The following is a 115,343-nucleotide window of genomic DNA, read 5'->3' on the forward strand; positions in this document are numbered from 1 at the left end:
ATCTCGCGTTCGCGTGCGCCGGTGGCTGGCGTGATGCGATCCACCATGGAATTCGGGAAAGCGACATTGGCGGAAATCCAGTCGGCAAAGGTCGGGTCGCTCAGCTTGGCGAGACCTGTCACGGCGTCTTCCGTAACATGCCCGTTGCCCGGAATGTTATCACAGGACATGACCGTGAAAGGCTGGACACCCGCCGCCTTTCGCAGTTTCAGCGCCTGAACGATCAGGCCGAATACGGTTTTCGGATGGTCTGGATGCGCGGCATCCGCAACGATATCCGGATGAGCGGGATCGAAAGTCTGGCTCGCCGGATCGATATAGTAACCGCCCTCGGTGATGGTCATCGCAACAATACGTGTGTCCGCTGACGTCAGATAGGCCATCAAGGGCTTGCGCCCTTCCTCGGTTGAAATGGTGACATAGTCGACCATCGACGCAGTGATGCGCGCACCCGCATGATCGGCCTCCTGCTCAACAACGGTGGTCAGCCAGTCCTGCGCCTTGAGCGTATCGCGCATGGCATCGTCGCTTGGCCGCACTCCAGCGCCCACCAGCGCCCAGTCATGCCCCTCGCCGGTGGCAAACAGATCGTCCAGATAGACAGCCTGATGCGCGCGGTGAAAATTGCCGATGCCAAAATGCACGATACCCGGCTTCAATGTGGCTGGGTCGTAGCCGGGCTTGTGCACTTTATCGAAGCTTTGAAGCGTTGCGCGCGATAGCTTGGTCATGAGGGTATCCTTTATTCAAGCGGGTACAAACTGGACTTTCATAGTCGCGGGGTCGCCACCATCCTTGGTGAAGAACGGCAGCATTTCCTCCAGCGGCAGCCGGTGGGAAACGAGCCGCGCCATTGAACCGCCATTTGCGCCGGAAAAGTCCTGTTTCAATATATCCAATGCCTGCGGAATATTACGGTTCAGCGAATGCGAACCGGCAATCCTGATCTGGCGACGGAAAATTTCGAACGGCGCGACCGAAATCCGCGCTTCGGGTGCGCAGACGCCGAACACGAGAACCGTCCCACCGTCGGCGGTGAAACCGACCATGCTTTCCGCCACCTTGGCTATACCGGTGGCGTCGGCGACGAAATCGAAGCTACGCTGACGCTTGTCCAGCGCTTGAGAACCAGACACGACCGGCTCAAGCCCGAGGCTTTCAACGAAGGCCAGTCGGTGCTCGTTGATATCGGCGACAGCGACCTGCGGCACGCCCTGTGCCTTCAGCGACAAGGCCAGCAACAAACCGATGGGGCCTGCCCCGAACACCAGCGCGTTCTCAGTGCCGTGCGAGCCCGTTTTCAATTCCGCCGCGCCGAGCCCGTTCAGCACGCAGGCCAACGGTTCTGCAAGGGCTGCAACATCATAAGGCAGATCGCCAATGGAATGGAGATGGCTGGCATTGACGAGGCTCATGCCTGCAAAGCCGCCATTATGGGTCACGCCATAGGCTTTCAGATCGGAGCAAAGATTGGTCAGCCCCTTGAGGCAGGCGCGGCAATGACCGCATGGAATATTCGGATCAACCGCAACGCGGTCGCCCACTTTCACATTGGTCACGTCTTCGGCCACCGCAACGACAGTGCCCGCATATTCATGCCCCGGCACCAGCGGAAAAGCACTGGACCCGTAGCGGCCATGCAGCACGTCGATGTCGGTGTGACAAAGACCCGATGCCTTGACGTCGATCAGCGCGTGTCCCGGCTGCAATGCCGGTTCCGGCAAATCGGCCAGACCTGCTTCACCATGGCCGGTAAAATAAATCGCTTGCATTGTCTGTCCCGGCCTCGTCTCACGCCATCCAATTGCCGCCGTCGACACCAAAGGTCTGGGCAAGGATATAGTCGCTGTCCGAAGAAGCGAGGAATACCGCCATGCCGGTAATATCTTCCGGCGTCGCGAAACGACCGATCGGCACGGACTTTGCAACCGCAGCTTTTTTCTCGCCCGGCTTCAAGCCTTCCCATTTGGCGAAATTCGCATCCACCACATCCCAATGCTCGCCATCAACCACCCCCGGCGCAATCGCATTGACGTTGATGCCATGCTTGACCAGAGCGAGAGCCGCCGACTGCGTGGCGGAAATCATCGCCGCCTTGGATGCACAATAGAGCGTCACCAGCGCCTCGCCGCGACGACCGGCCTGGCTCGCCATATTGATGATCTTGCCGCCGCGCCCGCGCTTGATCATCACATTCGACACCGCCTTCATCATGAAAAGCGGCCCCTTGAGATTGATGCCGAGCACGCGCTCGTAGCTCTCTTCGGTCAGTTCGTTGATCGGCGCCATGTCGAAGATCGCGGCATTATTGACCAGAATATCGATACCGCCATATTCGGCATCGATGGCGGCCACCACTTTGTCAATTGCGCCCAGATCCGTCACGTCCAGCTTCACTGCCTTAACCGACGGGCCGATACCGCGTGCTGCTTCTTCCGCCCGCTCGATATTGATATCGGCGATAATGACCTTTGCACCCTCTTGCGCATAGGCCGCCGCAAAGCCAAGCCCAATGCCGCGCGCAGCGCCGGTAATAAGGGCAACCTTGTCTTTCAGTCTCATAGACTTTCTCCGGTAATGTAATTAACTTTTTTACGCATTATCCGACGCAAAACCGCTTCGCACTTTTGCTGGAAATGCTTCTTTAACGGTGCGTTTTCTTTTCAGACAGGATCATCGGGTGGCGGTCACGGCGCTGGAGCGACAGGCCATCGGGCGTGAAGAGATGCGCATCGGCGGCATCGAAGCCGAGCCGCGCCGTCTCATGCGCACGGGCCGTGCTATTGCCGCCAGCTTCCGCCACGATCAGGCCGGAAGCCGCATCGTTTTGCACATAGAGATAGGTCTCACCGCCAAGACGCTCGACCACCATGATCTCACCTTCGAGAATGCCGTCATCCACCGGATGCAGATGTTCCGGTCGAACACCGAGCACCAGCGGCGCGCCGGCACTGACACCTTCTGCTGCGACCGGCACCTTGACCGAACGACCATTGGCAAGCTGCACCGTCACGCCGTCGCTATCAACCGCGCTCGCCTTGACCTCGATGAAGTTCATGGTCGGCGATCCGATGAAGCCCGCCACGAAACGATTGACCGGGTGGTGATAAAGCTCAAGCGGCGAACCGACCTGTTCCAGCTTGCCATCACGCAACACGACAATCTTGTCGGCCAGCGTCATGGCCTCAACCTGATCATGCGTGACATAAATCATCGTCGCATTGAGCCGGTCATGCAGGCGCGCCAGCTCGATACGCATCTGCACGCGCAGCGCTGCATCGAGATTGGAAAGCGGCTCGTCGAACAGGAAAATCTTCGGCTCGCGAACCATGGCGCGCCCGATGGCGACACGCTGGCGCTGACCACCCGAAAGCTGTTTCGGTTTGCGATCGAGCAATTTGTCGAGCTGCAATGTCTTCGCTACGTCTTCCACCTTGCGGTCGCGCTCGGCTTTGGCAATCCCTGCAAGCTTGAGCGCGAAACCCATATTGTCGCGCACATTCATATGCGGATAGAGCGCATAGGTCTGGAACACCATCGCAAGCCCGCGCTCATCCGGCGGCGTATCATTGCACTGCTGCCCGTCAATCAGCAGATCACCGCTGGTGATTTCTTCCAGCCCCGCAATCATACGCAAAAGCGTGGACTTTCCCGAACCGGACGGCCCGACGAAGACCACGAATTCGCGGTCTTCGATGTTGAGGTCCACCCCCTTGATGACATCGATATTGCCGAAGGACTTGGTGGCGTTATGAAAAGAAAGCGTAGCCATGGGGTTCCCTTTATTTCACGGCGCCGAAGGTGAGACCGCGCACCAGCTGGCGCTGCGTAACCCAACCGAAGACGAGGATCGGCGCGATGGCGAGCGTGGACGCTGCCGAGAGTTTTGCCCAGAAAAGCCCTTCCGGTGACGAGAAGGACGCGATGAATGCGGTGAGAGGCCCGGCCTGCGAGGCCGTGAGATTGAGGCTCCAGAAGGCTTCGTTCCAGCACAGGATGATGGAAAGAAGCGCCGTCGATGCAATACCGGGCAGGCTCAGCGGCAGGAGCAGATAGCGTATCTGCTGGCCGACCTTCGCCCCGTCCATACGGCTCGCCTCAAGGATTTCATGCGGCACTTCCTTGAAAAAGGAATAGAGCATCCAGACCACAATCGGCAGATTGGAAAGGGTGAAGATAATAATCAGCCCGGTGCGCGTATCGAGAAGCCCGCTGTCGCGCGCCAGAAGATAGATCGGCACCAGAACACCCACCGCAGGCAGCATCTTGGTGGAGAGCATCCACAACAGCAGATCCTTGGTGCGTTTTCCCGGAAAGAAAGCCGCCGCATATGCCGCCGGAACGGCGATCAGCAGAGACAGGATCGTCGCGCCAAGGCTCTCGATCACGCTGTTCATGGCGTAGCGGAAATAGTCGGCGCGCTGATTGACCGCCGCGAAGTTTTCCAGCGTCGGCTCGAAGAACAGCTTTGGCGGAGCGACCGCGTCAATCTCCGTTTTGAATGCCGCAAGCAGCATCCAGAGGATCGGAAAGAACATCAAGAGCGCCACGATCCAGCCAATAATCCCGGCGGAGAGTGCGGCTTTGTTGAACTTGCGTTTTGCAGCCATCGTTCGTCTCCCCTAATTGTCCAGATTGCGCGCCACGGTTCGGATGAGGAACGCGGCAACGATATTGGCGAGGATGATGGCGATGACACCGGCGGCCGAAGCGCCGCCGATATCCCACTGAAGGAGCGCCTTCAGATAGATGAAATAGGTCAGCGTCGTGGTGGCGATACCCGGCCCACCGGATGTGGTGACCAGAATTTCCGCGAAGACCGACAGAAGGAAAATCGTCTCGATCATGATGACGACCGAGATCGGGCGCAACAGATGCGGCAGGACGATATAAAAGAACATCACCGGCCCTTTGGCGCCATCAAGCCGCGCCGCTTCCATCTGCTCGCGGTCGAGCGACTGCATGGCCGTCATCAGGATCAGCGTCGCGAAAGGCACCCACTGCCAGGACACGATCATGATGATCGACGCCATCGGAAACTGCCCGAACCAGTCTATGACGGGCAGCCCGAGACTGCGCGAGATAAAGGCGAACAGCCCGTTGACCGGGTGCATCAGAAGGTTTTTCCAGATCAGCGCCGACACAGTCGGCATGACGAAGAACGGCGCAATGACCAGAAGCCGCGCAATGTTCTTGCCCCAGAAATCCTGATCGAAAATCACAGCGAACAAAACGCCGAACACCACCGAAATGGCAAGAACCGAGCCCAGCAGAATGAGCGTTTTCATGATGGCCGACCAGAGCCCCGGATCGGACAGCAGGAATTTGTAGTTCGAGAAACCGGCAAAACCGGTCACGAAGGGATTGATGAGATTGTAATACTGAAACGAGAACCAGAGCGTCATCGCCAGTGGGACGATCATCCATAGCAAGAGCAGGATGACGGCGGGTGCAAGCAGAGGTCCGGTGCGGACGCTGCGGCGCGATTTAGCGGCAAAGCGCGATTTGGTGCCTGTGGCCAAGGCCGGGTTTGCTGACATGTCTGACGTTCCTCCCCTTCCCGCTTTGATATCGGCTGCGCCTTTTAAGGGTGCAGCGGATCGCGCGAAAATCGAGCCTGCCGCCCTGCTCCTTCAGGCATTTCCAGTAAGGGGCCAAGTGGCTTTGCTGGAAATGCGCAGAAGCGAACGTGCGGCGGCAGGCTGATGGTAACCGGATTACTTGATGTAACCGGCCTGCGTCATGATCTGTTCGGCTTGCTTCTGTGCGCCATCGAGCGCCGCATCGACGCTTTGCTGACCGGCGACAGCCGAAGAGATTGCCTGACCGACAATCGTACCAATCGCCTGGAATTCAGGGATCGCCACGAACTGGATGCCGGTATAGGGGACCGGGTCCTTGGTCGGCTTGGTTGGGTCGGCCGATTCAATAGCCTTGAGAACAGTCTCGGCGAAAGGTGCGGCCTTTTTGTACTCTTCATTGGCATAGGTGGACTGACGCGTGCCCGGCGGAACGGCAACCCAGCCTTCCGATTTGCCCACCAGTTCGACATAGCCCTTCGAGGTCGCCCATTTCAGGAACGACTTTGCGGCTTCCGCCTTCTTGGTCGATGCCGGGATGGCGAGGTTCCAAGACCATGCCCAAGACGACCCGTTCGGCGTCACTTCGACAGGTGCTTTGGTGAAGGCGACCTTGTCGGCAACCTGGCTCTGCTTCGGATCATAGATGCGGCCCGCAGCCGAGGTGGCGTCGATCCACATGGCGCAATGGCCGGTGGAGAACAGCGCCTGATTTTCATTGAAGCCGTTCGAGGTGATTCCGGGAGGGCCTGCTTCCTTCATCAGATCGACGTAGTAATTGATGGCTTTTTTCCAGGTATCGGAGCTCATCTGCGGCTTCCAGCTCTCATCGAACCAGCTGCCGCCAAACGTGTTCACCAGCGTCGAAAGATAGGCCATGTTTTCGCCCCAGCCCGGCTTGCCGCGCAGGCAGAGACCGTACTGTTCTTTCGATTTATCGGTGAGCTTGGTCGCAAATTCCTTGATCTCGGTATAAGTCGGCGCATCCGGCATTTTCAGGCCGGCAGCTTCGAACAGATCCTTGCGATAAAGGGTGAACGAGCTTTCCGCATAGAATGGCACCGCATAAAGCTTGCCATCGACGGTCAGACCAGCGCGCACCGGCTTGATAAGATCGTCATAGTCGTAATCGTCGCCGAGATCATCGACCGCAAGAAGCCATCCGGCCTTACCCCAGATCGGGGTTTCGTAACCGCCGATGGTCATGATGTCGAACTGGCCGCTCTTGGTTGCGATGTCGGTGGTGACACGCTGGCGCAGCACATTTTCTTCAAGCACCACCCAGTTGAGCTTGTTGCCGGTGGCCTTTTCCCATTCCGGCGAAAGCTTCTGCATGATGATCATGTCGGCATTGTTGACCGTTGCGATCGTGAGCTCCTCCGCCCACGCCGAACCGGCAAACATTGCGACGCCAGCGGCAGACGCAATAAGCCCTGTCACATAAGTTTTGGTCCGCATTTCGTCTCCTCCTTTACGAATGCATAGCAAAATTCTTACATATGTAAAATTTATGGCGCGGCTATCCGTAGCTTGTCAAGCACGGTTTTTGATTTTGATTTACGCGACACAAAGACTGCCAATTCGATTGCTTTCGCGGCGGAAATAACGGATTTTCCTCCACGCGACTTGACCCCGAAATTATCTTAGCACATTCAGATATGCACTGCATCGGTGCAAGTGTTTGATATTGTCCGCTTGACCTTTGCTTCAGCCTTTGACAGTTTGACTTGGCCTTGCCTTGAAAAACTTCGGGGCGGGTCTGGTTGGAGGAACATCCTGAAATTATTGGGAAACAAGCTGCAGACCACGTGTCATGCATCTCTGGGTCAGCTCATCTTGACCCGACCGATAGCAGGAGAATGTGAGCTACCACCGCAAGAAATTGCAGCGGGTAGCTGACGGACAGGACAGAGAACCGTGCGCAAAACCATACGCACCATGGAAGACTTTTCGGAATTCGTCGGGCTGTCTCGCCCTACGGTTTCCAAATATTTCAACGATCCAACATCCGTCCGCCCGAAGACCCGCGAGATCATAGAAGCGGCCGTCAAGCAGTCCGGCTTTCGTCCAAATCTTTTCGCGGTGAACCTTAATCGTCGTCGCACGACAATTTTGGGAATCATTATTCCCAACCAGCTCGATCATTTCTACATGGCCATGACGCGTAGGCTCCAAACGCTGGCCGAGCAGCGTGGATATCTGACCGTTGTCCTGTCGTCGGACGGCAAGCCGGAGCTGGAAAAGCGCGCGATTGAAACGCTGCGCTCGCTCAATGTCGCAGGGGCCATTATCGCACCGCTTGGTGAACAATCGCAGCATTCCGCGCTGGCGCGTCTCGCCGATGACGTCCCCATCGTCTATGTCGACTCGCCGCTCGACAGCACGTCGCCCTTTGTCGGCACCGACAACCAAAAATCCTTCCACCTGATCGTGGATTATCTCTGCCGTTCCGGCAGCGAACCTTGCTATTTCTCGATGCCGATTGTGAACAACAACGCCATCAAGCGGCGCGAAGCCTATACGACCGCGATGGAAAAGCTCGGTCACGAGCCACGCATCATCGAGCTGGAACCGAGCCGCAGCTGGGATTTCGAACAATATGCCTTCGAGCAAACGGCCCGCATCATGCGCGAGAAGGCTAGTTTTCCGACCTCGACGGTGCTCTGCTCCAACGACCGTATCGCCTTTGGTGTTACGGGGGCTCTCTGGCAGGCAGGGCTGAAAATTGGCAGGCTCAAGGATTGCGATATTCGCGTTGCCGGTCACGACAACAATCCGCTGTCGGAATATACCTGTCCGCCGCTCACCACAGTTGCACAGGATTATAACGAAATCGGCAGGCTGGCGATTGAGCTTCTTTTCCGCACATTGGGCGAAGATTCCGAAGACCGGCTCGAACTGCCTGAAAGTAACCGCATCCTGCTGAATGCCGAGATCAAGCTGAGAATGTCGGCTTAAAGCATTTCCAGCAAAAGTGTGATGCGGTTCTTCATAGGATAACGCGACGGGAAAGAATCTGTCAGGCCGAACTGCGCATGATCAGATGGCTGTCGAGATAGCGGATATCCTCGCCGGTTGCCGCGCTGCTGTCCTGTTCATTGATGCGAGAGAACAGCATATCCAGACCGAGCTGCGCGATCTGACGGTAATCCTGTGCTACCGTCGTCAAGGGCGGGCAGGTGAAGCGGCTGAGCGGATGATCGTCGTGTCCGGCAACCCGCAGATCGCTGCCTTCTTCGCGCCCGACGTGACGCCTGCGCTCAAAAGCGGCTGAAATCACACCGAAAGCCAGGCGATCATTGGCGCAGAGAACCGTGCGCGTCGGAAAACCGCCCCGGTCGAGAATACGCCCGGCCTCCTGATAGCCAAGCTCTTCAAAACTCCAGTTTTTTGGCGTCATCGGCAAAACGATGGGCTCGATGCCCAGCCGTTCCATCGTGGCGATATAGGCCGCGCGGCGCTCAAGCGCGTTCTGGTTGACGGCAGGCATTTCCAGAAAACACGGATGCTCGCCGGTCCGGCACAGATATTCTGTGATATTGCCGATGCTGACCCGGTTGTCGGTGCCGACAAAGGGCTGGTCCTCGCCGATACGGCTGTCCAGAAACACCACAGGCATCGAATCGGAAAGGCTGGTCAGAAGCTTGGTGTCGGTTTCAAAACCGAGCGGCGCCATCAGAACACCGGCAATCTTGAGCGACATCAGCGAACGCATGGCGCGTGCTTCAAGCTTGCGCTCGCCATGCGACGACAGAACGATGGTCCAGTAACCTTCGGCGAGGCATCGCAATTCGATCTGGCGAATGATTTCGGCGTAGAACGGGTCTGAAATATGCGGAACGATGACGCCGATATTTTTCGGCTTCTTGCGGTTGAGACTGACGGCAAAAATATTGGGCTGATAGTTGTGGTCCTTCAACGCCTTTTCGATGCGGGCGCGCGTCGAAGGCTTTACGCTTTCAGGATTATCGAAATATTTCGAGACCGTAGGACGCGACAAACCGCTCGCCACGGCGAACTCCTCCATCGTCCTGATCTTGTTTTCAGCCATGCTCCGCTTTCCTCGGGCTCTTCCCGACCGGGTGCCGAGACGCTCTCTCCACGCCTCAAGATTTTTCCATGCGTAAATTTTTTTCTTCGCAGAAGCAACTTGAATTTCGCCCACATAGGTGCCCAATCCAGTGGCACGAGCTTATAAGTTCCGTCAGACAGTCGAGAACTGACACTTCAAAGGCAAATTTAAATCGTTATAAATTTTACACGTGGAAAATAATATATTGACACGTTGAACAAGCTCCATCATGTCTAGAGAAGCTCGATAATGAGCTGAAGGCACCTGCCCTTCCGGGAGGTTTGAAGACTGACGCAAAGTGCTGCGGTCCGATGAACCAGCAGGTAAGTCATCATTCATGTCCCTGTTAGAAGGACAGCCCGGCAGACGCCGGTTCATTCGGAGGAAATCATGTTTCGCAATTCTCTCGGCCGCATTCTCTTTTCCGGCGTCGCTTTGGCCATGATGGCAGGCGCTGCCTCTGCCGAAGGTGTTGGCGCATCGCTTCTCACCCAGCAGCATCCTTTCTACATCTCGCTCGCAGAAGCGATGAAGAAGGAAGCGCAGGCAGAAAACGTGCCGCTCGAAATCTCCATCGCCAATCAGGATCTGAGCAAGCAGCTCGCCGATGTGGAAGATTTCATCACCAAGGGCGTTGATGTCATCATCATATCGCCGGTTGACAGCAAGGGCGTTCGCTCGGCCATCAACAAGGCTGAAAAAGCTGGCATCAAGGTCATCACCGTCGACGTGCCTGCAAACAATGTGGACGTGACATCCTTCGTCGGCACTGACAACTTTGCCGGTGGCGAACGCGCTGCCGAGCTGATGGCCAAGACCATCGGCGAGAAGGGCAATGTCGCCGTCATCGACTACCCGACGGTTCAGTCGGTTGTTGACCGCATCGAAGGCTTCAAGAAGGGTATCGCCAAGTATCTGGACATCAAGATCGTGGCGATCCAGCCGGGCATCACCCGTCCGGAAGCTCTGGCCACCGCGCAGAACATCCTGCAGGCCAATCCGGATATCGTTGGCATCTTCGGCTTCGGCGACGATGCTGCACTGGCTGCCGCATCGGCTGTGAAAGCCGCCAAGCTTGAAAACCAAGTCAAGGTAATCGGCTTTGACGGCATGGAAGAAGCCCGCAACGCCGTGAAGAACGACCCGATCATGGTTGGCGTTATCGCGCAGTATCCGAACCAGATGGGCAAGGTTGCGGTTGAAACCGCCGTCAAGGTCATCAAGGGCGAGAGCGTTCCGGCCAAGCAGCCAATCGTTCCGGGCGTCGTCACCAAGGACGGCGAAACCAAGTAAGACCGCGTGAAGCAGCGACACTCCTCCCAGTCGCTGTTTCCTTTCAGCGTGTGGCGGCCAGGAAAGCCTCCCCTTTCCGAGCCGCCACCGCATCCCTTTAGACAGCAGCACTGCGCGACCCCGGTAACATCCGGTTCGTGACAGACTGCAGCAAACGGAGCGCGGAGGCCTTAAAAGTGACAGATCCTGTGACAGCCACCAAATCCGAACAGAAGACGGCAGCAGATACGGTTCTGGAAATTCGCGATGTCGCGAAGTCTTTCGGCCCGGTCATCGCGCTGAAGCGCATGAACCTGACGGTGCGTCGTGGTCGCGTGCACACGCTGCTCGGCGAAAACGGCGCCGGCAAATCCACGCTGATGAAGATTTTGGCCGGCGTGTTCAAGCCAACATCCGGCACTATTTTGCTCAAAGGCGCGGCCTATGCGCCAAAGAATCCGCGCGACGCGCGCGCCAGCGGCATTGCTATCGTCTTTCAGGAATTGAGCCTCTCCCGCAACCTGACTGTTGCTGAGAATATTTTCGCGAACCACGAGCCAAGCCGTTTCGGCTTCATCCGCGAGCGCGAGCTGAACGCGGAAGCGACCAGGCTTGTTGCGGATCTCGGACTTCCGGTCGATCCGCGCGCCAAGGTCGCCGATCTTTCGATTGCCCAGCGCCAGCTCGTCGAAATCGCCAAGGGATTGAGCCAGCCTGCTGACGTCGTCATTCTGGATGAGCCGACTTCGTCGCTGTCCGACAGCGAAGCGGAAATTCTGTTTTCGATCATTGAGCGCCTGAAGACACAAGGCACTGCCGTCATCTATATTTCGCACCGCATGGAAGAAATCATGCGGCTTTCCGACGACATTACAGTTGTTCGCGATGGCGAATATGTCACGACCGCCGAAAAGAGCGAGACCAGCATCGACCGTCTGATCGCGCTGATGGTCGGCCGCGAGATGAACGACATCTACCCGCCGCGCGAAGCGCCGCGTCCCTCGGAAAATGTTCCGCCGATTCTGGCGACGAAGAACCTCTCCGTGCCGGGCAAATTTCACGATGTCACCATCGATGTGAAGCCCGGCGAAGTTCTCGGGCTGTTCGGGTTGGTCGGTTCTGGCCGTTCCGATGTGATGAAGGCGCTGTTCGGCATGCTGCGGCCCACGGGCGAAATCAGGCTCGACGGTAAGGTCATCACGCTTTCCTCGCCGACCGATGCTATTCGCAACGGCATTGCTTTCGTGACCGAGAACCGCAAGGAAGAAGGTCTTGTTCTTCCGCATAGCGTCGAGCGCAACATTAACATGGTTGGGCTCGGACAGCTGGCCGGGCCTTTCGGCCTGATGCGCTCCAGAGCAGAGCGCTCCGCTGCCAAGGCGGAAGTGCTGCGTCTGGCCATCAAGACAGCATCCATCGACACGGTTGCCGGATCGCTCAGCGGCGGCAACCAGCAGAAGATCGTGCTGGCAAAGTGGCTGCAGACAAAGCCGCGCATCCTCATTCTCGACGAGCCGACGCGCGGTGTCGATGTCGGCGCGAAATTCGAAATCTATCGCATCATCCGTGAACTTGCCGCCAATGGCGCGGCGATCCTGATGGTTTCCTCCGAACTGCCGGAAGTGCTGGGTCTCAGCGACCGTGTGGCCGTCATGCATAACAAGCATGTCGCCGCCATTGTCGATGCCGATGGCCTCACCCCCGAAACCGTCATGAGCTACGCAGCAGGAATGCACATATGAGCAACGTACCAAATCTCCAGAAGAAAGCAGTGGACGCGGAAGTCCGCCGTTCGCTTTTCAGCTCCCCGCTGATCCGTCAATATGGCGGCATCATCATCTCGCTGGCCGTGCTCTGCGTGGTCTTCGCAGTGTTGAACCCGCGCTTTCTCGCCTTCAACAACTTCATGAACATCATGCAGCAGGTGGCGGTGATTGCCGTTGCCGCCTATGGCATGACCTATGTGATCCTGCTCGGCGAAATCGACCTGTCCATCGGTTCGATCATCGCGGTTTCCGGCATGGTGGCGGCGCAAGCCTTTGCCATGGGTTTCGGTTTTGTGCCAACAGTCGTTTTCACCCTTGCAGCGGGCGCCATCATGGGCGGGCTGAACGGTGTGCTGTCGGCAAAGCTCATGCTGCCATCCTTCATCGTGACCGTTGCAACAATGGGCATCTATCGCGGCATGGTCAGTCTGCCGACCAATGGCGCGCCTGAAATCATCGAAAACGACACATGGCTCGCCATCGGTTCGGAGAATTGGCTCGGACTGCCGATCATCATCTGGATTGTCGGCGTCCTGTTCATCTTGAACTATATCCTGCTGTCGAAGACCGTTTTTGGCCGCCGCATCTATCTGTCAGGCGGCAACAAGGAAGCGGCGATCTATTCGGGTATCCGCGTCGACCGCATCAAGATCATCGTCTTCATGCTTTCGGGCGTCATGGCGGCGATCAGCGGCATTCTCCTGTCGTCGCGCCTGTCCTCGGCGCAGACCAATGCGGGCATGGGCTACGAACTCGACGCCATTGCGGCGGTCGTGCTGGGCGGCACCTCGCTTGCTGGCAGCGTCGGCACCATGGTTGGCACCATCCTCGGCGCGCTCATTATAGGCGTCATCAATAACGGCATGAACATGCTGTCGGTGCCTTACTTCTATCAGCTCATCGTCAAGGGCGTGGTCATTCTGGTCGCGGTCTGGCTCGATGTGCGCTCGAAATCCGTTCGTACGTAATCGCGGTGCAGCTTATGAAAAAGATCATCACCATCGGCGAAATCGTCGTCGAGATCATGGCCGTGGAAACCGGCAACGGTTTCAAGTCTGCCATCCCGTTGATCGGCCCGTTCGCTTCCGGCGCGCCTGCGATCTTTATCGATCAGGCGGCCAAGATGGGCCAGCCTTGCGGCATGGTCAGCGCGGTGGGCAATGACGATTTCGGTGCGCTCAATGTCGAGCGCCTGCAAAGAGATGGCGTTGATGTTTCGGCCATCGGCGTACATCCGACAGCCGCCACCGGCAGCGCCTTCGTGCGGTATCGCCCGGATGGCAATCGCGATTTCATCTTCAACATCAAGCACAGCGCATGCAGTGCAATCGGCCTGACGCCGGAAGCTGAAAGGCTGATCGAGACCGCCGATCACCTGCATATCATGGGTTCGGCCCTGTTCTCCGATGGCATTGTTTCGGCGATCCACGAGGCGACAATCCGCATCAAGGCGAAGGGCGGCACAGTGTCCTTCGACCCGAATATCCGCAAGGAAATGCTGGAATTGCCAGGCATGCGCCAGGCACTGGCCCATGCGCTGGAAAACACCGACCTGTTCATGCCAAGCGGCCCGGAAATCTTCCTCTTCACCAAGGCGACCGAGGAAAAGGCCGCCGTAGAAGAACTGCTGACGCGCGGTATCAAAGCCGTAGTGGTCAAGCGCGGTGCTGAAGGCGCAAGCTATTTCGACCAGTCCGGCGAAGTCTTCGCACCTGCTTTCAAGGTCGAGGAAATCGACCCAACCGGAGCAGGCGACAGTTTTGGCGCAGCATTCGTTACCTGCTGGCTGCGCGACATGGCTCCGAAGGAAGCTCTGATCATCGCCAACGCCACCGGCGCGCGCGCCGTTGGTGTCAAAGGTCCGATGGAGGGCACCTCGACCATGGCCGAAATTGAAGCCTTCCTTCAGAAAAACGGAGTTCCAGCATGAGCAGCACGAACGTTCTGAGCGCACTTCCCGCACGTTACGCCCGCGGCGTTCGCGGCGGCATCACGTCGATCTGCTCTGCGCATCCGCTGGTGATCGAGGCAGCCCTTCTCGAAGGCATCGCGACCAACACGGACGTGCTGATCGAAGCCACCTGCAATCAGGTCAATCAGGATGGCGGCTATACGGGCATGACGCCTGCCGATTTCCGTCGCTTTGTGGAAGATATCGCGGCTCGCGTCGGCTTCGACACCAAGCGGCTTATTCTGGGCGGCGACCATCTCGGTCCGAACCCGTGGAAGCATCTGCCTGCTGAAGAAGCCCTGCTGAAATCGGATGTCATGATCGATGCCTTCGTGCGCGCAGGCTTCACCAAGATCCATCTCGACACGTCGATGGGTTGCGCTGGCGAACCGGTCGCGCTGCCTGATGCCGTGACCGCCGAGCGCGCCGCGCGTCTGGCCAAGGTTTCTGAAGCAGCGGCCCGTGAAGCCGGATACGACCTGCCGGTCTATATCATCGGAACGGAAGTCCCGATCCCCGGCGGCGCTATGGAAGAAATCGAAGAGCTGGAACTGACCAAGCCGGGTGCTGCGGTCGAAACTGTCGCCATTCACCGCAAGGCTTTCGCCGCACTTGGACTGGAAGACGCCTTTGCCCGCGCCATCGGCGTGGTGGTGCAACCGGGTGTCGAATTCGGCAACGAAAATGTTGTCTTCTACAACAGCGAGAAGGCGACGGCGCTGAGCGGCGTTATCAGCGAAATGCCGCAATTCGTTTTTGAAGCGCATTCGACCGACTATCAGCCGGTGGAAGCGCTTTCCGATCTGGTGCACGATGGTTTCGCCATTTTGAAAGTCGGCCCCGGCCTCACTTTCGCACTGCGCGAGGCGCTTTACGGCCTCGACCAGATTGCGGCTTTCCTCGACAAGCTGCCGGAAGAAGAAACCCTGCGCGGCAAAATGGAAGCCCTGCTTCTGGCCGAGCCGAAGAACTGGGAAAAGTATTATCACGGCGATGCGGAAGAACTGCGTCTGCAACGCCATTTCTCCTATAGCGACCGCATCCGCTATTACTGGCCACACCCGGTGGCAACCACTGCCGTTGATGCGCTCTTGAAGCGTCTGGAAGGTCGCAAGATACCGGAAACGCTGATCAGCCAGTATTTGGGCACACTTTATCCGGCTGTCGCCTCCGGTGACGTCGAGCCGACACCGCACGCCCTGATGGTGGAAGCCGTCCGCAATGTCGTGCGCACTTATGGCAAGGCTGTAGCCTAAATTTCAAGAACAGCTTGCGCCCGAAACGGGCGCAAGCCTTTGCCTATTTCTCTGGCGCAAGCCGTGCCAGAAAATCGTCGCACCATCGTGTGACGTCGTGGGTTTTCAGAAAATCCATCATGCCGTTAAAGCGCTCCTGCCGTTCTTCCAGCTGCATGGAAAGTGCCCGCGCTATCGCATAGGCCACCGCTTCCGTGTCATAGGGATTGACCAGTACCGCGCCGTCCAGTTCCTGCGCAGCACCAGCAAAGCGTGAGAGCACAAGCACACCCGGATCATCGGGGTCTTGCGCCGCAACATATTCCTTTGCAACGAGATTCATGCCATCACGCAGCGGCGTGACCAGCCCCACTTTCGACAAGCGATAAAGCCCGGCCAGCACATCACGGTTGAGAGACCGGTTGATATAGCGGATCGGCGTCCAGTCGAAGGTCGCATTGGCGCCATTGATGCGCCCGGCCATTTCCGCTACCTCCCGCTGCATCGCCTTATATTCCGGCACCTCGGTGCGAGACTTCGGCGTGACCTGCAAGAAGGTGACATTGCCGCGATTGACCGGATCGATTTTCATGAAATGCTCGAAAGCTTCGAGCCGATTGGTAATCCCCTTGGAATAATCCAGCCTGTCGACGCCGATGATCAGATCGCGCCCGCTCATGCTGGCGCGCATGCGCTTTACAGAGGCACTGTTCTGCGTCTTCTGAGCAATCTCGGCAAAGATCTCCGTTTCGATACCAATGCCAAAACTGTCCACGCTGAAACTGCGCCCGAATGCTTCGAAGCGGCGGGGTTCTATCTGTTTGCCGATCTTTTCACGCCGCAAACCACCAATGAAATTCTCGACATCGTTTTCAGTCTGGAACCCGACGAGATCATAGGCCGTCAAGCCGCGAATGATCGCCTCATGCACCGGTAGCGTCAAAAGCAGATCAGCCGGTGGCCAGGGAATATGCATGAAAAAGCCGATGCGATTTTCCACACCGCAGCGCCGCAACTCTTCGGCCAGCGGGATCAGATGATAATCATGCACCCAGATGATGTCGTCCGGCTCAAGCAGCGGCAGCAATTGCTGTGCGAACAACCGGTTCACGCGGAAATATCCCGCCATGTCCTTACGGGTATAATCGATCAGGTCGAGCCGGTAATGACAAAGCGGCCACAACATTCGGTTGGCGAAGCCAGCGTAATATTCGTCGATATCTTTCTTTTGCAGGCTCAACAGCGCGTAGCTGATCGGCCCCACCTGCTTTGTTTCAAGCTGGTGTGTCTGCCTGCCGGACAATGTTTCACCCGACCAGCCAAACCAGACCCCGCCGCGCACATTCAAAGCCGCCTGCAAGGCGACGGCCAATCCTCCCGCCGGCGCTTTCCCTTGCTTGTCCGGCAAGGGCACCCGGTTGGAAACCACGACAAGGCGTCCCACTCGTCTCTCCTTTCATCGTATTATTGCTCACCCGCCATTTCGATCACCCATGCCCGCAAGGCTTCCGGCGAGGCAACCCTGTCAGTGGACAGATCGCCGATCGCATCGCCCACCGCAACGCCCAACCCGCCCATATCCATCGCTGCCTGCAGCATCGGCACATCCGTCAGATCGTCGCCGAAGGCGATCGGAAGACGCCCGGCAAAGGCCGCGCTCCGCATCAAACGGCGCAAGGCATCTCCTTTATCGCCATGACGCGAACGCAGTTCGAAGACATATTTACCAGCCTGCACACACCAGTCAGGACCAGCCAGCTTTTCCGCCGCATCGATCAGCTCGCGGGCGATGTCTTCCTTGCCGGGCGCAGCCCTGAAATGGACAGCGATGGCATTGCCCTTATCCTCGACGAGAAGACCGGTAATCCCCGCCTGCGTCTGACGAATGAAATCCTTGGCACGCTCGAACTGTTCGCCGGGTTCCAGCATCTCGACATGCCCCGATGGCAGGCGAAACTCGGTGCCATGCAATGCCGCAACAGCGCCGGAATAAGACGGAAAACGCTCCGCCACAAATTCCAGCGGGCGTCCGGTCACAAGCGCCACAGCACCGGACAGACGCTGGCGCAGTTTTTCCAGTGCGGTCACCAGTGCTGGATCGACCACGACGCTGTCCGGCGTCGGTGCCAGATCCAGCAAGGTTCCGTCTATGTCGAAGAAAAGCGCATATCCGGCATTATCCGTCGATAGCGCCGCAAGCGAGGTGCTTTCTGAATTCGCTTTTGAAACGTGCATGAATTTCAAACCCCTCACAGCGTGAATGGTTCCCTATTTCATGCAGGCGCCTGAGCACGGCTAGAAAGTTTCATTCAAGCCGTGCGCGGTGTTTTCCTTTTGAACAGCACTGCCGCCAGACCAAGGATCAGGGTTCCCGCGATAAACAGGAAGGCTGCAGCGGCAATCGCCGGGCTGATGTTTTCGCGGATCGTGGAAAACATCTGTCGGGCCAGCGTTCGCTGGTTTGGCCCGGCGACGAACAGCGTCAGCACCACCTCGTCCAGCGACGTGGCGAAGGCCAGCACGGCACCTGAAACCACGCCAGGCATGGCAAGCGGCAAAGTCACCCGGCGAAACACAGTCAGCGGCGATGCGCCAAGGCTTTCCGCGGCAAGTTCCACCCGCCGATCGATGCCTGCCAGCGCGCCGGTGACGCTCACCATCACGAACGGGATCGACACCACCGTATGCGCGACGATGACCCCGAAATAGGAATTCGCGATCCCCAGCCGGACAAACAGCAATTGCATGCCGACGCCCATCACCACCGCAGGCACGACCATCGGTAGCAGAAACAGCGTACGGATCGGGCCCGACAGGAACAGCGCCCGATTGCGCAGGCCAAGTGCTGCCATTGTGCCAAGCACCGTCGCCAGCGCCATCGTGCCAGTGCCGATGATCAGGCTGTTGACGATGGCGCGTCGCCAGGCATCGGCCGTTGCCAGTTCTTCGAACCAGCGCATCGACCAGCTCGGCACCGGATAGGTGAGAAACACGCTTGAGGTGAACGCCAGTGGCAGAATGGCAAACAACGGCGCGACAAGAAAAATGACCGCGGCAACGCCGAAAATGATTTTGACGGGACGGCCCATGGTCACGCCCTCCCCGGCTTTTCGTTGGTCAGGCGGCCATAGACCGCATAGAGCACCAGACAAACGACCAGCAGCACCATGCCCAGCGCACCCGCCATGCCCCAATTGGCCGAGCCGGTTGCATAATAAGCGATGATTGAGCTGATCATCTGGTCGCTCGGACCGCCGATCAGCGCCGGTGTGATGTAATAACCGATGGCGCTCATGAAGACGAGCAACATACCGGACAGGATACCGCGCATACTGAGCGGCAGCAGAACCCGCAGGAATGCGCGCCATGGCGGCGCGCCCAGCGAAGCGGCGGCAGGCATCAGATTGTTCGGGATCGACACCAGCACGCTGTAGATGGGCAAAACCATGAACGGCAACAGCACATGCGTCATGGCGATGATCACGCCCGTCCGGTTGAAAATCAGCGGCAGCGGCCCGTTCGTCAACCCGAGCCAGGTCAGCGTGTCATTGATCAACCCCTTGTCCTGCAATAGGATGAACCAAGCCGCCGTGCGCACCAGAAGCGACGTCCAGAGCGGAAGCAGCACCGCTGCAAACAAGGCGCTCTTCACCCAGCCTGTGGCAGAAGCCAGCAACACCGCATAGGGATAACCGATAGCGGCGCAGGCCAGCGTGACCAGCGCGGCAATCCAGAAGGTGCGCAGCATAATGGCGCGATTGGCCGATGTGCCCGGTGCCATGGAAACAATCTCGCCAGAACTGTCGCGTTCCATATCCACAGCGGCCAATAGATTGCGATCCGTGGTGGGGGACAGAGCATTGGCAATTGCGCGCCAATATTGAGGTTGGCTCCAGCGTTTATCAACGGCCTCAAGATCGAGCGCGGGGTCGCCCTTCTCAATGGCCGAGATCGTCTTGCTCATCAGCGTACGAAAGCCCGACTGGGCGCTGTTCAAGCGCCGCACCATATCGCCGACGGCCTGCTGGTCGGTAGAGGTCTTGAGATCGGCAACAAGCGCCTGTTTCATCTCCGGTGTCGGGCCGGACTGACCGTCCCATGCGCCCACCGCTTCTGCCGTTTGCGGCAAAACACGCAGCACCGCCGTGTCGGAAATTGCCTGTTTCATCATTACGCCGAGCGGCCACAGGAAGAACAGCGCAATGAAGATCAAAAGCGGGGCGATGAGCAAAACGGAGCGCGTGCTCTTGGCGGAAAGTACCGTCATGCGACAATGGTCCAGCAATCAGCGGCATTGAAATGCGCCACCACATCGACCCCCGGCTTCCATTCGCGCGCCTTGCGATCAAGACGGACAATGAAATTATGCGCCTTGTCATCCAGCTGGATGCGCAGGTGGTCGCCCTGATAGACACTGTCGGTGACGCGCGTACTGAGACTGTTGTCCGCCTTGCCCTCGCCGCCCAGTTCTATCCGCTCCGGGCGGATTGAAAGCAACACGTTCTGTCCCGGCGTCAACGCGCCCGATGAAGAGGCATTCAGCTCGGCGCCATTGTTGAGGCGGATCAACGTATTGGTTCCGTCGATACGCTCCACCTTGCCTTCGGCAAGGTTGGTTTCGCCAATAAATTCGGCCACGAAACGGGTCTTGGGTTCGTCATAGATTTCGCGCGGTGAGCCGATCTGTTCGATCTGGCCCTTGTTGAACACGGCGATGCGGTCCGACATGGTCAGAGCCTCGCTCTGGTCGTGCGTCACGAAAACAATCGTCAAACCGAGGCGGCTATGCAGAGCGCGGATATCGAGCTGCATCTGTTCGCGCAACTGCTTGTCGAGCGCACCGAGGGGTTCGTCCATCAGCACCACACCCGGTTCGAAAACCAGCGCGCGGGCCAAAGCCACACGCTGCTGCTGCCCGCCGGAGAGCTGCGACGGCTTGCGCTCGCGCATAGTGGAAAGCTGCACCATATCCAGCACTTTTCCGACCTTGTCGGAAATTTCCGCCTTGCCAAGCCCACGCATCTGCAATGGAAACGCGACATTCTCGCCGACACTCATATGCGGAAACAGCGCATAGTTCTGGAAGACAACGCCCATATTGCGCTTATAGGAAGGCACATCGTTGATAGACTTGCCATCGACGATGAGCTTGCCGCCGCTCGGGTTTTCAAAACCTGCGAGCATCATCAGAAGCGTGGTCTTGCCCGAGCCCGACGGCCCCAGCAGACTGACAAACTCACCGCGTGCGATATCGAGGTTGAGCCCGTCTATAACTTTGAAATCGGCGTAGGATTTACTGATATTCTCAAATCGGATTCGATAGTCCGTCAATGAATCACTCCATTTGCCGGCAATCGGAATATCCCGTCCACCCGCCAGAGCCGTTCCGGTATTAACGAAACCGCTCCAGCTATTTGTTTTCACGGCAGACGGGACGGCGATGAACTTTGGCAGGCTGCCTCTGTTACTGAGCCAGCCAGGCGTTGAAACGCTTCGTCAGCTCTTCCGAATTGTCGATCCAGAAATCGACATTGAGCGGAATGGCATCTGTCATGTTGGCTTCCGCCGTTGGCAGATCGCCTGCGAATTCCGCCGGAACCTTGCTTGCGGCTTCCTTGTTCGGAAGACCGTAGGCAACAAATTTCGGTAGCTTGACCTGATTTTCCGGCTCGCTTGTGAAAGCGATAAAATCCATGCCCGCGTCCTTGTTCTCGGCGTCCTTCAGAACAACCCAGCTATCGACGGCATAGATGCTGCCCGGCCAAACGACCTTGAAATTCTTGCCCTCAGCGCGATTGATGCCGGTGATACGACCATTATAGGCCGAGGCCATCACGACTTCGTCGGATGCCAGCAGTTGAAGCGGCTGCGCGCCAGCTTCCCACCACACAATATTCGGCTTCAGCTCATCGAGCTTCTTGAAGGCGCGGTCGACGCCTTCCGGCGTGCCCAGCACGTCATAGACTTCGTCCTTCTTGACGCCGTCTGCGAGCAGCGCGAATTCCAGCGTGTATTTTGCGCCCTTACGCAACGAACGCTTCCCGGGAAACTTCTTCACATCCCAGAAATCCGCCCAGGACTTGGGGCCGTCTTTCAGCTTGTCGCCATTATAGGCGATAGCCGTGGACCAGACGATGGCGCCGACGCCGCAATCATTGACCGCGCTGTCGAGAAACTTGTCCTTGCCGCCGAGCTTGGACCAGTCGATCTTTTCATAAAGACCATCGGCACAGCCGAGCGCCAGCTCTTCAGCTTCCACCTGCACCACATCCCAATTGGGCTTGCCAGCCTTCACCTTGGCCTGAACGACACCGTAACCGCCGTCCCAGGATTCATCTAGAAGCGGCTTTCCGGTCTTTTCCGAAAACGGTTTGAAATAGATTTCGCGTTGCGCATCCTGATAGTTGCCGCCCCAGGAGACAACTGTCAGATCGCGCGCCGCAGCAGGCGCAACGTGAAAACCGGTGACAGTTGCGAGAAGTGCACCGGCGAAGGCAAGGCGTGCCATTTTCATAATCTTATTTCCCCATTTGTCTCGACAGGTTTTTCCTGCCGTTGTTGTAATGGGGACATGCTAGCCCGATCATTTGCTGCGGGCAATAAAGTATTCTCAGTATATTGCGAAAGGCTAATATTTGCCGCCTGCCGCGAAACCACAGCTGAGGAATATGCCGTTCATTCCATGCTTTGCTGGGGTTTCCTACGCTGCTGCAAGCAATTGTCGGGAGCGAAGCACCGACAAAGCGCCTTCGGCGAAATAATAGGCTTCCTCGATATGCGGCTGGCCGGACAGGATGAAGTGATCGAACCCGACCTCGTGATATTGCGCAATCAGCTCTGCCACCTGCTCGTGACTACCGACGATGGCCGTTCCCGCACCACCGCGAACCAACCCATACCCCGCCCAAAGGTGCGGATAGATTTCGAGGTCGCGCGCGCTGCGAAGCGTAAAAGCCTGTTCGCTTTTGTCCTTATGGAGCGCGTTCATCCGCGTCTGTCCGACCGACTGGGTGCGCGCCAGAATTGCCTGCGCGCGCTGGATGCGTTCCGGTGAAAGCTTCGCCAGCAAGGCATCGGCTTCCGCCCAGGCCTGCGCCTCCGTATCGCGACTGATCACATGCAGGCGAATACCGAAGGACAATTTGCGCCCAAGCGCCGCCGCCTGCGCCTTGAGGGTTCGGATGCGTTCCGCCTCGAACTCTGGATTCTCGCCCCAGACCAGATAGGTATCCACATGCTGCGCAGCGACATCACGCGCAGCCTCGCTTGCCCCGCCGAAAAAGATATTCGGCAGGCCATATACACCGAAGTCGATCTGCGCACCCTCGATGCGATAATGCTTTCCCTCGAAATCGAAGCGCTTGTCTTCACCTGCCGGTAAGGCGACACCGCGCAGCACTTCCAGAAACTCTCCCGTTCGTTCGTAACGGGCATCGTGATCGAGATAATCGCCGAACCGTCTCTGTTCGACCGGATCCCCGCCCGTCACCACGTTTAGCAACAGCCGTCCGCCGGAAATGCGTTGGAATGTCGCCGCCTGATGAGCGGCAAGCGTTGGCGAAATGAAGCCCGGACGAAAAGCGACGAGAAACTTCAAGCGGCTGGTCACGCGTGACAGCGCGGCTGTGGTTATCCATGCGTCTTCGCACCATGTGCCGGTCGGCGTCAGCACGGCTTCGAAGCCGAGAAGTTCCGCTGTTCTGGCAATCTGCTCCAGATAATCGATAGTCGGTTTGCGCCAGCTCAGACCTAATGGGCCATTGCCGAGATGTGAGTCGTCACCGGAGCCGACAATCTCACGGCTGTCGCCATTGGTCGGCAGATACCAGTGGACATGAATGCCGCTCACTGCGCCGCCTCCGTAACAGGAGACGCCCATTGCGAGCGATCACGCGCCGCTGCACCCGGATGATCGTCACGCAGCAGACGGTGACCTTCGCCCTGAAAGCGCTCGCGGATTGTCAGCGGCTCATCAGTGCGCGCGCGGATACGCCCGCGCTTGCGCAATTCCGGCACGACATGTTCGACAAAATCTTCAAAGGTGCCGGGGCTGATCACATAGGCCAGATTGAAACCGTCGATACCGCCCTCATCGGCAATACGTTCCAGCTCGTCGGCAACGGTCTGCGGCGAGCCGACCAGCTTGGGATGAATGCCGCCCACACCGATATATTCGGCAATGCCTTCCACCGTCCAGCGACGATCGGCATCGATGCTGGTGAGGCCCGCAAGCGCCGAGCGACCGGCATTGGTTTCGATATACTCCAGCGGATGATCGAGCGGATACTGGCTCCAATCCACACCGGTCCAGGCGGAGAACAGCGCCAGCGCCGCTTCCACATTGGTATAGGACAGATAGTCCTTGTACTTTGCCTGCGCTTCTTCGTCGGTCGGCGCGGTGATCACCGTCACAGCCGTGATGAATTTGATGGCATCGGGCGAACGGCCAAGCGCGACGGCCTGCGCACGGATCGCATCGGTCGAGCGGCGGATCGCCGCCGTATTGGTACCGCCAAGGAACACCACTTCCGCATTGCTTGCCGCGAATTCACGACCGCGTGGCGAGGTTCCCGCCTGAAACAGCAAGGGCGTCCGCTGCGGGCTTGGCTGTGAGAGATGCGCACCCGGCACATTGAAGTAGCGACCGTGGAAATTGATCGGGTGGACCTTGGAAGGGTCGGTATAAATCCCCTTTTCCCGATCGCGCACCACGGCATCATCCTCCCACGAACCTTCCCAGAGACGGTAGGTCACGTCGAGAAATTCCTGCGCGCGATTGTAGCGCTCGTCATGATCGATCTGGCGATCAAGCCCAAGGTTTTTGGCTGCGGACTCCAGAACCGACGTCACGATGTTCCACGCAATACGCCCTTTGGTCAGATGGTCGAGCGTCGTGAATTTACGCGCCAGCAGATAGGGCTGCTCATAAGTCGTCGAAACAGTAATGCCGAAGCCCAGATGACGGGTGGCCGCAGCCATAGCGGAAACGAGCAGAAGCGGGTCGTTCACCGGCGACTGCGCGGCTGTGCGCAGCGATGAATCCGGCGTTCCGTTGAAAACATCCAGATGGCCAAGCGCATCGGCCAGAAAAAGGGCGTCGAAGCCACCTTCGTCCAGCGTTTTGGCAAGGTTCACCCAGTAGTCGATGCTGGTGTAATTATGCGCCTTGTCCTGCGGATGCCGCCACAGGCCAGCCGAGACATGGCCAACGACATTCATGCCGAACCCGTTGAGGATGAATTGCTTTTTTGTACTCACGGCAGTGTTCCATTACGAATTATTCTATAATTTCCATATATTTAATTCGATGAATGGATACTGTCGTGCGCATTCCTGCCAAAAAAGAGACCCGCAGGAACATATTTTTCCTGCGGGTCTATACTTGATCCCAATACTTAAAAGCTGTCGGCTAGTGGATTGAAAAAGGTGCCGCTTCTTATACGGCCAGATGTCTGGTGGCTCTCAGCATCAGCGTCCAACCCCAGTCATTGGCTTCGAGCAGATCGCGAAGACGATGTCCCATCACCGGCGCGAGCGCATTGTTGAGTTTCTGCGATGTCAGGAAACGCCGGTAGCCGCGTTGCGCCATGGGCGTGATGGAGCGCAGCTGTTCTATCTTGAAAAAAGGCGACGCCAGCCCGGCCAGTTCCGTCCGGTCGACCCAACGGCGAACCTGTCCCGGACCGGGCGGCGCGACGCTGCAATGCTTTTGCAGGACGGGCCGGTTTTGCGTTGCGAGCAGCAACATGCCACCTGGCACCAGCAGATCGGCTAGCCGCTCCATGAATTGGGGCTGGTTCTCGACATGCGACAGCACTTCCAGACTGACAATCACGTCGAAGGATTGCGGCTCGAAGGACAGCGAGAAGAAATCACCCGACACGAATTTGATTTCGGGCCAGCGCGTCTGCGCCCGCTGCAAAACCTCGTCGGAAAGGTCGGTTCCCACCACATCGCCAAACCGGGCAAGCTCCGGACAGAGCCACCCCGCGCCGCAACCGACTTCGAGGATTTTCAGCCCGCTTCTGCCGGTGCGTGCCAGACTGTCGAGGACCATCTCGGCCTGCCGACGCGAGATTTCGTGCAGCTCCTTTTCGCGGGTCTGCGCGTTCCAGTCGTTCCAGAATTGGCGTTGCTGTTCAGCTTCTATCTTCATACATACAGAATGCACAAACAGAGCTGCCGGGCATATAACCGTATAAGGCGGAGCCGCTACGCCTTTCGGCGGAGCGGCGACCCCAACGTTACCTATAATTTCTTCGCGAGAATCTTGTCGATGCGCCGGCCGTCCATATCGACGATTTCAAAGCGCCAATCGTCATACTCGAAACTGTCACCAACGGAAGGCAGATCGCCCAGCTGCAACAGCGCAAAACCGGCAATCGTATGATAGCCGCGATCTTCCGGGACTTCGGTGAAACCCAGACGATGGAAGGCCTCATGGGCCGACATCAAGCCGTCAATCAGAAGCGACCCATCCGTGCGCGTCACGATATCCGGCTCTTCGTCGTCAATATCCGGTATATCACCCGCGATGGCTTCAAGCAGGTCCGACTGGGTGACGATGCCTTCGAGGATGCCATATTCATCCACGACGACGACCAGCCGCACCGGACTTTTCTTGAAGATTTCAAGCACACGGAAAATCGGTGTCGCCTCATGCACCACGACAAGTTCCCGGATTGCCTTCAGCGGATTGACCGCATGACCGTCGAGCACCTGATCAAGCAGATCTTTCTTGAGAACCATGCCGATGGGTTCGTCGATGCTCTGATGCGCGACCAGCAATTGTTCGTGGCGACATTCGCGGACAGTCTTGAGCATCTGCTCCTGCGTGTCGTCGGCGTCCACCCAGTCGATCTCACGCCGGGGCGTCATGATATCGCCCACGCGGCGGTCACCAATGGTCAGCGCACGCGCCACCACCTCGCGTTGCGTCATTTCAATCAGACCAGCCTGCTGGCTGGCCGCGACGAGCAGCTTGATCTCTTCCGGAGAATGGGTCGATCCCTCCCCGTTGCCCGGCTGCAAACCGCACACCCGCAGCACCAGATTTCCCAGTGCGTTGAGCGTGGAAATGGCGGGCCAGAAGATAAAGGTAAAAGCACCGAGCGCACGGACGACAAACAACGCCGTGCCTTCGCTGCGCTGCAAGGCGAGGCTTTTGGGCGCAAGTTCGCCCAGCACAATATGCAGCGCCGTGATGATGATGAAGGCAATCGCAACCGCGATGGCATGCGACCCAAAGCTCACCCATTCGGTCGGCAGCGCGCCCAAAGCGGGTTCGATGAGATGGGCAAGGGCCGGTTCACCGATCCAGCCGAGCGCCAGCGAGGAAATCGTTATGCCGAGCTGCGTGGCCGCAAGATTGGCATCAAGATGATCCACTGCGCGCTGAAGAGCCGTAGCATTGGTCCGCTTGGCGGCGACGAGTTCGGCCACCCGGCTTTTGCGGACAGCCACCAGTGAGAATTCAGCAGCAACGAAGAAGCCGTTAGCGGCCACCAAAAGAAGGACCGCCAGAATGCCAATAATATCCGCCCAATACATGCTCAATCCTTATCGCGGCGCCCTATCGCGGGTTGCGACTCTGTCTTAATCGAAAACACTATGCCTTAGGCTTGGGCGACGCTCAAGAAATGCTCGAATTTTGCTGGCAAATCAATCAGGGCTTTAGTCGACCACCGTTACCACTGACGGTGCTTCACCAACCGTTCCGACGATACGCGCCGCCGGATAACCGGCGGAACGGATCGTTGCGACAATGCGCTCTGCCGCATCTGGCGCACAGGAAACAAGCAGACCGCCGGAGGTTTGCGGGTCAGTCAGCAATTGTTGCTTCCAGATCGGCGTGTCATCAGCAAGGTGCACTTCGTCGCCATAGCTCGCCCAGTTGCGGGTCGAAGCGCCGGTGATAAAGCCCTCCTTGGCAAGGCGTTCAGCCTGGTCCAAAAACGGCAGATCACTGTATCGAAGTGTGATGCCGACCTTCGATCCTCGCGCCATTTCAAGCGCATGACCGAGGATACCAAAGCCTGTCACATCGGTGACTGCATGGACGGCATCATCCTTGCCGAGTTCAGCGCCGACCCGGTTTAACAGAGTGACGGAGGCCATCATTTCATCGTAACCGGCGCTGTCGAGCACCTGCTTCTTGAAGGCGGCGGAATAAATGCCAACGCCCAGCCCCTTGGTCAAAATGAGCACGTCGCCCGGTTTGGCTCCGCTGTTCTTGCGCAGATTGGAAAGCTTGCAGGTGCCGATCACCGCCAGTCCATAGATCGGCTCCGGCGCATCGATGGAATGCCCGCCTGCCACAGGAATACCGGCTTCGGTACAGATGCTGGAACCGCCTTTCAGAATATCGCGGATCATTTCCGCAGGCATCTGGTTCACCGGCATGCCGAGGATCGCCAGCGCCATGATCGGCGTGCCGCCCATGGCGTAAACATCGGATATAGCGTTGGTTGCGGCAATGCGCCCGAAATCGACGGGATCATCCACCATCGGCATGAAGAAATCGGTCGTGGCGATCACGCAGGTTTCATCATCCAGCTGCCAGACCGCTGCATCGTCGCCGGTCTCGGTACCGACAAGCAACTGCTTGAACGGCTGAATGGCGGGCTGATCGGCAAGCAGATTTTGCAACACGGCGGGCGCCAACTTGCAGCCACAGCCGCCGCCATGCGCCAGAGTGCTGAGACGGATGGGCGATGCGATATCCATGTTTCCTCCTCAGCCGAAAGCGGTTCGTTCGCGAGTGCAAACAGGAACCGCCCCAGCATGTTATTTCGTATCAGATCGAGATTTCGCGTGCCGTCATGCTATAACGGAAAGCATCCGCGTCGAGGCAATCGAGACGTGTGCTGGCCACTTCGGCTTGCGGATACATCAGGAAGCCAAGCTCCCCGCCCTGCGCGGAGGGCAGATCGATATCGCTGCCGTCATTGAAGGCAATCCAGTTGCCTTCCCATGCGCCGAAGAGCTTCTGACGAACAGCAACGACACGCGGATCGTCTGCGGTCAGACCGTCCTTCTCTTCTTCAAGCATGACCTTTCGCACATCGGCCGGATCAGTCGCGACCCAACCGACGCCGTCGAGATAGATTTCAGCACGGCAATGCTGCGACTTGGTGATGACCTCGTTCTTTGCGCCAAGGCTCTTGTAGCCGAAAGCGGAGGGCGCCACCCGCACCCCATAAAGATCACGTGCGGGAATGCCAGCGGAGCGCACCAGCGCCACGAAAAGCGGATTGAGATCGGCGCATTTGCCGCCCAGATCGCCGCTCTTCAACATAGCCACGATATCGCCATCGCCGCAACCGCGCGTGGAGGCGCGTCGATAGGTGTTGGCGACAACCCAATCATAAATGCGGCGCGCCTTGTCCTGATCGCTTGTGGCATCGCCGACGATCTTGTCGGCGGTTTCCCGAACGATGCCATCCACCGGAGCCAACCGTGTTCCGGCCAGATACTTGGCGCGCTCTGTTTGCGTCAGCGGCGCTACCGCCGACGATGCTTCAAGCTTGCTTGCGCGGTCACGGGTCGAAATGAGGCTCGTGATTTCCGCAGACGGCGCTTCCTCGCCCGGCGCCCATTCGAGATAGAGCAGGCCTACCCCGCTGTGCGGATCGCGATCGAGTTGCGCTACCTTTGCATTGGTCGTCCAGCGGTTGCCCTCTGGACGGTTCCAGCCATCCGCCTGAAACCCGACCAGTGGCACCCATGCCCGGATGACATCCTTGGACGCGGTAGGATTGACGACGGTCTTGATCTCGAAACTGCGCCAGTTCGACGGCTGCGGCGCGAAAGTGACGTCAGCAGCGAAGGCAGGCGCGAGACTGAAGCCCGGCATGACACTTATGGCGGCGCAGACGGCACCGGATTTGAGAAGTTCCCGACGATTCATGACGATCCCCTTAAATAGCTCCTTCTGGAGCCATAAGCTTTGTTTCTTGCCTTTGTGAGGAGAAAGCGCTGCTGTTGCGCCTGACCGAAACGGTCAGCGCAGGCCAATATTGATCTGTGATCAAGGCCCCGAAACTCGGGAGCAGCGAAAGAAGTCACACGGGCAGTCTGCCGTGTTTGTAGAGGCCCGTCAATCAATGAACAAACAAGACAAGTGTTCGTGAAGATTACATTCATGTATTAATACCTGACAATCACAGTCATGTTATTTATAAATGCACTTTGTTGTTACATTTTTCGGCCTTCACTTCGGTTGACAACTGCAGTTTATTGCGTTGAACTAGTGAAATGAAAGTCAAGCCAGCCCGACAACGCGCCTGCGACTGTATCCCGGCACGTCGGTTCTGATCATCAGGGAGGTATCGCGCTATGAATGTGGAGCTCTCACGCCGCCAGTTTCTGGGCGGAACGGGAGCGGTGGTAGCGGCTTCGGCGCTCGGTTCTTTCGGCTTTGGTGCGGTGGAAACCGCCTATGCTGAGTCCATTCGCCCCTTCAAGCTGGCCAATACGACCGAAACCCGGAATACCTGCCCCTATTGTTCGGTGGCCTGTGGCATTATCCTTTATTCCAAGGGCGATGTGCGCAAGGGCGAGAAAGCCGACCTGATCCATATCGAAGGCGATACGGACCACCCGACCAATCGCGGCACATTGTGCCCGAAGGGTGCGGCTCTCAAGGATTTCGTCAAGGCGGAAACCCGCCTGCAATATCCGATGGTCCGTGAACCCGGCTCCGGCGCATTCAAGCGCATTTCATGGGACGACGCGCTGGATCGGATCGCACGTCACCTCAAGGATGACCGCGACGCAAACTTCATCGCGAAGAACGACGCCGGCATTACCGTCAACCGCTGGACGTCGACAGGGTTCCTCGCCGCGTCCGCAACGACCAACGAAACAGCGTTTCTCACCTACAAGGTGGTGCGCAGTGCAGGCATAGTCGCATTCGATAATCAGGCTCGCGTCTGACACGGCCCGACGGTGGCGAGTCTCGCCCCATCATTTGGCCGTGGCGCAATGACCAACGCCTGGACAGACATCAAGAACACTGACCTCATCGTCGTCATGGGCGGCAATGCGGCGGAAGCGCATCCGTGCGGCTTCAAATGGGTGACGGAGGCAAAGGCCAACCGTGGTGCCAGGCTGATCGTCGTCGATCCGCGTTTCACGCGCACGGCATCGGTAGCGGATTATTATTCGCCGATCCGTCAGGGTTCGGATATCGCCTTCCTGCTCGGCGTCATCAACTACTGCATCCAGAACGATCACGTGCAGTGGGAATATGTGAAGCACTTCACCAATGCCAGCTACATCGTCAAGGATGGCTTTGAATATAAGGACGGGCTGTTTACCGGTTATGACGAGGAAAAGCGCGATTATGATCGCTCGAGCTGGGAATATGTAATCGGCGACGATGGCTATGCCGTCGTGGACGACACTTTGCAGCATCCGCGTTGCGTGTGGAACCTGTTGAAACAGCATGCCTCCATCTACACGCCGGAAATGGTCGAGCGCATCTGCGGCACACCGAAGGAGAAATTCCTGAAAGTGGCCGAGATGATCGGGGAATGCTCGTCACCCACCAAGACCATGACATCCATGTATGCGCTTGGCTGGACGCAACATTCCAAGGGCGCGCAGAACATTCGCGGTATGGCGATGCTTCAGTTGATCCTTGGCAATATCGGGGTGCGGGGCGGCGGCATGAATGCGCTGCGCGGCCACTCCAATATTCAGGGGCTGACCGATATCGGCCTGATGTCCAATCTTCTGCCGGGCTATATGAATATCCCGGTGGAGAAGGAGATTGACCTCGACACCTATATGTCGACGCGCAGCTTCAAGCCTTTGCGTCCGAACCAGACGAGTTATTGGCAGAACTACAAGAAGTTCTTCGTAAGCTTCCAGAAGTCCATGTGGGGCAACGCCGCCACCGTTGAAAACGACTTCGCCTATGATTGGCTGCCGAAGCTCGACGTGCCGAACTATGACGTATTGCGCATTTTCGACATGATGAACGATGGCAAGGTCAACGGCTATGTCTGCCAGGGCTTCAACCCGCTGATGGCGGTGCCAAACCGCAACAAGCTGACCGCAGCCCTGTCGAAGCTGAAATTCCTCGTCACGATGGACCCGCTCGAAACGGAAACATCGCGCTTCTGGGAAAATCACGGCGAATATAATGACGTCGACACGGCGTCGATCCAGACGGAAGTGTTTCAGCTTCCATCCACCTGCTTTGCAGAGGATGAAGGCTCGCTAACCAATTCCGGCCGCTGGCTGCAATGGCACTGGCCGGGAGCAACACCGCCCGGCGAGGCGAAGACCGACAACTGGATCATGGCGCAGATTTATATGCGGCTGAAGGCGCTTTACAGCAAGGAAGGCGGCCCGTTCCCGGATCCAATTCTCAATCTGGTCTGGGATTACAAGGACCCGGACGAACCGACCGCCGAAGAACTGGCGCAAGAACTGAACGGTCGTGCGCTGACCACGCTGATGGACCCGACAGACCCGAGCAAATTGGTTCTGGAGGCTGGGAAACTGCTGCCCGGTTTTGCCGCGCTGCGCGATGACGGTTCCACATCGTCGGGCTGCTGGGTTTATTCCGGCTGCTTCACCGAGGCGGGCAACAACATGGCCCGTCGCGACAATCACGATCCCGACGAGACCGGAGCCTATCTCAACTGGTCCTGGGCATGGCCCGCCAACCGGCGCATCCTCTATAACCGCGCTTCCGCCGATCTTGACGGCAAGGCGTGGGATCCGAGCCGCAAGCTCATCGAATGGGATGGAACCAAGTGGACAGGCTATGACGTGCCGGACATCGCGCCGACCGCCAAGCCGCATGAAGTCGGACCGTTCATCATGAATGCGGAAGGCACATCGCGCCTGTTCTGCCGTGGCATGATGCGCGATGGTCCGTTCCCCGCCCATTACGAGCCGTTTGAGTCACCGCTGGCCAATGTGGTTGCGCCGAATATCCGGGGCAATCCGGTGGCCCGCGTCTTCAACAACGACTTCAAACAGTTCGCTGATACGGCATCCGAGGAGTTCCCTTATGCGGCAACCTCCTATCGCCTGACCGAACACTTCCACTATTGGACCAAGCACGTGCATGTGAATGCCGTGCTGCAGCCCGAATTTTTCGTGGAGATTTCGGAAGAGCTGGCAAAGGAAAAGGGCATCGCCAAGGGCGACTGGGTGCGCGTCTGGTCGAAGCGCGGCTCGGTCAAGGCCAAGGCAGTGGTGACCAAACGCATCAAGCCGCTGATCTGTGACGGCAAGACGGTGCATGTGGTCGGCATTCCGCTGCATTGGGGCTTCATGGGCGCTGCCCGCAAGGGCTTCGGTCCGAATTCGCTGACCCCGTTTGTCGGCGACGCAAACATCGAGACGCCGGAATTCAAGGCGTTTCTGGTCAATATCGAACGCAGCAGCGCGCCTGTTGCTTAGAAGGGATTGAAGAATGTTTCCACCCGTTCCCAATCCCAGTGTTCAGCCACAGGCTCCGCGCTTCGGTGAAAGTGACCTGATGCGGCGGTCGGCGTCATCCGTGACACCACCCGCCGAACGCCAGACCGAAGTGGCCAAGCTGATCGACGTGTCGAAATGCATTGGCTGCAAGGCTTGCCAATCGGCCTGTGCCGAGTGGAACGATACGCATGAGGAAGTCGGCATCAATGTGGGTGTCTATGACAACCCGCATGATCTGACGCCCAATACCTTCACGCTGATGCGCTATACCGAGTGGGATAATCCCGATACCGGCAATCTGGAATGGCTGATCCGCAAGGATGGCTGCATGCATTGCGAGGACCCCGGCTGCCTCAAGGCCTGCCCAGCCCCCGGCGCAATCGTGCAATATTCCAACGGCATCGTCGATTTCATCCACGATAACTGCATCGGCTGCGGCTATTGCATCAAGGGCTGTCCGTTCAACATCCCGCGCGTCTCGGAAGTGACCCACAAGGCCTATAAATGCACGCTGTGCTCCGACCGCATTGCGGTTGGACAAGGCCCGGCCTGTGCAAAAGCATGCCCAACCCAGGCCATCGTCTATGGCACCAAGGACGAAATGAAGGAATGGGCCGACGGGCGCATCAAGGATCTGAAGTCCCGCGGGTTTGAAAATGCCGGGCTTTACGATCCGCCGGGAGTCGGCGGCACACACGTCATGTATGTGCTGCACCACGCCGACAAACCGGAAATTTACGCCAACCTGCCGAATAACCCGCGCATCAGCCCGGTTGTCGAAGTCTGGAAAGGCGTCTCCAAATATGCGGGCATGGCGGTCATGGGACTGGCCGCAGCCGCTGGCTTCCTGCACTATATCATCAAAGGTCCAAACGTCGTGACCGAGCATGACGAGGAAGAGGCCGAGAAGCTCACGGGAGAAAAAAGCTCATGAGCAAGACCGACTTTGACGATGTATCCGCCAGCGATGACATAGAACCGGGCAAGCCTGTTCGCGTGCACCGCTATTCAGGCAGCGCGCGCATCAATCACTGGATTACCGCCATCAGCCTCGTGTTGCTGGCGCTGTCTGGACTTGCCATGTTCCACCCCTGGCTGTTTTTCCTGTCCGGTCTTTTTGGCGGCGGCCAGTGGACACGCACTATCCATCCGTGGATCGGCGTGGTGCTGTTCTTCAGCTTCTTTGGCCTCTTCGTGCGTTTCTGGAGCGCCAATCTTTGGAAGCGCGAAGACACGCGCTGGCTCGGCCAGGTTAATGACGTGATCGCGGGCGATGAGGAAAAGCTGCCCGAAGTCGGCAAATATAATGCCGGGCAGAAGCTGGTTTTCTGGTCGATGTCACTGCTGATCATCATCCTGATCGTTTCGGGTCTCGCCATCTGGAACGAATATTTCGGCTCCATCGTCAGCATCAACCAGCAGCGCTGGGCGCTGCTCGTCCACTCGATGGCCGCTGTCGTCGCCATTTGCGTGTGGATCGTGCATGTCTACGCTGCAATCTGGATCAGAGGCACATTCAGCGCCATGACACGCGGCACAGTGACCGGTGGCTGGGCATGGCGGCATCATCGCAAATGGCTGCGCGAGCTGAACGCCAAGCGAAAGGCCAAGCCGACAAGTGGCAAACCGGCTGCATAATTTTACGGATCGCCGGGTTGAAAAATCCGGAGACCGACCAAGAATAAATATGGTTGCACTGGTCCACGTGGCCCGGCGGGTTCGTGAGGGAGTAGAATGGTAGGTAAGACAGATCTGGCGCCGGATCCAACGGCGATTGGCGAGGTATCGTCTCCACCCTTTGTGCGATTGCCCGATCCCGACGACCTGTTTGCCCGGAGAGCCGCGCGCCTGCGGCTGCTGGGGTCGGTGAGCCCGCTCAAACCCTATCTCGAATTTGTCGCCGATCTAAGCGATGCGCAATCGGCAGTTCAAAAAGAGCTTGGTCCGGTCTCTCCCTCGGACATCACCCAGAAACCCGAAATGCCCTGCATTGACCGCGATGTGGCTGCGTCGGACAGTGCCCTGAATTCAACCTTTGACAAGCTGTTCGACCGCGCGCGCAATATCGCCAAACCGCAGGATGCTGCCGACGCTTTGGAGCGCGTGATCGCCGCCAGCGCTGCGGAGCGCCGCCGCATGATCGATGCGGTCTTCACTGGCATGCTGCCGCCGGATGCGATTGCCGAACATATCTATATCTGGGCCGGTCTCCAGCTGCATTTCACGCGGCTGGCATCCGCGCTTAATCCAAAAGCCGTGAACCCTGTTGCAGACGGCGTCTGCCCCGCTTGCGGCAGCATGCCGTCGAGTTCAATCGTCGTCGGCTGGAAAGGTGCGCACGGCGCACGCTTTTGTTCCTGCTCGGTCTGCAACACGCTCTGGCACTATGTCCGTATCAAGTGCACCTGCTGCGGCTCAACCAAGGGAGTCGGCTATAAGGAAGTCGAAGACGGCGGCGGCGTCATCAAGGCGGAAACCTGCGACGAATGCGGAAGCTGGACCAAGATCATCTACCAGCAGCAGTCCACCGACGCTGACCCGATGACCGACGATGTGGCAAGCCTTGGCCTTGATATGCTGATGCGCGAAACGCCCTATCGGCGCGGCGGCTTTGCTGCCCTGCTTGCAGGATTGTGAGGCACCATGGATCAGACCCGGTCTAACCTGCGGCAATTGCCTTCCGTCGATACGCTTTTGCAAATGCCGGAACTTGATTCCGCGCTCGAACGGTTCGGTCGCCCGGCATTGACAGAAGCCATTCGCACGATCCTGACCGACATGCGTGAAGCCGTGAAATCCGGCGCTGCACCGTCCAACAGCGCAGAGATTACAGGGCGGGCCATCGATCTGCTTGAAGCTTCCGGGCAATCGAGCCTGCGCCCGCTATTCAATCTGACGGGAACGGTTCTGCACACCAATCTCGGACGTGCCATTCTGGCTGAAGCGGCAATCGAGGCTGCGACGGCAGCCATGCGCGAAGCCGTTTCGCTGGAGTTTGATCTTTCAACCGGCGCGCGCGGCGAACGCGACGATCATCTGCGCGCACTCGTCTGCGAACTGACCGGCGCGGAAGATGCAACCGTGGTCAACAACAATGCTGCCGCCGTGCTGCTGGTGCTGAATAGCCTTGCGGCGGGCAAAGAGGCAGTGGTCTCACGAGGTGAACTGATTGAAATCGGCGGCGCGTTCCGCATGCCGGATATCATGACCCGCGCAGGCACCAGACTGGTGGAGATTGGCACCACCAATCGCACCCATCCGGGTGATTATGAAGGTGCTATCGGGCCGGATACCGGGCTTATATTGAAGGTCCACACTTCCAATTATCGCATTGAAGGGTTTACGCGTGAGGTATCGGCAACGGAGCTTGCTGCAATCGCCAAGGCGCGCGGTGTACCGCTGGTCAATGACCTTGGGTCCGGCACGCTCGCCGATCTGACCACATTCGGTCTGGCGCATGAGCCAACCGTGCGCGAAGCCGTTGCCGAAGGGGCCGATGTCATCACCTTCTCCGGCGACAAGCTGCTCGGCGGGCCGCAAGCCGGGTTCATCGTCGGGCGGCGCGATCTGATCGCCCGCATCAACAAAAACCCGATGAAACGCGCCCTTCGCGTGGACAAGATCAGGCTCGCCGCGCTGGAAGCAACGCTGAAGCTCTATCGCAACCCCGAAAGACTGGCCGAAAAACTACCGACGCTCCGCTATCTGGCGCGACCGAAAAGCGACATCGCTATTCAAGCCACCCGATTGCAGCCGGAACTGCAAACAATGCTCGGCGCCGCCTTTGATGTGACAGTCACCGATTGCGCCAGCCAGATCGGCTCCGGTGCCTTGCCATTATCGACCGTTCCAAGCGCCGGATTGTCCATCGTGCCGAAAGACGGCAGCGGCTCCGCGCTCGCCGCTTTGGCCACCGCGCTACGGCAATTGCCGCTGCCGGTGATCGGGCGCATCGAAAAAGGCGCGTTCATTCTCGATCTGCGTTGCCTCGAAGATGAGGCGCGCTTTGTCAGGAATCTGGCTTCCTATGCGGCTCGCTGATCTTTTCTCCCGCAAGCCGAAACAGGACAGTGATGCGCAGTCACTGGAAAAGGCCCTCGTCGCAGCAAAATCGGGCGACTACGGCACGGCGCTCTCTATATGGGAGCCGCTTGCACGTAAGGGCAATGCCCGCGCCCAGAACAATATCGGCGCCTGTTTTGCGGGTGGCATGGGGGTCGACAGAAACATCGATCTCGCGCATCAATGGTTGGCCTTGTCGGCTAAAGCTGGCGACGCCTCCGGCCAGCGCAACCTTGCCTCGCTTCTGTTCAAGGGCGAGGCCATTGACCCCGACTATCCGGAAGCGGCAAGGCTTTATCGGTTGGCTGCCGAACAGGGCGACGCGCAAGCACAGGACATGCTGAGCTGGATGCTGCTGGAAGACGACGCCGTTGCCGCCAACGCGGTCGAAGCACGTGAATGGGCGCAAAAAGCCGCCGAGAACGGCGTTGCCACCGCCATGACACGGCTTGGTATGATCTATCATAACGCGGTCGGTGTACCGCGCGATCCAGCACAAGCCGTGTTCTGGTGGCGGAAGGCAGCGGAAGCAGGTGATGCCGACGGTGAAGCTATGCTTGGCGCAGCACTGCATCTCGGTATGGGCGTGAAGCAAGATGCTTTGTCGGCTTATGAACATCTGCTGCACGCGCAATCAGAAGGCAGTTCGCTTGCCGATTCCTTCGTGCAAGTAGCCCGCGATCAACTCGATGACAACGAACGCCGGATAGCCGAGGCACGCGCCACAGAGAGACACCGCCCATGATTATCGGCACGGCGGGACATATCGATCACGGCAAGACGTCCCTCGTGCGTGCGCTGACGAAAGTCGACACTGACCGGCTCAAGGAGGAAAAAGCGCGCGGCATATCCATTGATCTTGGCTTTGCCTATCTCCCCCTGACGGACAACGAACAGGAAATTCTCGGCTTCGTCGACGTGCCGGGGCACGAAAAATTCGTGCATACGATGCTGGCAGGTTCGGCCAGCATCGACTTCGTTCTGCTGGTGGTCGCAGCAGACGATGGCATCATGCCGCAAACACGCGAGCATCTGGCTATCGTCAATCTGCTCGGGATCAATCGCGGCATCGTTGTGATCACCAAAAGCGATCTCGTTGACGCTGCTCGTCTGGCCGAGGTGGAAACGGATATCCGCAATGTACTGGCCGCCACGCCGCTTGTCGATGTGGCGATATTGCCGGTGTCCACCATCACGGGTGAGGGGCTGGACCAGCTTAAAGCAGCCCTCGAAAGTGAGACTCACAACTTCCCGCACCGCCGCGCTGATGGACGCTTTCGTCTCGCCGTGGACCGTTCCTTCACCATTCAGGGTGCGGGAACTGTCGTGACGGGAACCGTCCTGTCCGGTACTGTCAGGATTGGCGATCAGCTGACTATCAGCCCTTCAGGCAAGCAGGTTCGGGTGCGCACAATCCATGCGCAGAACCGGCCAAGCGAAACCGCACAGGCAGGCGACCGTTGTGCACTCAATCTGGCAGGCGAAGGCATTTCCAAGGAAGCGGTCAGCCGTGGCGACATGGTGTTGTCGCCCGAGTTGCACATGCCGACAGACCGTATCGACGCTTCGCTTTCCATCTTGCCATCGGAACGCAAGCCGATAGACCAGTGGTTTCCGGTGCGGCTGCACCATGCATCTGCTGAAGTGGGTGCGCGCATCGTGCTGTTGCAGGACAATGATCTCGCGCCGGGCACTCAAGCACGCGTGCAACTGGTGCTGGATCGCCCGATTGCAGCTGCGTCGGGTGATCGTTTTGTCATTCGCGATGTTTCCGCACAGCGAACAATCGGAGGCGGTCGCTTTCTTGATCTACGCCCGCCGCAGCGCAAGCGCCGCAGCCCCGAGCGGGTGGCACAACTCGACGCTCATGCCATTGATGATCCGTTAGAAGCGGCACGGGCACTGCTGTCCGTCGACCCGTTTTATCTGGATGCAACCACATTCCTGCGTGACCGCGCTTTGGCCGATGAGCCACACGCTCTGGCACTGGCACTCAATGCGACGGTTCTACCGCAGGGCCAGTCGCAATTGCTGCTTTTACCGGAACGATGGGATGCGTTGCAGAGTGCCATTCTTGAGCGGCTTGGCAATTTCCATGACGAAAACCCGGACCTGATCGGCATGGGGGTGGAAAGGCTGCGCCTGCTTGTAAAGCCGCGCCTGCCAGCAAGCGCTTTCCGGGCTGCGATAACCGCACTGACGGATGCGCAACTGGTAAAGCTGGACGGCGCATGGCTTCGTCTCAGCGATCATGAAGTGTCGATGAGCGAGACCGACGCGACGCTATGGGAGCGGATCGCGCCGATGCTTGGTGGCGAAGCGCGCTTTCGCCCGCCCCGCGTGCGCGACATTGCCGGTTTGCTTGACGAAAAGGAGGACGAAATCCGGCGTGTTCTCAAGCTTGGCGGCCGGATGGGACGTGTACATGAAGTTGCAAACGATCATTTTTTTCAGCGCAGCACGATTGCCGAGATGATCGCGATACTTTCGGTGATGGATGCGGAGTTCGACAGCGGCTGGTTCATCGCAGCGCGCTTTCGTGACCGTGTGGATAGTGGCCGCAAGGTGGCCATCCAGATTCTTGAATTTTTTGATCGAAACAGCGTCACGATCCGGCGCGGAGATTTGCGTCGGCTAAACCGTCGCAAGCTGGACTTGTTCGGCGATTTCGCGCAAAGTGAACCAGCCGCAAGTACCGGCTAAAATCTGGAAGAGACGCGTCCCTGGTGGGGCGTCCGGACTTCAAATCCGGGAGGGGCCGATAGACGGTCTTTGGTGGGTTCGACTCCCATTCTCTTCCGCCAAAACTCCATTCGGTCTACCAATCCGCAAACATCTCCAGCAAAGCTGCTTCACGACCTCGCTGGAGATGCAGAAGATGGGTCAGACGCGCTCAAGCGCGATGGCAATGCCCTGACCGACGCCAATGCACATGGTGGCAAGCGCATATTTTCCACCGTTCAGCGACAGTTCCAGCGCCGCGGTGCCAGCAATGCGCGCACCCGACATGCCGAGCGGATGACCGAGCGCAATCGCGCCGCCATTCGGATTGACGCGGCTATCGTCATCGGCAATGCCCAGCTCTCGCAGCACGGCAAGACCCTGCGAGGCGAAAGCTTCGTTCAACTCGATCACGTCGAAAGCATCAGGCGCAAGGCCGATGCGGGCGCTGAGCTTTTTCGTTGCCGGTGCCGGGCCAATACCCATGATACGCGGCGGCACGCCAGCCGTCGCACCGCCCACAACGCGGGCGATCGGCGTAAGGCCATATTTCTTCACCGCCGCTTCCGAAGCAACGATCAGCGCGGCAGCGCCGTCATTGACGCCCGACGCATTGCCCGCCGTGACCGTGCCGCCTTCGCGGAAAGGGGTCGGCAGCTTTGCCAGCGCTTCGATGCTGGTGGCACGCGGATGCTCGTCCTTGTCCACGACGATCGGATCGCCCTTGCGTTGCGGAATGGTGACCGCCACGATTTCCTTGGCCAGACGTCCGTTGGCCTGCGCCTCAGCGGCCTTGTTCTGGCTGCGAACGGCAAACGCATCCTGATCGGCGCGCGAGACCTTATAGTCTTCGGCAACGTTCTCGCCGGTTTCCGGCATGGAATCGACACCATACTGCTTCTTCATCAGCGGATTGACGAAGCGCCAGCCGATGGTGGTATCGAAGATTTCGGCCTTGCGCGAAAAGGCGCTGTCAGCCTTCGGCATGACGAAAGGCGCGCGGCTCATGCTTTCCACGCCACCCGCAATCATCAGTTCCGCTTCGCCTGCCTTGATCGCGCGTGCAGCGGCGATAACCGCATCCATGCCCGAACCACAGAGACGGTTGATGGTGGTGCCAGAAACGCTGACCGGCAGACCAGCCAGCAGCAGCGACATGCGCGCGACATTGCGGTTGTCTTCGCCTGCCTGATTGGCCGAACCGAAGATGACGTCATCGACGGCTTCCCAATCGACGGAAGCGTTGCGCTCCATCAGAGCCTTGAGTGGCACAGCGCCAAGATCATCGGCGCGGACTGCGGAAAGCGCGCCGCCATAACGACCGATGGGTGTACGGACATAATCGCAAATATAGGCTTCGGTCATGACAGGCCTCACAATTCTGGAACAACGAGATCGGCGACAGGGCCATCGATATGCAGCTTAGCGCCGGTCATAGCCTGTAGCTCTTCCAGCGTCATCGCCGCAAGCTTTTCGCGCAGTACAAAGCGGCCCTTGTCGATGTCAATCACCGCATGGCTGGTATAGATGCGCGTGATGCAGCCGACGCCGGTCAGTGGAAAAGCGCATTTTTCGACGAGCTTCGGTTCGCCCTTCTTGGTGACATGTTCGGTGATGACCACCACCTGCTTGGCGCCATGGACAAGATCCATCGCGCCGCCGACGGCAGGCACACCCTTGGCGCCGACGCGCCAATTGGCCAGATCGCCATTCTGCGCCACCTGATAGGCGCCGAGGATTGCCACATCGAGATGGCCGCCGCGCACCATGGAAAAGCTGTCGGCGTGATGGAAGAAAGCCGCACCCGGCTTGAGCGTCACAGCCTTTTTGCCTGCATTGATGAGATCCCAGTCTTCTTCACCTTCCGGCGGTGCTTCGCCGAAATCGAGAATGCCGTTCTCGGTGTGAAAGATCGCTTCGCGGCCTTCCGGCTGATAACGGGCAACCATTTCTGGAAAACCAATACCAAGGTTCACATAAGCGCCGTCGGCAATATCCTGCGCCGCGCGCCAGGCAATCTGGGCGTTGGAAAGCTTGATGTCCTCACGTGTATCGACGGTCATACGTAGGCCACTCCTGCCCGAATGAGTTCTTCTTCCTGCTGCGGGTTAGCCACTTCGACAATGCTGTCGACGAAGATGCCCGGCGTGATGACATTTTCCGGCTCGATGCCGCCCAGCGGCACGATCTGGGATGCCTGCACGATTGTCTTGGCGGCCGCCATGCACATCAGCGGGTTAAAGTTTCGCGCTGCCATACGGTAGTTGAGATTGCCATGAATATCGGCCACATGCGCCTTGATCAGCGCAAAATCCGCCTTGAGCCAGCGCTCCTGCACATAAGGGCGGCCGTCGAATTCTGCAATCACCTTACCATCGGCAAGCTCGGTGCCATAAGCGGTCGGCGTATAGAAAGCCGGGATGCCAGCACCACCCGCACGGATACGTTCGGCGAGCGTTCCCTGCGGAACCAGCTCAAGCTCGATTTCTCCGGCCAGATATTTGTCGGTGAAGGCGCGCGGATCGGACGAGCGCGGAAACGAACAGATCATCTTCCTGACCAGTCCCGCGTCGATCATGGCAGCAATGCCGATGCGACCGTTACCGGCATTGTTGTTGATGACCGTCAGATTTTTCGACCCCTTGTCGATGAGCGCGTGAATGAGTTCAATCGGCGCACCCGATCCACCAAACCCGCCGATCATCACGGTCGCACCATCGCCGATACCGGCAACCGCTTCCGCAAGGCTTCCTATTGTCTTGTCCATATTCTTCTCCTCAGACGACCGCAGCGCCAAAGTCGGGCCGGGCAGTACGCATGTCGAAAACTGGGAACGTCTTTCAAAAATGCGCTCCAGATTGAATAAAACGACGCCCCCTCGACCACAATGATTTTGTGCGTTATGCTTACTTTGTTCGATAATCGCACAAAATGGAGGTTGCCCGCGTGCAGATCAAGGATCGCGACATGATGGGCGGACTGGCCAAGGGCCTGAAAGTGATCGAGGCTTTCACCTTCGATCACCCACGCCTCAGCATTTCCGATGCAGCGGAACTTTCCGGCTATGACCGCGCCACGACGCGCCGCTGCCTGTTGACATTAGCCGAGCTTGGTTATTGTGCTTATGACGGCAAATATTTCACGGTGACGCCGCGCATTCTGCGGCTTGGCACCGGATGCCTCGCCTCCATGCCGCTTCCGCGTATTGTGCAGCCTTTTCTCGACCGTCTGTCGGATGAAATCCGCCAGAGCACTTCCGTCTCCATTCTTGATGAGACCGAAATCGTCTATGTCGCCCGCGCGGCGCAACAGCGCGTCATGTCTGTCATGCTAATGCCAGGATCGCGACTGCCCGCCTATTGCACCTCGATGGGGCGAGTGCTGCTGGCAGCCCTGCCGGACGAAGCTGCGATTGCAACGCTGAATGCAAGCCAGCGCATCGCCCGCACTCCGCGAACGGAAACCGATCTGACGCGCATCATGGAAGAGCTGGCCCGCATCCGCGAGCAAGGCTATGCAGGCATCGATCAGGAAGTGGAAATCGGCCTGCGTTCCATGGCCGTCCCGCTCACCAATTTTCATGGAAAAGTGGTTGCCGCGCTTAATGTCGGTCTGGCTTTGACCGATGAACCGATGGCCGACGTCATCGCGCGCTATCTGCCAGCGCTGAATGAAACGCAGGGGGAAATATCCCGCACTTTGCGGTAGAATATTCCAGCAAAGACGAACGCCGATCTGTTGCTGCAGACCGGCGCTCGTTTGGTCAGCTTGCGACCACTTCCGGCAGGGGCTTGTCAACGACCATGGCATGATCGAGCACGCGTTGCAGGTTAGCGGCATGGCGGAAACTGGGTTCGAGCCCAATGCCATCAGCCACAGCGCGGGCAAAGCGCTGGTAGTTGGTCTCGACGATATCGGCATCGATGTCGCGCCAGACCGGCGTTTCGATATCCTCGCCGATAGAGCCGCGCAGGCTCGATCCGGCCGGCGTGTGAAGCACTTCCAGCGCTCCCTTGTCGCCATGAATGCGCAGGCGCAACTCGTTCAGATGCCCGGTCGCCCAGCGGCTGGCATGAATGACCCCCAGCGCACCATTGGCATATTCGGCCATCATGACGAAGCTGTCATTCGCATCGAGCACATATTCGCCTATATGGTCGTTATCCGCCTTGTCGAAGGTTTTCAGCCGCGCAGACGCCCGCTCCACATCGCTGCCAATGGCATAGGATGCGAAGTCGAGAATATGGATGCCGACATCGCCAAGAACGCCATTTGACCCGTGGCGGGTTGAAAGACGCCAGAGCCATTTGCTCTCGGTCTTCCAATCACCCCACGCCTTCGACACCAGCCAGCTTTGCAGATAGGACGCCTCGAAATGGCGAACCTGCCCGATTTCTCCGGCGAGTACCATCTCGCGCGCCTTCTGCAAGGGCGCAACGTTGCGATAGGTCAGATTGACCATATTGACGACATTGGCCTGCTCGGCAGCATCGGCCATTTCAGCGGCTTTTTCATAGCTTTCAGCCAGCGGCTTTTCGCAAAAGACATGCTTGCCCGCGCCGACCAGCGCCAGCGTGGTCGGGTGGTGGATGGCGTCCGGTGTGACATTGGCGACCGCATCGAAACGGTCCCATTCCAGCGCATCTTCAAGCCGCGTGAAGCGGTTGTGAATGTCGTGGTTTTCCGAAAACGCATCGACACGTTCTGCCGACACGTCGCAGGCCGCGACAACCTCGACGCCTTCAATCGCCTTGAAGGCTTCGGCATGGTTTTTCGCCATGCCGCCAGTACCCAGAATAAGAAGACGCATCATGCACCTCAGCGATAACCGGCTTCACCGGCCTTGTGCAGCTTGGGCCCGCGCTCGACAATTGGTTCCAGCGCCTTTTCCACCGGAACATTCGGCGCGGTGTGGATGCCTGTCCATGCCGGCTGCGGATTATAAGCCCATTTGACCGAATTGCGCAGAACGGTCTGCACATTGGCATCGTGATAGGTCGGGTAGGTTTCATGGCCGGGGCGGAAATAGAACACATTGCCCGCGCCGCGACGCCAGGTCATGCCGGAGCGGAACACTTCACCGCCCGCGAACCACGAAATGAACACGGTTTCCAGTGGTTCCGGCACGGAGAACTGTTCGCCATACATTTCCTCATTTTCAAGCACAAAATTCTCGTCCAGCCCTTGGGCAATGGGGTGGCCGCGATTGACGACCCATACGCGCTCACGCTCGCCCGCCTCACGCCACTTAAGTGCGCAGGGCGTGCCCATGACACGCTTGAAGATTTTGGAGAAATGGCCGGAATGGAGCACGATCAGCCCCATGCCCTCGAAGACGCGTTTTGCCACACGCTCCACCACTTCATCGCTGACGGCGCCATGATCCTTGTGCCCCCACCAGACCAGAACGTCGGTCTCGGCGAGGCGCGCTTCCGGCAAGCCATGGTCCGGCTCCTGCAAGGTGGCGGTCGTGGCACTAATGCCGCTATCTGCGTTCAACGCATCGGCAATCGTGTTGTGCATGCCATTCGGATAGACCGAACGCACCGTTTCATTGATCTGCTCGTGGATGTTCTCACCCCAGACGATTGTGCGAATAGGCACGGATATTCTCCTTGCTGCGGGCATCACGGCCCGGTTGTCTCGTGTGTCATTGAGCTTGGGAGGTCGACGTCAAACGGCGCGGCCCTTTTCATCGAAACGATGAACATTGTCCCCTGCCGGGGAAACCGAGAGTGTCTCGCCTGATTTGCGCACCGCGACGCCGCTTTCGCGGACCACCAGCGGTTCCTCCAGGCCGAGATCGATATAGACATAGGTATCGGAACCGAGGATTTCGGTGTGGATCACCTGACCGGTCCAGTGACCGCCTTCGGGCACAACAGCAAGATGCTCGGAACGCAGGCCCACCGTGTGAGCGCCGAAAGGCTCGGCATGTTTGCCGGTCAGGAAATTCATCTTCGGTGATCCGATGAACCCGGCGACGAAAAGCGAGTTGGGCTTTTCGTAAAGCTCAAGCGGCGTACCGACCTGCTCCACGCGTCCGTCGCGCAACACGCAGATACGATCCGCCAGCGTCATCGCCTCCACCTGATCATGTGTCACATAGATCATGGTGGTGTCTTCCATGCTCTGGTGGAGCTTGGCGATCTCAAGCCTTGTAGCCACACGTAGCGCCGCATCGAGGTTGGACAAGGGTTCGTCGAACAGGAAAACCTTCGGGTCGCGCACAATAGCCCGACCGATGGCCACGCGCTGGCGCTGCCCACCGGAAAGCTGGCGCGGCAGGCGCTCCAGATAGGGCGAAAGCTGCAGCATCTCCGCAGCTTTATGGATGCGGCTTTTGCATTCGTCCTTGGTCTTGCCCGCAAGCTGCATGCCAAAGGCCATATTCTCATAGACCGTCATATGCGGATAAAGCGCATAGGACTGGAATACCATGGCGATGCCGCGCTTCGACGGGGTGAAGCTGTTGACCACCGTTCCATCGATGGCGAGGCTTCCCGATGAAATCTCCTCCAGTCCCGCGATCAGGCGCAACAAGGTGGATTTGCCGCAACCGGACGGGCCGACAAAGACCATGAACTCGCCGGGGCGGATGTCCATATCGACGCCCTTGATGACATCGAAGTTGCCGAAAGACTTGCGCACATCGCGCAATTGAAGTTCTGCCATGACCTTACTCCTAGCCCTTTACGCCACCCGCCGTCAGACCGGAGACGATCCGCCGCTGGAAGATGAGCACGAGGATGACGAGGGGAACCGTGACGATGACCGAAGCCGCCATGATGTTACCCCAGGGGATTTCGAACTGACTGCTGCCGGACAGAAGCGCGATAGCCACCGGCACGGTGCGCTGTCCGCCAGACGAGGTGAAGGTGAGCGCGAACAGAAACTCGTTCCATGCAGAGATGAAGGCGAGCAGACCTGTCGTCACCAGCGCTGGCCACATGAGCGGCATGAACACCCGCGTTATGATGACCCAAGGCGATGCACCGTCCACAATGGCGGCTTCTTCGATCTCCATCGGCAGATCGCGCATAAAGGTGGTAAGCACCCACACGGTGAAAGGCAGTGTGAAGATCATGTAGGAGAAGATAAGCGCCAGCGGCGTATTGAAAATGCCGAGGAAGCGGATCAGCTCGAACAGACCGGCCAGCACCGCAATCTGCGGAAACATCGACACCGAAAGAATGGTGAGCAGCAACAGCCCCCTGCCCCGGAAACGTACCCGTGCAAGCGCATAGGCTGCGGTTATTGCAAGCAGAAGCGAGATCGCCACCACGACTGTGGCCACCAGTAGCGAATTGCCAAGACTGCGCAGGAAACTGCCCTGTGTCAGCACGCTGGTATAGTTTTCAATCGAGAAATTGGTCGGCCAATAATCGACCTGAAACAGCGCCGTTCCCGATTTCACACTGGTGATAATCGCATAATAGAACGGGAATACTGCCACCAGAATGATGATCGCCACGAGCAGATAGAAGCCAGCTAACTTTATATACTGCATGGCTACTCTCCCCTGCTGGTGATGTTCACACGTCCGAAGAACATGTAGAGCAAGGTGATGCCTGCGATGATGAGGAACAGCATTGTCGACGCCGCCGCACCATAGGCAAACTTGTCGAAATCGAACAGATTTTCACGCGCAAAGACCGACATGGTTTTGGTTTGCGCATTGTTGGGCGTCAGCACATATATCAGATCGAAAATGCGCAGCGCATCCAGCATGCGGAAGATGATCGCCACCATCAGCGCCGGGCGTATCAGCGGCAGCGTTACCCGCCAGAACACTTTCAGCGGATGCACGCCATCGATCTTCGCCGCCTCGTAAATATCCGTCGGCACCATTTGCAGACCGGCTAGAATAAGCAGCGCCATGAAGGGCGTCGTTTTCCAGACATCGACAATCAGCACCGCAATCATCGCCGTGTCCGGATTGGCGGTCCAGGCGATCTTCTGACTGATAAGTCCGAGATTAAGCAGGATGTGATTGAGAATACCGAACTGGTCGTTGAGCATCCAGTGCCAGATCTTGGCCGAAACGATGGTGGGGATCGCCCATGGGATGAGGATTGCGGCACGCACCAGCCCGCGCCCGGGGAAGTTGGCGTTGAGCACCAGCGCCACGATCAAGCCGAACACCGTTTCCAGACTGACCGAAAGCAGCGTGAATTTTATCGTGTTCCAGACAGCGCCCCACCATGCGGGGTCTGCGAGAAGGCCACGATAGATCGTGCGTCCGCTCTTCAGTGTGATCCAGTTGAAATAATTACTGAAGCCGACGAACTCTGCCGTGCCGAGACTGGTCAGCGAAGCATTGGTGAAACTGAAATAGATGGTTCTGAGCAATGGCCATCCGGCCACCAGCGCCAGCACAAACAGCGTCGGGGCGAGAAAAATCCATGCAGACCGGATGCGCTGACTGCGCAAATCGGAATGAACACGCACCCTTGGAGGCACGGCCTCCGCACTATCGAGAGAAGTCTCTGTCATGATCCAGCTCTGGTCCTGCTCAGAGGAATATAAGCGTTCGGGTTGCCCACTTTGGGGGATGGGCGGGGCTTGGGAGGACAACCCGAACGCGGCTTGATCGGTCCTTACCAGCCAGAACCTTCCAGCTCAGTCAGTTCGACCTCAAGCATTTCGAGATTCTCCGCAGCAGTTCCGTTGCCAGAGAGTGTCTTGTGAACCGCCGTCCAGAATTTTGACGACACTTCATTATATTTCACCTTCGTCGCAGCCGACGGCCGTGGCACGGCGTTCTGGAAGATCGGTTTCCAGTTGGCCATGAAAGGCTGCGCAGCGATGACATCCTTGTCATCGTAAAGCGCCTCAATGGTCGGCAGGCGCGAAATCTCGACGGCCTGCACCTTCTGCACTTCCGGCGACGCCAGATATTTGACCAATGCGATGGCTGCATCCTGCTTGGTCGAATATTTGGACACGGCAAGGTTCCAGCCGCCCAGTGTTGAGGATGGCGCATCTCCATCAGCGCCAGCAGGCAATGGTGCTACGTCGAACTTGCCCTTCACGCCGCTATCTGCGCTGTTGCCCAGCGCATAGGCATAGGGCCAGTTGCGCATGAAGACGGCATTGCCGGTCTGCCACACGCCGCGCGATTCCTCTTCCTGATAGGCAAGCGCGCCCTGCGGCGAAATCGAGCCGATCCAGCCCTTTGCGCGATCAATGGCTGCCGCCGCCTTTTCATTATTGATCGAAATCGTGCCGTCTGCCTCCACAATCTGGCCACCGCCTGAGGACTTGATCCATTCAAGCGCGTTGCAGGTCAGCCCTTCATAGGCGTTACCCTGAAAGACAAAACCCCAAAGATCGGACCTACCGTCAGCCCGCTCCTTGTCCATAATTTCCTTGGCGGTCGCCGTCATTTCATCCCAGGTCTTGGGGACCGGCTTGCTATATTTTTCGAGAAGATCCTTGCGGTAGAACAATGCCGGCGCATCCGTGTAGAACGGCAGGGCGACGAGTTTCCCGTTGACGGTCTGCGATGCGATGATCGACGCAAAATGCGTGCCCGTCACATCCTTGGTGGCCTCGGTCAGGTCGACAAACTGGTCCGACAATTGCGGGGCCCAGACCACGTCGGTCTGATAGACATCGATATCCGCATTGCCCGCTGCCAGCCACAGACGATACTGGCTGAACTGCTCGCTCGAGGACGACGGCATGGACACGATATTGACCTTATTGCCGGTGTCTTTCTCGAACTTGACGATCTGATCCTGCAAGAACTTGATATTGTTACCGGTCGAATTGGCGGCAATCGAAATCTCGACAGCCTGCGCGCTGACCGTTGCAAAGCCCAATGCCAAACAGGCAGCGAGCACACCCTTTAATGGTTTCATTGTTCCCTCCTCCCATCCATTCTGTAAGCGGATTATTAAAATCGAAAACGGTTTGGATGACAAAAAGTTGCAGAGGACCGCATTTCTGTCAAGCGACAGATTCTTACAGATCGAGCGCTTCGATAAGTTTCTTTAAAATATATAGATATTTCAATGGTATATATGGATAAGTGCATTTTCGACAAGTCGAGCATCCACCATCTGAAACTTGATTCCATGCTTCATTTTGAAACAAACTTGAAAGCGGTTTGGATTTGTTGCACAATGATAATTAGTCACGCCGTCTTCGGGCTGCGAGCTGATTGTTAAACGCAAGGAAGCGGCTATAATCCGCCACCTTGCCTGCATTTGAATTCGACATACCAAATGAAACTTCGCGAATTTGCCAAACAACTGGGGCTTTCAGCCACGACCGTCAGTCGTGCCCTGAGCGGCTATCCTGAAGTCGCCGAGAGCACGCGCAAGCGGGTGATGGACGAAGCCGTGCGCCTTGGTTACCGCCCCAATGAAAATGCGGTGCGGCTCGCTACAGGGCGCGCCGGCGCCATCGGTGTTGTCATGGGCCGTAATAGCGAATTTCATTTCGCCGAATTCATGCGCGGTATGGCCGAAAGGCTCAGCCAGGACGAAGTCGACATTCTCGTCAGCCCCATTTCCCACAATGGCACGGAGGACGAGGTTCAGATCTGCCGTCGCCTGGCAACAAGCCGCCGGGTTGATGCAATCATCGTGACCTCGCCAAAGCCGAATGACGAGCGCATCCGCCTGCTGAATGAACTGGGCATGCCGTTTCTGGTGCATGGGCGTTCGGATACCGACATCCCGCACGCATGGCTCGACATCGACAATGAAGGCGCGGTTTACCGCTCGACGACGCATCTGCTGGATCTCGGCCACCGTCGCATCGCGATGATCAATGGACGCTACGGCTTCACATTTTCGCTCCATCGCGACGAAGGTTATCGCAAGGCGCTGGAAAGCAGGAGCATCCCCTTCGATTCGGAACTGGTGGAACATGGCGATTTCACTGACGAAATCGGCTACCGCCTTGCAGTCAAGCTTCTGGAACGCACTCCGCGCCCGACAGCTTTTGTCGCAGGATCGATGATGACGGCGCTTGGCATCTATCGGGCAGCGCGCTCCTTCGGGCTGACCATCGGCAAAGACATTTCGGTCATTGCCCATGACGACGTGATCTCTTTCCTGAGCGCCGAGAACATGGTGCCGTCGCTGACGGCCACACGCTCTTCCATGCGAGCGGCAGGCAAGCGCTGCGCCGACCTTCTGATGGACATGCTCGACGGACATGCGGCAAGCGATATTCACGAGCTCTGGCCGGTGGAACTAATCCTCCGAGATTCTGCCACACGCGCACCTGAAAACAGCTGAATGACGGATGTGGGGAAAGCCCCAAAGACTTTCCACCAATCACCCGGCATCAGATAGCGATTACTCGGCAGCCAGCGCCGCGTTGTCTTCCGCCTCTTCCAGTTCACGCACCAGCGGAATGACGTGCTTGCCGAAATATTCGACCTCTTCCTGGAAATGCAGGAAGCCAAGCAGAATAAGGTCAGCACCCGCGCGCTTCAGCTTGACGACGCGTTCCGCCACCTGCTGCGGCGTGCCGATGAGATTGGAGCGGAAGCCATCATTATATTGCACAAGGTCATCAAAACTGGACTTCGCCCAGTTGCCTTCGCCTTCCGGTGAAGATTTGCCCGCGTTCTTCACTTCGTGACCGAAGGCCTTGACCGCTTCGGGATTGGCCTTTTCGACAATCTCGGCCAAGACGGCCTTGGCCTCTTCTTCCGTGTCGCGCACGATGGCGAAGGCATTGACGCCCACACGAACTGAATGGTTGTTTTCCTTTGCCTTGGTCTGGATATCGTCAACCTGTTTGGCGATTTCCTCTGGCGTATTGCCATTGGTGAAATACCAGTCAGATACGCGCGATGCCATGTCGCGGGCTGCACGCGACGAACCGCCCTGGAAAATCTCCGGCTGCGGATCGATGGGCTTGGGCTTCAGGGAATAATTGTTGAAACGATAGAAATCTCCGTGGAACGAATAGCTGTCCTCGGTCCAGATGCCACGCAGCGCGCGAATGAATTCCTCCGAACGGCGGTAACGCTCGTCGTGGTCATACCACGGCTCGCCGATGGCATGGAACTCGCCACGGAACCAGCCGCTGACGATATTGACCGCAACACGGCCATTGGTCAGATGATTGATCGTGGCAATCTGTTTGGCGGCAAGCGCCGGGTTCCACGGTCCGGGCAGAAGGGCGGCAATCACCTTCAGCGTCTTGGTGGATTCAAGAAGTGCGTGGCTGAAGGAAACCGATTCATGCTGGAACTCCGCACCGTAACCCGCAGTGAAACGAATCTGGCTCAGCGCATATTCAAAACCGCTCGCCTCGGCGATCTGCGCGAGCTTGCGGTTATAATCGATCGTCCAGCTGGTGCGCTGTTCAATATTCGAGATGACGAGGCCGCCAGAGACATTTGGCACCCAATAGGCAAATTTCACGGGATTTTTGCTGCGTTCTGTCATGGCTCAACTCCTTAGGTCATCATCAATTGGTGGTGCCCCCACGGGCAAAATGCGCAAAATCACGTCTTGCAGAACATATTGTCTATGGTTTTAGTGAAGTATCAAACACGACTATTCCAAAGTACGAACCATCTTTGAAATGACAATCCTGCCAGAGGATGCGCGAACAAACATAGTGGCTGGCCAAGCGGAAGATGTTGAAAACGACAATATAAAAACGGCCTGTAAGGACTACGCATTGCGCAACGAGGCCTTTGTTGTGCTATCCCCATACGGTAAAATACGCGAGACTTGAGTAGATTTGCTGTATTCTCCGTCATGAGACTGACAGAAGATTCGATTACTTAGTCGGGAAGGCGTTGTCGGGGCCGCAATAAGGAGTACGCCATTGGCTGAAATCGAACTGAAGCTCGAAATTTCCCCTGTCGATCTTGAAAAGATCGCTCTGTCCAGTCTTTTGGGAGAACCGGCTGCGACACTGGAATTGCATTCAGTTTATTTCGACACTGGCGATTGCCGGCTTTTCGATAGTGGCTTCACGTTGCGCATCCGCCGCTCTGGCGACAAAAACATTCAGACCGTGAAGGCGACCGGCTCCAACGCATCGCTTTTCGCCAGATCCGAGTGGGAAACCCCGGCCAAGACGAACATACCCGTCTTTGACTATAACAGCCCGCTTCTCAACCGCTTTGGCCCGATCGAGCGTGACCTCGTCGTACAGTTTGAAGTTGTCACCAATCGCCGCATCTGGAACCTGACCGAGAGCACGACGAGCATCGAAGTGGCAGCCGATTCCGGCACTGTTATCGCAGGCGACAGACAGGCGCCATTTCATGAAATCGAGCTTGAACTGAAAGGCGGAGAGCCAAGACAACTGTTCGCGCTAGCCCGCAAGGTCAATGCCGTTGTTCCCGTCAAGATCGGCGTTCAATCCAAATCGGAGCGCGGCTACCGCCTGTTATCGGCGATGCGCAGCGCAGCGAAGGCGGAAGCCATCGATCTGGAGCAACGGCTGAATGCTGGCGAGAGCTTCCGGATGATCGCGCTGTCCTGCTTCCGCCAGTTCCGCCTGAACGAGACCCTGCTGCTGCAAAGGGGCAATGCAGGCAGCCTGCATCAGGCCCGCGTTGCCATGAGACGCTTGCGTTCCGCACTATCGCTATTCAAGCCTCTGCTCGATGAGAACGCCAAGCGATTTTCGGACGAGTTTGGTTGGCTTGCCAATGCACTTGGCGAAGCCCGCAATCTGGATGTGCTCTTGTTGAAGGCCACCGATGGCGAACTGCGGGAAAAACTCGAAGCCGCACGCAAAAGCACTTACGATGAGATTGTCGACGTGCTGGGGTCGGCGCGCAGCCGCACACTGATGCTCGACTTCAACGAATGGGTGCTCTGCGGTGACTATGCCAAACATCCGGACTGCGATAAGCCCATCGAAGACTTCGCCGCGAAAGCGCTCGACCGGATGCGCAAGAAGCTCAAGCAACACGGTCGCGATCTTTCCGGGATTGATGACGAGCACAGACATGAGGCGCGCAAAGACGCCAAGAAACTGCGCTATGCTGCGGAATTCTTCGCACCGCTCTTCGCTGACAAGCGCGGACTGCGCCGCTACAGGAATTTCAACAAGGCCATGGAGGCCTTGCAAGACCGGTTGGGCGCCCTGAACGATCTGGCCATAGGCCACGACGTGCTGAAAAAATATGGCATCGAAGAAACGCCCGAGACTCAGAAGCTGATTTTTTATGCCGATAAGAGCCAGCTGATTGATAAAGCCCAAGCAGCGCTTGATGACGTTCTCGATGCCAAGAAATTCTGGCGGTAAGCCGGGATTAGAAAACCGCTGTCGAAGCGTCGATCACGCCCGATGATTGAAGATATTCAACAGCTTCAAAAGCCGGTTTGGCGGCGAAGAACACCAGTCCGTCCATCAGTGTGACATAGACCCTGCGCGGTACGACATCCAGGGTCGTCAAGTCACGATAGATGGAGAAATTTGGCCAGAAACGCGGCACTTCCCGAAGATAGGCTGCATAGGGCTCACCGAACATGCCCGCCAGATGCTTTTCTTCCCTCCGGATGACGAACTGAAACAGCACGACACATCCGAGAGCGAAGATTAATCCGATGGCAACACTACCGGATTGCAGCCCTACCCCACCGGCGGCAATGGCCGAGAAGACATAAAGCGGATTGCGACTGATGGAATAGGGGCCCTGACGGACCAGTTCCGACGATTTCTTGCCGCCGATATAAAGCGTGCACCACAGTCTCCCGACAATGCCCGCGACGATGAGGAAGAGCCCCACCACCTCAATCGTCTCATGAGTTTCACCGGCCCAGGCCGACCTCACCTGCGTCAGAGCAAGAAATGCGAGAAGCACGGCTGCACCAACCCAAAGGCGCCGGAAATACTGAAACTTGCTCAAGGTCATGTTTTGCAAACCTATGCTGACAGATGTTCAACGAGAATGGACGTGCCAAGCGCACAAAGCACAACAGCGGCCGCCACTTCGGCAAACTTGCCGAATTTGTCGCCGATTGCCTTGCCGATCATCAGGCCCATTGTGGACATGATGAATGTCGCAAAGCCGATGGCGAGCGAAATCGCGATGATACCCTGCAAGCCAATACCGAGAAAGGCGAGCGACAGGCCTACAGCCATGGCATCAATGCTGGTGCCAAGCGCCGTCGCAAGCAGGACGAGGAACGCCCCCCCCTGCGGCGCCTCATCTGCGTCGCCACCCTTGGACCAGAAGACCGCATAAAGCATATGCAGCCCGACCGCCGACAATAGACCGAATGCCAGCCAGTGATCGACATGAGAAACCCAGTCGCTCGCAAGAACACCGGCTACCCAGCCGAGAAACGGGGTGATGGCTTCAACAACACCAAAAACTATGCCGGTGCGCAATGCCTCGGAAAGCCTTGGCCGGTTCAAAGCCGTGCCACGTCCGACAGAAACCGCGAATGCATCGACCGACATGCTGACGGACAGAAAAAATACAGTGATGGGGGACATCATGTCTGCTCAGACGGAGGATTGGCCGGGCAACAAGGGCCATCCGTCCGTCGGCGGATGGCTGATACCACGGTCTTGCCGGGCCGTTAAACGGCTGATCACGCCACGCTTTTCAGCGATTGTGTTGACGTGATCCCACTTGATCTCAGCGCTGCCCGAATTGGGCTCCGCTTGGGTGGTGGCTACTCCCCGATGCGGCTTCTCTATTTGCAACTGGAAAAATTGTCAAGCAATATCAATAAGTTGAATGATTATGGTAAGCATTTGCAACTGGAAAAATTATGAAAGCACGCCAAGACATTGATGCGTTTTTAATGTTTTGAAGGGGGCGCTCGTCTCGAATTTATATGCGCCCGGTCATAGATTTTGTGCATCGCCACCGGTTCCGTTGAGCCGGAGCGAGGGTGGGAAACCACCCGAAACGCGGAGACCAATGATTATGGCTTATGATGCACTCAAAACGAGACTTTGCGGTGTAACGACCGCGCTTGTCACACCGTTTCGCAATGGCGAAGTCGATTATCGGGCCTTTGCCGATCTCATAAACTGGCAGATCGAAGAAGGCATCCAGGCGCTTTCCCCCTGCGGAACGACTGGCGAAGCGCCGACATTGAACACAGCTGAAAAAATCCGCCTCATCAAAAGTTGCGTCGAGGTTTCGGCCCGGCGTGTGCCGGTCATCGCCGGGACCGGAACGAATGACACGCTCTCGACCATCGCCCTGACCAGTGCCGCCGCTGCATGCGGAGCCGATGCCGCGCTTATCGTGACGCCCTATTATAATCGTCCCTCGCAGGAAGGGCTCTATCGTCACTTCGAAGCCGTCGCCAACAACACCCAGATTCCAATCATTCTCTATAATGTGCCCACGCGAACCGGTGTGGACCTGTCGCTGGACACAATCGAACGGCTTTGCAAACATCCGGCGATTATCGGTATCAAGGACGCCACCGGCGATCTGGATCGTCCCAAGCGTCTCATTCGTCGTCTGGGAAGTCGGCTCATCCAGCTATCAGGCCATGACACCACCTCCACAGCTTTCAATCTGGAGGGCGGTGACGGCACGATATCGGTGATCTCGAACGTGGTTCCAGCCGCGATGGTCGCAATCCACAATGCCTGCCAGCGTAATGATGGCTGCAGTGCGCGCTCACTCGCCTTTGCACTCAAGCCGCTTTTGATGGCGCTGGAACAGGACACCAACCCGGTTCCCATCAAATATGCGCTGCATCACACGCGCGGCCTTTCGCCGGATGTGCGGTTGCCGCTTGTCAGGGCAAATGAAGAGACCATGGCCGCTATCCGCCGCGCGCTTGCGGCGCTCGATCCCGATGCGCATCCAATTGCGGCTCTGCGCGACATCGATGGCAACAACCGCACGCAACTGGCGGTCGTTCCGCGCTGACACGTTCCTTGAAACGATACTTAAGGTATAGCCATCATGAGCCACATCCGGAAAACTGTATTCCCTGCACAACGGGCCAGATTTACTGTCAGCCAGGACCAGCGAGGCCAATGGGTCGTGTGTGACCAGCTAGGCCTGACCGGCGGATTGTTTGCCGACCGCGACACTGCACTTCGTTTTGCGAAGAGAGCTTGCCGCGCCGCATCAGACACGGTCTGCTTCTTGTCCGGTTCCATCGCCTCCGATGCGATCTTCGGCAAAAGGTCCACATTCCTGCGGTTAGTCCGGTAGGCAGCGGCTTGTCTCGCAAATTTCAACAAATGCGCGCCCGGGTTTACCCGCGCGCGCGATGCTTTCAAAACCAACGCAAACCGGCCGGCCCACGCATCTCGCACTGCTTCTGCGCCCTATCGCCTCTCGTTGTCGCTGGCGTGCTGGCATGGGTGTTGACCAGGGTTTTCTCACCATCCTGAGACGGCACAAAACGCGCTGCTCCGGTCAAGCAATCCCGGTTTTTGTCCGGCATAGGCTTCGTAAAACGCCAATAATGATGCGTGAATCGTAAAGTGACTTTGCCAGTTTCCCCTATCATATTGTTCCCAACAAAAACAAAGGGGAGAGATGATGAAGAAGCTCAATCACTTGCTGGTGACTGGTATCGCAATCCTGTCCGCTGCTCCGGCTGTCGCAGCCGAAGCAGAATCCTGTAAAGCACCAAAATTCTCGGATGTTGGCTGGACCGATATCACCGCAACCACCGCGCTCGCATCGCTTTTGCTTGAAAAGGCTGGATACCAGCCGCAGACGACAATTCTCTCAGTACCGGTGACCTTCCAGTCACTGGAAAATGGCCAGATCGATATTTTCCTCGGAAACTGGATGCCGCTTCAGGAGGAAGCACGCAAGCCCTATCTCGAAGGAAAGAAGATCGAGCAGGCTGGTATCAATCTCGAAAACGCAAAGATCGGTCTTGCCGCAACGGGCAAGGATCTCGGCATCAAGACCTATGCCGACATAGCCAAGTTCAAGGACCAGCTCGGCGGAAAAATCTACGGTATCGAAGCAGGCAGCAGCGCCAATGCGACGATCCAGTCGATGATCGAGAAGAACAATTTCGACCTCAAGGACTTCCAGCTGGCGGAATCCAGCGAGCAGGCCATGCTGTCACAGGTGCAGAACGCCGTGCGCAAGGATGAGCCGGTTGTGTTCTTCGCATGGACCCCACATCCGATGAATATTCGCTACAAGCTGACCTATCTTGAAAACGGCGATAATCTCTTTGGCCCCAATGATGGTGCTGCCACCGTCGAGACGCTGACCCGCAAGGGCTATGCAGCGGACTGCCCGAATGTGTCGCATTTTCTGTCAAAGTTGAAGTTCACGACCGAGATGGAAAGCACCATGATGAACATGATCCTCAATGACGGGATGGAAGCCAAGGATGCCGTCACGAAATGGATCAAGGAGAATCCGGCGCAGCTCGACACATGGCTCGACGGTTTCAACACGTTCGACGGCAAGCCAGCGCTCGCTGAAGTGAAATCCGGCCTCGGCTTGTAATACTTATTAAGCCGCGAAACTATTTTTGCCGCAACTTGCTCGGCGCCTGTCCAAAATGCCGCTTGAAAGCGCGGGAAAGCGAACTGATCGACGAAAAGCCGGTCTGTTCCGCCGTATCCGCCATTGAAAGATGCGTATCAAGGATGAGGCGTCGAGCAGCCTTGAGCCGCAGCGACAGATAATAATTGCCCGGCGACTGCCCGATCACATTGGCAAACAGCATTTCAAGACTGCGCGTTGAAAGCCCGAGCCGTCTGGCGATCCGCGTCACCGGAATCGGCCGGTCTATATGGTTCTCCATGATCTTGATGGCATCAGCCAGCCGCGGCTCGCGGTTCAAAAGCCGCCCCAGCGACACCAGCGGCTGCGCATCCGAAGCCTGCCGCACCTCGTCATAGACATAAAGGCTCGCAACATCGAGCGCTATGGAATAACCGTGCCGCGCGCGGATCAGCGCCAGCATCATGTCGAGCGCAGGAGCCGCCCCGCCTGTGGTCAGGAAAGTACCGTCGCGCACCCATCGGTCCGACTGCATCTCCACATCCGGGAACCGTTGCGAGAAGGCTTCAAGATCCTCCCAATGGGTGGTGGCTTTTCTGCCATTGAGCAGCCCGGCCTTTGCCAGAACCCATGAACCCGCCTCAATGCCGATCACCAGTTGAGACTGTTTGGCAGCCTGGGCCAGCTGCGCAAGCAGCTTTGGGGTCGCGTGTTCCAGCGCATGAAATGCGCTGACGATAATCAGGATATCCTGCGGCGTTGCCTCGAATTTTCCATTCACGCCGATCTTCAGGCCGCTTGATGTGATGGGGTCACTCCCATCCGGAGATACCACCCGCCACGAATAGAGCGAACGACCCGTCACGCGGTTGGCGCCGCGCATCGGATCGAGCGTCGCTGCGAGCGACATGAGCGAGCAATCCGGCAAAACCAGCAGGGTGACAGACAGTTGTTCATCGGATGGTTCAAAGATCACGTGCTTCGCTCTTCGCCAAACTAATTTCGTAAAATGATAATCTCAGCATTCTGCGACCTGTCAAGCTCGACAAAAATCGAGGGAAATCATCATGCCTTTGCAGCCCGCTCGCGAAACCTTCATCACAGCCGCCGTTACCGGCGCTGGCGCTACCACCCACCGCTCCAACAAGGTGCCCATCACGCCGCGACAGATTGCGGACGCGGCGATTGAAAGCGCTAGAGCAGGCGCGGCAATCGCTCATATTCATGTGCGCGATCCAGAAACGGGCGAACCATCGCGCAAGGTCGAACTGTTCCGCGAAGTCGTCGACCATATCCGGGCGTCGGGCGTGGATATCGTGCTTAACCTGACCGCAGGCGTCGGCGGCGATCTGGTCTTCGGTTCTGCCGAAGCACCGCTGCCGCCGGATGCGTCGAAGACCGACATGGCGGGCGCGACCGAGCGCCTGGCGCATATCGCAGCACTTCTGCCGGAAATCTGCACGCTTGATTGCGGCACCATGAATTTCGGTGAAGGCGACTATGTGATGACCAACACCCCTGCCATGCTGAAAGAGATGGCAGGGCAGATCCAGCGCTTGGGCGTGCGCCCGGAAATCGAGATTTTCGATACGGGTCACCTGCCATTGGCCCAATGGCTGCAACAGCAAGGCCTGCTTGACGATCCGGTGATGGTGCAATTGTGCATGGGCATACCATGGGGCGCACCGGACGATCTTGCGACACTTGTATCCATCCTCCACAACCTGCCGGATAACTGGGTCTTCTCGGCATTTTCCATCGGTCGCAACCAGTTGCCTTATGCCGCGCTTGCGGTGCTCGCTGGCGGCAATATCCGCGTCGGCCTTGAAGACAATATCTGGCTCGCAAAGGGTGTCCTCGCCTCCAATGGCGATCTGGTGGAACGCGCAAGAAACATCGCGGTCAATATGGGGTCCAAGATACTCACGCCTGCTGAAGTTCGCGAAAAGCTCAAGCTCAAGAAGCGTTGGTGATGCCCATGAACAACCATCCTCCCAAGATCGCCTGCATCGGCAGTGGCGTCATTGGCAGCGGCTGGGCCGCGCGCTTTCTTCTTAACGGCTATGATGTTGCCGTCTATGACCCGTCGCCCGATGCACAGGCCACAACCGAGCACATTCTCGACAATGCCCGGCGCTCCCTGTCCGCCCTCACCCCGAAGCGTCTGCCGAATGAAGGCAGGCTTTCCTTTGCGCCTTCGCTGGCCGATGCTGTGCGCGATGCCATACTGATTCAGGAAAGCGTGCCCGAAAGGCTCGAGCTGAAACTCGCGGTTCTCAAGGAGATCGAGGCATCCTGTTCAAGCGATGCTCTGATCGCATCTTCCACCTCCGGCTTCCTGCCAAGCAAGCTGCAGGCCCCCTTGCAGCACCCGGAAAGGCTGATCATCGCGCATCCCTATAATCCGGTCTATCTGCTTCCCTTGGTGGAACTCGTTCCCGGCGAAAAAACCGCCCGGCACGCCATTGAGAAAGCCGCCGATCTTTACCGCCATACGGGTATGGAAGCCGTCATTCTCGAAAAGGAAATCGATGCTTTTGTCGGCGACCGCTTGCTGGAAGCCTTGTGGCGCGAAGCGCTCTGGCTCGTCAAAGACGGCATTGCCACGGTTGAACAGATCGATAATATCATCCGCTATTCGTTCGGTTTGCGCTGGGCGCAGATGGGCTTGTTCCAGACCTATCGCATCGCAGGCGGTCCGGCGGGGATGAAGCACTTTCTGGCGCAGTTTGGTCCCGCCTTGCAATGGCCATGGACGAAGCTGACAGATGTTCCGGAGCTGGATGACACGCTGATCGGTCGCATTGCCAGCCAGTCGGACGAGCAGAACGAGAACCTGTCGATCCGCGATCTTGAATCCATTCGCGACGCCAATCTGGTAGCCATCATTCGCGCCCTTTCCCAGCAACAGCAAGGCAGAGGCTGGGGTGCAGGTGCACTTCTGAACGACTATACCGCGCGGCTCGATACATCCCACGACGAGGCCAAGCCCCGCTCTGGTCCATTGCGGTTGCTCGACGCCCGCGTGATCCCGGAGTGGATCGACTATAATGGCCATATGACCGAGCATCGATATCTGGACCTTTTCGGACAGACCACCGATCAGTTTCTTGCGCATATCGGTGTCGATGCCGCTTATCTGAACGGTGGCCACAGTTACTACACTGTCGAAACCCACATCATGCATCGCGATGAAGCCAAGGTCGGCGACACATTGCATGTCGACACACAGCTTCTGTCGTTCGATGCAAAGCGCATCCACCTCATCCATTCGCTAAAGCGTGGGGAGACCGAACTGGCGAGCGCGGAACAGATGCTGCTCCATGTCGATACGAAAGCGGGCAAAGCGGTTGCCGCTGATCCTGTGATTCTGCAAACGCTGGAAGACCTCACGCTTTCCCAGAAGGGCTTGACCGTTCCGGCTGCTGTCGGACGATATGTCGGGCAGCGCGCCTGAGCGCTGCCCGAACTGGCCACAGAGCGACCCATCACGCAAATCCGTTTCACATTTTCGCGAAAAATGCTCTAAGTTTCCTCCCAGATGGTACGGAGGAGGAAATAAAATGGCCGAAAAGGCACCATCCAAGCCGGTGCTTCTATCCGGCGGCAACCCGCAAATTCCAAAAGGGGAAGGCGACGCGCCGGTCAATGCCTATATCGTCGCCATGCCCGGTTGGAAAAGCGATGTGGGACGCCGGTTGAATACGCTCATCGAACAAGCTGTTCCAAACGTCCACAAGGCGGTCAAGTGGAACTCGCCTTTCTACGGGCTTGAAGGACAAGGCTGGTTTCTGAGCTTTCATTGCTTCGCCAAATATATAAAGGTCGCCTTCTTTCGCGGTCTCTCCCTGACGCCGCAGCCGCCCGTGGAGTCCAAGAGCCAGGATACACGTTACTTCCATATCCATGAAAACGACGTGCTGGACGAAGCGCAATTTACCGACTGGGTGAGGCAAGCAAGCCAGTTGCCCGGTGAAAAGATGTGAGCCAAATGATGACCACCAACGAAAGCAAATCCGCTTCACAGCTGATCGATGAACGCATTGCCACGCTTGACGACTGGCGAGGCAAGACGCTGGCCAATGTTCGTGCGATCATCACGAAGGCCGATCCCGCAATCATAGAAGAATGGAAATGGCGCGGCGTACCCGTATGGGAGCGCGATGGCATTATCTGCACCGGCGAGACCTATAAGCAGGTTGTCAAACTGACTTTTGCCAAGGGCGCATCGCTGGACGACCCGACTGGTTTGTTCAACTCAAGTCTGGACGGCAATATGCGCCGGGCCATCGATATTCGCGAAGGCGAAGAGATCGACGCGGATGCTCTGACGACTCTTGTTCGCGCAGCCATAACACTCAATAGCGCGAAACCGTCGCGCAAGAAAAAGACCCCGTGAACCCTCAATAGCTGACGGTCACCACCACCGTATCCGAATAGGTTCCCGGTGGTGGTGTAGTCTGCGGTGCAACCCGCCCATAGACGGTCAGGCTTTGCGCAGTGCCGGTTCCCGTACCGGTCACGATCTGCCCGGTTGTGTTGCCCCAGGGAGTTGTGCGCGCGGTATTGGTGTAGAGCCCATAGACAACGGCATTGGCGCCGAGGGTCATCCGTCTTTGTGTCGGTGTGGCATTACTCAAACCACCGTTGAGCGAAACACTATAAGGCAAGTTGGTGGTACAGCTTACTGACAGAGTGCCGGTCGCGTCCACATTGGTAGTCAGGACGCCGCGATTGCCAAAATTGATCGTCGTGGCGGAGACCGTACAGGTTCGATCGACATTGGCCGTGACATTGAAGCCCGGCTGTGTCGGATTCTCCGTCACGGCGGTACAGGCGGGCGCTACAAGCAGATAGCTGACATAGTTGAAGCGGGTTTGAGCGCCCGAAAAGGTAGAGAGATAAGCACCGCCGGGCGTCGCCGCCTGACCAGACAAGATACGCCCATAGATCGTGCGTGTTGCAGTCGTGTTGGTAAGCGGCAGCAATGTCATATCAATGGGTGGTGGGGAACCCAAAGCCGTATTGGTAACAGAACCCCATGGAACAGTGCGTGCCGTATCGGAATAAAGCTGATAGGTCAGCGAATTGGTACCACTCAACATGGTGCGGAGACCGCCGCTTGAGCCGCCACTTCCCGCATTGATATTGGGACATACGCGAAGAAAAAGGCTGAGGTTGAGGGTATTGGCACAATTGACGTTCAACGTCGCTGTCGTATCAACCGCACCTCCCCCCAAAAGATTGACGGTGCCAAAGTTGACATTGGTGACACTGAAGGAACAAGTCTGGGCATAAGCCAAACCAGGTAGAAAGATCAGTATATTGAACAGTGCCAAAGCGACAATGCGATAACGTCTCATTGTGTGCTCCTGCATACAGCGTCCGGGATGGTAACCCGTTCGGTCGTGTTACGTGGCGCGTTGAATGATATCTGACAGCTGCCTTTCTCGGACTGCACCACAATCAGCGTATTGGAGTTCTCAATACCTTCCAGATAGACCTGTCCGTCATACCCAACGATAAATTCCTGAGAGCCATTGAGGCGGGCAGTCGACCCTGTCTCGATATAGGCTCCGCTTTCATCGCGAAGGGTGACAAGGGCTGCGCGCGTATCGGCCTTGACGTTGAAGTCCACCACGGCTCCACCCCGATCGCTGGGGCTCACGACTTGGCGGGTTTCTCCTACAGTTGCATCAATCGGTAGATTGCTGGGGTCAATGGAAATGGCGTTTTTGTCATAGGAACGCAGATTGGGCAGCAACATCTTGCCGCTCTTATTGGTCTTGCCCATGGGGCGATTTTCGAACTCGACCTCGACGTCCGGCGCGCCCACATCCACCACACCAAAGGCATCGTCGATGCGGTTGGAGAGGAACACACCGCCGCCTGCCAGAACGACGGCGCCGTCAATCTGCGCGCTGGCACGAACATTCTCGTCGAACTTCTCAACGCTACCTTCAATGCGACCGATCTGGCCGCGATAACTTCCGCTGGCGGCAACGATATCGCTCTGGCCATAAGAGCCGCGCAACCGCCAGCCGGTGCTTCCAACTTCAGCCTGTTCAGATTTCATCAAATCGACGGAGCCGGTCGTCCCATTCTCATCAGCCGATATGCTTGTCGATGCCGTGATATTGTGATCGAACGACCACGACAGCCCGGCAAACAGGCCGAACGAGCCTTTCTGCTCGAAGTCTGTATAGGCGGACACGAACATGTTGCCCTTCTCACCGAAGGGCCGTGTGGCGGTGACGCCGAGAATCCGCGATTTGTCGGAATCGGCGGTTTCAATCTGCGCGTAGGAGAAATTCAGGTTTGTGTCATCGAAAATCGGAGGCAGTGAAACGGAAACCTGATCGAGGGCTTTGGCAGGCTTGGCGCTATTGGACGGCAGCCCCGTCTCCACGATATCGGCTGTGACCGAGGCAATATCGTTATAGTCACCAAAGGTGCGCTGCGTGCGCACGTAGAATTTGATATCCCAGAGTTCGGCTTCGACGCTTGCGGCAATCTGGTATCCGGTTTCTCCACCAAATTTGCTGGTCGCGCCAGACAAGGTTCCAACGCCGAAAGGCCCGATATTGAAGACGCCACCGACGCCAGCATTGTAGAAATTCTCGGCGCCTTCCACATGACCTTCGAAAGTCATATTATTGGTAAGGCCGTAGCGCAGCGTGCTGCTGCCGACAATACGGTCATCATAGTCATTCGACTCCGTGCCGTAATATCGGCGCGCAAATCCGGTTTCAGCGGAGAAATCCGCAAGACCTTTAGCCAGCAAATCAGCCGAGGCATAAAAGGGTGTCTCTGTCACCGTCTCACGGCCCAGAACGTCGCGAACCACCATGCGCGCCGTACCTGCGCCGGTAACCACCGGGAGGTTGGTGATCGAAAACGGGCCGGATGCAACAGAGCTGGTCGCGCGACGCGCATTGTCGATATAGACATCGACTGTTGACGGCACCGCCGCCGATCCGGACAGCTCAGGCATCGGCATAGTGACCAGATCAGGCCGCAGCGAAAAATTGCGTCGGATCTGCACACCGCCCAGACGGGTCGGCCGCGTCCAGGAAAGTCCGCCTGTAATGAAGTCGCCAACATTATAGGTCATCAATGTTTCCGGGTCCGAATAGGACCATCTCGTATCGAGACGCGTCGACCCGAACCTGTCGGCGTCGGACGAGCTGATCACCTGCGACGAAGACAACACGCCATAGGGACCAAACAGGCGTCCCTCCATAAGGCCCGAAACACCTTCGAACTCCGTCAAGTCATACCAATCCTGGCCGCCGCTGGCGCCATAGATCGTGTAATTTACCAGCCCGCCGAAATTGCTCTTGGTCTTGGGCTTATCTTCCTCATCCTCTGACGCGACTTCTTGGCCAGACTGCGCATCGATCACACGCGCGGCACGCTTATTCTCCTCGGCATCAAAACGGACAATCTGGTTCTCCTCATCATAGGTGACGTTGACCCCGGAGAGCCGGTTCACGTCGATCCATCCGTCGTCCCGCGTGGCTTCCTTGGCGGGCTTTATCCCGACATTCTTGAGCTGGCTCGGCTCAATCAGAAGCGACTCGTCCGGTGTTTGACGAAACGTAGCGATCAGCGCCGATGATGCGCCATTCACATAGACCTCAAGCTGCAGTTCCAGAGGGGCATCGTCGGAAACAAGCGCTCCCGACGACGTAGGTGGCAATTCCTGCGCCGCAGCTTTCAGACATCCTGTGCAGACCGTTAGAAACGCAATCGTCAAAACCGCAAGATCAACCGCCCCTGACGCTCGCTTGCGCATTTATCGGGCCAGCTTCGCTTTGAGCTGAGATCGTCAGCGAGCCACCACCCCGACTACCACCTGTTCCGGGAATGAACCAAGTTGCACTTGATTGCCCCAGAACATATCCAACAAGGCCTTTCTGCTGTGCTACGGCACGACCGCCCGAACCCTGCAGTGCAAGATCGGAAACGCGCAGTCGCTTGTTCCCCTTGTTGCTGACGGTTACCTGATAACCGCCCGACTTACGTTGGACACTCCATGACGGGTTCGCATCCGGCGTGCCGGGTTGCGAAAAGAAAACCGGAATGGAATGGCGGATCACCAGATTGACCGTGCCGGATCGCCGCTGCGCACTATCAGGAAGTTCATCGACAATCAGCCGGTAGCTTTCTTCCGCCTTGACCGGGCTTTTCGAGGTGCGAACAATACGCACGATGTTTTCACCGCCGGGTTTCAGCTGCGATATAGGGGGACTGACGACGACATCGGTTGCTGCCGTGTAAGTATCCACGCCATTGCTCTGGCTCCAGCGGAAGATTCTGGCCTGAACATTGATGGGCCGCTTGGCATCGTTCCAGATTCGGATGTTGGAAGCCGCCGTTGGCGCGCTCAGGTCGATGATAACCGGCGATACGCGCAACGAAGCCGCATTTGCCGGAATGAGGTACAAGCTCGCAATTAACGCCGCGGCAAAAGTCAGAACACGCATTCTACCCTCCGTGACATTAATAGCTGATCGTTGCTGTTATCGTATCCGTATAGACACCTGCTGCCGGCGTCGTCTGGCCCGGCACACGCCCGTAAACCGTATAGGCCTGTGCGTTGCCATTGCCTGTGCCGGCAACCGTGTTGGTGCCAACAGTATTACCCCAGACAGCCGTGCGATCTGCTGTGGTGTAAAGTGAGTATCCGACAGTGGCGCTTGCCGGTCCCGTCATCAAACGGTTCGTAACCGTTGCGCCCGTGCCGTTACCTGCACTCAGGCCGATTGTGTAAGGCGTCGATGTTGTGCATTGCACAGTGATTGTACTGGTGGCATCGACATTTGCCGCCAAAACACCATTGGAACCAAAGTCCAAGTTGGTTGCAGAATTAAAAACACAAGCTGCAGTAATCGTAATCTGCACATTGAACTGCGTTGTGGCCGTCTGAGCCATAACGTATGTTGATGAAAGAAAAAAACTCGCTACAAGCGCGGGAAACGCGTACTTTCTGTATACCATATTCCCTCCTATATGTCGGGACGGCAATAATTGCCGACCTTTCACCCAGGTTCACTTGCCCCCCATTCCCTTCTAGTCAAATCATTCCACTACTTAATGATTCTCTATCATAAGCGGGTTAATATTTTTTTCAAGAATCCCAAAGAAGCTTGCCGTCGTTAGAAATTTATTATTGAACCAATTAGAATTATCTATATTTTACAACATGCTAATTCATGATTTTTATTTTTACAGCGGGATGCTTCCCAACGAAATTTCTTTCGGAAATAATTGATAAATATACTTGAACGGAAAAAATTCTATCTAAAATTATAAAATACCTTTCAGATTGCATAAACTCAAAAATATTTCCCATTTACATAATTTAGATTGATGTTGTTCTTGGAAGGAATCTTGGACCGCTCGGCATTGACTCATCAAGCGCCTGCCCTTTGTCATCGGACAAGCGCTTGATATGCGTTTTTAAACACACCTTTATCGGCGGTAGAGAATCATTCCGCCATGGTGAAGAACGTCATTGATGAAATGCCCGTCAGCAGTGAATCCGGTATCGTCCCAATAATAGATATAGTCACCGCGAACTTCATAACGTCCCTGATAGGCGCTCTCACGACTACCGCGTGCCTCGTCATAGCGCCCGTTGCGGAGAAGATGATGGCGGACATGACCATCACCGGTGATCCACATACCTGAATAAGGATGGCTCTTGTCAGCGGGAGCTGACAAATCAGACTGATTGTTCATTGTGAAGCCTTTGGGGGTCAGAAGAAGCAAATTCACGACCAATGCAAACGCGGCGATCATGGGCAGAGAGTATGTGGGCATCACCTCGTCCTTCTCAGGTGGTGGCTGTTGGACGAATGACGATCTCATTGACGTCCACATCATCCGGTTGCTCAATCGCGAAGCGAACAGCCCGCGAGATTGCATCGGGTTTCAGAGCGATAGCCCGATAGGTCTTCATCGCCTCAATTGCGATGGGGTCAGTGATCGTGTGCGCAAGATCGCTTTCCACGACACCGGGGTGAATGCAGGTGACGCGCAGCGCACTGTTTTCCTGGCGGAGCCCTTCGGATATTGCCCGAACCGCATATTTCGTTGCGCAATAAACCGCGGCTGTCGGGGCGACACTCAATGCGCCAATCGAGGCAATATTGATGATGTGGCCGGAACCGCGGGCCGTCATTTCTGGCAGTACCGCAGCGATGCCATAAAGAACGCCTTTGATGTTCACATCGACCATACGGTCCCATTCTTCGACCTTTAGCGAAGCCATCAGTGACAGCGGCATAATACCGGCATTGTTGACGATGACATCGACCCGCCCCCACAAGTCGCGTGCCGCATCGGCAAAGGCATTCATGCTGTCACGGTCGGTGACATCAAGCGGATGGGCGAAGGCCGTTCCGCCTGCTTCATTCAGTTCGGCGGTCAGCGCTTCGAGACGCTCGATGCGACGCGCACCAAGCGCGACCTTCGCGCCAGCTGCTGCAAGTTCCCGAGCAATGTCTGCTCCAATGCCGCTGGATGCGCCGGTGACGAGAACAACTTTATCGACAGCCATGGCTGTTCCTTTCATTGAGAATTGAGGATGCCTTGACTGTAAGCGCCAATCATTGTTTCGATAACTACGCTTGTTTTAAACAGACTGGAAAGGAAAACTAACCAATGGCTCCAGATCTGAATGCGCTCGCCATTTTTGCACTTGTCGCGGAAGAGCGCAGTTTTCGGGCTGCTGCCGAGCGGCAAGGGGTGACGCGTTCTGCAATCAGCCAGACGATCCGCAAGCTAGAAGAGGGTCTTGGCATTGCGCTGATCCTGCGCACGACACGCAGCGTCAGCCTGACGGAAGCCGGCGAAAGGCTCTATGGCCAGATCGCGCCAGCCGTGGCGGAAATGACCGCAGCGCTGGAGGGAACGGAGGCGCTCAAGGAGCGCCCGCGCGGACGCTTGCGCCTCGCTGTATCGTCTATCGCAGAGCGCTTCCTATCCGGTCCGCTTCTGGCAACATTCCTGAAGCAGTATCCTGAAATCGGACTGGATATCATGGTGACGGACGACGAGTTCGATATCGTCGCGGAAGGCTATGACGCCGGTGTGCGTCTGGGCGAAGTGATTGCGCAAGATATGATCGCTGTCCCGATTGCCGGAGAAGAACGGCAACTTGCCGTCTGTGCGCCGTCTTATCCCGAGCGCTGCGGGATCCCCGGACACCCGGCGGAGCTGACATCGCATTTCTGTGTTGGCTGGCGTCCCTTCCCGAAATCGTCACCCTATCGCTGGGAATTTGCCGAAAACGGTAAAGAGTTCAGCGTCGCGGTGCCGCCAACTGTCACCACCAACGATATGGAGCTGATGATCAAGCTGGCCGTTTCAGGCGCTGGCATTGCATTCGGCATGGAAGAAAGCTTCCGGCCGTGGATCGAGCGCGGCGAACTGATCCCCATTCTCGAAGATTACTGCCCGTATTTCGCTGGTTTTTATCTCTACTATCCGACACGCAAAAACATCGCGCCCAAGCTTCGTGTGCTGATCGAACATGTTCACCGCAGCCGGGCGGCTCAGGCTTAAATAGAAAGCGGCGGAGCTTTCACTCCGCCGCTTTTGTTTTTCAAACGTCGAAACCGATCAGTGCGCAGCCTGGCTCTTGCGAACCGCAGCAACATCACCAGCCGAGACCGCGCCTGCCTTGTTGCCCCATGCGGAGCGAACGAACGAGGCGAGGTCTGCCACTTCCTGATCCGACAGGCGATCGGCATAGCCCTGCATCACAAGACGCATCGGACGCTTTGCCGTCGACGGCACTTCCGCGCCATGCAGAATGATCGAGACCAGCGGCTTCACTTCCGAACCTGTCACCAGATCGTTGTCAGCCAGTTCCGGGAAGATTCCCGGCGCACCCTTGCCGGTCACGAAGTGACAGGCGGCGCAATTGTCGAGATAAAGACGGGCACCCACCGGCATATCCGGTGACACATCCGTCAGCATCTTCGCTGTTGCTTCGCCAGCGGCATCCGCAGGGGCTGCAGGCAGGACTGTGGGCGCCTTGGCCGCAAAGCTCTGCGGAACTTCGACAGCTGCACCATCAATGCCCTTGAGGAAGGCCGCAATCGCCAGCGTATCGGCATCCGTCAGATGCTGAAACGATTGCTCGACCGCCAAACCCATTTCGCCGTTTGCGGTCGAATGGGCATTGCGACCCGTTGCGAGATAGGCAGCCATTTCCTCGACCGACCACTTCTGGGGAGCCGATTGCGGGCCTCGCAGCGAAGGCGCGTTCCAGCCGTCGACAACACCGCCAGTCAGGAAATTCTTGTCGCCAACGCTAACGCCGTCCTGCGCCATGAAGCTGGTGCGCGGGCTGTGACAGGCTGCACAATGCGCCGGACCTTCGACCAGATACTGGCCGCGTTCCTGAACCTCGTTCTTGCCAGCTGGCGTGAAGCCTGCCTTATGGGTCAGCGCGAGCCAGTTCCAGGCACGAATGCCAAAGCGTAGATTGAACGGGAAGCCGAGTTCGGTCTGCTGAACCTCGTTCTTCACCGGCTGCACATCGTGCATGAAGTAGTCGTAGAGCGCACGCACATCTTCTTCGGTCAGCTTACGATAGTTTTCGTAAGGCATGGCCGGATAAAGATGCGCGCCATCGGCGCGGATACCGTCATAGAGCGCAGCGCGGAACTGATCGAGCGACCAGTTTCCGATACCGGTTTCCTTGTCCGGGGTAATATTGGTTGTCCAGATTTGGCCCATAGGGCTCGCAATGGCGCGACCGCCCGCAAATGGCTTGCCGCCATCCGCCGTGTGACAGGCCATGCAGTCGGACGCATACATGACGTATTCGCCCTGACCCTTGGCCGGTTTCCAGTCGGCAGCCAGTTCCTTCGTCGGCTTCGTAAGCTGCACCGGAACGAACAGGAAAGCCAGCAGGGCCACGATACCGAGAACGATGAGAACACCGATTATGCGAAGAAAAGTTTTCATCACCGTTCTCCTCAAACCAGCGGACGCGGATTGGAAAGATACTGCGAGCGGATCGCATGTGCGGTCCAGTAGGCAAGGCCGCCGAGCAAGCCGGTCGGATTGTACTGGGTGTTCTGCACGAAGTTACCCGCGCCAAGCATGAACACATTGTGCTTGTCCCATGCCTGCGAGAAGCGATTGACCACGCCCTCACGCGCATTTTCCGACATGATGTGTCCGCCGGTCGTGTGGGTCGTCTGGTAAGGACGAACGTCGAACTGAGCGCCTTCCTTTTTGAAGGACGACTGGATCAGGTCCGGGTTCATCGTCTTGGCCAGCGCTTCCGCCTTGGTCTTCATGAACTGAGTCATCCGGATATCATTCGGATTCCAGTTGAAGGTCATGCGCATCAGCGGACGACCGTGCGGATCCTTGTAGGTCGGGTCGAGATCGAGATGGTTGGTCTTGTAGGACATGACGGAACCATGGGTTCCGATGTTCATCGAGTGGCCATACCATTCGGCAATCGACTTTTTCCAGCCAGCACCCCAGCTCGGCGTGCCCGACGGCAATGTCATGCTGCGGATCGGCTGGCCGTTGGTCTGCCCGGTGCGCCAGTAAGCGCCGCCGATGAAGCCCTCGCGACCGAAATCGATCTGGTTGACGCCGAAATCGTCGATACACATGCCATTGGCGCCAGTGCCGATGAACGGATTGAACTCTTCATCCTTGAAGAAGAGCGTCACGCCGCCGGTCAGCTGATACGCAAAGTTGCGTCCGGTGACGCCTTCGCCCGTTGCCTGATCATATGGCTGTCCAATGCCCGAAAGCAGCGCCAGATGCACGTTGTTCAGCTGGAACGACGACAGGATAACGATATCGGCAGGCTGGAAGACTTCTTCCTGCGTCTTGTCGTCGAAATAGGTCACGCCGGTCGCAGTCTTGCCGTCCGGAGCCATTTCAACACGCAGCACTTCCGATTCCGTGCGATAGGAGAAGTTCGGCATCCGCTTCAGCGCATCGAGGATGGTCGTTTGCGGCGACGACTTCGAATACTGGTAGCAGCCAAAGCGCTCGCAGAAGCCGCAGTGATTGCACGGTCCCATCTGCATGCCATATTCATTGACATAGGCGGTCGAGGCTATGCCGCCCGGCGACGGGAACGGGTGGTAACCCGCGGCCTGTGCTGCATCGGCGAATTTGCGTCCGTCCCAGGTCGTCTTCATCGGCGGCATTGGATAATCGTTCGCACGCCAGCCCTCAAACGGGTTGCCGCCTTCAACGATCTTGCCCTTGAGATTGCCCGCCTTGCCGGAAATACCGGCGACGCGCTCGAAGCGGTCGAAGAACGGTTCCATCTCGTCATAGGTGACGGGATAATCGCCCAGAAGCATGTCTTCCGGGATGATCTGCTCGCCCCAATGTTCGCGCACGTGGGAACGCAGGCGCAGTTCTTCGGCCTGCGGACGCCAGTTGAGGCCGTTCCAGTGCGTACCCGCACCACCCACGCCGTTGCCCGGCAGGAAAGAACCGAAGCTGCGGTAGGGCAGCGCGTTTTCTTCCGCACTGCGGCGTACGGTAACCGTTTGCTGGCTGGCGCGCTGCATCATCTTGAGACGCACGCCATATTTCAGCTCGTCGATCATGTTCGGATATTTGAAATCCGGCACGGTATTCTGATCGTGGCCGCGTTCAAGCGCGACGATGTCGAGACCTTCCTGCGCCAGTTCCATTGCGAGAATAGATCCAGTCCAGCCGAGGCCGACAATGACCACGTCTTTCTTCTTTTCCTGACGTGCCATGGTTAAGCCCTTTCGCCCTTGATCGAAACTGGACCCAGCGGGTAGGCAACATTGTAGCGCTCAACCCACTCCTTGTAGCTGCCGCGCGCGCCGGGGAAGCCAATATAGGTCCAGGCCTGCATGCCGTGATTGCCGCCATACATCGGGTCGGCGAAATAGCCTTCCTTGGTGTTCTGGAGCAGAATGCCGAAGAACTCGCGCAATTCCGGCTGCAAACCGACTTCGCCCTTTTGAAGCGCAGTCAGTGCTTCGTCCTGCTGTTCAGGCGTGAGAGCGGCAAATGCGGCGCTGTATTTCTGTTCGCACCAGCCGTTGAAGGCCGGGATAGCCTGGCGATAAATCTGCGCCGGGTTGAGCGGGGTCTGCCAGCCGCGTGTCGGATCAGCCGACGCATCGTGCGGCCCAACCATGTACCAGTCATCAGCGCGGCCATAATCGCCGGCAAGCTGGAGATCGATAAACACAGGGACGCGGGTTTCGATGGCACCGGGGCCATCACCATCCGAGGGGATCAGCCTTGCCGTCGCGGCGAGGATAAATGTCCATTCAAGATCGGTAAAATATTGGCGTTCATAGTCTTCGAGCGAAACCGGTGGCGTCTTCGGTTCGGCCTGCGCTGAGACAGCCAGTCCTGAAAGCATGACGCTTGCTGCGGAGGCTTTCAGAAAACTGCGACGACTCGGATATCCGGGGAGGTCAGTCATTGTCGTTTCCTGCCTGTTAGGTGGGTAAGACGGAGGGATGCTTTTCTGAAATGAAACCGCATTGCACGATTGAGAAAAACATAGCGCTCGATACACACCAGACTAGAACAGTTCAAATAACTTGTACCCTAGCTGTGCAAAACATGAGGGAATCCGGCGCCCTGAAGCAGCCGTTTCGGCGAAAAAATTGCCCCTAAAATACCAGAAACAGGCGACATTACGCCCGCCACGCGCAGGACAATCACATTTGTGTGATTGCATGATCATGTACTTAAATAATGGCTCTAAACTGCAAATTTGACCGGTCGGACAAATTTCAAAAAGCTGAGAAAGACTCAGTCGGCCAGCGCTGAAACGCTGGCCGAACGCCACTCATCAAGCGGCAATTTCACCCACGAGAGCGAGGTCGAAAACGTGGTGATGAATGTGGCCGTCGAACATTGCGAGGAGGCCTTTCGTGGCCTCCCGGCTTTCGTAGCGGATGGGTGACTCCAGCGCCTCAGCCAGCGCTTGTCGGCCGTCATAAACCGTCCACAACACCATCGGATAGGATGGCGCGCCTTCGTCCCGCTCCACGGCATAAAGCACGCGCACATCCCGGATGCCTGGAAACTGAAGCCACATCGGCATCAGGGTTTCCGCAACATAAGCCTTGAACGCATCCTCGCGCCCGGCATGAATTTCACCTTCGAAGAAAGCCTGTCTGACAATCATCGCAAAACTCAATTTACCTTGGTGGGCGGAACATCGCCTGCGAAATAGGCCTGCAGATTGGCAAGCACCAATTCACCCATGCCGATGCGCGTTTCGACAGTTGCACTGCCCTGATGTGGCATCAGAACGGTGTTGGGAGCTGTGAAGAATTCTTCACGGATCGTCGGCTCGTTGACGAATACATCAAGACCGGCACCGGCAATGACACTATCATTGAGTGCAGCCAGAAGCGCGTCTTCATCGACCACCGTGCCGCGCGCGACATTGACGAGATAGCCCTTGTTGCCAAGCGCCGCCAGCACATCTGCATTGACGATATTCGCCGTGGAGGCATTGGCTGCCACGCAAACCGCCAGAACATCGCAGTTCTCAGCCAATTCCACCGGCGATGCATGGGCCACCCAGTTCGTGCCTGCCACTGGCGAGCGGTTCCAGTAATGCACTTCCATGCCGAAAGCCTCGGCGCGCTTTGCCAGCGACTTGCCGATCTGGCCAAGACCGAGAACGCCGATGCGCTTGCCCTTGGGGCTGATGCCCAGCGGGAAAGCCTGCCGCTCGGCCCATTTTCCTTCGCGAACAAAGCTGTCGCCAAGCGCCACATGACGCAGCAGCGCCAGCATCAGAGCAATACCGGTATCGGCAACATCATCAGTCAGAACACCGGGTGTCGTGCTCACATGCACATTGCGGCTGCGGGCAAACGGTAGATCAACCTTGTCCGTCCCGACGCCGTTGATGGCGATCAGGCCAAGCGACGGCAGACGCTCGATCCATTCATTGGAAAGGCCCGAACCACCACCGGTCACGACTGCGCGGATCGAACCCAAAGCCGCATCGATGGCCGCTTTTTCTTCGGTCTTGTAAAGCCGGTGCACCTTGTAGCCCGCATCGAGACGCTCCTCGATAGCGGACATCATCGGCTCCACGAGCAGAATTTCCTTCGTCACGTCAAACTCCAGTTCCAGATTGGGGGAAACACATCGCGAAAGGTGGGATTTAGCCTTCGCGATATGCGTCAGAACAAACGATGCGAGCGGTCAGGAAATCTGACCGATAAAGGCCCTTGTCCGCTCATGCTTCGGATTGCCGAAGAACTCTTCCGGCTCCGCCATTTCGAGGATCTGCCCTTGATCCATGAAGATCACGCGGTCGGCGACCTGTCGCGCAAAGCCCATTTCATGGGTGACGCAGAGCATGGTCATGCCCTCCTTGGCGAGATCGATCATGGTGTCCAGAACTTCCTTGACCATTTCCGGATCAAGCGCCGAAGTCGGCTCATCGAAAAGCATGATCTTGGGGTTCATGCACAATGCGCGCGCAATCGCCACGCGCTGCTGCTGGCCGCCTGAAAGCTGCGCCGGATATTTGTCCGCCTGCTCCGGAATGCGCACGCGCTCAAGAAACTTGCGCGCGGTCTTTTCGGCTTCCGCTTTGGCAACGCCGCGCACTTTCATTGGTGCAAGCGTGCAGTTTTCCAGAACGGTCATATGCGGAAAAAGATTGAACTGCTGGAACACCATCCCGGTTTCCTGCCGGATGATGTCCACATTCTTGCCGCCTGCCGTCAGGTCGAGACCATCGACCACGATGCGCCCTTCCTGAATGGTTTCAAGCTGGTTGATGCAACGGATCAGAGTGGATTTTCCGGAACCGGACGGGCCGCAAATGACGATACGCTCGCCGCGCGCCACAGTCAGTTCGATATTTCTGAGCGCATGATAGGTGCCATACCACTTGTTGACGCCTTCCATCAGTACCGCAGTACCGGAGTCCTGCGATGCCCCGTGAGCCGTGTTCTGAGCCGTCTTATTCATGTCGAGAACTCGCTTTGCTGAACGTGATCGCCGGATGCGGCGTTTGCCGCCATGCCCGGCCAATACCGGGCATGGCGCCTGTCAAAGACTTACTTCGCCTTGGAAACGAAATCCGGCAGCGGAGAACCGAGCCACTTTTCGTGGATCTTGTTCAGCTCGCCGTCGCCCTTCACCTTTTCGATAAACTTGTTGACGAATTCGAGCATTTCGGTCGAACCCTTACGCACCGCGATGCCCTGCACCTGCTGGCTGAGCTGGATTTTCTGCTCGTAACGTCCCGGTGCTGCCTTTTCGATTTCAGCGGCAACGACATTGGAAAGACCGATCAAATCAACCTGACCCGACAGGAGAGCCTGCACGGCGCTGGCATCGTCATCGAAGCGGCGGATATTCGCATCCTTTGGCGCAACCTTGGTCACCGCCGTATCCTGCGTCGAAGCGCGCGCCACGCCGATGGTCTTGCCTGACAGGTCTTCCGGCTTGGCGACCGCCGCGTCCTTCGGTCCGAAAACCCCGATGGAAATGCCGGCATAAGGCTGGGAGAAATCGACGCTCTTGGCGCGTTCTTCGGTGATGCCCAGCGAAGCCACAAGCAGGTCGACCTGCCCGCTCTGCAGGTAAGGAATGCGGTTCGGGCCGGTGACCGGCACGATCTGCGCCTTCACACCCAGCTCGGCGGCAAGCAGCTTTGCCACATCGGCATCGTAGCCGTCCGGCTCGTTATTGGTGTTCATGATGCCGAATGGCGGAAAGTCGACCAGCATGCCGATCTTGACGGTTCCGGCCGACTTGATGCCTTCGACGGTCTGCGCAAATGCAGCAGGTGCAAAAGCCGCAGCAAGAGCGCCTGCGCCGATCAGCGTCATCGCTATGCGTCTGGTGATATTCATGTTTTTCCCTTCCCTATTGTTAAACCGGGCTCCTCGCCGGCATATTAATCTCGACAAAAGCCCCCGATTACCGAGCGGTCGCGCGAGAAAATTTGTTTTCCATATTGCGGGCCAGTATCGAAAGCGGCCAGCACAGAATGAAATAGACAACCGCCACGGTGCCGAAGACCATAAATGGGCTGAAGGTTGCGTTGTTGATGATCTGGCCCTGACGGGTCAGCTCGGTAAAGCCGATGATGGCGGCAAGCGATGTGCCCTTGATAAGCTGCACAAGGAAGCCGACCGTCGGCGCAACAGAAATGCGCGCAGCCTGCGGCAGAATGATATAGCGCATGCGGTTGTAGTAACGCAGGCCCAGCGCCGTTGCCGCTTCACGCTGGCCCGGCGGCACAGCATCGATACAGCCGCGCCAGATTTCGCCAAGGAAAGCGCTGGCGTGCAGGGTCAAGGCGATAGCCGCTGCAATCCAGGGATTGATGCCCAGGCCGAAAATATTGAGCCCGAAGAACACCAGAAACAACTGCATCAGGAGCGGTGTGCCCTGAAACAGGCGAATGAAGCCAAGCGCAATATAGCGCAGCACACGATTATCCGAGACGCGCATCAGCGCCACGATCATGCCGCCAATGCCGCCGCCCACAAAGGCGATGGCCGAGAGCGCAATGGTCCACTGCGCCGCATAGACGATAATGAGAAATTCGTTCCAGCCGAAAGGTCTGATCATGGCCTTGCTCCTATCGGCTCAGTGGATATTTGAACGCCAGTTTCTCGATCAGCGAAAACACTGCCGAAAACCCGATGGACATGATGAGATACATCACCGTGATGACGATATAGACCTCGAAGCTGGCGAAGGTCGCAGACTGGAGATCATTACCGGCAGCGGCCAGTTCATTGGCCGAAATCACCGACACGACGCTCGATGTCAGCATCAGATAGATGAACTGGCTGGTCAGCGACGGATAGACCGTGCGCAGCGCGGGCTTCATGATGATGTAGCGGAAGACCTGCAGGCGCGAGAGGCCAAGCGCAGTGCCTGCTTCCACCTGCCCCTTATGGATGGACTCGATGCCTGCGCGGATGATTTCAGTGCCGTAAGCGCCGAAATTCACAACCAGCGCCAAAAGTGCCGCGCTATTGGGCGACAGACGCAGACCTGCCGAGGGCAGGCCGAAGAAGATGAAGAATATCTGCACCAGAAACGGTGTGTTGCGGATGATCTCCACATAGGCGTCGATGACAAAGCGCACCGGCTTGGAGCCGGATGTCTTGCCCAAGGCGCACACAATGGAAACGACCAGCCCGAGCACCATCGCGGCGACAGAAAGCTCGATCGTTTGCCAGGCGCCGAGAAGCAGCTTGTCCATAGACGCGAACACTGGCGCGAAATTGAAATTGTACAATGCTGGAACCTCCCGGTCGGCGAATTGGCCGTCTTCCTCCAAGATCAGCCCAATTTAGATCGATCTAAATTCGTTTAGCCCCTCTCGTCAATCATTAATTCCGATTAGATGATCAAATCTCTCGTCAGCCCACAGGGCGTCCACAGGACTGGCGAACCTGCAAATAGGTCTCGCTGACGATCCGCTGCGCAGCCATTTCCGGTTCTGCAAGGCGCGAAAGCAGCAATCTGGCCGCATTTTCGCCCACCGTCACCGGGCGTGTCGCGACGGAACTCAGGCGCGGACGTGTCGCCTCGGCATCGCTGACATCGTCAAAGCCGATCAACGAAAAATCCTCCCCGATTTTTCGCCCACAATCATAAAGCCCAGCTGACAGACCGAGCGCTATCACATCGTTAAAGCAGATTGCCGCCGTTGGTTCCGGCCCTTGCTGAAACAGAAGCGGTGCGGCCTTGGCGATTTCCGGCATGGTGCTTGGCAGATGGACGATCAGCTCCGGGTCCAAGCCCTTCTGCTGCATCGCCTCGCGAAAGCCCTCGACACGCTCGCGATAGGCAGAATGCACCGGCCCATGCACCGCAAAAGCGATAGTCTTGTGACCCAGACCGGACAGGTGATTGACCGCCTGCCGCATACCGCCCGCATAATCGACACCGGCATAGTCGATCCTGTCAGTTACATGGCGCAGCACCTGCACGACGGGCAGGCCCCAATCGGCAATCTGCTCGATAAATTCCGGCTCGGTTCCCGCCGTCAGCGATACGATCACGCCATCGACGCCATGCTCGCGCATGCGCTGCATCAACGTGTTCTGATTGGCAAAATTCTCATGACTATTGGCCAGCAGAACAACCATGCCAGCCTCGCCGACAATACTGTCGATGCCGGCCAGAAGCTCGCCATAAAACGGATTTCCGAGCGTCGGGACAATCACACCGACCGTATTCGAGCGGTCGGCCCGCAAGCTCGCCGCGCCCATATTATAGACGTAGCCAAGTTCCTGCAGCGCCTTCTCGACCTTCTCCCGCGTCGCGGCTCCGACAAGCGGACTCTTGCGGATGACAAGCGACGCCGTAGCGCGCGAAACATTCGCATGGCGCGCCACATCAAGAAGCGTAACCCGGCTTTTCTTACGGTCGTCAGTCGGCATAAAACTCACCTGTCAGTATGAATCCATGTCCCGAAACAGCATCCGAGGATACCGCCTGCGGGTCAGATTCGATGCCGGTATATTCAGTACAGACAGATGAGATGGTCAATCCGCAGCGTGAAACACCTGCGGATTGACCATGAATCAGACACTTAAAATTCCCAGTCTTCATCCTCGGTCGCCACAGCCTTGCCGATGACATAGGAAGAGCCCGAACCGGAGAAGAAGTCGTGGTTTTCGTCAGCATTCGGCGAAAGCGCCGACAGGATAGCCGGATTGACCTTGCAGGCTTCAGCTGGGAAAAGCGCTTCGTAACCGAGATTCATCAGCGCCTTGTTGGCATTGTAATGCAGGAACTTCTTGACGTCTTCGGTCAGGCCGACGCCGTCATAAAGCGCTTCCGTATAGCGGATTTCATTGTCGTATAGTTCAAGCAAAAGCTCGAAAGCAAAGTCCTTGATTTCCTGTTTCCGGTCTTCGCCCAGCACCTCAAGCGCACGCTGGAACTTATAGCCGATATAATAGCCATGTACGGCTTCATCACGGATAATTAGCCGGATAAGGTCTGCCGTATTGGTCAACTTGGCGCGACTAGACCAGAACATCGGCAGATAGAAACCCGAATAGAACAGGAAGCTCTCCAGAAACACGCTGGCGATCTTTTTCTTGAAAGGATCATCCGCACGGTACTGTTCGAGGATCAGTTCGGACTTGCGTTGCAGGAACTCGTTTTCCTCCGACCAGCGATAGGCGTCATCGACATCCGGTGTGAGACAGAGCGTGGAGAAGATCGAGGAATAGGAGCGCGCATGCACCGCTTCCATGAAGGCGATGTTGGAAAGCACCGCCTCCTCATGGGGCGTCGCCGCATCGTCCATCAGCTCGACCGCGCCGACCGCGTTCTGGATCGTATCAAGCAGAGTCAGGCCCGTGAATACGCGGATCGTCAGCTGCTTTTCCTGCGGCTTCAGCGTTTCCCAGGACTGGATATCGTTGGAGAGCGGCACTTTTTCCGGCAGCCAGAAATTGCCCGTAAGGCGGTTCCAGACTTCCAGATCCTTTTCATCTTCGATGCGGTTCCAGTTGATGGCGCGCACGAGACCGGGAGTCTTTCCCTTGCCGGTTTTGAATTGCATGTTCATTGGATTTCCTCTGATCTCATCTTGGGCTTACAGGGCGCAGGAAACGCAGCCTTGCACCTGCGTCCCTTCAAGCGCCATCTGGCGCAGCCGGATGTAGTAGATCGTCTTGATGCCCTTCTTCCAGGCATAGATCTGGGCGCGGTTGATGTCGCGGGTTGTGGCCGTATCGCGGAAGAACAAGGTCAAGGACAGGCCCTGATCGACATGCTGGGTAGCAGCCGCATAGGTGTCGATGATCTTTTCCGGCCCGATCTCATAGGCGTCCTGATAATAATCGAGATTATCATTGGTCATGAACGCAGCCGGATAATAGACGCGACCAATCTTGCCTTCCTTGCGGATTTCGATCTTGGACACAATCGGATGGATCGAAGAGGTGGAATGGTTGATGTAGGAGATCGACCCGGTCGGCGGCACAGCCTGAAGGTTCTGATTGTAGAGGCCACCCTCCATCACCGCCTTTTTCAGGTCGCGCCAGTCGTCCTGCGTCGGAATCGCGATGCCCGCTTTCTCGAAAATCTCACGGACTTTCTCGGTCGCTGGCTCCCAAAGCTGATCGGTATATTTGTCGAAATATTCACCCGATGCATATTTGGACTTCTCAAAACCGCTAAACGACTTACCCGCTTCGACGGCGATACGGTTCGACGCACGCAATGCGTGATAAGTCACAGTATAGAAATAGATATTCGTGAAATCTACGCCTTCTTCCGAGCCGTAGAAAATCCGCTCGCGGGCCAGATAGCCATGCAGGTTCATCTGGCCGAGACCGATGGCGTGGCTCTCATCATTGCCGCGCGCGACTGACGGCACCGAGCCGATATGGCTCATGTCTGACACCGCCGTCAGTGCACGAATGGAGGTGTCAATGGTCTTTCCGAAATCCGCTGAATCCATCGCGGCTGCGATGTTGAGCGAACCCAGATTGCACGAAATATCCTTGCCCAGATGCGAATAGGACAGGTCTTCATCAAAGATGCTGGCCTCGCTGACCTGCAGGATTTCCGAGCACAGATTGCTCATGGTGATGCGCCCGTCGATTGGGTTGGCGCGGTTCACCGTGTCCTCGAACATGATATAGGGATAGCCGGACTCAAACTGGATTTCCGCCAATACCTGGAAGAACTCACGCGCATTGATCTTCCGTTTGCGGATGCGTGCATCGTCGACCATTTCGCGATACTTTTCCGTGACGGAAATCTCGGTCAGCGGCAGGCCATAGACCCGCTCCACGTCATAAGGCGAGAAGAGATACATATCCTCATTGTTGCGGGCGAGTTCAAAGGTGATATCCGGGATCACCACACCCAGCGACAAGGTTTTGATGCGGATTTTTTCGTCGGCATTCTCGCGCTTGGTGTCGAGGAAGCGCATGATATCGGGATGATGCGCATGCAGATAAACCGCGCCGGCTCCCTGTCGCGCACCAAGCTGATTGGCGTAGGAGAACGAATCCTCAAGAAGCTTCATCACCGGAATGATGCCCGATGACTGGTTCTGGATCTGCTTGATCGGCGCGCCGGATTCGCGAATATTCGTCAGGCTCAATGCCACGCCACCACCGCGCTTGGAAAGCTGCAATGCGGAATTGATGGAGCGTCCGATGGACTCCATATTGTCTTCCACCCGCAGCAGGAAGCAGGACACAAGCTCGCCGCGCTGTTTCTTGCCCGCATTGAGGAATGTTGGCGTTGCGGGCTGATAGCGACCGGAAATAATCTCATCGACAAGGTCGCGGGCAAGCTGCTCACTGCCGCGCGCCAATGCCAGCGCCACCATGCAGACACGGTCTTCATAGCGCTCCAGATAGCGCTTTCCGTCAAAGGTTTTCAGCGTGTAGCTGGTGTAATATTTGAAAGCGCCGAGGAAGGTCGGGAACCGGAATTTCTTGGCATAGGCCTCATCGAAAAGGTCGCGTACGAAATTGAAGGAGTACTGGTCCAGCACCGCCTGTTCGTAATAGTTTTCGGTCACCAGATAATCGAGTTTCTCCCGCAGATTATGGAAGAAGACCGTGTTCTGGTTGACGTGCTGAAGGAAATATTGCTGCGCAGCCTGCCGGTCACGATCAAGCTGGATCTTGCCTTCATCATCATAGAGATTGAGCATCGCGTTCAGCGCATGATAGTCCAACCCATCGGTAGATTTGACGGGCTTGGGGCTGTTCGACGCCGCCGCTTGCGGCGCGTCCTGCGTGACCGACTCTGCGTCGCGCTCGCGGATCAGGGTTGTGTCTGCCGTGTCCAAAATCGTTCCATCCCGTTCCTGACATTGCCAATGTCTTCATCTGTTCCCAAAAGCTCGAAGCGATAGAGATAGGGAACCTGACATTTGGCAGAGATTATTTTGCCGGCTATGCCGAAAGCTTCGCCGAAATTGCTGTTGCCCGCGGCAATCACGCCGCGGATGAGCGAGCGATTGCCCGCATTGTTGAGAAAGCGGATGACAGGCTTTGGCACAGCCCCCTTGGTTCCGCCGCCGCCATAGCTTGGCGTCATGAGCACGAATGGTTCGTCTATCTGCAACGGGCTCGATTCTTCCTCATCCCGTTGCAGGACGGGAATGCGCCTTGCGCGCATTCCAAGCCGCTCGACGAAACGATGCGTGTTTTCGGAGCGACTGGAGAAATAGACAAGGAGACCCATGGCGGAGCTCATGACAGTGCCACGGTCACGAAAGACCGTTGATCATATCCGGACGGAAGCCGGCCCAGTGGGTTTCTCCGGCGACAACGACCGGCACCTGACGGTAGCCCAGCCCCGTGACGAGATCGTAAGCGGCCATATCTGCAGAAATGTCGATGACCTGATAATCGATCCCCTGACGGTCGAGGGCACGGGTGGTTGCAGTGCACTGGACGCAAGCTGGTTTGCTATAGACGGTGACGTTCATTTCTTCCTCACTGGATTGGGCACAGATTGCCTGAAACGCAATTGCCGTATCGGGACAGATGCGCATGAGAGATCGTTCGCGCATGGAACATGCGCGTTAAGGCGAACAAAATCGGGGAACAGTCAGCGATGCCTGGACACCACTGAACCGCGCAAAATCACCTCTGGAAGGGTGGGCCTGAACTGAGAGAACAATACAAACTAGACAATGTGTCAGACATGGACTTCACCCCGAAGCTTGTGAGCGGGCATTCGGAGTAGCAATCGGCAAGAAGCACATCTCGCCTCAATGATTGCACACCAACCGGACACCCCGCCCGTGGACGTTCATTGCTCAAGGCAGGTCTCCTGGCTCACGGGTCAGCGCTCTTGTCGGTCTTCCCAGCTTACGCCAGTGACGTGATCAACAAGAACTCACCGCTTACAGTTGCGGGGGCAGCTTCGGCTTCGTCTCAACCTTCATGGCGGCGACTCACCGAATTCCCTCTTAGCTTTCGACTCATCGAATCGAAAGAACCTAGAACACTATATATAGTAGCCGAAGTTAAAAGACCGTCAACGGATAGTTGGTGAAAAGCGAAAAATCAGCGATCCATTTTGTAATGGCTGTGAAGAACGTGGATAACCGGACTTCATCGCGCCGGTTTGATCGGCTTCGGGCGAAATTCCGGCTTCAGGGCCTTGAGCGCCATACGATCCACGATTCGCGGCGCGATCAGCTTGAGCCAGCGCCCCAATCGCATTTGCCGCGTCATCAATACCTCGCGTTTGCGCCTCTGCAAACCATCGAGCATGAGACGCACCGCTTCTTCCACCGACATCATGTCGTCTTCGCGCACGCCACTGGTTCCCAGCGCTTCACCGCTGGCGCCATAACCGACCTTGCGAATATCTGTCTTCACGACCCCCGGATAAACAATCGTCACGGAAATACCGCTGGGCTCCAGTTCCGAACGAAGTGCTTCGCAAAATCCGGAAAGCGCGAACTTTGTCCCGCTATAGGCCGAGCGTCCCGGCACGCCGATCAAGCCCGCGACAGACGAGACCACCCCAATCCGCCCTTTGGTCCTTGCAAGGTGCGGAAGTGCGGCATGGATCGGCCAGATGCTGCCAAAATAGTTCAGCTCCATCAGATCGTGCATCCAGTGCAGATCTTCCGGTTTGATCTCCGCAAAATTGGCGTGGGCCGACATACCCGCGTTAACGATCAGCGTGTCGATCCGACCGAAGGCCGATCCCGCTTTGTCGATCAAAGCAATGCAGGCATTGCGATCTGTAACATCGGTCGGCACAACCAGCACTGTGCTGCCCTCAAGCCGCAATTCTGTTGCCAGTTTTTCAAGCTTTTCGACATTACGCGCCGCCAGCACAAGGGCAGCCTCTGCGTGATCGCGATGCGCTATCTGACGTGCCGTTTCTGCTCCGATACCGTCTGACGCGCCCGTTATAATCGTTACATCCATGTCGGTCTCCCTACCGATAAGATGTACGATTATGCCGCCGAAAGCGGCCAGCTGAAACAAGCCATTTTGACACAATCACAGTTTTGAGAATCTGGCACCAGATTGTTTGCCGCCTAACGGTCAGTTAACTTGTGCCGCGTGCAATTGCTGATAGCGGCCGCCCGAACGAGCCACCAGTTCATCGTGAACGCCCTGTTCGATAATCCGGCCTTCTTCCACCACGACAATCCGGTCTGCATTGACGATAGTTGCGAGCCGGTGTGCGATGACCAGAGTGGTGCGCCCCTGCGAAAGATCGGCGAGGGATTGCTGGATTGCGCGTTCAGTTTCGGTATCCAGCGCCGAGGTCGCTTCATCGAGAATCAGGATCGGCGGGTTTTTCAGGAAAATACGCGCGATCGCCAGACGCTGCTTCTGGCCACCCGAAAGCTTGACGCCGCGTTCACCCACAACCGTATCCAAACCGGCAGGCAAGGCGGCAATCACATCATCAAGACGGGCACGCCGCGCTGCTTCGAGGATTTCCTGCTCCGATGCCTCCAGCCTGCCATAAGCGATATTGTCGCGGATCGTTCCCGCAAACAGGAAGACATCCTGGCTGACAATACCGATATTGGACCGCAGGGACTTGAGCGTCATATCGCGAATATCGATGCCATCGATGCTGATCGCGCCCTCCGTCACTTCATAAAAGCGCGGCAGCAGCGAACAGATCGTCGTCTTGCCCGCGCCAGACGAGCCGACAAAGGCGACCGTTTCACCAGCGCGAATGGACAGGGTCAGATGGGCGAGCAGCGGCTTTTCCGAACGGTAACCGAAGCTGACGTCTTTATATTCTATATCGCCATGCAAACGCTGCACCGCAACGGCCTGCGGCCTGTCGGCAATATCCGGCTCCGTATCGAGAAAGGCCGAATAGCGTTGGAAACCGGCAATGCCCTTCGGATAGCTTTCGATAATCGAATTGATCTTCTCGATGGGACGGAAGAAGACGCCGATGAGCAGCAGGAAACCGACGAAGCCACCTTCCGTCAGCTGGCCGCGCACGACGAACCAGGCGCCTGCCAGCATGACGATAATCTGGACAAAGCGCATCGAGAGATAAGACAGCGACATCGAAGCCGCCATGATCTTGTAGGCCCGCAATTTGGTGGTCAGATAGTTACGATTGCTTTCGGCAAACAGCTTGCGCTCGTGGTCCTCATTGGTGAAGGCCTGTACCACGCGAATGCCGCCAACATTTTCCTCGATACGCGCATTGAACTCGCCGACACGGCCATAAAGTGCATGCCAGTTCGAGGTCATCCGGCTGCCATAGCGGATGCTCACAATCGCCGTCAGCGGGACGACCAGCGCCGTGATCAGCGCCAGCGGCACGTGAATCCAGAGCATCAAAGCGAAAGCGCCAATCAGGGTCATGACGGCGATGAACAGATCTTCGGGGCCGTGATGTGCCACTTCGCCGATCTCTTCCAGATCCTTGGTCAGCTTGGCGACCAGATGCCCGGTCTTCTGATCATCGAAGAAGCGGAACGACAGTTTTTGCAGATGGTCGAATGCCTTGCGCCGCATCTCGGTTTCGATCTTGATCCCGAGCATATGGCCCCAATAGGTCACGATGACCTGCAAACCGGCATTGAGGAGATAGATCAGAAACAGCCCTGCAACCGCAAGCGCAATCAGCCCCAGCTGATTGGTCGGCAGCAGTCGGTCGATGAACAGCGTCACCGCAACCGGAAAGGCAAGCTCCAGCAGGCCGGCAACGACGGCACTTGAGAAATCAAGCGCAAACAAGCTCTTGTGCGGTTCATAATAGGCAGCAAAGCGCTTCAGCAAACTATTCATCGAAATCCCGGCTTACACTTTTGGGGCGGCGTTCAAAGAGGTCTGAACACGCACCCATCCCTAACGCCTGTTAGCAAGTTTTTGAACTATGTGGCGTTTATTTTCTCATTATTCGGCCGGATCAACCGATTTGTGATCATTTAACTCAACTTTAAGACCGCCGACCGCTAAAGATTCGGCAAAAGGCTCATCAGATTCTCGATCAGCGGCGAGTGATTGCTCTTCATGGAGGCGAGCGCCAGGCGTGCTGAAAGCGGTTCACCTTCAATTGGTCGGTAGGCCACACCGGCGAGCCTGATCTGGGCAATCGCGGCTGGCACGATCGAAACACCAAGGTCGGCAGCGACCAGATTCACGACCGATGGCATTTGCGGCGCTTCCTGCGCTACGATCATTTCAAAACCGGCGTCACGGCAGGCCGCAACCACATCGTCATAAAGGCTGAGGCCAACAATACGCGGAAACATCACAAAGGCCTCGTTGGCAAGCGCTGAAACCGGCAAAGTCTCATGGGCTGCCAGCGGATGATGGCTCGGCAAGGCGATCAGCATCGGCTCATCGGCCAAGCGCTTCATCCGCACATCCTTGGGATTTTCCAGACCGGGGCGGATGAAAGCTGCATCCACTTCGCCGCGCACAAGCTTGTCCATCAGGAGACTGGTGTTCATTTCGGTCAGTGTCAGTCGCACCTCCGGCCAACGGGCACGAAACTGCCGGATCGTGCCGCTGACCACCGGATTGAAAGCCGAGGACGCCGTGAAGCCCAAGGCCAGACGTCCTGTCTCGCCGCGCGCCGCACTTTGCGCGGCAAGCCTGGCTTTTTCCGCCGCAGCGACCGCCGCTTTTGCTTCCTCACGAAAGGCCGTACCTGCTGCCGTCAACTCCGCACCGTGGGGAACACGATGGAAGAGAGCGACGCCGATCTCATTCTCCAGATCGCGGATCTGCTGGCTCAATGGCGGCTGACCGATCCCGAGATTTGCCGCTGCGCGCGTAAAGTTGCCCTCATCGGCGACAGCGAGGAAATATCTAAGGTGGCGCAGTTCCATCGGTATATCCAAAACCTATCACAATCGTCTGTTCCATATATTAGACAAATGATGTGCTTTTGACTAGATCAAGGCTCGGGAGGATTTGAAAAGGCAAAGTCATGTCCCGCGTCCAAGAACGCAGTCTCGATAGCGTTAGAACACCAGACAGCACCCTCCGGCTGGTCACCGCTCCAACACCGTCTGGAGCGGCACGTGAAGAAAAGCACTATCTGGTCAAGGGCACGCCCGCATTTCGCAATGCCAGCGTCGCGCTCTTTCTGTCGGGCTTTGCAACCTTTTCGCTTCTCTATTGCGTGCAGCCTTTGATGCCGCTCTTCGCGCATGATTTTAACATCACGCCTGCAGCAAGCTCCCTGTCACTTTCCGTGTCCACCGGCTTTCTGGCCTTCGCTATTTTCTTTGCGGCCATCGTTTCCGAACGCTTCGGTCGCCGCTCGCTGATGTTTGCCTCCCTGCTCGGCTCTGCGCTTTGCACCATTGCCGCCGCACTCGTGCCGGACTGGCATATGCTGCTGGCGCTGCGTGCATTGCAGGGCCTTCTGCTCGGCGGGGTTCCTGCGGTCGCGATGACCTATCTTGCTGAAGAAATCGACCCGCGCGGTCTTGGCGCGTCGATGGGCCTCTATATCGCTGGCAACGCCTTTGGCGGCATGGCGGGACGTGTCATCACCGGAACGCTGGCTGAGTTTTTCTCCTGGCGCGTCGGCCTTGCAGGCATGGGGGTTCTGGGCCTCGCTGCCGCAATCGGCTTTCTGATGCTCCTGCCCGCCTCACAGAATTTCACCCCCCGTCCGGGACTGAATGCGCGGTTTCACCTCGGCGCATGGATCGGCCATATCCGCAATCCGGCCCTGCCACTGCTTTTTGCCATTGGCTTCCTCGTCATGGGTTCATTCGTGACGATCTATAACTATATCGGCTTTCGGCTTGTCGCAGCGCCCTACAGCCTGAGCCAGACGGCGCTCGGCGCCATTTTCTCGGTCTATCTGTTCGGCATCGCCGCATCATGGATTGCGGGACGCATGGGCGACAGGCTTGGCCACTTCATTGTCCTTCCCATTGGTTTGGGCATTGAAGCAGCGGGCGTGTTACTGACACTCTTTGCGCCATTGCCGCTGGTCATCGTTGGCATCGTGTTTCTGACTGTCGGCTTCTTCGTCAGCCACTCGGTCGCCAGCGCTCTGGTCGGCAGACTGGCGCTCCACACCAAGGGTCATGCGTCTTCGCTTTACCTCCTGGCCTATTATCTCGGTTCCAGTATTGCGGGATCAGCAGGCGGCATTTTCTGGATCGCCGGCGGCTGGAGCGCTGTGACGGAGTTTACCTTCGCCATGCTGGCCATCGCCTTTATCGCATCACTCGCGGCAGCGCGTTTTGCCCACCGGGATTGAAAATGCCCCCCAAATTGCCTAGCAGATGATTTGCCATGCAGCTGTCAGCACCTTGACAGCTGCATGGCAACGAATGGAGGCTGGGGCATGAGCGAATTGGCTGAATGGCTATCGGAAGGGCATCCGATCAACCGGAAAAACGCCGCCGAAGTCGTGTTCGACGACATACGGTCGGCGATCATATCCGGCCGCCTTCAGGTCGGCACCCGCCTGCCCTCGGAGGCCAGGCTGGCCGACCGGTTCGGCGTGAGCCGCCCCATTGTGCGCGAGGCGCTGCGCTCGCTGCAAACCCTCGGCCTCACCCAGACCCGCACCGGTAGCGGCACCTATATATTGAACGCAACGCCCTCGGCCGAACTCAGCTATGACGGCTACTCCGCGCGCGATCTGATTGAAGCGCGCCCGTTTATCGAAGTTCCGGCGGCAGGTTGGGCAGCGCTTCGCCGAAGCGACGAACAACTCGCGCATCTGCTCAGTCTTTGCGACAAGATGGACCGGCAGACCGATCCGCATAAATGGGAGTTGCTCGATTCCGAATTTCACAGCGCCATAGCTGTCGCGTCCGGCAATACGCTTTTTGCCAAGATCGTCGCCGATGCCCGCGATGCGCTTATCCAGCAATCCGAGCTCATCAATCTCATGGCAGGTCGCCGTGAGGCGTCCAATATCGAACATCGTCGGATTGTCGAAGCCATCGAGGCCGGTTCCGAAACTGACGCCCGCGCCGCCATGGAGTTGCATCTGAGCAAGGTTAAAACCGCTGTAAACGCCATCACGGGAAACAGTGCTGCTTAAGCGCCTCTCATAGAGAAGCCCCGAATTCGCTCTCACTTTTGGCCTCACGGGCGCCTGTGGGCAATTGTCACCGGGACAATCTTGTGAGCCGAGCAAAATTGCGGCGAGCGAAAGCTGAAAGCTAACATCTTATTTTCAAAACAATAAATGCTTCCGCGAGCAAATGCAGCGCCCTGAAGTGGCCCATTCCGGTCTCGTCGGTAACTTGACGCATCAATTTCAATATGCGTTAACGCATCTTCTAATCTGTCATACAGCTTTACAGATTATCCTCATAATTGGGTGGCGTACCCCCCATTGAACGGCCAACGGCGCGCTCTAATTGGCGATTCATGCCGCGAATGGTCCCCGTCGAAACGCGCTCACAGGGAGGAGCAATGTCGATTGAATCCGTAAAAGCCGGTCCGGCTGAACGAGAAATCTTCATCGAAGAGGATAGCGGCTATCACAAGGCCCTGAAGCCTCGGCAAATCCAGATGATCGCGATTGGGGGAGCGATCGGAACCGGGCTTTTCCTCGGTGCTGGCGGGCGACTTGCGCAGGCGGGGCCTGCCCTCGTTTTCGTCTATGCGCTTTGCGGCTTCTTCGCCTTTCTGGTTTTGCGCGCGCTGGGTGAGCTGATCATGCATCGGCCAAGTTCGGGATCGTTCGTCTCCTATGCCCGTGAGTTCTACGGCGAGAAACTGGCCTTTGCGGCGGGCTGGATGTACTGGCTGAACTGGGCGATGACTTCGGTGGCCGACGTGACCGCCGTCGCGCTCTACATGAATTTCTTCAAGCACTATGTTCCCTGGCTGCAGGGGATCGACCAGTGGATGTTTGCGCTCACCGCTTTGCTCATCGTGCTTGCGATGAACCTGATGTCGGTGAAAGTCTTCGGCGAACTGGAATTCTGGTTTAGCCTCGTCAAAGTTCTGTCTCTCGTCACCTTTCTGGTGGTCGGCATTTATTTCGTCGTCTCCGGCACGCCAATTGACGGTCACGCCGCCGGTTTCAGCATCATCACCGATAGCGGTGGCTTGTTCCCGAACGGCATATTACCGGCCTTTGTGATCATACAGGGCGTTGTATTCGCCTATGCCTCCATCGAACTGATCGGTACCACGGCTGGTGAAACCGAAGACCCGCGCAAGGTAATGCCCGGCGCAATCCGCACTGTCGTCTTCCGCCTGCTCGTCTTCTATGTCGGCTCGGTGCTGCTGTTGTCGCTGCTTCTGCCCTACACGGCCTATTCCGCCGGTGAGAGCCCGTTCGTGACCTTCTTCGGCAAGATCGGCGTCGAGGGTGCGGATATCATCATGAACCTTGTGGTGCTGACCGCAGTTCTCTCGTCGCTCAATGCGGGTCTCTATTCGACAGGCCGTATTCTGCACTCGATGGCTATTTCCGGTTCCGCGCCTTCAGCTCTGGCCAAGATGAACAAGAACGGCGTTCCCTTTGTCGGCATTGCGGTTACCGCCGTCGTGACGGTGATCGGCGTCGTCCTCAATGCCTTCGTGCCTTCGGCGGCCTTCGAGATTGCGCTCAATCTCTCCGCGCTTGGCATTATCACTGCATGGGGCGTCATCGTTCTCTGCCAGCTGAAGCTCTGGTATCTGGCGCGGCGCGGTGAAATCGTGCGGCCCGATTTCCGGATGTTCGGCGCGCCCTATACGGGCATCCTGACGCTGGCTTTCCTGCTTGGCGTGCTGGTTCTGATGGCGTTCGATTATCCGGTCGGTACCATGACCATCGCCTCGCTGCTGATCATCATCCCCGTGCTCATCATCGGATGGTATCTGATGCGTGACCGTATCCATCGACTTGCCGCAGAACGTGCTATAGACGCACGCACTCTGAGCAAGTGAGGGGACAAGTGAATACAGCGCCGAACAAGCCCGTGGTGGCCATCATCGCCACCGGGGGCACCATTGCAAGCAAACGCGGTGAAGATGGTGCGAGCACGCCAACATTATCCGGCGAAGATCTGCTCGCGCTCGTGCCGAATATCGATGCCGATCTGCGCCCCATCGACCTTATGGCGAAGGATTCGTCGCTGCTCACGCTGGCCGACATGCAGCTTATCAGCAATGCGGTCGGCGAAGCGCTGAACAATGCCGACATCCATGGCGTGGTCGTCCTGCATGGCACCGACGCCATGGAAGAGACCTCGCTTCTGGTGCAGTTACAGCACCGGCTTGCAAAGCCGGTCATCTTCACTGGCGCGCAATTTACAGCGGATCATCCGCATGCCGATGGTCCTGCCAATCTTGCCGATGCGGTGGGGCTTGCCATTGATCCGGACAACGCCGCACGCGGCGTATTGATCGCTTTTGGCGGGCGGGTTCTGCCTGCATGGGGCGCCTATAAGGCCAGCAGCGACAGCGCCGATGCGTTTCGTTCGGCACGTGCGCTGGATGGACTGCCGGAAGTGCTGCTGCCGCCAAAGGTTGGCGATAGCCGTATCGATACGGTTGCCGTTTATCCCGGCTGCGATGCCATCCATGTTGCAGCAAGCGTTGCAGCAGGCGCGCGCGGCATTGTCCTGGCCGGGCTTGGTTCCGGCAATGCGACGCCGGCAATTGTCGAAGCCGTCAAGCTTTGTACCGAACGGGGCATCCCGGTCGTGGTGTCGAGCCGTGTCCCGGAAGGTTTGCTGACACCCGGCTATGGCGGCGGTGGCGGTGGGCACGATCTTGCGGCGGCAGGCGCGATCCACGCCCGCACACTTCGTCCCGGTCAGGCGCGTATTTTGCTGGCGGCACTGATCGCCAATGGCAGTTCGAAAGATGCAATCATCCGCGCCTTCAGCGACAACCAATAACCCATATGAAAAGGGCCGGATTGCTCCGGCCCTTTTGTCTTGTTGCAAGATAGATCACTCGCCCGGCACAAGATGCGGTGCTTCGATCTTTGCGCCCGAGTGCTTGAGCGGACGCTCGCCGCTGAGCTTGCGGATCAGCACATAGAACACCGGCGTCATGAAGATGCCGAAGGCCGTCACGCCGATCATGCCTGCGAAGACCGCGATACCCATTGCCGAGCGCATTTCTGCACCGGCACCGGTGGATGTGACCAGCGGCACCACGCCCATGATGAAGGCCATGGAAGTCATCAGGATCGGGCGCAGACGCAACCGGCTTGCCTCGACGGCGGCCTGCACCACGCTTCGACCGGAAAGCTCCAGCTCGCGGGCAAATTCCACGATCAGGATCGCGTTCTTCGCTGATAGTCCCACAAGAACTATCAAACCAATCTGGGTGAAAACATTGTTGTCACCCCCCGTCAGCCAGACGCCGGTGAGCGCAGCCATGATACCCATCGGAACAATCATGATGATCGACAGGGGTAGAGCAAGGCTTTCATACTGCGCGGCCAGCACCAGATAGACGAGCAGCAACGCCAGCGGGAAGACGAGGAAGCCTGAATTGCCAGCCAGAATCTGCTGGTAGGTCAGATCGGTCCATTCGAAGGCGATGCCCGGAGGCAAGGTTTCCTGAGCGATCCGCTCGACAGCCGCCTGCGCCTGACCGGACGAGAAGCCGGGGGCCGGATTGCCGTTGATATCGGCAGACAGGAAGCCATTGTACCGGATGGCGCGTTCCGCACCCACGGTCTGCTCCACCTTCATCAGCGCCGACAGCGGGATCATCTCGCCCGATTGCGAACGAACCTTCAGCTTGCCGATATCTTCGGCATGGCTGCGATAATTCGCATCGGCCTGAATGCGCACGCTGTATGTGCGTCCGAATGCATTGAAGTCGTTGACATAGAGCGACCCCAGATAAATCTGCAAAGTCTCGAACACATCGGTCACGGCCACCCCCAGCTGACGTGCCTTCACACGATCCAGATCGGCATAAAGCTGCGGCACATTGATCTGGTAACTCGAATAGAGACCGGCCAGTTCGGGTGTCTGATAGGCCTTGGCGAGAAACGCCTTGGTGGCATCGTCCAGCGCGCGGAAGCCAAGCCCGTTGCGATCTTCAAGCTGAAGCTTGAAGCCGCCCGTTGTACCCAGACCCTGTACAGGCGGTGGCGGGAACATGGCAATGAACGCATCCTGAATGGAGCCGAACTTCTGGTTCAGCTGCATGGTGATAGCGCCTGCCGACAGGTCGGGCGTCTTGCGTTCTTCAAACGGCTTCAGCGTGACGAAAACAATGCCTGAATTCGACGAGTTGGTGAAACCGTTGATCGAAAGGCCTGGGAAGGCAATGGCATTGGCGACACCCGGCTGGTCGAGTGCGATATCCGTCATGCGGCGGATGACATCTTCCGAGCGGTCGAGCGTGGCCGCATCGGGCAATTGCGCGAAGCCGATCAGATATTGCTTGTCCTGCGCCGGAACGAAGCCACCGGGCACCGCACGAAACAGAACAAAGGTGACGCCGAGCAGCACGACATAGAGGCCCATCACCAGTGACTTGCGCGAGAGAATTGCACCCACGCCGCGGCCATAGGCATTCGAGCTTGCACCAAAGAAGCGGTTGAAGCCACGGAAGAACCAGCCGAACGCCTTGTCCATGACGCGGGTCAGACGATCCTTCGGCGCATCATGACCACGCAGCAACAGGGCTGCGAGAGCGGGCGACAGGGTCAGCGAGTTGAAGGCCGAAATCACCGTCGAGATGGCGATGGTCAGCGCGAACTGGCGATAGAACTGGCCGGTAAGGCCGGTAATGAAAGCCAGCGGCACAAAGACCGCAACCAGCACCAGCGCAATCGCGATGATCGGGCCAGACACTTCCTGCATGGCGCGATAGGTTGCTTCAACCGGCGACAGTCCCTGTTCGATATTACGCTCGACATTTTCCACCACCACAATGGCGTCGTCAACGACGATACCGATGGCCAGCACCAGACCGAACAGGCTGAGCGCATTGATGGAGAAGCCGAACATATACATGACCGCAAACGTACCCACGATGGACACGGGGACCGCGACCAGCGGAATGATCGATGCGCGCCATGTCTGCAAAAACAGGATGACCACGATCACCACCAGAACGATGGCTTCGAGCAAGGTGTGTATGACCGACTCGATAGAGGCTTTCACAAATGCTGTCGTGTCATAGACGATATCGAAATCCACGCCTTCCGGCATGGTCTTCTTCAGATCGGCCATGGCCGCGTGCACATTTTCCGAAATCTGCAAAGCGTTGGAACCCGGCGCCTGAAACACACCCATGCCAACGGCCTGCTTATTGTCGAGCAACGAGCGCAGCGAGTAATCGGCAGCACCCATCTCGACGCGCGCAACGTCGCCAAGGCGGGTGATTTCGCCTTCGCTGCCCGATTTCACGACGATATTGGCGAATTCTTCCGGTGTCTGAAGGCGGCCTTGCGCATTGACGGAAAGCTGAAGATCAAGACCGGACACATTCGGTGAAGCACCGATCACGCCAGCGGCCGCCTGAACATTCTGCTGCCGGATTGCGTTTGCGATGTCGCTTGCTGAAAGTCCGCGCTCGGCAGCCTTTTGCGGGTCGATCCAGACACGCATGGAGTAATCGCCGCCGCCGAATATCTGCACCTGACCGACGCCCGGAATACGCGCGATGCGGTCCTTGACGTTCAAAACGGCATAGTTGCGCAGATAGTTCACGTCATATCGGCCATCGGGCGAGATGAGGTGAACGACGAGCGTCAGGTCGGGCGAACTCTTGGCGGTGGTAACGCCAAGCGTGCGTACCTCTTCCGGCAGGCGCGGTTCGGCCTGCGAAATACGGTTCTGCACGAGCTGCTGTGCCTGATCGGGATCAGTGCCGAGTGCGAAAGTGACAGTCAATGTCATGACGCCATCGGCTGTCGCCTGGCTCTGCATATAGAGCATGCCTTCAACACCGTTGATCTGTTCTTCAAGCGGTGTGGCGACGGTCTCGGAAATCACGGCAGGGTTTGCGCCCGGATATTGCGCGCGCACCACGATCTGCGGCGGCACGACTTCCGGATATTCCGAAATCGGCAGACCTGTCATGCCGATCAGACCGGCCACGAAGATCAGAACCGAAAGAACGCCAGCGAAGACCGGCCGGTCTACGAAAAAGCGTGAGAAGTTCATCGTTTTATCCCCCTTAAGCGGGAAGGCAAAGACTCTCCCGGCCCGCGAAGGCAAGCGTTCTCGCGGGTTGAGTAGGCTGAGCTTTTGCGTTTACTGCGCGCCGTTCGACGCGCCGTTTCAGTTAATTCTTGGCAAGTGTTTCGGTTACGGGCTGCGGTGCAACGACCACGCCCGGACGAATGCGTTGCAGGCCGTTGACGACGATGTTCTCGCCAGCCTTCAGGCCGCTTTCGACAATACGCAAGCCGTCATAATTGCGACCGAGCACCACCTGCCGGTATTCGACCTTGTTGTCTGCTCCCACGACGAAGACAAATTTCTTGTCCTGATCGGAGGCAATGGCGCGGTCGCTCACCACCAGCTTTTCGTCCGGTTCCGGCTCGCCGAAGCGAATGCGCACGAACTGGCCCGGAATGAGCTTACCATCGGGATTGTCGATGGAAGCCCGCACGCGGATCGTGCCCGTGGTGGCATCCACCTCATTGTTGATCAGCTGGATATGTCCGGAAATCGGCGTGCCATCATCGGAGGCTGTGCCAATTTGAACCGGGATGCGTTCGATGGCGCTGCCACCCGGCGATGCGGCAAGCTTGGCGAGCGCCTTGGTGACGACTTCTTCATTGGCGCTGAAGCTTGCATAGATCGGATCGACCGAAACAAGCGTGGTGAGCACCGGCGAAGCAGAGCTGGCGGCAACAAGATTGCCAGCGGTGACTTCCAAACGACCGACGCGACCGGAGATCGGCGCGCGCACTTCGGTATATTGGAGATCGAGTTCAGCGGAGCGAAGCGCTGCCTTGGCAGAACGCAGGCTTGCCTGCGCTTCGTCAAAAGCGCTCGACCGCTGGTCCAGCCCACTCTGGGCGAGCGTACGGGTGGTTACAAGCTGACGTCCGCGATCCAGTTCCGTCTTGGCCAGCGCCACGCGCGCTTCCTCGGCGGAAACCTGCGCCTTGGCTTTTTCAACCGCTGCCGCATAGGGTTCTGGATCGATGGTCACAAGCAGATCGCCCTGCTTGACCAGCGCACCTTCACGGAAATGCGCTTTCAGGATAGCGCCGCCGACACGCGGGCGAATTTCCACGCGCTCGATTGCCTCAAGGCGACCCGAAAACTCTTCCCAGGTCGAAATGCGGCGCGACTCCGCCTTGGCAACCGAAACCGGCACTGCAGGCGGCGGCGCAGACATATCCGTCGCTGCGTCCGCCTTCAGGTGGGGAGCGCCGAAGAGAATGGCGCCACCGCCAGCTGCAGACAATAGGATACTCAGGCCGGCGCCCCACAGGGCCCGGCGTGCAATGATCGACGTCATGTTGTATCTCCTTGCCGGTCGGAGCCGGCTACATTCTGATCGTCAGAACAAAGCTTGGGAGGACTTTCGAACTGACGTTATGCTGGTATTGCTTTTGCACCAGCCCGCCGGAAGAAATCCGAGAACAGGCCGGTAAGAGCTTCTTTCTGTGGCGACCACTCACGGTCGGCCACGTTGCTTTCCGGTATCCAGCCAGCCTGACCCGGCAGGACATGGGACTGAACCTTGACGCCTGCCTGACGCAGCCGCTCGGCATAAGCCTGGGTTTCGTCACGCATCGGGCATTCAGCCCCTGTGACGAGCAGTGTCGGCACCAGACCGGCAAGACGCGTACACAGCGCAGGCGCGGCATAGGGATGGGTAAACCCACCGCACTGCCCCAGATAATGCTGCCAGCCATCCGACATTGTCTGCACCGCACTTTCCGGGCAGTATTTGCGGAAAGATGCCGTCGCAAGGCAAGGATCGAGCATGGGCGAAAGCAATATCTGACCTTTGAGATCCGTCAGATTCTGATCTCGCGCCATAAGCGCCAAACCGGCTGCAATATTGCCGCCCGCCTCTTCACCGGCGACGAACAGCATGGACTTCTTGTGTGCAAACTCCGGGCAACGCGCACGCATCGAAGTCAGAATGGCATAGGCCACCTCAAGCGCCGCCGGGAACGGGTTGAGACAGGCCGACGAATATTCCGGCGAGACGACCACCGCTCCCGCTTCAGCAAGGGCTTCGGCGACACCCTCGCAGGCATCTGGACAATCAGCCGAGAAAGCCCCACCATGGAGATGCAGCACCACAGGTGGCGGTGAAAGCAATTTGGCGCCGCGGTAAATGCGTGCCGTGCAGGCGCAATCGCCAGCCTGCATTGTTTCAACCGTAAACTTCTCACACATCTTTCTTAACTCTCATGTATAGCGGCAAACCGCCATGTTCTGATATTAGCATTGTCTATTATCTGGAATAGTCCCATCATATTGGTTACACTATCCCAAATCTCGAACAATGACGGTTATTGATCAATGGACCAACTCTCGGCCATGCGCGCCTTTCTCCGGGTTGTCGAAACCGGAAACTTCACGCGCGCCTCCGCTTCACTCAGCATGCCCAAGGCAACCATCAGCAATCTTATTCAGGGATTGGAAGCCCATCTTGGCGCAAAACTCCTCAATCGCACCACCCGTCGTGTTCTCGTAACACCGGATGGCGCGCTTTACTATGAGCGTGCAGCTCGCCTGCTCGCCGATCTGCAGGAACTCGACGGAAGTCTCTCCAGCGCACAGACCTTGCCCAAAGGTCGCCTGCGCGTGGAAATGGCGAGCGCCGTCGCCAATCTTATCGTCATCCCCGCCTTGATCGAATTTCACCAACGCTATCCCGATATCCAGATCGACCTTGGCGTTTCGGATCGCCCGGTTGATTATGTGGCGGAGAATGTAGATTGCGCCATTCGCATCGGAGAGCTGACCGATCAATCGCTGATCGCCCGGCGCATCGGCGACATGCATTTTATCGCCTGCGCCTCCGCTGAATATCTGGATCGATGTTCTACGCCACACCACCCGTCGGACCTTGCCAACAACACTTATGCGGTCGGCTATTTCCGCCCGTCGACCGGCCAGCAAATGCCGTTTCATTTCAAGCGCGGCACGGAGGAAGTCGAGATCAACGGGCGCTATGTCGTGGCCGCCAACGAGTCGACCACTTATCTTGCGGCAGTCCGCGCCGGTCTGGGTGTCGCGCAAGCGCCCTTGTTCATGGTTCAGGAGGATCTGGAAAAGGGTACGTTGCGGCCCGTTCTCGAAGACTGGCAGATCGAACCGATGCCGATTTATCTGGTCTATCCGCCCAACCGACACCTCAGCAACCGCCTGCGCGTTTTTGCCGACTGGGTGGTCAAGGTCATCGCCAAGTCGCAGATGGTGGAGCGCCGTTAACCGGCGTCCATCAAACGCATGAACTGGTACAGTTAAAGCCTTAGAATCGCTGGTCAGAGCACGTCACGAAACTGCGCGAATTTATAGTCGATTTATTTCCCGATACTGGTCTTGACGAACGCTATTCCGCGCCTATTGATAATTAAATGCGTCTGTACCGGATTGAAACATATGCCTTATTGACGTCTGCTATCGACGTCTTGGCAGTTTACTTATCATCTGACATGCAGTAGCTTCTCGTTAGCTAATATACAGGGGACTTCTTAGCTAACTCCCGTCCGTATCAGACTGCTCGATCATCTGCCCAGAACTGCTTTCGTATCTTGTTCTTATTCGTTTTGTAATGAGAGGGGACTATGGCGTCAGGCGACAATCAAAAACTTCCGCTTCTCGCGCTCACTGCCATGGTTGTGGGATCGATGGTCGGCGCGGGTATCTTCAACCTGCCCGGCCGTTTTGGCGCGGCGACCGGTCCGTTCGGGGCCATTATTGCCTGGCTGATTGCCGGTACCGGCATGTATATGCTGGCGCGCGTCTTCCAGTTATTAGCCGAGAAAAAACCCGATATCGACTCCGGTGTCTTTGCCTATGCCAAAGCCGGTTTCGGCAACTATATGGGTTTCCTGTCGGCCTTCGGCTACTGGCTCGGCAGTTGTCTCGGCAACGTGTTCTACTGGGTGCTGATCGGCTCCACGCTCGGACGTTTCTTTCCCGATCTCTTCGGCGATGGCAGCAGCATTCCAGCGATTGTCGTGTCGCTCATCGGCATCTGGGCATTTCACCTGATGATCCTGCGCGGTGTCGAACAGGCGACGTTCATCAATACGATCGTCACCGTGGCGAAGATCGTGCCGATCATCGTCTTCATTCTCGTGCTGATCTTTGCATTCAACTACGATCAGTTTGCCGAGAATTTCTTCGGTGGCCCGGATATGCCCGCCAAGCCGCTGATCGCGCAGGTGCGCGACACGATGCTGATCACCGTATTCGTGTTCATCGGTATCGAAGGCGCCAGCGTTTATTCCCGCTTCGCCAAGAAGCGCTCGGATGTCGGTACGGCCACCATTCTCGGCTTTGTCGGTGTGCTGGGCCTCATGGTGGCAGTCACCTTGCTGCCCTATGCCGTCATGCCGCAATCCGCCATTGCCGCCGTCCAGCAACCTTCGCTCGCCAGCGTTCTTGAAACAGTGGCGGGCCATTGGGGTGCTGTGTTCATTTCCATCGGCGTGCTGGTTTCCGTTCTCGGCGCTTATCTCGCATGGTCGCTGATCTGCGCGGAAGTTCTGTTTGCTGCGGCAAAATCGGATGACATGCCGAAAATGTTCTCCGTGCAAAACAACAACCGCGTTCCGGCCAATGCCCTGTGGCTGACCAATATCGTCGTCTCGCTATTCGTCATCTCCACCTACTGGTCGCGGGATGCCTTCAACTTCATGCTCGACATGACCAGCGTGACCTCTCTTCTGCCTTATCTGCTCGTGGCAGGTTACGGCATTCTGGTTGCCCGTCGTGGTGAAGGTTACGCACCCGGCGAGGGCGGACGTGGACGCGATCAGGCCTTTGCCTGGATTGCGGCCATCTACACGATCTTCATGTTCGTCGCTGCCGGGCTCAAATATGTGCTGCTGGTAGCGGTTCTCTTCGTACCGGGCACGATCCTCTATTTCTGGGCAAGGCGCGAACAGAAAGTACAGCTCTTCACCAAGGTTGAACTCGTCATCTTCGGCATAACCGTGCTTGCGGGCTTGATCGGGTTCTACGGTCTGGTGACAGGCCTCATCACACATTGACTCAATCGGCGAATAATCACGCGTAGGGAGGTTCAAGCACCATGACAAACGACACTCCGCTTGGTGTACATTCTGAAGTCGGTCAACTGCGCAAGGTGCTTGTCTGTGCGCCGGGGCGTGCGCACCAGCGCCTGACGCCCAGCAATTGCGACGACCTGCTGTTCGATGATGTCATGTGGGTCGACAATGCCAAGCGCGACCATTTCGACTTCATGACCAAAATGCGTGATCGCGGCATCGAAGTGCTGGAAATGCACAATCTGCTCGCCGAAACGCTGGCCGTGCCCGAAGCCAAGAAATGGATTCTCGACCATCAGATCGTACCGAACCAGATCGGGCTTGGCCTGATTGATGAAGTGCGCTCCTATCTCGAAGGTCTGTCCAATCGCGAACTGGCGGAAACACTGATCGGCGGCCTGTCGACGACCGAGTTTCCCGAGGCGATTGGCGGCGAGCAGCTTGCGCTGATCCGGGATGCCGCCGGGGCCAATGAATATCTGCTGCCGCCGCTGCCTAACACGCTCTACACACGCGACACCACCTGCTGGATTTATGGCGGCGTGACGCTCAATTCGCTCTACTGGCCAGCCCGCCATGAAGAGACAATCCTGACATCCTCGATCTACAAGTTCCATCCCGACTTCGTAGGCAAGGTCAATGTCTGGTGGGGCGACCCGACCAAGGATTGGGGCCTGGCCACGCTGGAAGGCGGCGATGTCATGCCCATCGGCAAGGGCAATGTGCTGATCGGCATGAGCGAGCGCACCTCCCGGCAGGCGATCAGCCAGGTCGCACAAGCCCTGTTTGCCAAGGGCGGAGCGGAACGTGTCATCGTCGCGGCTATGCCGAAACTGCGCGCCGCAATGCATCTCGATACGGTCTTCACCTTCGCCGATCGCGATTGCGTGCTGATCTATCCGGATATTGTCGACGGGATCGACGCCTTTTCCTATCGCCCGGATGGCAATGGCGGTGTCGAACTGCACAAGGACAAGGGCAGTTTTGTCGACACCGTTCGCGATGCATTGGGCCTGAAGAAAATGCGCATCGTTGAAACCGGCGGCAATGATTACATGCGGGAGCGCACCCAATGGGATAGCGGCGCAAATCTGGTCTGCGCTTCCCCCGGCGTCGTCTTCGCCTATGATCGCAACACCTATGCCAACACGCTGCTGCGCAAGGAAGGCATTGAGGTCATCACCATCACCGGCGCAGAACTTGGACGCGGACGCGGCGGCGGCCATTGCATGACCTGCCCGATCATTCGCGACGCCGTCGACTACTGAGTTCCAGTCATGGCAGGTCTCCGTCTAACTGACCGGATTTGCGTCAGCACCGCGCCAACCCTTGGCGAGGTGCTTGTCGCATGACGGAAAGCACACGGACATTCGGTGTCGTCGTACCGGCCATACTTGTGCTTGCCTTGATGTATGTGGCGCAGTCGGTGTTCGCGCCGCTCGTCTTTGCGCTGTTCATCATCGCCATGGTCTGGCCATGCCAGTCCATCCTGCAACGCTATATGCCGCGCGGCCTCGCTTTGCTGATAACCCTCGTGGTGTCCATGGCCGTGATGATCGCCGTTGGATCGTCGCTGGTTTGGGGCGTCAGCAAACTCGGACAGTGGTTCTTCGTCAATGCTGACCGTTTGCAGAGCATTTATCTCGGCTGGACTGACTGGCTGGAGGAACATGGCATTGCGCTCGTCGGGCCGCTAGCCGACCGCTTCGACGTTCTTTGGGCAGTCCGCTTCATGCAGGGCATGGCGGGACGGCTGAACAGTTTTGCCGGCTTCCTGCTTCTCGTCTTCATCTTCCTGATGCTGGGTCTGCTGGAAGTGGACGACTTCAACAAGCGCCTCACTTCGCCCCATGCCCAGCCCTATGGCAAGACCATCCTGCTTTGCGACCGCATCATTGGCGCGAAACTGCGGCGCTATATGCTGGTGCGCACGTTTGCCAGCGTGCTTACCGGCCTGATTGTCTGGCTTTTTGCGCTTGGCGCCGGGCTGGAACTGGCGACCGCTTGGGGCGCAATCGCCTTTTCCTTCAACTATATCCCCGTGCTCGGTCCGCTCTTTGCGACGACATTGCCGACACTGTTCGCCATTGTGCAGTTCGACTCCTGGCAATTTGCCATCGTGGTGTTTCTCAGCCTCAATGTCATCCAGTTTGTGATCGGCAGCTATCTCGAACCGAGGCTGGCCGGAGCAACGCTCTCGATCTCGCCATTCGCGGTTATATTTGCGGTCTTTTTCTGGAGCTTCATGTGGGGCATTGCGGGCGCCTTCATCGGCGTCCCGATCCTGATCGCCGTGATCGTCTTTTGCGCTGCCACGCCATCAATGGCGTGGATCGCCACGCTGATGTCAAACGACAAACCGCTTCTCTCGGACGAACCGCCCGGCGATCTATCCGAAAATCCGAAAGCATCACCTGGAACAAAGCCAAGTTGAACGCACCTGAATAGTATTCAATGCTATCTTAAATTACCAACCCGGTAACAAGGGAGGAACTGTTATGTTTCGGCTGGGACAAAAATATCAATCCTTCGTCCATGGCTCCGGTTGCTCTTGTTTCAGCCCCGCTTTGCAACAAGCTTCCCGCCGACTGGACAGCTTTTCACGCCGATCGTTCCTGGCAGGCCTTGGAGCCACCGCAATCGCCGCCGCCACCCCGAAGACGCTCTATGCCCAGACGACAGGCGCGACAACCAAGACCTTGTTCCGACAGGTCAAACTGTTTGACGGCAAGTCTGACAGCCTGCGCGACGACGTTCAGATTCTGGTCGAGGGCAACAAGATCATCGCCGTGGATACGACAAACAGCGCACCGCCCGCCGACGCGAAGGTGGTGGATTGCGGCGGTCGCGTTCTCATGCCCGGCCTGATCGATGCGCACTGGCATACTCTTTATGCAGCCGTTCCCTTGAATGTCCTGCTGACCGGCGATCCGGCAGGCATATTCGCCTCATCAACGGCGGAGGCCGCTCGCACGCTTGAACGCGGCTTTACCACCGTTCGCGACATGGGCGGGCCGGTGTTCACATTCAAACAGGCTATCGATAACGGCATTATTCCGGGGCCGCGTATTTATCCATCCGGCGCGATGATCACCACGACGGGCGGACATGGCGATCTGAGAATGCCTTTTGAAGTTCCACGCAGCGGAAATGAACTCAGCCTCGGCGAGAAAATCGGCGGCGCGGCTATCGTGGACGATGCGGGCAGCCTCAAGATGCGCGTGCGCGAGCAATTGATGCAGGGCGCGTCTCAGGTCAAGCTGGTCGGCGGTGGCGGTGTTTCATCACCGCGCAGCCCGCTCGATATGTCCACTTTCGACGAAAACGAGATACGCGCCGCCAATGACGTGGCGCGCGACTGGAATACCTATATGACCGTGCATGCCTATGCGCCGCACACGGTGCAACGCTCGCTGAATGTTGGCGTGGGCTGCATCGAACATGCGCATTTGATGGACGATGAAACCGCAAAGATGTTCGTCGACAAGAATGTCTGGCTGAGCACACAGCCATTCATGAGCGCGGCGGATACCGGGACGTTGAGCGGCCCCTCGGCCGAAAGAGCAGAGCAGCTGTTTGCCGCGACGCCGCATATGTATGAGCTCATTCGCAAACACGGGGTCAAAACCGCCTGGGGATCGGACATCTTGTTTTCACCCCAGCTGGCGCCACGGCAGAGTTTCATGCTTACACATCTCAGCCAGTGGTATTCGAATGCCGAGGCGCTGCGCATGGCCACCTCCGGCAATGCGGAACTCCTCACCCTTTCTAACCTGCGCAACCCCTATCCGGGCAAGCTCGGCGTCATCGAGAAGGACGCACTCGCCGATATTCTGGTTTTGAACACCAACCCGCTTGAAGACATTCACGCATTGGAAAAGCCAGCCGAAACCATGGCGGTCATCATGAAGGACGGGCGCATTCACAAGAATACGCTCTGACACGTCTCGTCCTGCGCGGATTGGTTCAACCTCTTTTTCCGATCTGGATTGTCAATCCAGATCGGATTTTTTATCGGCATCAGAACGAAGAACGGCATAATTCCCCCTATTGTTCACCATATTGAATACAATATGTGAACCATATGCGGGCTTTGCGCGGCTCATCATTAGGCCTATCTCATAAGCAACGGAACGACGAAACAAACGCCGCTCCTGAGTTTAAAACAGCATTCCATGAGGCGAGTTACTCCCAACCATTGCCGGGAATGCACCTGAAGGAGATAGGAAAATGAATAAGATTGTTCTTGCTGTTGCCGCCCTTGCCCTGAGCGCCGGTGCTGCCTTTGCTGAAAACCCAACCGTTGGCGAACCTGCCGATCTTTATGCAAATGATCGCACCCCGGTTGCCACGCAGAGCGTCGATTACACCGCACCTGCTGCCATCCAGCAGTCTGGCAAGGTTTTCCATGACGGCTCGGCTCACCGCTTCGGCGACGCTTCCCCGTCGTCTTATCAGAACTAATAAGCATAACGGCGAAAGCCGCACTCAATAGATGCAACAAAGGGCGGAGCTTCGGCTTCGCCCTTTGTTGCGTTTAAAGCACTAGCACGACATGGCGATTATTTAGCCGAATGCCTATTTTATGAGCACCACCACCTCTTGAGCATTAAAGCCTTATGCATTTTCCTGCCAGTTTTTTGCCCGCAACTGATAAGTCGAGAAACTCTGGAAAATATAAATTGTTACTTTTCAGTAGGTTATAAAACTTCAGCCGCCGAAAAACACATGTTTTGTGAAACTGGCATGACACTTGCTTTTAAATAGGCAGAAGCAGGGAAGAGCATATTGATGGTGGCTGCCCCTACTGTGTTGGTTCAATACCCATCATAAAAGAGACTAGGCGATGACAAAGTATAAGCTCGAGTACATTTGGCTAGACGGTTACACTCCGACACCGAACCTGCGTGGCAAGACACAGGTCAAGGAATTCGATGCGTTCCCGACGCTCGAGCAACTGCCGCTTTGGGGCTTCGACGGTTCGTCGACGATGCAGGCCGAAGGCCGCAGCTCCGATTGCGTGCTGAAGCCAGTCGCCATCTATCCTGATCCGGCCCGCACGAATGGCGTTCTTGTAATGTGCGAAGTCATGATGCCGGATGGCGTCACGCCGCATGCATCGAACAGCCGCGCAACCGTTCTCGAAGACGACGATGCATGGTTTGGCTTCGAACAGGAATATTTCCTCTACCAGAATGGCCGCCCGCTCGGCTTTCCTGAGCACGGTTTCCCTGCCCCGCAGGGTCCATATTACTGTGGCGTCGGCTCCAGCAATATCGGCCCGGTTGCCCGCAAGATTGTTGAAGAACATCTCGACCTGTGCCTCGCCGCTGGCATCAACCACGAAGGCATCAATGCCGAAGTGGCCAAGGGCCAGTGGGAATTCCAGATTTTCGGCAAGGGTTCGAAGAACGCTGCCGATCAGATCTGGATGGCGCGCTACCTTCTGCTTCGCCTTTGCGAACAGTATGAAATCGACATCGAATTCCATTGCAAGCCGCTGGGCGACACCGACTGGAACGGCTCGGGCATGCATTGCAACTTCTCGACCAAGTTCATGCGTGAAGTTGGCGGCAAGGACTATTTCGAAGCGCTGATGGCGCAGTTCGACAAGAACCTGCAGGACCACATCGACGTCTACGGCCCGGACAACCATCTGCGCCTGACCGGCAAGCACGAAACGGCTCCGCTGAACAAGTTCTCCTACGGCGTTGCGGATCGTGGCGCTTCGATCCGCGTTCCGCATTCCTTCGTCAAGAACGGCTATAAGGGCTATCTTGAAGATCGCCGCCCGAACTCGCAGGGCTGCCCATACCAGATCGCCTCTCAGGTGCTGAAGACCATTTCCGAAGTTCCGACCTCGGAAGATGAAGCTCTTGCCGCTTAATTAGGCAGACAGAGAGACCACACGAAAATGGCCGGGGCGCAAGCTCCGGCCATTTTTTGTGCATGTAAGCGGCTTCTGGTTCGGATCACACAGGCATCAAGGCTGTGCCTATAGGAACGAGCGCCAAGGCCAAGGCCAGCACCAGAAGGGCGGTCGCAAGAATGGCCGCGCAATGGGCGAGCAATATCTGCGTTACGGACAGTCCATCCGCATCACCGTTCTGCCTCTTCATCACAGGTCAGCTCCCGGCAGTGTCTCCAGAAGCGGATGGGCAAAATGCAGAATTTCGAAGGCAGTGCCTTGCCCGGTCGGTTCTGGCCGTTCCGACGAGACCAGCACACGCGTCAGTTTCCAGTTGAGCGGGTCCAGCCCCACGGCTGAGGCCACAGTTGCCGCCTGCCCGGCCAACAGACGATTGCGCTCAATCTCCGCGGCGATCACCTCGGTAAGCTCGCTGTCGACCGGCACTGCAATCTCTTCTTTTTGAAGGAAGCGCGCTTCCCGTGCCGCGCCTTTGCGGGCATCAAGTGCGAAGGCTGTCGCAATATCCGCGCGGCCAAAGCTGTCCGTTACGGTCTTGTAAGCGCCCGATATGAGAAAATCGCGAAAGCCTGCATCGTCCTGCCAAAGATAGAGCGAGGAATAGTGATTGGCCGTCGCACCCAGCACCCCGCTTTCACGCAAGAGAAAAGCCTTGAAAAGCAGCCTCGGCGTGGAATCCCATAGTTTCCCGCGCTCGCGCGCCCGCTCCCGGATCAAATTGATATCGTAGTTTGATGGCAGCCGGTGGCCGTAATTGGCAATAATCATGACCCTTGTCCTTGCATGTCGTGCATCCTGCAAAGAAAGGTAGCCATCGATCAAACATTTTAATAGAATATCATTGGATGTTTCAATGATAACAGATTGAAATGGTATGCCCATGAAGGGACTCGACATCGAGGCCGCTCGCGCCTTCGTTCTAACCGCCGAGCTTCGCAGCTTCACCCGCGCGGCGGAGGCGCTCAACACAACGCAAGCCGCGGTGAGCCTCAAAATCAAGCGTCTGGAAGACGGCATCGGGCGCAAGCTTCTGGAGCGCACGCCAAGGCTGGTTCGCCTGTCCGCCGATGGTGACGCGTTCTTGCCGCGTGCCCGCGCACTGGTGGCAGCGCATGAAGAGGCCATCGCCTGTTTCGACCTCGATCCTCGCCGTTTGGTCGTCGGCATCAGTCATCATATCGTCGGTGCAGAGCTGCCCTTGCTGCTGAAGCGTCTAGGCAGCGCCGAGCCCGGCCTTGTGCTGGAAATGCGAATAGCGACCTCAAGGGATACGCTCGCAGATTTCGAACGCGGTCTTCTCGACGCGGCCATTGTCCTGCACCACGACAACATCCGGCGCGATGGCGAGAAAATACTGGAAGAAACCTTCGGGTGGATGGCCACGCCCGATTTTGAATATCGCAAAGGTGAGCCCTTGCGTCTGGCGACACAGGCTGCGCCCTGCAATGTGCGTAGCATGGCGACAGATGCGCTGGACGCAGCGCATATTCCGTGGACGGAAGCCTTCGTTGGCGGCGGCGTCATGACGGTCGGCGCAGCCGCTTCAGCCGGTCTGGCCGTCGCGGCGTTGGGCCGTCGGGTTGCGCCAGCAGGAACCATCGATATCGGGCCGCAGGCGGGTCTGCCCCCACTGCCATCGCGTGATGTGCTGCTCTACACCAGTGTTCACGACCAGCAGGCAAAAACTGCGCTGCGCGCGCTGAGCGCAGCAATCCGCGCAACCGCAAACAGGACCATCAGTGTTTGAACAAAACCCCGCCCGATCAACCGACCGGGCAGGTAATTTGCGATGTGCTTCAACGCAGGTGATGCACTGCTTGCAATTCATAGACCGGCGTATCAATGCCCTCCATGCGGGCTTTCAGTTGCAGCGACAGATATTGCGAATAGTGCCGCGACTGGTGCAGGTTGCCGCCATGGAACCACAGCGCCTCCTGCTGCGTCGGCTTCCACATATTGCGCTGTTCGCCTTCCCAAGGACCCGGGTCCTTGGGCGTTTCTGATCCGAGACCCCAGACCTTACCAACCTTGTCCGCTGTCTCCTGATCGATGATATCCGCAACCCAGCCATTCATCGAACCATAGCCCGTCGCATAGACGATCAGATCGGCAGGCAGCTCGGTCCCATTGGCAAGCCGAACCGAATTTTCGGTGATCTCATCGATCTGACCTGAAGCAAGCTTGATCTTACCGTCGATGATGAGCTGCGAAGCGCCGATATCGATATAATAGCCGGAGCCGCGCCGCAGATATTTGAGGAACAGGCCCGAACCGTCAGAGCCGAAATCCAGCTGGAAGCCGGCCTTTTCAAGCGCGGCATAGAAGTCGGCATCGATCTCGCGGATTTTGTCATAGATGGGCTTCTGGAACTCATGCATGATGCGATAGGGCAGCGACGCGAAAATCAGATCGGCCTTGGCGGTGGTAACACCGTTTTGCAAAGCCTCTTCCGAATAAAGCGCGCCAAGCCCGTGCTTCATCAGCGGTTCCGAGCGGACAATATGGGTCGATGAGCGCTGTACCATCGTCACATCAACCCCCGCTTCGCAAAGCGCTGCGCAAATATCATGCGCCGAATTGTTCGACCCGATGACAACGACCTTCTTGCCCTTGTAACCGTCCGGCCCCGGATGACGGGACGAATGCTGCTGTTCGCCCTTGAAGCGATCCTGTCCCTTGACGTTCGGAATATTCGCCTTGCCCGACATGCCGGTTGCGAAAACAAGCTGCTTTGGACGCAGGATGACTTCCTCGCCGTCGCGGTCCACGACGACTGACCATTCCTTCTTGTCCTCGTTCCACTGCGCAGATTTGACCGTGGAGCGTGTCCAATAATTCAGCTCCATCACCTTGGTATAGAATTCCAGCCAGTCGCCAATCTTGTCCTTCGGCGCAAAGACCGGCCAGTTTTTCGGGAAGTCGATATAGGGCAGATGATCATACCAGACCGGATCGTGCAGGCAGAGCGACTTGTAGCGCTTGCGCCATGAATCACCCGGACGTTCATTGCGCTCGACGATGATCGTTGGCACGCCAAGCTGACGCAGGCGTGCGCCGAGCGCAATACCGCCCTGCCCGCCGCCGATCACCAGCACATAGGGCTGCTTGTCATAGCCAAGCGTGCGGGCTTCCTCTTCGCGCTCTTCTTTCCATGTCTTGGCGCCAAGATCCTGACCGTGCTTTGCGCCTAGCGGGCGGGTAAAGCCGGACTTTTCCTCGTGACCCTTCAGCTCCGACATGACGGTGAGAAGGGTCCATATCTTGCCGCCCTTCAGCCGAATGAGACCGTAACCACGTGCGACTTCGGTTTCAAAAGAGATCCAGCTTTCGGTGACGCCATCGGCTTCTGTCGCCGTTTCCCCCGCTGCGACGAGCCATTTGGTCGGCTTCACAAGTTGCAATTGCGATTGCAGCATGTCGCGCACCTGATCATGACCCTCCACAGTCTTGATGTTCCAGGTGAAGGCGACCAGATCGCGCCAGTAACAATCATCGGCAAACATCGAAACCGCTTCGTCGATCCGGCCCGCTTCGAGTGCTGCGCCGAACTTGTCGAGAAAGGCCTGCACACGGACGTTTGGTGTTTTCTCAAGCATTGCAATTTCCTCCCATAGATGTTGACGCCGGGCTCTCCCAAGCCCGGCAGTGAAATGCGTTATCTGTTCAGATCGATCAGAATTTTGAGCTGAGTACCCGCCGGGTCGAGCAGGCGGTCGAAACCTTCGGCAACAGCGTCCTCCAACGCGATTGTCTTGGTAACGATCTTTTTCGCCGGGATTTGGCCGCTCGCAATCAGCCTTGCGACGCGCGGCCAGTAATGGGTGGGGTAGGCCCAGGAGCCGCGAATATCGATATCCTTGAACGTGACATCGAACCAGTTGAGCGGGTTTTCATGTGGGTGAAGGCCCGTCTGCACCACAACGCCCTGTTTGCGAACAGCATCAGTACAGTTCTTCAAGGCATGTTCATTGCCGACGCATTCGATGGCCACATCACAGCCGACATTGCCTTCCGTTTCAGTCCGGACCACATCGCCGACATTTTCCGACTTCGGATTGATGGTGCGAATGTCGCCCAGTTTTTCGCGTGCGAGTTGCAGCCGTGTCTCGTTGAGATCCGACAGGAATATCTGCGACGCGCCCGCAGCCCGCGCTGCCATCGCCACCAGAATGCCGATGGGACCAGCGCCAGTGACAAGCACGCTGTTGCCAGCCGTCACGCCGCCACGGTCACAGGCATAGACCGCAACTGCTGTCGGTTCGATCAGCGCCGCTTCTTCATCGCTGAGGTCGTCGGGGATTGGCTGTACATTATAGCTGTTGAGCAAGGCCTGTTGAGCCGTGCCGCCCGAATGCCATGAAAGGCCAGCAAGCGCCAAACTGGAGCTCAAGTGATAAAGCCCGCGATCAGCAAAATAGTCGCCTGCCCTCGGCATGATCAATGGCTGCACCGACACGCGGTCGCCAACTTTCACGTGACGAACATCAGCCCCCACCGCTTTGACCACGCCGCCAAATTCATGGCCCAGAATCTGAGGACCACTCGCCTTGGTGAAGGGATGCGGTTCAGTCGGAATGAAAATCGGACCATAGGCATATTCGTGCAGATCGGTCCCGCAGATGCCGCAAAAGCGGTTTTCAATCAGAACCTGATCCGTGCCAAGATCGACCGGCGCCGGCACGTCTTCAACGCGCAGATCCTTGGCAGCATAAAAGCGCAACGCACGCATATATTTCTCCTCCAGTTGCGTCAAAGGAGGAAATAGCAAGCCGCGTGCCAGTTGCGGCTTATGTCCTAAGCCATTGTTTCGTCGTTATTTTATTTAGAGATAAATTTGTGAAAGGAACCGATGCAACAGGGTTTATGCAACAGCTGTTGCAACTGTTGCACCGTCAATGTGTCTGCTTCAAACGGCGATGGATCGTCGACCGATTAACGCCGAGTTTTCGCGCCAGCGCGGAAATATTGTTGCCGCATGCGTCAAGCTCGCGGCGCAAGGTTTGTTGGTCCGTGCGGCCATTTCCCGCCGCCGCTTCGGCCTGGAAATGTTCAGGCAAACAGTCAATGGTGACTGTTGCATCTGTTGCAATTGCGGCTGCAACACGCAACGTATTGTCGAGTTCGCGCAAATTTCCCGGCCAACCATAGCCCGCCAGCGCTTTTCTCGCGGCGCGATCAAGCGTGATCGTCTCCCCTTCTTCTTCCCCGATACGGTGCAGAAGATGATCGACCAGATTGTCGAAATCCTGCCTCTGTCGCAGCGACGGCAGGGACAGCGTCGCGGCATTGAGCCTATAGAGCAAATCTTCGCGAAAACGCCCTTCGGCAGCGAGCGCGGCCAGATCGCGATGCGATGCCGACAAAAGCCGGAACTTGACCGGCTTCGGTTTCAAAGCGCCAACAGGCTGGATTTCGCTCTCGGACAGAACCCGAAGCAACCGGCTTTGGAGCGCAAGCGGCATGTCGCCGATTTCATCCAGAAACAGTGTACCGCCATTGGCCGCCTCGATAAGCCCCGTTTTTCCCTTCTGCATGGCACCGGTAAAAGCGCCGGGCACATAACCGAACAATTCGGATTCGATCAACTGTTCCGGTATTGCCGCGCAATTGACAGCGATGAAGGGGCCGGGTTTGGCGTTGCTGTCGTGAATAGCGCGCGCCAGATATTCCTTGCCGCTGCCGGTTTCACCCTTGATAAGAATGGGGATATGCCGGTCCGCCAGTTTGGCCGCACGGGCCTGTAGTGCTTCCATGGCCGGGTCGCCAAAACTCAACTGGCGCAAGGCCGCAGGCAATCGCACGGAGATGCTGGCCGCTGGCGCGCGGAAACTGCTAATAGGCGCAATGGCGCTTGCAAACAGCGCCAGACCGTTGCGCGCGCGGAGCAGACGCTCACCATTGGGGCGTCCGCGCATCAGGGCCGGAAGCTGATCAATATCGATATCGAAGACGCTGGAAATGGGTTTCCCGATGAAGTCCCTCGTTGAGACCGTACTGAGATTCATGCCACGTGCGACTGCACCGAAACCGCCATGCGTCATACCGGTGATCATGCCGTTGCCATCAATCGTCATTGCGGCATCGGGATCGACATCGAGAAAATCCGGCAGTCGCGCCAGACGAAGAACCCAATCCTCGCGGGCCCTCGTCATCAGATTGGCAAGCTCGATCCGCCGCGCAGTCGAAGCCACCAGATGCAGCGCTAGCTGCTGGCTGGCTTTCGCGGTCGGTGAGCGCAGTTGCGAAATATCGAGCACCGCCGACAGATCGCCGAACGTATCGAAGATGGGCGCTGCCGTGCAGGTCAAACCGATATGACAGGCGTCGAAGTGATCGTCCTGATGGATGATGACAGGCTTGCCGGAAACCATGCAGGCCCCGACGGCGCAGGTTCCCGCGCGATCTTCCGACCATTCCGATCCGAGATAGAGGCCCGCCTTGCGCAGCTGATTGTCGAATGTGGGGTCGCCCATGAATTCCACGGTGACACCGCGCGCATCCGACAGCAGCAGGACATAGCTTTGATCGGCGACTTGCCTGAAAAGCGCTTCAAGACCGGTGCGCCCGATGCGGATGAGTTCTTCCGACTGCTCGCGATGCTCCCGCAGTAATGTGTCGGGCACAATATAGGCTTCCTGCGTCTGGGCAGGATTAAGCCGATAATCATTGAGGCAGCGCAGCCAGGATTGAATAACAGGGCGATCGCGATCCGAGGCCCCGCCCATGGCGACGCGCTCAATCTCCTTGATGTGCGACAGTGTCGACACCATGACCATCCTCCTCCGACTGAATGCTGGCACAAGACGGGGAGGCGTTCAAGCGAATAGAGTGTTGTCAGCTTTGGCTGACAAAGGCAGCGTAATTATCACCCAGCACTTTGCCCAATATGGCCGAATAAGCACTGTAATGATCGCCACCTCTGACGACACGTCCGAAAGTCGGCTCCGTAAAGGTCGATAGCGGCAAAAGCACCAGCGGCGTCGAAACCGGCGTCAGCTGCGCGCCCTGCCCTGCGCGTAACGTGGTCAGCAGGCCGAACATCTCGCCCGTAATACTGGGTCGCGACAATACCACCATCCGATATTGCCCGGATGTATTGGTGACGAGATAGATGTGTCCTGACAAATGCGGAACGGATATTGAGCCGTGCTGCGAGAAAGACGCGTCGGTGCGTTCGCGCTCGCGAAACCGCAGTCGCGTGCCCTCATCGTCCCAGACGATTTCCGTGCAATAGGCGAAGATCGCATCGGGATCGCCGAAGGATGGACGCAGGGTCAGATAGGTTCCCTCCAGCCACGAGACAGCAGGTCGCGAATAGGCCCCCAGTTCCTCGGGCGCGTGGCCACTTCCGTAGCCGCTTGCGACCGCGCGCTCGATGGTGTCGCCAGCCTTCTGTGCCTGTGCTGTGCCCGCCTCACGCAGAGCTACGCCCATTGCCTGTTCAAGCCGGATGATGGTGGCAAGCGTGAAAGGACGATGCCCCGACAGCGCTTTTTCCAGCGTTGAAAGGCTGATCCGCGCATCATCCGCGAGTCGCTGGCGCGAAATACGCCGCCGTGCGATTTCCTCGCGAACCCGCGCCGCAACGCTACTGCTTTGATTTTCCGACAGATAGGGGTCCCCGTGGACCATGCGCTGTTTTCCTGATTGCGTACTTTCTTTCACAATTCCACACATGTCCGCCAGCGGCAAGACGGTTTGCGGCAAGATGCGGACGAAAGAGGTCAAAGCTGACGCTGGCGAGGAAACAGCGCCTTGCAGACAATCGCTCCAGTTACTCCACAGA

Annotated in this window: 99 protein-coding genes, 1 tRNA gene, 1 pseudogene and 2 riboswitches; of the genes and pseudogenes, 36 read left to right on the top strand and 65 right to left on the bottom strand. The window is 57.3% G+C overall.

Annotated features, from left to right (window positions below):
• From FHW03_RS14075 to FHW03_RS14105, 7 genes and pseudogenes are all read right to left on the bottom strand, one after another.
• Positions 1–731 (bottom strand): annotated as a pseudogene (locus FHW03_RS14075) (mannitol dehydrogenase family protein); the annotation flags it as partial.
• A 15-nt stretch (positions 732–746) separates the two neighbouring features.
• Complete coding sequence (locus FHW03_RS14080; RefSeq protein WP_182521200.1) at positions 747–1,772, bottom strand: zinc-dependent alcohol dehydrogenase family protein; 1,026 nt, start codon at positions 1,770–1,772, stop codon at positions 747–749.
• 19 nt (positions 1,773–1,791) lie between these two features.
• Positions 1,792–2,562 (bottom strand): L-iditol 2-dehydrogenase, encoded by a 771-nt coding sequence (locus FHW03_RS14085; protein WP_182521201.1) that lies wholly within the window; start codon positions 2,560–2,562, stop codon positions 1,792–1,794.
• A gap of 82 nt (positions 2,563–2,644) precedes the next feature.
• Positions 2,645–3,772, bottom strand: a complete 1,128-nt coding sequence (locus tag FHW03_RS14090) for a sn-glycerol-3-phosphate ABC transporter ATP-binding protein UgpC (RefSeq protein WP_182521202.1) — start codon at positions 3,770–3,772, stop codon at positions 2,645–2,647.
• Positions 3,773–3,782: 10 nt separating this feature from the next.
• The gene (locus FHW03_RS14095) at positions 3,783–4,610 is read right to left on the bottom strand and encodes a carbohydrate ABC transporter permease (protein WP_182521203.1); all 828 of its coding nucleotides are present in this window, start codon (positions 4,608–4,610) and stop codon (positions 3,783–3,785) included.
• 12 nt (positions 4,611–4,622) lie between these two features.
• A complete protein-coding gene (locus FHW03_RS14100) occupies positions 4,623–5,540 on the bottom strand; it encodes a carbohydrate ABC transporter permease (RefSeq protein ID WP_138787009.1) in 918 nt (305 codons plus the stop codon).
• A gap of 177 nt (positions 5,541–5,717) precedes the next feature.
• Entirely contained in the window at positions 5,718–7,037 is a 1,320-nt protein-coding gene (locus tag FHW03_RS14105; RefSeq protein WP_182521204.1) for a sugar ABC transporter substrate-binding protein, read from the bottom strand.
• A 480-nt stretch (positions 7,038–7,517) separates the two neighbouring features.
• Between FHW03_RS14105 and FHW03_RS14110 the strand changes: the two genes are divergently transcribed.
• Positions 7,518–8,537: a LacI family DNA-binding transcriptional regulator gene (locus FHW03_RS14110; RefSeq protein ID WP_078338351.1), complete on the top strand. Its 1,020-nt coding sequence runs from the start codon at positions 7,518–7,520 to the stop codon at positions 8,535–8,537.
• Between the two features lie 61 nt (positions 8,538–8,598).
• Here the strand turns inward: FHW03_RS14110 and FHW03_RS14115 are convergent, their stop codons facing one another.
• Entirely contained in the window at positions 8,599–9,630 is a 1,032-nt protein-coding gene (locus FHW03_RS14115; protein ID WP_151589804.1) for a LacI family DNA-binding transcriptional regulator, read from the bottom strand.
• A 411-nt stretch (positions 9,631–10,041) separates the two neighbouring features.
• On the opposite strand from FHW03_RS14115, the gene FHW03_RS14120 reads away from it, so the two are divergent.
• The 5 genes from FHW03_RS14120 (at position 10,042) to FHW03_RS14140 (ending at position 15,896) form a co-directional block, all read left to right on the top strand.
• Positions 10,042–10,944: a substrate-binding domain-containing protein gene (locus FHW03_RS14120; RefSeq protein ID WP_182521205.1), complete on the top strand. Its 903-nt coding sequence runs from the start codon at positions 10,042–10,044 to the stop codon at positions 10,942–10,944.
• A gap of 176 nt (positions 10,945–11,120) precedes the next feature.
• Positions 11,121–12,665 (top strand): sugar ABC transporter ATP-binding protein, encoded by a 1,545-nt coding sequence (locus FHW03_RS14125; RefSeq protein WP_182521206.1) that lies wholly within the window; start codon positions 11,121–11,123, stop codon positions 12,663–12,665.
• Positions 12,662–13,657 (top strand): ABC transporter permease, encoded by a 996-nt coding sequence (locus FHW03_RS14130; RefSeq protein WP_377514844.1) that lies wholly within the window; start codon positions 12,662–12,664, stop codon positions 13,655–13,657. The genes FHW03_RS14125 and FHW03_RS14130 overlap by 4 nt, the downstream gene beginning before the upstream one ends.
• A gap of 14 nt (positions 13,658–13,671) precedes the next feature.
• On the top strand, positions 13,672–14,619 hold the full coding sequence (locus tag FHW03_RS14135) for a sugar kinase (protein ID WP_182521207.1): 948 nt from the start codon (positions 13,672–13,674) through the stop codon (positions 14,617–14,619).
• Positions 14,616–15,896, top strand: a complete 1,281-nt coding sequence (locus FHW03_RS14140) for a D-tagatose-bisphosphate aldolase, class II, non-catalytic subunit (RefSeq protein WP_182521208.1) — start codon at positions 14,616–14,618, stop codon at positions 15,894–15,896. Before FHW03_RS14135 ends, FHW03_RS14140 begins: the two co-directional genes overlap by 4 nt.
• A gap of 43 nt (positions 15,897–15,939) precedes the next feature.
• Here the strand turns inward: FHW03_RS14140 and otsA are convergent, their stop codons facing one another.
• The 12 genes from otsA to FHW03_RS14200 all read right to left on the bottom strand — a co-directional run bounded on the left by otsA (position 15,940) and on the right by FHW03_RS14200 (position 29,784).
• Positions 15,940–17,319: an alpha,alpha-trehalose-phosphate synthase (UDP-forming) gene (gene otsA, locus FHW03_RS14145; protein ID WP_182521209.1), complete on the bottom strand. Its 1,380-nt coding sequence runs from the start codon at positions 17,317–17,319 to the stop codon at positions 15,940–15,942.
• A 20-nt stretch (positions 17,320–17,339) separates the two neighbouring features.
• Positions 17,340–18,110 carry a trehalose-phosphatase gene (otsB, locus tag FHW03_RS14150; RefSeq protein ID WP_182521210.1) on the bottom strand — a complete coding sequence of 257 codons (771 nt, stop codon included), beginning with the start codon at positions 18,108–18,110 and terminating at the stop codon, positions 17,340–17,342.
• 74 nt (positions 18,111–18,184) lie between these two features.
• Positions 18,185–18,964, bottom strand: a complete 780-nt coding sequence (locus FHW03_RS14155) for an ABC transporter permease (RefSeq protein ID WP_182521211.1) — start codon at positions 18,962–18,964, stop codon at positions 18,185–18,187.
• A 2-nt stretch (positions 18,965–18,966) separates the two neighbouring features.
• Positions 18,967–20,142 (bottom strand): ABC transporter permease, encoded by a 1,176-nt coding sequence (locus FHW03_RS14160; RefSeq protein ID WP_182521212.1) that lies wholly within the window; start codon positions 20,140–20,142, stop codon positions 18,967–18,969.
• Positions 20,139–21,206 (bottom strand): ABC transporter ATP-binding protein, encoded by a 1,068-nt coding sequence (locus FHW03_RS14165; protein ID WP_182521213.1) that lies wholly within the window; start codon positions 21,204–21,206, stop codon positions 20,139–20,141. The genes FHW03_RS14160 and FHW03_RS14165 overlap by 4 nt, the downstream gene beginning before the upstream one ends.
• Before the next feature lie 133 nt (positions 21,207–21,339).
• On the bottom strand, positions 21,340–22,389 hold the full coding sequence (locus tag FHW03_RS14170; RefSeq protein WP_182521214.1) for an ABC transporter substrate-binding protein: 1,050 nt from the start codon (positions 22,387–22,389) through the stop codon (positions 21,340–21,342).
• 186 nt (positions 22,390–22,575) lie between these two features.
• Positions 22,576–23,724: an LLM class flavin-dependent oxidoreductase gene (locus FHW03_RS14175; protein ID WP_377514848.1), complete on the bottom strand. Its 1,149-nt coding sequence runs from the start codon at positions 23,722–23,724 to the stop codon at positions 22,576–22,578.
• The gene (locus FHW03_RS14180) at positions 23,721–25,133 is read right to left on the bottom strand and encodes an LLM class flavin-dependent oxidoreductase (RefSeq protein WP_377514850.1); all 1,413 of its coding nucleotides are present in this window, start codon (positions 25,131–25,133) and stop codon (positions 23,721–23,723) included. Before FHW03_RS14180 ends, FHW03_RS14175 begins: the two co-directional genes overlap by 4 nt.
• Before the next feature lie 178 nt (positions 25,134–25,311).
• Entirely contained in the window at positions 25,312–26,031 is a 720-nt protein-coding gene (locus tag FHW03_RS14185; RefSeq protein ID WP_182521216.1) for a class I SAM-dependent methyltransferase, read from the bottom strand.
• 92 nt (positions 26,032–26,123) lie between these two features.
• Positions 26,124–27,425, bottom strand: a complete 1,302-nt coding sequence (locus FHW03_RS14190; protein WP_182521217.1) for a hemolysin family protein — start codon at positions 27,423–27,425, stop codon at positions 26,124–26,126.
• 123 nt (positions 27,426–27,548) lie between these two features.
• The gene (gene selD, locus FHW03_RS14195; RefSeq protein WP_182521218.1) at positions 27,549–28,601 is read right to left on the bottom strand and encodes a selenide, water dikinase SelD; all 1,053 of its coding nucleotides are present in this window, start codon (positions 28,599–28,601) and stop codon (positions 27,549–27,551) included.
• 70 nt (positions 28,602–28,671) lie between these two features.
• The gene (locus FHW03_RS14200) at positions 28,672–29,784 is read right to left on the bottom strand and encodes a transglutaminase-like domain-containing protein (protein ID WP_182521219.1); all 1,113 of its coding nucleotides are present in this window, start codon (positions 29,782–29,784) and stop codon (positions 28,672–28,674) included.
• Between the two features lie 428 nt (positions 29,785–30,212).
• Between FHW03_RS14200 and fdnG the strand changes: the two genes are divergently transcribed.
• From fdnG to FHW03_RS14240, 8 genes are all read left to right on the top strand, one after another.
• A complete protein-coding gene (gene fdnG / locus FHW03_RS14205; protein ID WP_182521220.1) occupies positions 30,213–33,299 on the top strand; it encodes a formate dehydrogenase-N subunit alpha in 3,087 nt (1,028 codons plus the stop codon).
• A 13-nt stretch (positions 33,300–33,312) separates the two neighbouring features.
• Positions 33,313–34,254, top strand: coding sequence for a formate dehydrogenase subunit beta (gene fdxH / locus FHW03_RS14210; protein ID WP_182521221.1), 942 nt, complete (start codon positions 33,313–33,315; stop codon positions 34,252–34,254).
• The gene (locus FHW03_RS14215) at positions 34,251–34,958 is read left to right on the top strand and encodes a formate dehydrogenase subunit gamma (protein WP_138786992.1); all 708 of its coding nucleotides are present in this window, start codon (positions 34,251–34,253) and stop codon (positions 34,956–34,958) included. The genes fdxH and FHW03_RS14215 overlap by 4 nt, the downstream gene beginning before the upstream one ends.
• Positions 34,959–35,054: 96 nt before the next feature.
• Positions 35,055–35,957 (top strand): formate dehydrogenase accessory protein FdhE, encoded by a 903-nt coding sequence (fdhE, locus tag FHW03_RS14220; RefSeq protein WP_182521222.1) that lies wholly within the window; start codon positions 35,055–35,057, stop codon positions 35,955–35,957.
• Between the two features lie 6 nt (positions 35,958–35,963).
• The gene (selA, locus tag FHW03_RS14225) at positions 35,964–37,361 is read left to right on the top strand and encodes an L-seryl-tRNA(Sec) selenium transferase (protein WP_182521223.1); all 1,398 of its coding nucleotides are present in this window, start codon (positions 35,964–35,966) and stop codon (positions 37,359–37,361) included.
• Positions 37,348–38,127, top strand: coding sequence for a tetratricopeptide repeat protein (locus FHW03_RS14230; protein ID WP_182521224.1), 780 nt, complete (start codon positions 37,348–37,350; stop codon positions 38,125–38,127). The genes selA and FHW03_RS14230 overlap by 14 nt, the downstream gene beginning before the upstream one ends.
• Complete coding sequence (selB, locus tag FHW03_RS14235) at positions 38,124–40,085, top strand: selenocysteine-specific translation elongation factor (protein ID WP_182521225.1); 1,962 nt, start codon at positions 38,124–38,126, stop codon at positions 40,083–40,085. Before FHW03_RS14230 ends, selB begins: the two co-directional genes overlap by 4 nt.
• Positions 40,086–40,090: 5 nt before the next feature.
• Positions 40,091–40,186: transfer RNA gene (locus FHW03_RS14240), tRNA-Sec, on the top strand.
• Positions 40,187–40,265: 79 nt separating this feature from the next.
• On the opposite strand, the gene pcaF is transcribed toward FHW03_RS14240, so the two are convergent.
• The 3 genes from pcaF to FHW03_RS14255 are packed head-to-tail and all read right to left on the bottom strand — an operon-like array spanning position 40,266 to position 42,870.
• Positions 40,266–41,468 carry a 3-oxoadipyl-CoA thiolase gene (pcaF, locus tag FHW03_RS14245; protein ID WP_182521226.1) on the bottom strand — a complete coding sequence of 401 codons (1,203 nt, stop codon included), beginning with the start codon at positions 41,466–41,468 and terminating at the stop codon, positions 40,266–40,268.
• Between the two features lie 8 nt (positions 41,469–41,476).
• Entirely contained in the window at positions 41,477–42,166 is a 690-nt protein-coding gene (locus tag FHW03_RS14250) for a CoA transferase subunit B (RefSeq protein ID WP_182521227.1), read from the bottom strand.
• Entirely contained in the window at positions 42,163–42,870 is a 708-nt protein-coding gene (locus FHW03_RS14255; protein ID WP_182521228.1) for a 3-oxoacid CoA-transferase subunit A, read from the bottom strand. Before FHW03_RS14255 ends, FHW03_RS14250 begins: the two co-directional genes overlap by 4 nt.
• A gap of 179 nt (positions 42,871–43,049) precedes the next feature.
• On the opposite strand from FHW03_RS14255, the gene FHW03_RS14260 reads away from it, so the two are divergent.
• Positions 43,050–43,811, top strand: coding sequence for an IclR family transcriptional regulator C-terminal domain-containing protein (locus FHW03_RS14260; RefSeq protein WP_182521229.1), 762 nt, complete (start codon positions 43,050–43,052; stop codon positions 43,809–43,811).
• 55 nt (positions 43,812–43,866) lie between these two features.
• On the opposite strand, the gene FHW03_RS14265 is transcribed toward FHW03_RS14260, so the two are convergent.
• From FHW03_RS14265 to FHW03_RS14290, 6 genes are all read right to left on the bottom strand, one after another.
• Positions 43,867–44,913, bottom strand: coding sequence for a Gfo/Idh/MocA family protein (locus tag FHW03_RS14265; RefSeq protein WP_182521392.1), 1,047 nt, complete (start codon positions 44,911–44,913; stop codon positions 43,867–43,869).
• An 8-nt stretch (positions 44,914–44,921) separates the two neighbouring features.
• The gene (locus FHW03_RS14270) at positions 44,922–45,707 is read right to left on the bottom strand and encodes a ThuA domain-containing protein (protein WP_182521230.1); all 786 of its coding nucleotides are present in this window, start codon (positions 45,705–45,707) and stop codon (positions 44,922–44,924) included.
• A gap of 69 nt (positions 45,708–45,776) precedes the next feature.
• On the bottom strand, positions 45,777–46,778 hold the full coding sequence (locus FHW03_RS14275; protein ID WP_138786099.1) for an ABC transporter ATP-binding protein: 1,002 nt from the start codon (positions 46,776–46,778) through the stop codon (positions 45,777–45,779).
• A gap of 10 nt (positions 46,779–46,788) precedes the next feature.
• Positions 46,789–47,613, bottom strand: a complete 825-nt coding sequence (locus FHW03_RS14280) for a carbohydrate ABC transporter permease (RefSeq protein ID WP_182521231.1) — start codon at positions 47,611–47,613, stop codon at positions 46,789–46,791.
• Between the two features lie 2 nt (positions 47,614–47,615).
• Positions 47,616–48,599: a carbohydrate ABC transporter permease gene (locus FHW03_RS14285; protein WP_182521232.1), complete on the bottom strand. Its 984-nt coding sequence runs from the start codon at positions 48,597–48,599 to the stop codon at positions 47,616–47,618.
• Between the two features lie 104 nt (positions 48,600–48,703).
• On the bottom strand, positions 48,704–49,969 hold the full coding sequence (locus tag FHW03_RS14290) for an ABC transporter substrate-binding protein (RefSeq protein ID WP_182521233.1): 1,266 nt from the start codon (positions 49,967–49,969) through the stop codon (positions 48,704–48,706).
• A gap of 366 nt (positions 49,970–50,335) precedes the next feature.
• Between FHW03_RS14290 and FHW03_RS14295 the strand changes: the two genes are divergently transcribed.
• Entirely contained in the window at positions 50,336–51,358 is a 1,023-nt protein-coding gene (locus FHW03_RS14295; protein WP_182521234.1) for a substrate-binding domain-containing protein, read from the top strand.
• 60 nt (positions 51,359–51,418) lie between these two features.
• Here the strand turns inward: FHW03_RS14295 and sfnG are convergent, their stop codons facing one another.
• Positions 51,419–52,522 carry a dimethylsulfone monooxygenase SfnG gene (sfnG, locus tag FHW03_RS14300; protein ID WP_182521235.1) on the bottom strand — a complete coding sequence of 368 codons (1,104 nt, stop codon included), beginning with the start codon at positions 52,520–52,522 and terminating at the stop codon, positions 51,419–51,421.
• Positions 52,523–52,910: 388 nt separating this feature from the next.
• On the opposite strand from sfnG, the gene FHW03_RS14305 reads away from it, so the two are divergent.
• Positions 52,911–54,347: a CYTH and CHAD domain-containing protein gene (locus FHW03_RS14305; protein WP_210277278.1), complete on the top strand. Its 1,437-nt coding sequence runs from the start codon at positions 52,911–52,913 to the stop codon at positions 54,345–54,347.
• 7 nt (positions 54,348–54,354) lie between these two features.
• Here the strand turns inward: FHW03_RS14305 and FHW03_RS14310 are convergent, their stop codons facing one another.
• Together FHW03_RS14310 and FHW03_RS14315 are read right to left on the bottom strand one after the other, a co-directional pair.
• The gene (locus FHW03_RS14310; protein WP_182521236.1) at positions 54,355–54,957 is read right to left on the bottom strand and encodes an isoprenylcysteine carboxylmethyltransferase family protein; all 603 of its coding nucleotides are present in this window, start codon (positions 54,955–54,957) and stop codon (positions 54,355–54,357) included.
• Between the two features lie 11 nt (positions 54,958–54,968).
• Complete coding sequence (locus FHW03_RS14315) at positions 54,969–55,544, bottom strand: manganese efflux pump MntP family protein (RefSeq protein WP_182521394.1); 576 nt, start codon at positions 55,542–55,544, stop codon at positions 54,969–54,971.
• Positions 55,545–55,625: 81 nt separating this feature from the next.
• Positions 55,626–55,747, bottom strand: a riboswitch (yybP-ykoY riboswitch).
• A gap of 236 nt (positions 55,748–55,983) precedes the next feature.
• Between FHW03_RS14315 and dapA the strand changes: the two genes are divergently transcribed.
• Complete coding sequence (gene dapA / locus FHW03_RS14320) at positions 55,984–56,949, top strand: 4-hydroxy-tetrahydrodipicolinate synthase (protein ID WP_182521237.1); 966 nt, start codon at positions 55,984–55,986, stop codon at positions 56,947–56,949.
• A 624-nt stretch (positions 56,950–57,573) separates the two neighbouring features.
• Complete coding sequence (choX, locus tag FHW03_RS14325; RefSeq protein WP_182521395.1) at positions 57,574–58,509, top strand: choline ABC transporter substrate-binding protein; 936 nt, start codon at positions 57,574–57,576, stop codon at positions 58,507–58,509.
• A 19-nt stretch (positions 58,510–58,528) separates the two neighbouring features.
• Here the strand turns inward: choX and FHW03_RS14330 are convergent, their stop codons facing one another.
• A complete protein-coding gene (locus FHW03_RS14330; protein WP_182521238.1) occupies positions 58,529–59,485 on the bottom strand; it encodes a GlxA family transcriptional regulator in 957 nt (318 codons plus the stop codon).
• Positions 59,486–59,576: 91 nt separating this feature from the next.
• Between FHW03_RS14330 and FHW03_RS14335 the strand changes: the two genes are divergently transcribed.
• The 4 genes from FHW03_RS14335 to FHW03_RS14350 all read left to right on the top strand — a co-directional run bounded on the left by FHW03_RS14335 (position 59,577) and on the right by FHW03_RS14350 (position 62,908).
• Entirely contained in the window at positions 59,577–60,482 is a 906-nt protein-coding gene (locus tag FHW03_RS14335; protein WP_182521239.1) for a 3-keto-5-aminohexanoate cleavage protein, read from the top strand.
• A gap of 5 nt (positions 60,483–60,487) precedes the next feature.
• The gene (locus FHW03_RS14340; protein ID WP_182521240.1) at positions 60,488–61,966 is read left to right on the top strand and encodes a carnitine 3-dehydrogenase; all 1,479 of its coding nucleotides are present in this window, start codon (positions 60,488–60,490) and stop codon (positions 61,964–61,966) included.
• 106 nt (positions 61,967–62,072) lie between these two features.
• A complete protein-coding gene (locus FHW03_RS14345; protein WP_182521241.1) occupies positions 62,073–62,495 on the top strand; it encodes a DUF1801 domain-containing protein in 423 nt (140 codons plus the stop codon).
• A gap of 5 nt (positions 62,496–62,500) precedes the next feature.
• On the top strand, positions 62,501–62,908 hold the full coding sequence (locus FHW03_RS14350) for a DUF1801 domain-containing protein (protein ID WP_182521242.1): 408 nt from the start codon (positions 62,501–62,503) through the stop codon (positions 62,906–62,908).
• A 4-nt stretch (positions 62,909–62,912) separates the two neighbouring features.
• On the opposite strand, the gene FHW03_RS14355 is transcribed toward FHW03_RS14350, so the two are convergent.
• The 6 genes from FHW03_RS14355 to FHW03_RS14380 form a co-directional block, all read right to left on the bottom strand.
• Entirely contained in the window at positions 62,913–63,872 is a 960-nt protein-coding gene (locus FHW03_RS14355; protein ID WP_182521243.1) for a spore coat protein U domain-containing protein, read from the bottom strand.
• Positions 63,869–66,307, bottom strand: coding sequence for a fimbria/pilus outer membrane usher protein (locus tag FHW03_RS14360; protein WP_182521244.1), 2,439 nt, complete (start codon positions 66,305–66,307; stop codon positions 63,869–63,871). Before FHW03_RS14360 ends, FHW03_RS14355 begins: the two co-directional genes overlap by 4 nt.
• The gene (locus tag FHW03_RS14365) at positions 66,279–66,998 is read right to left on the bottom strand and encodes a molecular chaperone (protein WP_182521245.1); all 720 of its coding nucleotides are present in this window, start codon (positions 66,996–66,998) and stop codon (positions 66,279–66,281) included. The genes FHW03_RS14360 and FHW03_RS14365 overlap by 29 nt, the downstream gene beginning before the upstream one ends.
• 16 nt (positions 66,999–67,014) lie before the next feature.
• Entirely contained in the window at positions 67,015–67,446 is a 432-nt protein-coding gene (locus FHW03_RS14370) for a spore coat U domain-containing protein (RefSeq protein WP_377514861.1), read from the bottom strand.
• Between the two features lie 540 nt (positions 67,447–67,986).
• A complete protein-coding gene (locus FHW03_RS14375) occupies positions 67,987–68,256 on the bottom strand; it encodes an Atu4866 domain-containing protein (RefSeq protein ID WP_377514934.1) in 270 nt (89 codons plus the stop codon).
• 94 nt (positions 68,257–68,350) lie between these two features.
• A complete protein-coding gene (locus FHW03_RS14380; RefSeq protein ID WP_182521247.1) occupies positions 68,351–69,076 on the bottom strand; it encodes an SDR family oxidoreductase in 726 nt (241 codons plus the stop codon).
• Between the two features lie 104 nt (positions 69,077–69,180).
• Between FHW03_RS14380 and FHW03_RS14385 the strand changes: the two genes are divergently transcribed.
• Positions 69,181–70,083 (top strand): LysR family transcriptional regulator, encoded by a 903-nt coding sequence (locus FHW03_RS14385; RefSeq protein ID WP_182521248.1) that lies wholly within the window; start codon positions 69,181–69,183, stop codon positions 70,081–70,083.
• A 57-nt stretch (positions 70,084–70,140) separates the two neighbouring features.
• On the opposite strand, the gene FHW03_RS14390 is transcribed toward FHW03_RS14385, so the two are convergent.
• The 17 genes from FHW03_RS14390 to FHW03_RS14470 all read right to left on the bottom strand — a co-directional run bounded on the left by FHW03_RS14390 (position 70,141) and on the right by FHW03_RS14470 (position 88,342).
• On the bottom strand, positions 70,141–71,496 hold the full coding sequence (locus tag FHW03_RS14390; RefSeq protein ID WP_182521249.1) for a cytochrome c: 1,356 nt from the start codon (positions 71,494–71,496) through the stop codon (positions 70,141–70,143).
• Positions 71,497–71,507: 11 nt separating this feature from the next.
• On the bottom strand, positions 71,508–73,277 hold the full coding sequence (locus FHW03_RS14395; protein WP_182521250.1) for a GMC family oxidoreductase: 1,770 nt from the start codon (positions 73,275–73,277) through the stop codon (positions 71,508–71,510).
• A gap of 2 nt (positions 73,278–73,279) precedes the next feature.
• Positions 73,280–73,981 (bottom strand): gluconate 2-dehydrogenase subunit 3 family protein, encoded by a 702-nt coding sequence (locus FHW03_RS14400; RefSeq protein WP_078338278.1) that lies wholly within the window; start codon positions 73,979–73,981, stop codon positions 73,280–73,282.
• A 375-nt stretch (positions 73,982–74,356) separates the two neighbouring features.
• Positions 74,357–74,695 (bottom strand): hypothetical protein, encoded by a 339-nt coding sequence (locus tag FHW03_RS14405; protein WP_182521251.1) that lies wholly within the window; start codon positions 74,693–74,695, stop codon positions 74,357–74,359.
• An 8-nt stretch (positions 74,696–74,703) separates the two neighbouring features.
• Entirely contained in the window at positions 74,704–75,654 is a 951-nt protein-coding gene (locus FHW03_RS14410) for a 2-hydroxyacid dehydrogenase (RefSeq protein ID WP_182521397.1), read from the bottom strand.
• 78 nt (positions 75,655–75,732) lie between these two features.
• A complete protein-coding gene (locus tag FHW03_RS14415; protein WP_182521252.1) occupies positions 75,733–76,509 on the bottom strand; it encodes an amino acid ABC transporter ATP-binding protein in 777 nt (258 codons plus the stop codon).
• Between the two features lie 89 nt (positions 76,510–76,598).
• Complete coding sequence (locus FHW03_RS14420) at positions 76,599–77,399, bottom strand: transporter substrate-binding domain-containing protein (protein ID WP_182521253.1); 801 nt, start codon at positions 77,397–77,399, stop codon at positions 76,599–76,601.
• Between the two features lie 67 nt (positions 77,400–77,466).
• A complete protein-coding gene (locus FHW03_RS14425; RefSeq protein ID WP_182521254.1) occupies positions 77,467–78,123 on the bottom strand; it encodes an amino acid ABC transporter permease in 657 nt (218 codons plus the stop codon).
• A gap of 10 nt (positions 78,124–78,133) precedes the next feature.
• Positions 78,134–78,802 carry an amino acid ABC transporter permease gene (locus FHW03_RS14430; protein ID WP_078338272.1) on the bottom strand — a complete coding sequence of 223 codons (669 nt, stop codon included), beginning with the start codon at positions 78,800–78,802 and terminating at the stop codon, positions 78,134–78,136.
• Positions 78,803–78,926: 124 nt separating this feature from the next.
• Positions 78,927–79,952, bottom strand: a complete 1,026-nt coding sequence (locus FHW03_RS14435; protein ID WP_182521255.1) for a LacI family DNA-binding transcriptional regulator — start codon at positions 79,950–79,952, stop codon at positions 78,927–78,929.
• Positions 79,953–80,104: 152 nt separating this feature from the next.
• The gene (nrdF, locus tag FHW03_RS14440) at positions 80,105–81,094 is read right to left on the bottom strand and encodes a class 1b ribonucleoside-diphosphate reductase subunit beta (protein ID WP_377514867.1); all 990 of its coding nucleotides are present in this window, start codon (positions 81,092–81,094) and stop codon (positions 80,105–80,107) included.
• 27 nt (positions 81,095–81,121) lie between these two features.
• The gene (gene nrdE, locus FHW03_RS14445) at positions 81,122–83,341 is read right to left on the bottom strand and encodes a class 1b ribonucleoside-diphosphate reductase subunit alpha (RefSeq protein WP_182521256.1); all 2,220 of its coding nucleotides are present in this window, start codon (positions 83,339–83,341) and stop codon (positions 81,122–81,124) included.
• Positions 83,317–83,739 carry a class Ib ribonucleoside-diphosphate reductase assembly flavoprotein NrdI gene (nrdI, locus tag FHW03_RS14450; RefSeq protein ID WP_182521399.1) on the bottom strand — a complete coding sequence of 141 codons (423 nt, stop codon included), beginning with the start codon at positions 83,737–83,739 and terminating at the stop codon, positions 83,317–83,319. Before nrdI ends, nrdE begins: the two co-directional genes overlap by 25 nt.
• Before the next feature lie 25 nt (positions 83,740–83,764).
• A complete protein-coding gene (nrdH, locus tag FHW03_RS14455; protein WP_078338267.1) occupies positions 83,765–83,986 on the bottom strand; it encodes a glutaredoxin-like protein NrdH in 222 nt (73 codons plus the stop codon).
• A gap of 319 nt (positions 83,987–84,305) precedes the next feature.
• A riboswitch (cobalamin riboswitch) is annotated at positions 84,306–84,521 on the bottom strand.
• 96 nt (positions 84,522–84,617) lie between these two features.
• On the bottom strand, positions 84,618–85,448 hold the full coding sequence (locus FHW03_RS14460) for an SDR family oxidoreductase (protein WP_182521257.1): 831 nt from the start codon (positions 85,446–85,448) through the stop codon (positions 84,618–84,620).
• A 120-nt stretch (positions 85,449–85,568) separates the two neighbouring features.
• Positions 85,569–87,293, bottom strand: a complete 1,725-nt coding sequence (locus FHW03_RS14465; RefSeq protein ID WP_182521258.1) for an ABC transporter ATP-binding protein — start codon at positions 87,291–87,293, stop codon at positions 85,569–85,571.
• Between the two features lie 167 nt (positions 87,294–87,460).
• A complete protein-coding gene (locus tag FHW03_RS14470; RefSeq protein WP_182521259.1) occupies positions 87,461–88,342 on the bottom strand; it encodes a LysR family transcriptional regulator in 882 nt (293 codons plus the stop codon).
• A 101-nt stretch (positions 88,343–88,443) separates the two neighbouring features.
• On the opposite strand from FHW03_RS14470, the gene FHW03_RS14475 reads away from it, so the two are divergent.
• The 4 genes from FHW03_RS14475 (at position 88,444) to FHW03_RS14490 (ending at position 93,334) form a co-directional block, all read left to right on the top strand.
• Complete coding sequence (locus FHW03_RS14475) at positions 88,444–89,736, top strand: MFS transporter (RefSeq protein ID WP_182521260.1); 1,293 nt, start codon at positions 88,444–88,446, stop codon at positions 89,734–89,736.
• Between the two features lie 87 nt (positions 89,737–89,823).
• A complete protein-coding gene (locus FHW03_RS14480) occupies positions 89,824–90,531 on the top strand; it encodes a FadR/GntR family transcriptional regulator (RefSeq protein ID WP_182521261.1) in 708 nt (235 codons plus the stop codon).
• A gap of 377 nt (positions 90,532–90,908) precedes the next feature.
• Positions 90,909–92,378: an amino acid permease gene (locus FHW03_RS14485; RefSeq protein WP_182521262.1), complete on the top strand. Its 1,470-nt coding sequence runs from the start codon at positions 90,909–90,911 to the stop codon at positions 92,376–92,378.
• 8 nt (positions 92,379–92,386) lie between these two features.
• Entirely contained in the window at positions 92,387–93,334 is a 948-nt protein-coding gene (locus FHW03_RS14490; RefSeq protein ID WP_377514871.1) for an asparaginase, read from the top strand.
• 54 nt (positions 93,335–93,388) lie between these two features.
• On the opposite strand, the gene FHW03_RS14495 is transcribed toward FHW03_RS14490, so the two are convergent.
• The 3 genes from FHW03_RS14495 to FHW03_RS14505 form a co-directional block, all read right to left on the bottom strand.
• On the bottom strand, positions 93,389–96,574 hold the full coding sequence (locus FHW03_RS14495) for a multidrug efflux RND transporter permease subunit (protein WP_182521263.1): 3,186 nt from the start codon (positions 96,572–96,574) through the stop codon (positions 93,389–93,391).
• Positions 96,575–96,695: 121 nt separating this feature from the next.
• On the bottom strand, positions 96,696–97,886 hold the full coding sequence (locus tag FHW03_RS14500; protein WP_182521264.1) for an efflux RND transporter periplasmic adaptor subunit: 1,191 nt from the start codon (positions 97,884–97,886) through the stop codon (positions 96,696–96,698).
• A 77-nt stretch (positions 97,887–97,963) separates the two neighbouring features.
• Positions 97,964–98,779, bottom strand: coding sequence for an alpha/beta hydrolase (locus tag FHW03_RS14505; RefSeq protein ID WP_182521265.1), 816 nt, complete (start codon positions 98,777–98,779; stop codon positions 97,964–97,966).
• A 126-nt stretch (positions 98,780–98,905) separates the two neighbouring features.
• Here FHW03_RS14505 and FHW03_RS14510 point away from each other — a divergent pair, with 126 nt between their 5' ends.
• The 7 genes from FHW03_RS14510 (at position 98,906) to FHW03_RS14540 (ending at position 107,515) form a co-directional block, all read left to right on the top strand.
• Positions 98,906–99,820, top strand: coding sequence for a LysR family transcriptional regulator (locus tag FHW03_RS14510; RefSeq protein WP_182521266.1), 915 nt, complete (start codon positions 98,906–98,908; stop codon positions 99,818–99,820).
• Between the two features lie 356 nt (positions 99,821–100,176).
• Positions 100,177–101,610, top strand: a complete 1,434-nt coding sequence (locus FHW03_RS14515) for a basic amino acid/polyamine antiporter (RefSeq protein ID WP_182521267.1) — start codon at positions 100,177–100,179, stop codon at positions 101,608–101,610.
• A gap of 41 nt (positions 101,611–101,651) precedes the next feature.
• Positions 101,652–102,896: an arginine deiminase gene (gene arcA / locus FHW03_RS14520; RefSeq protein WP_182521268.1), complete on the top strand. Its 1,245-nt coding sequence runs from the start codon at positions 101,652–101,654 to the stop codon at positions 102,894–102,896.
• Positions 102,897–102,976: 80 nt separating this feature from the next.
• Entirely contained in the window at positions 102,977–104,062 is a 1,086-nt protein-coding gene (locus FHW03_RS14525) for an AI-2E family transporter (RefSeq protein ID WP_182521269.1), read from the top strand.
• A gap of 64 nt (positions 104,063–104,126) precedes the next feature.
• Entirely contained in the window at positions 104,127–105,569 is a 1,443-nt protein-coding gene (locus FHW03_RS14530; RefSeq protein WP_182521270.1) for an amidohydrolase family protein, read from the top strand.
• Between the two features lie 289 nt (positions 105,570–105,858).
• A complete protein-coding gene (locus FHW03_RS14535; RefSeq protein WP_182521271.1) occupies positions 105,859–106,092 on the top strand; it encodes a hypothetical protein in 234 nt (77 codons plus the stop codon).
• Positions 106,093–106,474: 382 nt separating this feature from the next.
• The gene (locus FHW03_RS14540; protein WP_182521272.1) at positions 106,475–107,515 is read left to right on the top strand and encodes a glutamine synthetase beta-grasp domain-containing protein; all 1,041 of its coding nucleotides are present in this window, start codon (positions 106,475–106,477) and stop codon (positions 107,513–107,515) included.
• An 85-nt stretch (positions 107,516–107,600) separates the two neighbouring features.
• On the opposite strand, the gene FHW03_RS14545 is transcribed toward FHW03_RS14540, so the two are convergent.
• Entirely contained in the window at positions 107,601–107,747 is a 147-nt protein-coding gene (locus FHW03_RS14545; protein WP_182521273.1) for a hypothetical protein, read from the bottom strand.
• Positions 107,747–108,325 carry a DUF4865 family protein gene (locus tag FHW03_RS14550; protein WP_182521274.1) on the bottom strand — a complete coding sequence of 193 codons (579 nt, stop codon included), beginning with the start codon at positions 108,323–108,325 and terminating at the stop codon, positions 107,747–107,749. The genes FHW03_RS14545 and FHW03_RS14550 overlap by 1 nt, the downstream gene beginning before the upstream one ends.
• A 112-nt stretch (positions 108,326–108,437) precedes the next feature.
• Here FHW03_RS14550 and FHW03_RS14555 point away from each other — a divergent pair, with 112 nt between their 5' ends.
• Entirely contained in the window at positions 108,438–109,304 is an 867-nt protein-coding gene (locus FHW03_RS14555; protein ID WP_182521275.1) for a LysR family transcriptional regulator, read from the top strand.
• Between the two features lie 49 nt (positions 109,305–109,353).
• Here the strand turns inward: FHW03_RS14555 and FHW03_RS14560 are convergent, their stop codons facing one another.
• The 4 genes from FHW03_RS14560 to FHW03_RS14575 form a co-directional block, all read right to left on the bottom strand.
• A complete protein-coding gene (locus FHW03_RS14560) occupies positions 109,354–111,153 on the bottom strand; it encodes an NAD(P)/FAD-dependent oxidoreductase (protein ID WP_182521276.1) in 1,800 nt (599 codons plus the stop codon).
• A 59-nt stretch (positions 111,154–111,212) separates the two neighbouring features.
• Entirely contained in the window at positions 111,213–112,286 is a 1,074-nt protein-coding gene (locus tag FHW03_RS14565) for a 2,3-butanediol dehydrogenase (RefSeq protein WP_182521277.1), read from the bottom strand.
• A 163-nt stretch (positions 112,287–112,449) separates the two neighbouring features.
• Complete coding sequence (locus tag FHW03_RS14570; protein ID WP_182521278.1) at positions 112,450–114,327, bottom strand: sigma-54-dependent Fis family transcriptional regulator; 1,878 nt, start codon at positions 114,325–114,327, stop codon at positions 112,450–112,452.
• 64 nt (positions 114,328–114,391) lie between these two features.
• The gene (locus tag FHW03_RS14575; RefSeq protein WP_182521279.1) at positions 114,392–115,189 is read right to left on the bottom strand and encodes a helix-turn-helix transcriptional regulator; all 798 of its coding nucleotides are present in this window, start codon (positions 115,187–115,189) and stop codon (positions 114,392–114,394) included.
• Between the last annotated feature and the right edge of the window lie 154 nt (positions 115,190–115,343).

Origin of the sequence: Ochrobactrum sp. RH2CCR150, from assembly GCA_014138095.1 — a bacterium.
In the GTDB taxonomy this organism is placed as follows: Bacteria; Pseudomonadota; Alphaproteobacteria; order Rhizobiales; family Rhizobiaceae; genus Brucella; species Brucella gambitense.

Bases quoted from the DNA above. Each gene is read 5' to 3' on its own strand.
- FHW03_RS14560 (WP_182521276.1), bottom strand. From the start codon at position 111,153: ATGCTTGAGAAAACACCAAACGTCCGTGTGCAGGCCTTTCTCGACAAG.
- FHW03_RS14555 (WP_182521275.1), top strand. From the start codon at position 108,438: ATGAAGGGACTCGACATCGAGGCCGCTCGCGCCTTCGTTCTAACCGCC.
- FHW03_RS14120 (WP_182521205.1), top strand. From the start codon at position 10,042: ATGTTTCGCAATTCTCTCGGCCGCATTCTCTTTTCCGGCGTCGCTTTG.
- FHW03_RS14250 (WP_182521227.1), bottom strand. From the start codon at position 42,166: ATGACCGTCGATACACGTGAGGACATCAAGCTTTCCAACGCCCAGATT.
- FHW03_RS14155 (WP_182521211.1), bottom strand. From the start codon at position 18,964: ATGGGCCGTCCCGTCAAAATCATTTTCGGCGTTGCCGCGGTCATTTTT.
- FHW03_RS14550 (WP_182521274.1), bottom strand. From the start codon at position 108,325: ATGATTATTGCCAATTACGGCCACCGGCTGCCATCAAACTACGATATC.
- FHW03_RS14360 (WP_182521244.1), bottom strand. From the start codon at position 66,307: ATGCGCAAGCGAGCGTCAGGGGCGGTTGATCTTGCGGTTTTGACGATT.
- selB (WP_182521225.1), top strand. From the start codon at position 38,124: ATGATTATCGGCACGGCGGGACATATCGATCACGGCAAGACGTCCCTC.
- selA (WP_182521223.1), top strand. From the start codon at position 35,964: ATGGATCAGACCCGGTCTAACCTGCGGCAATTGCCTTCCGTCGATACG.
- FHW03_RS14545 (WP_182521273.1), bottom strand. From the start codon at position 107,747: ATGAAGAGGCAGAACGGTGATGCGGATGGACTGTCCGTAACGCAGATA.
- FHW03_RS14475 (WP_182521260.1), top strand. From the start codon at position 88,444: ATGTCCCGCGTCCAAGAACGCAGTCTCGATAGCGTTAGAACACCAGAC.
- FHW03_RS14170 (WP_182521214.1), bottom strand. From the start codon at position 22,389: ATGAAAATGGCACGCCTTGCCTTCGCCGGTGCACTTCTCGCAACTGTC.
- FHW03_RS14115 (WP_151589804.1), bottom strand. From the start codon at position 9,630: ATGGCTGAAAACAAGATCAGGACGATGGAGGAGTTCGCCGTGGCGAGC.
- FHW03_RS14375 (WP_377514934.1), bottom strand. From the start codon at position 68,256: ATGAACAATCAGTCTGATTTGTCAGCTCCCGCTGACAAGAGCCATCCT.
- FHW03_RS14110 (WP_078338351.1), top strand. From the start codon at position 7,518: ATGGAAGACTTTTCGGAATTCGTCGGGCTGTCTCGCCCTACGGTTTCC.
- FHW03_RS14295 (WP_182521234.1), top strand. From the start codon at position 50,336: ATGAAACTTCGCGAATTTGCCAAACAACTGGGGCTTTCAGCCACGACC.
- FHW03_RS14090 (WP_182521202.1), bottom strand. From the start codon at position 3,772: ATGGCTACGCTTTCTTTTCATAACGCCACCAAGTCCTTCGGCAATATC.
- FHW03_RS14190 (WP_182521217.1), bottom strand. From the start codon at position 27,425: ATGTATTGGGCGGATATTATTGGCATTCTGGCGGTCCTTCTTTTGGTG.
- FHW03_RS14515 (WP_182521267.1), top strand. From the start codon at position 100,177: ATGGCGTCAGGCGACAATCAAAAACTTCCGCTTCTCGCGCTCACTGCC.
- FHW03_RS14340 (WP_182521240.1), top strand. From the start codon at position 60,488: ATGAACAACCATCCTCCCAAGATCGCCTGCATCGGCAGTGGCGTCATT.
- fdxH (WP_182521221.1), top strand. From the start codon at position 33,313: ATGTTTCCACCCGTTCCCAATCCCAGTGTTCAGCCACAGGCTCCGCGC.
- FHW03_RS14255 (WP_182521228.1), bottom strand. From the start codon at position 42,870: ATGGACAAGACAATAGGAAGCCTTGCGGAAGCGGTTGCCGGTATCGGC.
- FHW03_RS14370 (WP_377514861.1), bottom strand. From the start codon at position 67,446: ATGGCTCAGACGGCCACAACGCAGTTCAATGTGCAGATTACGATTACT.
- choX (WP_182521395.1), top strand. From the start codon at position 57,574: ATGAAGAAGCTCAATCACTTGCTGGTGACTGGTATCGCAATCCTGTCC.
- FHW03_RS14315 (WP_182521394.1), bottom strand. From the start codon at position 55,544: ATGTCCCCCATCACTGTATTTTTTCTGTCCGTCAGCATGTCGGTCGAT.
- FHW03_RS14500 (WP_182521264.1), bottom strand. From the start codon at position 97,886: ATGACGTCGATCATTGCACGCCGGGCCCTGTGGGGCGCCGGCCTGAGT.
- FHW03_RS14395 (WP_182521250.1), bottom strand. From the start codon at position 73,277: ATGGCACGTCAGGAAAAGAAGAAAGACGTGGTCATTGTCGGCCTCGGC.
- FHW03_RS14575 (WP_182521279.1), bottom strand. From the start codon at position 115,189: ATGGTCCACGGGGACCCCTATCTGTCGGAAAATCAAAGCAGTAGCGTT.
- FHW03_RS14530 (WP_182521270.1), top strand. From the start codon at position 104,127: ATGTTTCGGCTGGGACAAAAATATCAATCCTTCGTCCATGGCTCCGGT.
- arcA (WP_182521268.1), top strand. From the start codon at position 101,652: ATGACAAACGACACTCCGCTTGGTGTACATTCTGAAGTCGGTCAACTG.
- FHW03_RS14425 (WP_182521254.1), bottom strand. From the start codon at position 78,123: ATGATCAGACCTTTCGGCTGGAACGAATTTCTCATTATCGTCTATGCG.
- FHW03_RS14565 (WP_182521277.1), bottom strand. From the start codon at position 112,286: ATGCGTGCGTTGCGCTTTTATGCTGCCAAGGATCTGCGCGTTGAAGAC.
- FHW03_RS14290 (WP_182521233.1), bottom strand. From the start codon at position 49,969: ATGAAACCATTAAAGGGTGTGCTCGCTGCCTGTTTGGCATTGGGCTTT.
- FHW03_RS14230 (WP_182521224.1), top strand. From the start codon at position 37,348: ATGCGGCTCGCTGATCTTTTCTCCCGCAAGCCGAAACAGGACAGTGAT.
- nrdF (WP_377514867.1), bottom strand. From the start codon at position 81,094: ATGAACATGCAATTCAAAACCGGCAAGGGAAAGACTCCCGGTCTCGTG.
- FHW03_RS14350 (WP_182521242.1), top strand. From the start codon at position 62,501: ATGATGACCACCAACGAAAGCAAATCCGCTTCACAGCTGATCGATGAA.
- FHW03_RS14535 (WP_182521271.1), top strand. From the start codon at position 105,859: ATGAATAAGATTGTTCTTGCTGTTGCCGCCCTTGCCCTGAGCGCCGGT.
- FHW03_RS14095 (WP_182521203.1), bottom strand. From the start codon at position 4,610: ATGGCTGCAAAACGCAAGTTCAACAAAGCCGCACTCTCCGCCGGGATT.
- FHW03_RS14200 (WP_182521219.1), bottom strand. From the start codon at position 29,784: ATGAATCGTCGGGAACTTCTCAAATCCGGTGCCGTCTGCGCCGCCATA.
- FHW03_RS14415 (WP_182521252.1), bottom strand. From the start codon at position 76,509: ATGAATAAGACGGCTCAGAACACGGCTCACGGGGCATCGCAGGACTCC.
- nrdH (WP_078338267.1), bottom strand. From the start codon at position 83,986: ATGAACGTCACCGTCTATAGCAAACCAGCTTGCGTCCAGTGCACTGCA.
- FHW03_RS14345 (WP_182521241.1), top strand. From the start codon at position 62,073: ATGGCCGAAAAGGCACCATCCAAGCCGGTGCTTCTATCCGGCGGCAAC.
- FHW03_RS14420 (WP_182521253.1), bottom strand. From the start codon at position 77,399: ATGAATATCACCAGACGCATAGCGATGACGCTGATCGGCGCAGGCGCT.
- FHW03_RS14185 (WP_182521216.1), bottom strand. From the start codon at position 26,031: ATGAAGATAGAAGCTGAACAGCAACGCCAATTCTGGAACGACTGGAAC.
- FHW03_RS14380 (WP_182521247.1), bottom strand. From the start codon at position 69,076: ATGGCTGTCGATAAAGTTGTTCTCGTCACCGGCGCATCCAGCGGCATT.
- selD (WP_182521218.1), bottom strand. From the start codon at position 28,601: ATGGATATCGCATCGCCCATCCGTCTCAGCACTCTGGCGCATGGCGGC.
- FHW03_RS14355 (WP_182521243.1), bottom strand. From the start codon at position 63,872: ATGAGACGTTATCGCATTGTCGCTTTGGCACTGTTCAATATACTGATC.
- FHW03_RS14215 (WP_138786992.1), top strand. From the start codon at position 34,251: ATGAGCAAGACCGACTTTGACGATGTATCCGCCAGCGATGACATAGAA.
- FHW03_RS14335 (WP_182521239.1), top strand. From the start codon at position 59,577: ATGCCTTTGCAGCCCGCTCGCGAAACCTTCATCACAGCCGCCGTTACC.
- FHW03_RS14480 (WP_182521261.1), top strand. From the start codon at position 89,824: ATGAGCGAATTGGCTGAATGGCTATCGGAAGGGCATCCGATCAACCGG.
- fdhE (WP_182521222.1), top strand. From the start codon at position 35,055: ATGGTAGGTAAGACAGATCTGGCGCCGGATCCAACGGCGATTGGCGAG.
- FHW03_RS14280 (WP_182521231.1), bottom strand. From the start codon at position 47,613: ATGCAGTATATAAAGTTAGCTGGCTTCTATCTGCTCGTGGCGATCATC.
- dapA (WP_182521237.1), top strand. From the start codon at position 55,984: ATGGCTTATGATGCACTCAAAACGAGACTTTGCGGTGTAACGACCGCG.
- FHW03_RS14400 (WP_078338278.1), bottom strand. From the start codon at position 73,981: ATGACTGACCTCCCCGGATATCCGAGTCGTCGCAGTTTTCTGAAAGCC.
- FHW03_RS14540 (WP_182521272.1), top strand. From the start codon at position 106,475: ATGACAAAGTATAAGCTCGAGTACATTTGGCTAGACGGTTACACTCCG.
- FHW03_RS14485 (WP_182521262.1), top strand. From the start codon at position 90,909: ATGTCGATTGAATCCGTAAAAGCCGGTCCGGCTGAACGAGAAATCTTC.
- sfnG (WP_182521235.1), bottom strand. From the start codon at position 52,522: ATGACAGAACGCAGCAAAAATCCCGTGAAATTTGCCTATTGGGTGCCA.
- FHW03_RS14505 (WP_182521265.1), bottom strand. From the start codon at position 98,779: ATGTGTGAGAAGTTTACGGTTGAAACAATGCAGGCTGGCGATTGCGCC.
- FHW03_RS14140 (WP_182521208.1), top strand. From the start codon at position 14,616: ATGAGCAGCACGAACGTTCTGAGCGCACTTCCCGCACGTTACGCCCGC.
- FHW03_RS14135 (WP_182521207.1), top strand. From the start codon at position 13,672: ATGAAAAAGATCATCACCATCGGCGAAATCGTCGTCGAGATCATGGCC.
- FHW03_RS14495 (WP_182521263.1), bottom strand. From the start codon at position 96,574: ATGAACTTCTCACGCTTTTTCGTAGACCGGCCGGTCTTCGCTGGCGTT.
- FHW03_RS14525 (WP_182521269.1), top strand. From the start codon at position 102,977: ATGACGGAAAGCACACGGACATTCGGTGTCGTCGTACCGGCCATACTT.
- FHW03_RS14085 (WP_182521201.1), bottom strand. From the start codon at position 2,562: ATGAGACTGAAAGACAAGGTTGCCCTTATTACCGGCGCTGCGCGCGGC.
- FHW03_RS14160 (WP_182521212.1), bottom strand. From the start codon at position 20,142: ATGACGGTACTTTCCGCCAAGAGCACGCGCTCCGTTTTGCTCATCGCC.
- pcaF (WP_182521226.1), bottom strand. From the start codon at position 41,468: ATGACCGAAGCCTATATTTGCGATTATGTCCGTACACCCATCGGTCGT.
- FHW03_RS14365 (WP_182521245.1), bottom strand. From the start codon at position 66,998: ATGCGTGTTCTGACTTTTGCCGCGGCGTTAATTGCGAGCTTGTACCTC.
- FHW03_RS14460 (WP_182521257.1), bottom strand. From the start codon at position 85,448: ATGGATGTAACGATTATAACGGGCGCGTCAGACGGTATCGGAGCAGAA.
- otsB (WP_182521210.1), bottom strand. From the start codon at position 18,110: ATGCACGTTTCAAAAGCGAATTCAGAAAGCACCTCGCTTGCGGCGCTA.
- FHW03_RS14405 (WP_182521251.1), bottom strand. From the start codon at position 74,695: ATGATTGTCAGACAGGCTTTCTTCGAAGGTGAAATTCATGCCGGGCGC.
- FHW03_RS14080 (WP_182521200.1), bottom strand. From the start codon at position 1,772: ATGCAAGCGATTTATTTTACCGGCCATGGTGAAGCAGGTCTGGCCGAT.
- FHW03_RS14470 (WP_182521259.1), bottom strand. From the start codon at position 88,342: ATGGAACTGCGCCACCTTAGATATTTCCTCGCTGTCGCCGATGAGGGC.
- nrdI (WP_182521399.1), bottom strand. From the start codon at position 83,739: ATGGGTCTCCTTGTCTATTTCTCCAGTCGCTCCGAAAACACGCATCGT.
- FHW03_RS14385 (WP_182521248.1), top strand. From the start codon at position 69,181: ATGGCTCCAGATCTGAATGCGCTCGCCATTTTTGCACTTGTCGCGGAA.
- FHW03_RS14265 (WP_182521392.1), bottom strand. From the start codon at position 44,913: ATGCGTCTTCTTATTCTGGGTACTGGCGGCATGGCGAAAAACCATGCC.
- FHW03_RS14310 (WP_182521236.1), bottom strand. From the start codon at position 54,957: ATGACCTTGAGCAAGTTTCAGTATTTCCGGCGCCTTTGGGTTGGTGCA.
- FHW03_RS14275 (WP_138786099.1), bottom strand. From the start codon at position 46,778: ATGGCAGAACTTCAATTGCGCGATGTGCGCAAGTCTTTCGGCAACTTC.
- FHW03_RS14510 (WP_182521266.1), top strand. From the start codon at position 98,906: ATGGACCAACTCTCGGCCATGCGCGCCTTTCTCCGGGTTGTCGAAACC.
- FHW03_RS14390 (WP_182521249.1), bottom strand. From the start codon at position 71,496: ATGAAAACTTTTCTTCGCATAATCGGTGTTCTCATCGTTCTCGGTATC.
- FHW03_RS14130 (WP_377514844.1), top strand. From the start codon at position 12,662: ATGAGCAACGTACCAAATCTCCAGAAGAAAGCAGTGGACGCGGAAGTC.
- FHW03_RS14465 (WP_182521258.1), bottom strand. From the start codon at position 87,293: ATGAATAGTTTGCTGAAGCGCTTTGCTGCCTATTATGAACCGCACAAG.
- FHW03_RS14105 (WP_182521204.1), bottom strand. From the start codon at position 7,037: ATGCGGACCAAAACTTATGTGACAGGGCTTATTGCGTCTGCCGCTGGC.
- FHW03_RS14285 (WP_182521232.1), bottom strand. From the start codon at position 48,599: ATGACAGAGACTTCTCTCGATAGTGCGGAGGCCGTGCCTCCAAGGGTG.
- FHW03_RS14570 (WP_182521278.1), bottom strand. From the start codon at position 114,327: ATGGTGTCGACACTGTCGCACATCAAGGAGATTGAGCGCGTCGCCATG.
- FHW03_RS14435 (WP_182521255.1), bottom strand. From the start codon at position 79,952: ATGCCGACTGACGACCGTAAGAAAAGCCGGGTTACGCTTCTTGATGTG.
- FHW03_RS14100 (WP_138787009.1), bottom strand. From the start codon at position 5,540: ATGTCAGCAAACCCGGCCTTGGCCACAGGCACCAAATCGCGCTTTGCC.